Here is a 103,542-nt window from a genome sequence, read left to right as displayed (position 1 = left end):
GGGAGGGAGTCGGAGCGGTGACGGACCGACAGAGCGTTTACTCCGGACGTGAGTTGATGGCAGCCGCAGGGGTGCTCTTCCCGTCCGCCGACGGCCGGGTACTCGTGGTGCGGCTGCCGTACGACCGGAAGCACCCGGTGGCCGTCCCCGGCGGGGGCTGGGATCCGGAGGACGTGTCGCCCCGCGCGACGGCCGTCCGGGAGGTCCGCGAGGAGCTCGGGTTCACGCCCGTGCTCGGCCCACTGGCCTGCATCGACTGGACGCTCGACGATTTCCGCCCGCCGATCGCCGCACACCTCTACTGGGCCGAACCGCTCACCCCCGAGCAGTCGGCCGCGTTCGCTCCGGACACCGCCGAGGTCGGCGGGTGGACCTGGCTGACCGCCGAACAGGCCGCCCACGCGCTGCCGCCCCGCCTCTCCCGGCGGGTCACCGCCTGCCTGCGGGCGCCGCGCTCGGCCGGTCCGCTGGAGCTGGAGGACAGCCACCCGGCCGGGCACACCCTGGAGCATCTGACGGTCGAACCACCGCCGGAGTACACCCGGTTGGCGGGTCTGGCGCTCACCGGGAACACCACCGGGACGGCTGTCGAGCCGCCGGCTCCCCCGATGGACCGGGCCGGCTACATCGCCGGCCGGCCGCGGATCCGGGCGAAGGCCCGGGCCGTCTTCACCGACACGGCCGGGCGGGTCCTGCTGGTACGCCTGCGGCCGTGGCCTGGCGGCGGCGAGGAGCCGTACTGGACGCTGCCCGGCGGCGGGATCGAGGCCGACCGGGAGCTGCCCCGGGCGGCGGCCCGGCGGGAGATCCGCGAGGAGCTCGGCTGGGAGTACGAGCCGGGCTGGCTGCTGGCCCTCGACTGGCTGCCCGGCCGGGGCGCGGACCCGGCTCACGACCGGGACACCGCCGTACTCGTCTACCTGTTCGACGGCGGGACCGCGTCGGACGAGCGCCTCGCCTCGATCACGCTGCCCGAGGACGAACTGGTCGAATGGCGGCTCTGCGACCCGGCCGAGGCACGCGCGCTGCTGTCCGCCCCGTCCTGGTCGCGGACGGCCGCCGCGCTCGCCGCCCGCGGCGGCTCCGGCGGACCGGCCGAGCTGGTCGAGGGCCGACCGGCGCGCTGACCGGGCGGCCCGACCGGTGGCCCCGGTCCACACTGGAGGCATGGAGAACGGGATCGCGGACGTCCTGGCCGGCCGTCGGGTGGAGTCGGTCCGCGGCGGCGGGCGACTCGACATCGACCTGGACGGGCCGGTGACCGTCCGGGTGACACACGAGTTCCGCTTCGCCGTGCCGTCCGGGGTGGAGCGCTTCTACCCCGCGCCGGCCGTCCGCCCGACCGTCCGGCTGCTCGCCCTGGTCGGCCGGACGGTGGGAACCGCCCGGGTGACCCCGGCCGGTGGGCTGGAGCTGGTCTTCGACGGCGACACCGTCCTGTCGGTGCCGCCGCACGCCGTGTTCGCGCCCTGGACGGTGCTCACCCCTGAGGGGGTCGTCTGCTCCGGGCTGGCGGGTGGCGAGGTGACCTGGACGGGCGGCCCGGGCGGCTGAGCCGGGCCGCACCCGCACCCGCACCCGCGACCGCGACCGGCGGCCGGGCCGGACCCTGCGCCGCGCGACGCAGGGTCCGTGCCACGGACGGGTCGGCCGGACCCCGCCGAGGGCTCCGGGCCGTTCCGGGCCCGGGAGCGGGTCAGACCTCCATGTCGGCCTCGATCTTCGTCAGCTGGTGGCGGGCCATCGCCAGGTTGGCCCGGCTCTTGTCCAGCGCGAGGTAGAGGAAGAGGCCCTTGCCGCTGCGGCCGGTGAGCGGCCGGATCAGGTGGTACTGGCTGCTGAGGGTGATGAGGATGTCCTCGATGCCGTCCTGCAGGCCCAGCATGTCCATCGTGCGCATCTTGGCCCGGACCACGTCGGTGTTGCCGGCGGCGGCCACGTTGAGGTCCAGCCCGCCGGGGCCGTCGAGGGTGGCGAGTGCCATGCCGCTGTTGTAGTCCACCAGTGCGGCACCGAGGGCGCCTTCGATCACGGTCATGGTCTGCTTGAGCGCGCCTGCTGCGTCCGTCATGTCGGTTTCTCCGGTTCGTTCGTGGGTTGGGGATCGGTGGGACGTCGATAGGTGGGGAAGGTCGGAAGTCGACACGTCGACAGGTCTGCCCGTCGACAGATCCGTCCATCGACCGGTCTGCCGCCGACAGGTCGCCGGGTCGGCGGGTGGTGCTTCGGGCGGCGGGCGGTCAGCCCACCTCCTTGGACTCCCGCACGTCCTTGGGCGCGAGGGAGTCGGCGAGGAGCTCGGCGATGCGCCCGGCGGAGCGCCTGGCCTCCAGGTGCAGCCGGCCCACGTTCACGTCCGGGTGTGCCAGAAGGGTCAGCACACAGCTTCCGCCGGCCGCGTAGGTGGCGACGTAGCCGTGCTCGCCGCGGACCAGCGACTCCCGGAAGTCGCCCTGCCCGGTCGTGTCGGCGAGCCGCTGCGCCAGGCCGAGGGAGGCCGCCGTCATCGCCGCCAGGCCCGAGGGTTCGGTCCCGTGGGTGTCGTGGGCGACCAGCAGGCCGTCCACGCTGGCCACCAGCCCGCCCGCGAGATGCGGTACCCGATGCTTGAGGGCGCGGAGTTCGGCCAGCAGCTCGGTCTCCAAGGCGATCAGTTGTCTCCTTCCGACACGCTGCTTGAGCGCCCGCCTCATGGCCGTGAGGACGGAGTCGCGGGCGGAGAGAGGTTCAAAGTCGGGCCTCCAGAAGGTCTCGGACCCGGGTCAGCAGCGCGATGTCCGGGTCTGGAACGGTCAGCGGGTGGGTCGCTGCCGGGGTCGGTGGAAGGGCGGCGGAGCGGGTGGCCCCCGCCGGGACGAGCCCGGCCAGCGCGGCCCCGGGGACGCGGCGGTGCAGCCCACCGGTACGGCCGACCGGCGGGTGACCGGCAGCGGACCGCCCGGCCGGCACGGTCGCGGCGGCCGGCAGGCCCCCGAGCGCCCCGGCTCCGGCCGGCGCGTGCCCGGCGGAGACGTGCGCGGCGGTGCCGGGCGCAGCGGTGCCGGGCGCCACCGGTGCCTGGGCGGCGTGCCGAGGCGCGGCGCGTCCCGGGGTACCGCCTCCCGGGGCGGGTCTTCCAGGGGCACCGGCGCCAGGGACAGCACCTCCGGGGGTGGCGAGCAGCCCGGCGGCGGCGAGCCGGCGGATGTCCGCCGTGGTCGCGAAGGCCGAGCGCCCGAGCAGCCGGGCCAGCTCCGCCGGGGTTCTTCGGCCGTCCACGTGGTCGAGCAACTCACGCTGGTGCCGGCTCGGCCGGCGGCGGACCACCCGGGTGGGCGCCGCCGCCCACGCCTCCCGATCGGCCCGGCCACCCTCGACAGCTGGTCGTCGCTCCCCGAACTCCCATGCCGCACGGGCCTCGTGGGCGTCATGAACCTCACCGACAACGTGCCCCTCGTGAGCCCCGTGCGCCGCGCGGAACCCGTCGGACTGCCGAGCGGCGACAGCCCCGGGAGCGCCGACAGCACGACCGGCCCCGACCGCTTCGCAGGCCACCGGGCGGACCGGCGCGGTGTCGACTTGGGGCCACGGCCAGATCCGTTCGAGCAACCGACGGCGGCGGTCGACCTCCCGGCAGAGCCGGAAGGCGCTCACCGCCGAGACCGGCCCGAGCCAGTGCCGCACGCCGGATTCGAAGGACCAGCACCCCGCCGTCGACGGTCCGGCGAGCGCGCCCGGCCGGGCCGCTGCGGCCGCCCCGACCGACCCGGCCGCCTCCGCCGCACCGGAGGCCCAGGCGGCGGCGTTCCATGACGCGGCGCCGGCGCAGTCCAGGACGAAGAACGCGGCGTCGTACAGCGCGCCGAGATGGCAGATCTCCAACTCGCCCCGGCTGAGGCTACGTTGTTCCACCAGTGCCTCGCCGACCCGGCACTGGGGGCCGAAGCTCCGGACGGTGTCCCGCCACGCCTCCGGGGTGATCCGGCCGCACCCGGTCAGCAGGGCGGCCAGATCGGGGCTGTGGTCGGACTCGGCGTGCACCACCAGTCCGTCGGCGAAGTAAAGAGCCCCCGCGGGCCCGCGCAGAACGCCGGTCAACCGGCCCTCGGCGAGCCTGGTGACCGCCTCACCCGGGTTCCGCCCGAGCCGCCCCGGGGTGAGGACGCCCACCGGGGGCAGGACGAGGCCGCTCATGCCGACCGCCGGTGGGCGACAGGCTTCCGCCCGGACGGCCGAAACACGACGGCGGGGGCCGGACGGGCATCCGCGCAGTTCGCAGGACCGACCGAGGCCGAAGGGGTGGCCGGATTCACGATCGTGTTCGTCATCCGAGCACCAGTTCCTCGGCGAGGCCCTGGAGGCGGTAGCGCGCCGCAGCCAGGTTGCCCTCGGTCCGGTCGAGCCAGAGATGCAGGACGAGCCGGCTGTCGAAGACGGTGTCAATGAAGCACAACAGGTGGTAACTGCGGCCCGCAGTGACGATGATGTCCTGCAGCGGCGCTTGCCGGTCCTCCGCCCCGGTGAAGGTCTGGCTCTCAACAGCCGCCCGTACCAGGTCGGTTGCTTCGGCGGCCGAGGTGTCGTGGTCCCCGCTGGGGCTGATCCCGATGCTGCCGAGGGCGAGCCCGCTGCTCCAGTCGATCAGACTGGCAGCCCGGGCACCGGCGATCGCCATCGCCCCGGAGAGGCATTCGTCGATACCCGGCACTCGGGCTCCTTCGGAGGGTTCGGTACGGCCGGGAGCGCTCGGTCGGCACCGGCCGGTCCACCACGACCAGTGGCGGCTTCGACACGGAAGGCTACTGCCGGATTCCATATGACGAACATTCCAATGGCATATTCACACCGCAGCAGGCCACTTTCAGCCATCCTGTGACGCATCGTCAGATCACCGCTCACGGCGAAGCCGCTGGCCGGGCGACCGGCTGCCGACCAGCCCGGGAGGCGACCAGGGGCGCGACCTTGGCCGGTTGTCGGCCACGACGGAGGGTTTCGGACGGGATGTGCGGTAGGGCCGCATCACGCCACGCTCGCCCCACCGAGGTCCGTCCGGCCACCGCGGCGGGGCAGCGGGCGATCAGGATGATCACGTGGCCGACCGCGCGCGGGCCCATGAGATCGACTCGTTCGGCCGGACGCAGCCGCCACCCTGGGCGGCGAAGCGGCGGCAGCCGGGGAGAGGGTGCCCCGTCCGGCCGGCGCCGACTCCCGGGGCAGTCCGGCAGTCCGGCAGTCCGAGGGAACGAACAAGGCGGCCGCCCCCGATGGGGAGCGGCCGCCTTGGAATGGAGCGCCAGGCCCGGGTCGAACGGACTCTTCCTACTGAAAGTAGGACGTGCTCCAGTAGCACCTCTGACGCCTGACCGAGAGATCATTTCCTCTCGACGGGAAGAACATTAGCAGGACATCACGCCTGGTCAGAAATCGAGTGGGCGGCAACGGGAGACGGACCCGGCGGAACCCCGGCACCACTCGACCGCGCCCGTGACAACGAGCGACGACGACCGGTAGCGCCGGGCGCCCGGCGCGACACGGGGAGGCCGGGCCGGGCGGTGGACGGGCGGAGAGCCGGCGGCCGGATTGCTCCGAACGGGCCCCGGTCGGCGGGTCGCACCATACTGGGGACATGGCGCAGAACACTCCTCCGCCGCACGCTCCGCCGACCGTCACGGTCAAGGGCCGCGAGGTGCGGATGCGTACGATCGCGGTCGCCGTCCTCGCGGTGCTGGCCATCTGGTTCATCGCAGCCAATACCGGATCGGTCTCCATCACCCTCTGGATCGCCACCGTCACCCTGCCGCTGTGGGCGGTCCTCACCGTGACGCTGGCCGTCGGGCTGGTCATCGGGTACTTCCTCGCCCGTCGGCGGGCCAAGGCCTAACCGGCCCCGGACCCCGGTCCCGGGCACCGCCCGCCCGGGACCGGGGCGGCGGCGCGTCCGCACCCACGGCACGCACGGCACAAGGCCCACACGGCACACCGCCCGTCGACGGACGGCACCGGCGGGCCGCGGCGCGATGCCCACGACCCGCCGGTGCGGCCCGGCGTCAGGAGAGCAGGATCTCCTTCGCCTTCCGGAACTCCTCCTCGGAGATCGCCCCGCTGCTCCTGAGGCCGGCGAGCTTGGCCAGTTCGTCGACATGGCTGCCCGCCCCGCCAGCGGTACCGGTACCGCCGCCCTCACCGGCGGCCGCCTCCTTGACGTACGCCTTGAAGGCGGCGTCGGCCTGCTTCGCCTGCTCCAGGTCGCGCTCGCCCATCGATTTGCCGCGCGCGATCAGGTAGACGAAGACGCCGAGGAAGGGCAGCAGGATCACGAAGATCAGCCAGCCGGCCTTGCCCCAACCGCCCATGTCATGACTGCGGAAGATATCCGAGATGATCTTGAACAGCAGGAAGAACCAGAGGATGAAGAGGAAGAGCTCCAGCATCGTCCAGAACAGGTTGAGCAACGGGTAGTCGTCCACGGTGTCCTCCTCCCGCCGGCCGACCGACCGTCGGTGGCCACGCGGTGAACCGCGCCGCCCGGAGATGGGCGGCGGACAAACGAGTCATATCACCGCTATTCGGCCGTCGCATGTCAGACATCGAACAGCCGGCGAGCGCGTCGAGCCCTCCGAGGAGGCTCTTCTCCACCACCCGCGCGGCGATTTCCCCGGCGCCCCCGCTCACCCACTGGCCGCGACCAGGCGGAGCTCGACGACGGCGCCATGTGGGCGAACGCCTTCGCGCTCACCTCCGCGACGGCTGAGGTCGAAGCGCGGACCGCCGCCCTCGTGAAGCAGGCGGCGAGCTGAGGCCCCCGCGGCAGGAGCCCGCACCCGGAACAATTGTTCGAGCATATGTTCGATAACGGCGTAGGCTGGATCCATGCCGAGCACCCTGCACCTCCAGCCCTCGCTGTTCGACGACGCCGACGGGGGCGGGGCCGCGCTGGGGCCTCTCACGGGGGTACGGCGGGAGGTCCTGGGCGCCGGCGCCTGGGTGGACCTGCTGCCCGGGTGGGTGCACGGGGCGACCGGGCTGTTCGAACAGCTGGCGGCCGAGGTGCCGTGGCGGGCCGAGCGGCGGGAGATGTACGAGCGGGTGGTGGAGGTGCCACGGCTGCTCGCGTCCTACGGGGAGCGCGACGCGCCGCCGCACCCGCTGCTGGGCGAGGCCCGGGCGGCGCTGAGCGCGCACTACGCGGAGGAACTGGGCGAGCCGTTCCGGACCCTGGGGCTCTGCTACTACCGGGACGGGCGCGACAGCGTGGCCTGGCACGGTGACCGGATCGGGCGCGGGGACCGCGAGGACACCATGGTCGCGATCGTCTCGGTGGGCGAGCCCCGGACGCTGCTGCTGCGCCCGCGTGGGGGCGGCGGGCCCGTCGTCCGGCACCCTGTCGGGCACGGGGACCTGCTGGTTATGGGCGGGTCGTGCCAGCGGACGTGGGAGCACGCGATCGCCAAGACCGCCCGGCCGGTGGGGCCGCGGATCAGCGTCCAGTTCCGGCCGCGCGGGGTGGCCTGAGCAGCCACGGCCGGGAGCGGGCCGGGCGTCCCGGTTGCCGGGGGGCCGGGGGTCGCGGAGGCTGGCCGAGGGGTCCGCCAGGGCTTGGAGGACGGCATGCCGAAGGCCGGCAGGTACCACGAGGGCGTCCCGTGCTGGGCCGAACTGGCCGCGCCGGACGTCGAGCGGGCACGACGGTTCTACGGCCGGCTGTTCGGCTGGGAGTACGTGCCGACCGGCCCGGCCGGTGACGAGTACCTGGTGGCGACGGTGCGCGGGGTGCAGGTGGCCGGGATCAGGTCGCGCCGGGAGGTCGACGGGCAGGGACGGCCGGCCTGGACGACCTACCTCGCGGTGGACGACGCCGACCGGACGGCCGGACTGGTCCAGGAGGCGGGCGGACTGGTCGTCTTCGAGCCGTTCGACGTGCCCGACCAGGCGCGCGGGGTGCTCGCGGTGGACCCGCTCGGCGCGGTCTTCGGGCTCTGGCAGGGGTCGCTCAACCCGGGGGCCGGCCTGGTGAACGAACCCGGCACGGTCGCCTGGAACGATCAGCTCTCCCCGGCGCCGGACACCGCCCGGGACTTCTACGGCCGGGTCTTCGACTACGAGTACGACGCCGCCGCGGCCGACCACACGGTCTTCCGGGTCGGCGGGCAGCCGGTCGGCGGGATCGGCGGGGACCCGGGCATCGACCCGGACGGCCCACCGGCCTTCTGGGCGGTGTACTTCGGGGCGGCGGACACCGACCGGACGGTGGAGCGGGCGGTCCGGCTCGGCGGGAGCGTGCTGGACGGACCCGAGCCGACCCCGTACGGGCGGCTCGCGGTGGTGCGGGACGACGGCGGGGCAGTGTTCACCCTGATCTCCGTCCCTCCGGGCGAACCGGCCGACCCGGGACCGGAGCAGGACCAGGTACCGGCCCCGGGACCGAATCCGGACCAGGACCAGGACCCGACCGACCGGACGACGATCTGAGCTCCTGCCCGCTCCGCACCGCGGGGGCGGTGGGCCGGGCCCACCGCCCCCGCGGTCCGGGCGGGTCGCCCGTCGGCACGTGCCCGGCCTGGGACCCCACTCCCGTGACCGGGCCGCTGTCACCCGCCTCGGCCCCTTCCTCGCGGGTCAGTCCTTCACGGCGCCCGCCAGCCCGGAGACCAGCTTGCGCTGCACCGCGATGAAGAAGATCAGTACCGGCACGGTCATCAGGGTGGACGCCGCCATGATGCCGCCCCAGTCGTTCTCGTCGGGCTTGAAGAACACCAGCAGCGCCGAGGGGAGCGTCTGGTTCTCGGTGGCGCTGATGATGAAGGTCTTGGCGAAGACGAAGTCGTTCCACGCCGCGATGAAGGAGAACACGCTGGTCGCCGCCAGGCCGGGGGCCACCAGCGGCAGCAGGATCCGCCACAGGATGCGGGTCCGGCTGGCACCGTCGATCTGGGCGGCCTCCTCGATGGAGACCGGGACGGCGGCGACGAAACCGCGCATCATCCAGATGCCGAACGGCAGTGAGAACGCCAGCTGCACCAGGATCAGCGAGGCCAGGGTGTTGAGGCCGATGCCCGGCGCGACCCGGCCGGCGTCGCGGAACATGAAGAACAGCGGAATGGTCAGCGCCTCGACCGGGATCATCTGGGCGATCAGGAACATCACCATGATCGTGGTGCGGAACCGGAAGCGGAAGCGGGTCACCGCCACCGCCGCCAGGAAGACCACCAGTGCCGACAGCACCACCACCGAGAGCGCGATGACCAGGCTGTTGAGGAAGTAGCGGCCGAACCCGTCGACGCTCAGCACCTGCCGGAAGCTCTCCAGCGTGGGGTGGGCGGTCCACGGCCTGGGATCCAGCGACTGCACCTCGCCCTTGGGCTTGAAGGCCGACAGCACCATCCAGAAGATCGGGAAGGCGGTGACGACGGCCACCAGGATCGCGGTGGTGTTGGCGGCGAGCCGCCAGCGGCTACGGGCGTTCACAGTTCATTCCCCGTCCGTCGCAGGGTGCGGATGTAGAGGACCGTCGGGATCACCAGGATCAGCAGCATGATCACGCCGATCGCCGCGCCGAGCCCGTACTGGGAGGAGGCGAACGCCTTCTGGTACGCGTACACGTTGAGCACGAGGTTCTGCCCGGCGATGCCGCCGCCCTCGGTCATCACGTAGATCTGGGTGAAGACCTTGAAGTCCCAGATGACCGACTGGATCACCACGACGGTCAGGATCGGCCGGAGCATCGGGGCGGTGATCCGGCGGAAGGTGGTCCAGGTGCCGGCGCCGTCCAGGGCGGCGGCCTCCAGGATCTCCTCGGGGATCGCCCGGATGCCCGCGTAGAGCGTCACCATCACGAACGGGAAGGAGTGCCAGACCACCACGGCACCGACGATGAGGAACGCCGACCACTTGTCGTAGAACCAGTTGTACTCGTGGAAGCCGCTCAGTCCGAGGTCGACCAGGGTCTTGTTGACCAGACCGAGGTTGGTGTCGAACAGGAAGCTCCACACCGTCGATCCGGTCATCGCCGGCGCCGCCCAGGCCGCCATCGCGGCGGTGGTCAGCACCAGCCGGGCCACCCGGCCGACCCTGGTCAGCAGCACCGCGAGGGTGGCGCCGACGGCCAGGGTGGCGATCACGCAGAACGCGGCGAAGCCGACCGTCTGGGTGAGCACCGACCAGAACTGGGTGTCGCTCAGGATCTTCTCGTAGTTGCCGAGGCCGACGAAGCTGGTGGGCACTCCCCCGGACGCCTGGGCCTGCCCGAAGTCCAGCACCGACAGCAGTCCGAGCTGGTAGATCGGGTAGGCCACCAGCGGGATCATGATGATCGCGGCCGGCAGGAGGAGCAGCAGCGGTGGGCGGCGCCGGCCGCGCGGGGGCGCGGCCGGGCCGGTGCCCCGACGACGCCCGCTCGGGGAAGTCGACGCCGCCGGGGCAGTCGTGGTGGGTGCGGACACGTACGGGACCTCTCTCGGGGCCTGCTCTCTCGGGCGTGCGATCAGTGACCGGCCGCGAAGGCCGAGGTGATCTGCGTGGCGGCGTCGCCCGAGGCCTTGGCCACGTCCGACTTTCCGGTGACGATCTGCTGGAGCATCGTCGGGATGACGGCCTGCGCGTCGATCTGCGCCCACGCCTGGTCCAGCGGAACGAACTTGGTGCCGGCCGCGATGGTGTCGGTGAACGGCTTCAGGAAGGCGTCCTTCGCCGCGACCTTGTCGTTGACGGACTTGAGGGTCGGCAGGTTCCCCATCGCGTCGTACATCTGCTCCTGGTAGCCGGGGCTCGCCAGCAGCTCGGCGAACTCGACCGCGAGGGTGCGGTGCTTGGCCGCCTTCATCACCCCGAGGTTGTTGCCGCCGCCGAACGCCGGGGCGATCGACCCGGACTTCTCGCCGGGCAGCGGGACGACGCCGTACTTGCCGTTGACCGGGCCGGCGTCGACCTTGCTGCGACTGGAGTTGGGCAGGATCGCCATCGCGGACTTGCCGGCCGCGAAGAGGTCGACGGTCTTGCCGCCGGTGAGGTCGGCGCACTGCTGGGCCGGACAGCCGTCGGCGCCGAAGAGGTCCGTGTAGCGCTTGATCCCGGCCTGCGCGGCGGGCGAGTTGATCCCGGCCCTGAACGCGGCGCCGTCCTTGGTGGCGATGTCGCCACCGGCGTCCCAGACGAACGGCAGCGCACCGAAGGTGTACTTGCCGCCGACCGCGATGCCGAAGGTGTCCGGGTGCGCGGCGTGGATCTTCTGGTTGGCGGCCACCAGCTCCTGGTACGACTTCGGCGCGCTCAGCCCGGCCTCGGCGAAGAGGTCGGTGCGGTAGTACAGCGCACGGACGCCGACCCACCACGGCAGGCCGTAGGTCTTGCCGTCCAGCACGGCGGTCTTGGCGATCGCCGGGTCGAGGTCGCCCTTGTCCTTCCACTTGTCGAGGTCGGCGCCGATCTCGGCGAGGCCGCCGGCGGCGACGTAGCCGGGGAGGTCGGTGTTGCCGAACTCGACCAGGTCCGGGGCGCTGTTCGGGTCGTTGAACGCGCCCTTCATCTTGGCGGCGCGGGCCGAGGCATCGGTGTCGATGTAGCTGATGTCGACGGTGACGCCCTGGTGCGAGGCCTGGAACTCGGTGATCGCCTTGCTGATCACCGCCTCCTTCGCCGCGTTGCCGGCCTCGTTGTACAGCCAGACCTGCAGGGTGCCCGTCCGGTCGTCGCCGGCCCGGTCGCCGGCCCGCAGCGCGGTACCGGGCGAACAGGCGGCAGCCGCGAGGCAGCTGGCGGCGAGGACGGTGGCCGCGGCGGTCCGTCTGATGAGTCGCATGGGTGGAGACCTCCCCTCCCGACAGCTGCCGCCGAGACGTGCGCCGCTGGGGACGGGCACGTCGAAGCAGGCCCTGACCGGGGCCGATGGTGGGTGCGTGAACGCCTTGATGTGGGGGTACGGCAGAGCGACCGCTCGGGTGGGCCGCGGCGCCTGCTCGATGCCACGGACGTTAGGCGGGGGCGCTCGGGGGCAACAAGAGGCCGTTCGGGAAGTTTTGCAGTGCACAACGCTGTATCGAAGAATCGGCTAACCCGGCGCGAGGGGGTACCGTCTGACCACCGCCGCAGTCCGGCGGTGGAACGAGAGGGGAACGGACCGATGACGGAGACGGGGACCGGGTCGCAGGCCCGGCCACAGACCGGATCGGAGCCCGGACCGAGACCCGCGCCGGAGCCCGCGCCGGCGGCCGGCGCGGTCGACGGGAGCGACTCCGGGGAGCCGGCGAAGGACGGCGCGGAGCCGGCGAAGGCGGCCGCGAAGAAGGCGGCGGGTTCCGAGCGCAACCAGTCGTCCTCGCTGCGCCGCGCGCTGGCCGTCCTCGGCCACGTACGCGACCACGGCAACGGGCGGGGCGTACCGCTCGCCCAGCTCGCCGAGGCGCTGGGCCTCAACAAGAGCACCGTGCTGCGGCTGGCCGGCCCGCTGCTGGACGAGCACCTGCTCGACCGCGACCGGGAGACCGGCTGGTTCCGCCTCGGCCACGGCTCGCTCCGCCTCGGCCAGGCCTACCTGTCCACTCTCGACCTGCGCAGCGTCGCCGCCGAGCACCTGCGGCGGCTGCAGCGCGAGGCCGGCGAGACCGTGCACCTGACGGTCTGGCAGGCCCCCGGCATCGTGTACCTCGACAAGGTCGAGGACGAGACCAACGTCCGGATGGCCTCCCGGGTCGGCAGCCGGGCGCCCGCGTACTGCACCGCGACCGGAAAGGCGATCCTCGCCTGGCTGCCCGACGAGGCCGTCACCGAGGTGGTCGCCGCCGGGCTGCGCCCGGTCACCGCCTGGACCATCTCCGACGAGACGCACCTGCGGGCCGACCTCGCCCGGATCCGCGCCCGCGGCTACTCGATCGACGACCGGGAGAACGAGCCCGAGGTCCGCTGCGTCGCCGCCCCGATCTTCGACCACACCGGCGAGGTGACCGCCGCGCTGTCCGTCTCCGGCCTCACCTCGCGGATGACCGCCGCGCGGGTCCGCTCGCTCGGCCCGGTGGTCGCCCAGGTCGGCCTGCGGATCTCGCGCGAACTCGGCTCCGACCGCCAGCCCGGCTGACCGCGCTCCGGCCGGCCGGCCGTATTCCGTCCGGCCGACCGCATTTCCGGCCGGCGCGAATCCGGCGGGCCGGCCCCGGCGACGGGACCGTCGGTACCCGGAGAACGAATGAGGTCCGGTGCCTTTCCAGGCACCGGACCTCATTCGGATTGGAGCGCCAGGCCCGGGTTGAACGGACTCTCCCTACTGAAAGTAGGACGTGCTCCGGTAGCACCACTGACGCCTGACGAGGAATCATCTCCCTCGCGACAGGAAGAAGACTAGCAGGTCAGGGGCCGTGCTCCGAAACGGCCCGGGCATCGGCCGAATCCGGGAAAACAGAAGAGGTCCGGTGCCTGGAAAGGCACCGGACCTCGTCCGATGTGGAGCGCCAGGCCCGGGTTGAACGGACTCTCCCTACTGAAAGTAGGACGTGCTCCGGTAGCACCACTGACGCCTGACGAGAGATCATCTCCCTCGCGACAGGAAGTACAGTACCAGCTCGGAGACCCCGTCCCGAACCCGAGGAGAATCCCGGATGACCGGTCAGCGCCCCACCCCGCCCGAGGTCGTCGAGTACACCCCCGGCCACCTGATGGACGTCCACCGCCCGGTGGGTGCCGAAGGTCCGGCGGCCGTCGTCCTGCTCTGGCACGGGCGGGGCTCGGACGAGCGGGACGTGCTGCGGCCGCTGGCTCAGGAGGCGGCGGGGCTGGGGCTGCTGGTGCTCGTCCCCGACTGGCGCTCGGACCAGGAGGACGGCGGCCGTGCGCGGCTGCTGGCGTCGTTCGAGTACGCCCGCCGGGAGGCGGCCTCGTTCGGCGGCGATCCGGCCCGGTTCGTGCTCGCCGGCTGGTCGCTGGGCGGGCGCGAGGCCGTCGCGCTGGCCACCCACCCGGACACCCCCGAGGAGGTCCGCCCGACGGCGGCCGTCGGGATCGCCTCCGCCTACGGCCGCCCGGCCGTGACCACGGGCGAGGCCCCGCTGCCGCTCCTCGCCGAGCGGCCCTCCCCCGTCCCGGTCTGGCTGGTGCACGGCACCGCCGACGACCTGGTGCCCGCGGCGCTGAGCCGGGAGCTGCACGCCGCGCTGACCGAGCGGCGCTCGCCGGTACGGCTGCTGGAGCTGGACTCCGACCACGCCGGCGTGGTGCTGACCGAGTACGACCCGGCCGTGGAGCGCTGCCGCCCCGCCCGGGCGGACCACGCCGTGCGCGCCGGCCGCGCGACCGCCCGGGTCCTGGCCGAGGCGGCGGCCGTCGGCGCACCGGCCCGGGCCGCCGACCCGGCCCGCTGACCGAGGGAAGCGGGCCGCGGTCAGCTGCCGACGGTGAGGGGCAGCGCGCGGACGTGGTGGTGGCGTTCGAGGGCTTCGAGGTCGCGCTGGAGCGGTGGCTTGGGTACCGCCAGGACGGGGCAGGCGGCGTGCCGCACGCAGTAGGCCGTCACGGACGGGCGCAGGGCGCGGGCGAGCGCCCCGCGGCCGCCGGCGCCGAGGACGAGCTGGTCCCCGGGGCGGTCGGCGGAGCGGACCAGGGCCCGGCCGGTCTCCCCGCGCACGGCCTGGCAGCGCAGCCGGACGCCCGCCGGGCCGCCGCCGAAGGCCTCGTCCAGGGCCTGTCGCAACCGGGCGACGGCCGCGTCGCGGCAGGCACTGAGCAGCGGCGGGCAGGGGGACCGGCGGTAGCCGAACTCGCCGCCGGCCGGCGTCCAGCAGAGCACCGCGAGGACCTCGGCGTCGGTGCGGCGGGCCTCGGCGACCGCGTGGTGCAGGGCGGCCAGGCTGCCGAGTGACCCGCTGACCCCGACCACGAGGCGGCCGCGCCCGTCCGGTCCGCCACCCGGCCCGACCGTCGACTCGCCCGTCGGCTCGTCCGTCGGCCCGACCGTCGACTCGTCTCCGTGGATTCCGGCGCCGTTGTCCGCCATCGCCCTGCCCGTCCTTCCGGCTGTCCTGCCGCGCTGTCGCGTGTCTCGCTGTCGGACTCAGCAAAGCCGGGCCGCGGCCGGAGCGGCCGTCCGTTGACGGAGCCCTGACGCGCGGCGGGCCGATCCGTACGCGGTCCTGACGGCGCTCCCCCCGACGGCCGCGGGGTGCACGGCCGGGTCAGGCGCCGGGGCCGTCCGCCTCCCAGAGGTCGGCGAACATCTTGTCCAGGTGCTCCTCGCCGATCGGCGGGACGGGGAGCGGGTGGGCGGCCCGGGTACGGAAGCCGTCGAGCAGGAGGGCGAGGTAGCGGCGCCAGAGGTCGGGGCGCAGCTCGGTGGTGGCGGGCAGGGCCCGGCAGAGCGGGCCGAGCATGAAGAGCAGGTCCATGGTGGCGACGTCGGGGCGCATGGTGCCCTGCTGCTGCGCCCGGGCGACCAGGGTGCCGACCGTCACCGCGTTCTGCCGGCTGATCGCGATCATCGCGGGGGTGGTGGGGATGGCCTGGGTGACCAGGTCGTTGATGCCCCGGTCGGCGGCGACCAGCTCGAAGATCCGCTCGAAGTAGCGCTCGATCGCGCTCCAGGCGTCCTCGGCGGCCAGTGCCTCCCGGGCCGCGCCGTCGAGCAGTGCGGCGGCGTCGGCGAAGACCTCGGCGATCAGTGCCTCGCGGGTCGGGAAGTGCCGGTACAGCGTCGCGTTGCCGACGCCGGCCTCCTTGGCGATCTGGTCCAGCGGGACGTCCAGGCCCTGCCGGGAGAACAGCTCGCGGGCGGCGGCCAGCAGCAGGTCGCGGTTGCGCTGGGCGTCGCGTCGCAGCCGGCCGGGGGTCGTCGCGCTGCTCGATGCCATGCGACGACCCTAGCAATCGCGTCCGCCCGGGCCCGGGCACCGGACCGGCCCCGGGGTGGGCGACACCCCGGGGCCGGTCCGCGCGACCGCGGTCAGCGTGACGCGCGGGGCCGCAGCCAGACCGCCCAGGTCAGCGCCGAGCAGAACAGGTAGGCCGCGAGGAAGCCGAGGTACGCGGCGTCGCCGTTGTGGGTGCTGAGGAAGGACTGCCGGAAGGCCAGGTTGACCAGCACCCCGCCGAACGCCCCCACCGCCCCGGCCAGTCCGATCAGCGCGGACGACCGGCGGCGCGAGTCGGCCTCGGCCCCGGCCGGATCGGCGCCGGCCGCGACCTCCGCCCGGGCCCGGTCCTGGTAGTGCGCCGGGATCATCTTGTAGGTCGAGCCGTTGCCGATGCCGCTCAGCACGAACAGCGCGACGAAGCCGGCGAGGAACAGCGGCAGCGAACCGGCCCGGGAGGCGGCCAGCACGACGGCCGTGCCGGCGCCCATCCCCACGAAGGTGGCCAGGGTGACCCGCGGACCGCCCCAGCGGTCGGCCAGCCGCCCGCCGACCGGCCGCAGCAGCGAGCCGAGCAGCGGCCCGAGGAAGGTCAGCGCGGCAGCCTTGACCGGCGTGTCGAAGCGGTCGTGGAACTGCACCTGCAGGACCTGCCCGAAGGCGAAGCCGAAGCCGATGAACGAGCCGAAGGTGCCGATGTACAGGGTGGAGACCGCCCAGCCGTACGGGTCGCGGGCGACCTCGCGCAGCGCCCGGCCCTCGCCCCGCGGCGGGACGGCGAGGTTGTCCATCCGCCACCAGGCTCCGGCCGCGGCCAGCACGATCAGCGGCAGGTAGAGCAGCGGCAGCAGCCGGGGGTGCGCCGCGCCGGCGGTGGCGAGCACCAGCAGGCCGAGCAGCTGCACCGCCGGGACGCCGAGGTTGCCGCCGCCGGCGTTGATGCCGAGCGCCCAGCCCTTGAGGCGGTGCGGGTAGAAGGCGTTGATGTTGGCCATCGAGGAGGCGAAGTTGCCGCCGCCGACCCCGGCGACGCAGGCCACCGCGAGCAGCGTGCCGTAGTGCACGCCCGGGGTCAGCACCAGCGCCGCCAGCGCGGTGGGGACGAGCAGCAGCAGTGCGCTGATCACCGTCCAGTTGCGGCCGCCGAACCGGGCCACCGCGAAGGTGTACGGCAGGCGCAGCGTCGCGCCGAGCGCGGTGGGCAGGGCGGTCAGGGTGAACTTGCCGGCCGTGTCGATGTGGTACTCGGGGCCGAGGAAGAGCACGAGCACCGACCAGAGGCTCCAGACCGAGAAGCCGATGTGTTCGGAGAGCACCGAGAAGACCAGGTTGCGCCGGGCGATCCGGGCTCCGGTCCGGTCCCAGAACGCGGTGTCCTCCGGGTCCCAGCCGGCGAGCACGGTCGGGGCGGGTCTGCTGCCGGGGCGTCCGGTCTCGACGACGGCGCTCATGCGGGGGCCTGCGCGGTGGCGCGGGCGGGCACGGCGGGGCGGGCTGGCACGGCGGGGCGGGCCGCGGCGGGCGCCGGCTCCACCGCGCTGCGGACCGGCCAGAGCCTGAGGACGGCGGGGGTGCCGTCGGGGGCGGTCTCCTCGTCGAGGCAGCGGCCGTCGGTCAGGTCGAAGACCTGCTTGTACATCGGGGACGCCAGGGTGGGCCGCTCGCCGCGGCTGCCGAGCAGGCCGCGCGAGAGGACGTGCGCGCCGCTGAACGGGTCCCGGTTGTCGAGGGCGTGCAGGCCGCCGGAGCGGTCCCGGAAGACGGCCACCTGCTCGCCGTCGAGCAGCACCGCCACTCCTCGCCCGGGTTGCAGGTCGTCGAGGGTGCAGACGGTACGCCAGCGGGTGCCGTCGTGGATTTCCACGGTCACGGGGTGAGCACCTCCAGTCGGGGCCCGGCCACCAGGACCGGAGCGGGGGTGGTGAGGACGCGCCCGTCCTCGCCGGGGCGGGCGGGGCGGATCTGGCCGCGTTCGGGGACGAAGGTGACGGCCGGGTCCGGGGTACCGGGGGCGTTGACGAAGGAGGAGAAGCGCCGGAGCCGGTCGGGGTCGGCCAGGGTGGCCGCCCATTCGTCCTGGTAGCAGCCGATGTGACGGGCCATCAGCCCGTCCAGCTCGGCGGCGATGCCGAGCGAGTCGTCGATGACCACCGCGCGCAGGTGGTCCAGACCGCCCTCCAGGCGGTCCAGCCAGACCGAGGTGCGCTCCAGGCGGTCGGCGGTGCGGATGTAGAACATCAGGTAGCGGTCGATGGTGCGGATCAGCGTCTCGCGGTCCAGATCGGCTGCCAGCAGGTCGGCATGACGGGGCGTCATGCCGCCGTTGCCGCCGACGTAGAGGTTCCAGCCGGCCGAGGTGGCGATCACGCCGAAGTCCTTGCTCTGCGCCTCGGCGCACTCGCGGGCGCAGCCCGAGACCGCCGACTTGAGCTTGTGCGGGGAGCGCAGGCCCCGGTAGCGCAGTTCGAGCTCGATCGCGAGGGCGACGGAGTCCTGGACGCCATAGCGGCACCAGGTCTCGCCGACACAGGACTTCACGGTGCGCAGCGCCTTGCCGTAGGCGTGGCCGGACTCGAAGCCGGCGTCCACCAACCTGGCCCAGATGCCCGGGAGTTGGTCCACGCTGGCACCGAAGAGGTCGATCCGCTGGCCGCCGGTGATCTTGGTGTAGAGGCCGTAGTCGCGGGCGATCTCACCGATCGTGATCAGGCCCTCGGGGGTGATCTCACCGCCGGGCACCCGCGGCACCACCGAGTAGGAGCCGTTGCGCTGCAGGTTGGCGAGGAAGTGGTCGTTGGAGTCCTGCAGCGCGGCCTGCTCGCCGTCCAGGATGTGGCCGCCGCCGAGGCTGGCCAGGATCGAGGCGACGGTCGGCTTGCAGACCTCGCAGCCCTCGCCCTGCCCGTACCGGTCGAGCAGGTCGGAGAAGCCGGTGATGCCGGTGACCCGGACGATCTCGTACAGCTCCGCGCGGGTCTGCGCGAAGTGCTCGCACAGGCCGGTCTGCGGGGCGAACCCGGCGGCCGCCAGCTCCTCGCCGACCACGGTGGCGAGCTGCTTGACGCAGCTGCCGCAGCCGGTGCCGGCCCGGGTGCACTTCTTGACCGCGGCGACGCTGTCGCAGCCCTGCTCACGGACGGCGGCGCGGACCGCCCCCTGGGTGACGTTGTGGCAGGAGCAGAGCACCGCCTCGTCGGGCAGCGCGACCGGTCCGGCGGTGGAGAGCCCGGCGGGCAGCACCAGCTGCTCGGGCGGGACGGTCAGCGGCCGGCCGGCCACCGCGAGCGGGCGCAGGGTGCCGTAGGAGTCGGTGTCGCCGACCAGGACGCCGCCCAGCAGCGCGCCGTCGGCGCCGATCACCAGCTTGCGGTAGACGCCGAGCCGGCTGTCGCTGTAGAGCACGTCGACGGCGCCCTCGGCGGCGCCGTGCGGGTCGCCGAAGCTGGCCACGTCCACGCCGAGCAGCTTGAGCTTGGTGGAGGTGTCCGCGCCCACGAAGCCGTCGCCGGGGCGGTCGGCCAGTTCGCGGGCGGCGGTCTCGGCCATCTGGTACCCGGGGGCGACCAGGCCGTAGACCCGGCCGTCGGCAGCCTGGGCGCACTCGCCGATGGCCAGCACGGCCGGGTCGGCGGTGCGGCAGCGCTCGTCGACCACGATGCCGCCGCGGGCGCCGACCGGCAGGCCGCAGTCGCGGGCCAGCTGGTCGCGCGGGCGGATGCCGGCGGAGAACACCACTAGGTCGGCGGCGAGTTCGCGGCCGTCGGAGAGGCTCAGCGCCCGCACCCGGCCCTCCGGCCCGGTCGCCACGGCGTCGGCGGCGGCACTGGTGTGCACGGTCACGCCGAGGTCCTCGATCTTGCGGCGGAGCAGGGCCCCGCCACCGTCGTCCACCTGGACGGCCATCAGCCGGGGCGCGAACTCGACCACGTGGGTGGACAGGCCCGTCGCCCGCAGCGCGCCGGCGGCCTCCAGGCCGAGCAGGCCGCCGCCGACCACCACGCCGATCGTCGCCCGCTCGGCGTCGGCCCGGATCGCGTCCAGGTCCTCGATGGTCCGGTAGACGTGGCAGCCGGCCGCGTCCCGGCCGGGGACGGGCGGCACGAAGGGCGCGGACCCGGTGGCCAGCACCAGGGCGTCGTAGCGCACCTGCCGGCCGGCCCGGGTGGTGACCGTACGGGCGGCGCGGTCGATGGCGGTGACCGGGTCGCCGAGGCGCAGGTCGATGCCGTGCTCGGCGAGGAAGCCGGGCGGGCAGAGCGCGAGGTCCTCGGGCGTCCGGCCGTCGAACAGCGAGCTGAGGTGGACGCGGTCGTAGGCCGGGCGCGGCTCCTCGGCGAGGACGGTGACCCGCCAGCGATCGGCGCCGGGCTGCTCGGTCCAGGCCTCCAGGAAGCGCTGGCCAACCATGCCGTGGCCGACCAGGACGAGCTCCCGTGGTCGGTCGGGCGAGTGCGACGTCATCGCGGTACTCCTCGGGTCGTACGGGGGTGCGGGGTGGCGGGGTCTGTGGGGGGCTGCTCGGGCGAGCGGGTACGGCGGATGGGGCGGGTGGGCCGGGTGTCCGGCGGGTGGGGCGGGTGTCCGGCGAGTGGTCCGTCGGGTGCCGCCCTCATGCCGAAGAATCTGACCGGTGGTCGTTTCGCGGTCGGGTCCCCCGTGTTGCGCGCGCGGTACGCCTCGCTCACGGCCTCCGGGGGGCGGGGTGCGCGGCAGGACATCAGCCGTAACCGGGGGGCCGGTTTCGCTTACGCCCGGGTGACCGGCGGGCAACCCCGCCGTAACGCGGAGAAAGCACCCTTGCGCCCATGGCAACCTCCCCCACCCCCACCGGCCCGCGTCCCGGCGCACCCCCCGGCCCACTGACCGGCTTCACGATCGGGGTGACCGCGGCCCGCCGCCGCGACGAACTGGTCGCCCTGCTCAGCCGGCGCGGCGCCCAAGTGGTCGAGGCCCCCGTGCTGCGGATCACCCCGCTGGCCGACGACCTCGCCCTGCGCCGGGCCACCGAACTCTGCCTGGCCGCCCCGCTGGACTACGTGGTGGCCACCACCGGCGTCGGCTGGCGCGGCTGGATGAGCGCCGCCGAGGGGTGGGGCCGGGGCGCCGCCCTGGCCGACGCCTGCCGCAGCGCCCTGGTGCTCAGCCGCGGCCCCAAGGCGACCGGCGCCGTCCGGGCGAGCGGCCTCGACGAGGCCTTCTCCCCCGGCTCCGAGGCCACCGACGAGCTGCTCACCTGGCTGCTCGCCCGCCCGCTGGCCGGCCGTCGGGTCGCCATCCAGGAGCACGGCGTCCGGCTGGACGCCTTCGCGGCGGCGCTGCGCGAGCGCGGTGCCGAGGTGATCTCCGTACCGGTCTACCGCTGGGAGGCCCCGGACGACCCGACACCGGTACGGCGGCTGGTCGAGCAGACCGTCCGGCGGCAGGTCCACGCGCTCACCTTCACCAGCGCCCCGGCCGTCAGCGCCTTCGTGGAGACGGCCACCGCCGAAGGACTGCGGGAGCCGCTGCTGGACGCCCTGCGCGGCGACGTCCTGCCGGTCTGCGTCGGCGCGCTCTGCGCCCGGCCGTTCGCCGACCTCGGCCTGCCCGTGCTGTTCCCCGAGCGCGGCCGGCTGGGCTCCCTGGTCCGCTACCTCGGCGAGACACTGCCCGGCCGGAACCGGCGCGAACTCGCCCTCGCCGGAAGGCTGCTGACCCTCCAGGGCAACGCCGTACTGGTCGACGGCGAGAGCCACTGGCTGAGCCCGCGCGGGGCAGCCGTGCTGCGGGCGCTCGCCGAACAGCCGGGCCGGGTGCTCAGCCGGGCCGAACTGCTGCGCACCGTCTGGGTGGACGCGGCGGCGGACGAGCACGCGGTCGAGGCGGCGATCGGCCGGCTGCGGGCCGCGCTCGGGCCGCACGGCGGGCTGATCCGGACGGTCCCGAAGCGCGGCTACCGGCTGGCGGCGGCCTGATGCGCCGGACAGCCGCGAGGCGGAACGGGCCGGAGCGGACGACCGACGCGGCCCCGCGGAACCTGACGGACCGGCTGCCCGGGGACCGTCCCCGGGCCCGGCCGGTGATGAGCCCGGTGCGGGAGTCGGCGGCCCGGCCGGCGCCGCGCGGCGGCCGCCCGGTGCTGCTGGCCGTCGCCCACGGCAGCCGCGATCCGGCCGGAACGGCCGCCACCAGGGCGCTGCTCGCCCGGGTCCGCGCGCTGCGCCCCGAACTCGACGTCCGCTGCTGCTTCCTGGACCTCGCCGCGCCCTCCCTGCCCACCGCGCTGGGCGAGCTGTCCGCCGGCGAGCCCGCCGTCCTGGTGCCGCTGCTCCTCGGTACCGGCTACCACCTGCGGGTGGACATCCCCGGCACGCTGGCCGACGCCGGTCTGCCGCACGTCCGACTCGCCCCCGCGCTGGGCCCGAGCCCGCTGCTGGCCGCCGCCCTGGCGGACCGGCTCGCCGAGAGCGGCCGCCCGGCCGGCGCCGGACCGGTGGTGCTCGCGGCGGCCGGCTCCTCCGACCCGGTCGCCGCCGCGGACACCGCCCGGACGGCGCGGCTGCTCGCCCGCCGGCTCGGCGAGGGCCGGCCGGTCGTCCCCGCCTACCTCTCGGCGGCCCGGCCGACTCCGCAGGAGGCGGTCGAGGCCCTGCATGCGGCCGGCCACCGCGAGGTCGCGGTTGCCACCTACCTGCTCGGCCCGGGGTTCTTCGCCGACCGGGCGGCCGGCACCGCCGCCCGGTGGACCAGCGCCCCGCTCGGCACGCACGACGCGCTCGCCCGCCTGGTCGCCGACCGCTACGACCGGGCCTGCCGCCCGGCCCGCCCCGGCCGCGCCGACCACGCCGACCACGACAACCGCACCGCCGTGCCCCGGCGGGAGGAGGCCGCCGCGCTCCGCTGAGCCGGCGCACGGCGGTCGACGCGGTCGGCGCGCGCAACCCCCGCCCCCGAAGCTGTCGACCCGGTCACACCCGCCCGTCGGTCCGGGACGGCTGGTCGGCCGCTGCGTAGGGTGGATCTTGTCGATGCGGACGGCTCGGACGGCGGGGTGGGTTGTGGGGACCGGAAGTTCACTGACGGCACGTCAACTCATCGGCCTGCTGGTGGACCAGGGATCGTTCCGGAGCTGGGACGAGCCGGTCGGGGCGCAGTCGGCCGACGCCGACTACCTGGCCGCACTGGCCAGGGCGCGCGAACGCACCGGGGTGGACGAAGCGGTGATCACCGGGGTCGGGCTGCTCGCCGGCCGGCCGGTGGCGCTGGTCGCCTCCGAGTTCGGCTTCCTCGGCGGCTCGATCGGGGTGGCCACCGCGGAACGGATCACCCGGGCCGTGGAACGGGCGACGGCCGAGCGGCTCCCGCTGGTCGCCCTGCCGGTGTCGGGCGGGACGCGGATGCAGGAGGGGTCGGCGGCCTTCCTCTGCATGCTGCGCATCACCGCCGCCGTCCAGGCCCACCGCGCGGCCGGCCTGCCGTACCTCAGCTACCTGCGCAACCCCACCATGGGCGGGGTCTTCGCCTCCTGGGGGACGCTGGGACAGCTGGTGTTCGCCGAGCCGCGGGCCCGGCTCGGGTTCCTCGGGCCCCGGGTGTACCAGGAGTTGCGGGGCGTGGAGCTGCCCGCGGACGTGCAGCTCGCGGAGACCCTGGCCGGGCGCGGCCTGGTGGACGCCGTGGTGGCGCCGGAGGACCTGCGGGAGGTGCTCCGACGGTCGCTGGCCGTCCTGGCCCCGGCCGCGAGCGTGCCGGATTCCGTGACCGCACCGGAGGCCGTACCCGCACCGGACACCGTGACCGCACCGGACGCCGCACCCGCGCCGGACACCGCGACCGCCCGAGAGCCGGACGCCTGGGACTCCGTGCGGCGCACCCGCCGCCCCGACCGGCCGGGGGCGCGCGAGCTGCTGCGCCGGACGGCCGACGAGCTGGTCCTGCTGGACGCGCCAGGCGGCCGTGGCGGCGCCCTGGTCCGGGCCCTCGCCGTCCTGCACGGCCGGCCCGCCCTGATCGTCGGGCAGCAACGGCAGGGTCCGGACCACGAACGCCCTTTCACCGCCGCCGACCTGCGGGCCGTACGGCGCAGCGCCCGGCTCGCCGAGCAGCTCGGCCTGCCGCTGGTCACCGTCGTCGACACGGCCGGCGCCGAGCTGTCCGCGGCGGCCGAACTGGACGGCATCGCCGTCGAGATCGCGCACTGCCTGACCACCCTGCTCGCCCTGCGCACGCCGGTGCTGGCAGTGCTGCTCGGCCAGGGCTCGGGCGGCGGCGCCCTCGCGCTGCTGCCCGCCGACCGGGTGCTCGCCGCCGGCCACGCCTGGCTCGCGCCGCTGCCGCCCGAGGGCGCCTCCGCGATCGTCCACCGGGACGGCGCGCACGCCGCCGACCTCGCCCGCTCGCAGGGCATCGGCGCGGCCGACCTGGCGGCGGTCGGCCTGGTCGACGCCGTGGTGCCCGAACGGCCGGACGCCGCCGACGAGCCGGCCGCGTTCTGCGACCGGCTCGGCCGGGCGGTCGGCGCGGCGCTCACCGCACTCGCCGGGGTACCGGAGGCCGAGCGGCTCACCGCCCGCGCCCGGCGCCACCGCCGGCTCGGGGACCTGCTCGTCGATACGGCCCGCGGCGGCACCGCCTAGGACTCACTGACCAGTCGCGCCGCACCGGCGCGCGGCGGGAACGGTCGGACAAGCCGCGGCTCCCCCGGGAGGCGGGTCCGGCCTCACTTCAGGAAGTCGACGTGGTCACCGCCCTTCATCGGCACGCCGTCGCGGTCGAACAGCTGCCACGACTGCGCGGCCTTGCCCGCCGGCCGGGCCACCGCGATCCAGCGCACCGGGGAGTCCCCCACGGTGACCGGCTGCGGCTCGTACGTCGTGCCGTCCGTCCAGGTCACCGTCACCCGGCCGACGTTCGGGTCGAGCCGCGCCGACACCACGTCGAGCGGGGCCACGGTGTCGCCCTTGCCCCGGTGGCCGACCAGGCCCCCGCTGAGCGAACCCACCGTGTCGACGGGCGTCGCGGGCGCGGACGGCGCCGGGACGCTGCCCTGGGAGTCATGGCCGAGGCGCACGCCGTCCACCGTGAAGTAGGTGTTCGTGACGTCGTCCTGGGGCTGCCAGTACTGCTTGACGAACTCCTCCGTCGGCGCGGTGAGCTCCGGGTCCACGGCGTGCCGCTCCTGCCAGATCGCCTGGGCCTGCTGGTAGGCCTGGTCCTGCCGGGCGAGCGGCCAGAGCGCGATCCAGAGCTTCCACTCCTTGCCGTCGGCGGTGCCCTGGGCGACCACCGCCCGGGCCGGGGTGAAGGGGTCGCGGACCGCCGCCGTCGGCGGGGCCGTGGTGGTGGAGGTGTCGGCCGCCGGTCCGCCACCGGTGCCGCCGCCGGTCCCGGACCCGGCCGGGGCGAGCGCCCCGACCGACGTGCCGCCCGCGCCGGCTCCGTGCAGACCGATCGTCGTGCCGCCGGCCAGCACCACCACGGTGCCCAGCGCGACCGCCCCCACCAGGGTCCGTCGCCGCCGCCGCAACCGGCGACCGCCCGCCATGATCTCCGGCAGCGGCACCGCCCCGACCCGCGCCCCGGCCGCGGCCTCCGCCAGCCCGAGCCCGACCCACACCGCCGAGTCGCCGTCGTCCGTCGCGCCCGCGGCGCCCGTCCGGTCGTTGCCGCGCATGCTCATACCGCACCTCCGACGTGTGTCATGCCCTTGAGTTCCTTCAGCACCGAGACCTCTCGGAGCCTCGCTATCCCCTTCGCCGCCTGGCTGCGCACCGCTCCCACCGAGCAGCCCATCGCCACGGCGGCCTGGCTGTCGCTCAGGTCCTCCCAGTGGCGCAGCACGACGGCCTCGCGCTGGCGGGGCGGCAGGGTGGCGAGCGCGGCCAGCAACGCCGAGCGCTGGTCGGACCGCGCGTAGCCGTCCTCCTCGCCCGCCGTCTCCGGCACGGCGTGGACCAGCAGTTCCGGCGGGCGGCGCCGGAAGCGGCGGGCGTGCTGGTTCACCAGGATCCGCCGCACGTAGGCGTAGGGGTCCTCGGCCCGGCGGACCTTCCCCCAGGCCGCGCAGGCCTTCTCCGCCGCGGACTGCACCAGGTCCTCGGCCGCGTACTGCTCCCCGGCCAGCAGGTACGCCGTACGCAGCAGCCGTGGCCAGGCCCCGACGATGAACGCCTGGAACTCGTCGTCCCGGTCGGTCTTCGTTTCTCCCATGAGCACCTCCTCACCCCTCCTGAGCCCGGACCGGGCCGGAACCGCTTCCTCCGCGGCGAATCCGGTGCGGTCCGCGTTCGCGCCCGGGGCACCGGGCGGTGCGGTAGGGGGAGGTGGGGAGGCGGCGGGCGCGAGGCTCCGGGGGCGCTCCCGGCGCCCTGCCGTGGACGCCTCAGGCGTCGGAGTACCGCACCGGCCCGGCGGCCCGCTCCTGCTGCGACGCCGCCACGGCCTCGGCCAGCCGGGCCAGCGCGGCGGCCTCCGGGCTGTTCTCCGCCGCGCTGAACACGTGCACGACCAGGCCCGTCTCGCCCGGTGCGGCGGGCACGTGCAGCGTCTCGTAGTCCAGGGTGAGCAGCCCCGCCACCGGGTGCCGCAGCCGTTTGCGGCCCGCGCCGCACACCACGATCTCGCCGGTGGCCCAGATCCGCCGGAAGTCCGCGCTGCGCGCCGACAGTTCGGTGATCAGCGCGGCCAGCTCCGTGTCGTCCGGGTAGCTCCCGGCGGAGACCCGCAGCTGGCCGACGGCCTCGCGGGCCCGGTCCTCCCACTCGGGGTGGACGTCCCGGGAGCCGGGGTCGCAGAACAGGTACCTGGCGTTGTTGCCGTCCCGGCCGCCGGGTGTGCCGAGCCCGCCCATCAGTTCGGCGCCCAGCGCGTTCCAGGCCACCACGTCGAGGTGGGGGGTCGTCGCGAAGGCGGGGAAGTGGACGACGGCGTCCAGGAGCCGCCGCAGCTGCGGGCTGACCCGCGCCGCGGGCGCGGTGCCGCGCCGGGCTCCGGCCAGGGTGGCGAGGTGCCGGCGCTCGGCGGCGTCGAGGCCGAGCGCCCGCGCGAGCGCGTCGAGCACCTCGGTGGACGGCTGGGTGGCCCGGCCCTGTTCGAGGCGGACGTAGTAGTCGACGCTGATCCCGGCGAGCTGGGCCAGTTCCTCGCGGCGCAGCCCGCGGACCCGCCGGTGACGGCCGCCGGCGATGCCGACGTCCTCCGGAGCGACGCGGCCGCGCCGGGCCCGCAGGAAACCGCCGAGCGCCCGCCGGGTGTCGCCGACCCCGTCGACCGCCCCCACCGTCCCGACCGCCCCGAAAGCCTCCACCCGGCCGCCGCCCCCGCCCGTGCCGTCCGTCGTCGTGTCCGTGTGCCTCATCCCGCCCCCGTTTCCTGGCGTCCAGTATGGGTGGCCCTCCCGGTACCAGGATCACCGGTCCTCCGGTTGACCAGGGTTCTGGCTGCCCGGCCGCGCCCGGGAGAGCGTGTACGACATGACCGCAGCCACGCCACAGCAGCAGAAGATCCTCGTCGTCAGCGCCCACCCGGACCCCCGCTCGCTCAACACCGCCCTCACCGCGTTCGCGGTCGACCGCCTGCGCGGCGCGGGGCACGAGGTCCGGCAGTCCGACCTCTACGCGATGAAGTGGAAGGCCGGGCTGGACGCCGACGACTTCCCCGCCCACGCGCCGGACGAGCGGCTGCACGTGATGGCCGCCTCGGAGCGGGCCACGCTGGCCGGGCGGCTGTCGCCGGACATCGCCGCGGAGCAGGAGAAGGTGCGCTGGTCGGACGCGGTGATCCTGCAGTTCCCGCTCTGGTGGTTCTCGACCCCCGCGATCATGAAGGGCTGGATCGAGCGGGTGTTCACCGCCGGGTTCGGCTACGGCCCGGCCCTGCCTCCCCCCTACACCCAGGACTCCGCCCTGGCGGGCCGGCGCGCGCTGATGTCCGTGACGGCGGGCGCCCGGGAGACGTCGCTCCTCGACCGGGGCATCCACGGCCGGCTGGCGGACGTGCTCCACCCGGTCCAGCACGGCCTCTTCTGGTTCACCGGTATGGCACCGCTGGAGCCGTTCGCGGTGTACGACGCGAACGAGCTGTCCGAGGAGCGCTTCGAGGCGGCGAAGGAGGCGTACGGCCGGCGGCTCGACGGGCTCTTCACCGACGAGCCGGTCCCGTTCCGGTCGCTCGTCGGGGGTGACTACGGCCGCGACATGCGGCTGATGCCGGGTGTGGAGGCGCCGGGGACGGGCGGGTTGGACCTGCACGTCCGCTCGCGCGGCTGAGGAGCCCGGGCGGCGGGACCCGGTCCGGGCCGTCGGGGCGCCCACCGAGGGCGCATCGGTGTGGCGCCGCTCTCAGATCGTCTGTACCCGTAGTGGTTCCCCCGGACCGGTCCGTGACGGGCCCCGGTGGCCCGCCGGTGAGTGCGCTCACACACGAAAGGCCGCCACGACGGGCGGTAGTCGTTCTCGGGACAGCCACTCGGTCGGCCGCCGATCGCCGATCCGACCAGGCCGGCGGGCACGCCGCAGGCGGCTCCGGAGGACCCTTCGAATCCACGGCACGGCCCCGGCTACGACGCCCGGTCGTAGCGAGGGGGTCTTGGCGACGGCCGATCCCGTCTGGCAACAATGGCTCAGTCGTCAGCCGCTCCGGCACCTGTCCCGCCGGAGCACGGCTTACTGCCGAGTCACGCCCCGCGACCGCATCGGCCCCTGTCCGGCCAACGGTCGAGGCGGGGCGTGACACCGGCCCAACCCGATTGAGGTCTTCTCCTTCATGCCCGCTTTCAAGCTCCGTATGCGTACTTCCGCCGCTCTTCTCGCCGGCGCCGCCGGTCTGACCGCCCTGGGCGCCGGCCTGGTGCCCGCCACCGCCTCGGCCGCGACCGTGTCCCCCCAGGCCCTCGCCGCCCAGATCGTGCCGGCCGGCCAGCTCGCGTCGTTCAGCCAGATCATCAGCCACGAGTCCAGCTGGAACGTGACCGCGACCAACCCCAGCTCGGGCGCGTACGGCCTGGCCCAGGCGCTGCCGGGCTCGAAGATGGCCTCCGCCGGTGCGGACTGGAAGACCAACCCGAAGACCCAGATCAAGTGGGCGCTGGACTACATGAACTCCCGCTACGGCAGCCCGAACGCCGCCTGGTCGTTCTGGCAGACCCACCACTGGTACTAAGCCGAACTCTTCCGAGCCACCGGGCCGGCCGGCCGATCGATCAATCGATCGCCGGTGCTCCGCCGGGGCTCCGGCTGCCGCAGCCAGACCACTGTCCCCCCTCACCCCGGGGATCGGACAGGGATCACCGGGGTGACCGAGAGGGCCCGTGCACGCGCGATCCGCGTGCGCGGGCCCTCTCGCCCGTCTCCGGCCCCGGGCCGGGCGAACCCGAGCGGGCCGGGCGGACCGGTGCCGGGCGGCGAAGGGTGTCAGTCGCCGTCCACGTCCACCAGGCCGAGCAGTTCGCGCATCCGGCGGTACTTGGCGGCCAGCCGTTCGGCCGTCGGCGCGTCCAGGGTGGCCAGCCGGGCCGGACTGGAGTTGTGGGCCAGGTCGGCCCGCTTGACCAGGAGCGCGCCGGGGGTCGCCAGGATGCGGGCCGTGTACTCCTCCACCGGCTCGCCGGGGCGCTTGGTGAGGGCGTCCACGATCGCCTTGGTGTCCTCGGACAGGGCCGCGGCGGCCAGCCACTCGCGGGTCAGCACCTCGTCCTCGATCGCGTCGTGCAGCCAGCCCGCCGCGATCTGCTCCTCGCTGCCGCCGCGTTCCGCCACACCGTGCGCCACCGCGGCGAGGTGCTCGCTGTAGGGGTGACCGTTCTTGTCGACCTGCCCGTCATGGGCACGCCGCGCGATCGTCTCGACCTCGGCCAGGCTCAGGTTCTCCACCGGGCCATGGTAGGCCGGGAGCCCCCGCGGGATGCCCGGCCGACTCGGCCGGGAGGGCGTCTGGTTGACTGCGGCGGTGCCGGGAGACCCCCGCGAGCCGCGTACCGGACACCGCCGGACACCCCGGACCACCCCGAGGAGCCATGCCCAGTCTGCACCCGTTGCTCTCCGGCTTCGCCCCGATCTGGGCCCTCATCGGGATCGGCTACCTGGTCGGCCGCAGCGGACTGCTCGGGCCGCACGCCGACGCGGTGCTGAGCCGGTTCAGCTTCCACCTGGCCATGCCCGCGGCCCTGTTCCTGATGATCGCCCGGACGCCGCTGAACCGGTTCGCCAACCCGTCGATGCTGGCCTTCGCCGCCGGGACGGCGCTCGCCGCCGGTCTCGGCCTGCTGGCCGCCCACCGGTTCTTCGGCCGGGGGCTCGCCTCGGGCACGATCGGCGGGATGGCCTCCGGCTACGTCAACTCCGCCAACCTCGGCATTCCGGTGGCCCTCCAGGTGCTCGGCGACGCGTCCTTCGTCGGACCGGTGGTGCTGTTCCAGACCCTGCTGGTCACCCCGATCGTGCTGACCGTGCTGGACACCGGCCGCGCCGGCCGCCGGGCCGCGCTCACCCTGCCGGTGCGCAACCCCATCCTGCTGGCGGTCGCGCTCGGCGCCGCGGTCTCGGCGACCGGCTGGCACCCGCCCGCCGAGCTGGCCCGCTCCTGCGAACTGCTCGGCGGCGCGGGCGTACCGGCCGCGCTGGTGGCCCTCGGCATGTCGCTGCACGGCCGCCCGGCGACCGCTGCGGACACCGGTACCGGCGCCGGCACCGTTCCTGGTGCCGGTGCCCACATCGGTGCGGGCCCCGGCAACCGCCGGTACGCGGAGGTCGGGGTGACGGTGGTGCTCAAGACGCTGATCCAGCCACTGGCGGCGTTCGCCGTCGGGGCCGGCCTGCTCCACCTGCCGCCCCACCAACTGCTCACCGTGGTGCTGTTCTCCGCCCTGCCGACCGCGCAGAACGTGTTCGTCTACGCCGCCCAGTACGGGCACAGCACCACGCTCGCGCGGCGCTCGATCCTCTGCTCCACCCTGGTCTCGATGGCGACGCTGTCACTCGTCAGCCGGACGCTCGGACCCGGCTGAGCCGTACGGCCCGGCGGCACCGTCGGACCGGCACCGCGACGGCGGGTCGGCCCGGCCGACGAAGCGGGCGGCGAAGCGGGCGTTGAAGTGGGCGTTGAAGTGGGCGACGTGGGTGAAGCGTGGGGAATTCGTGGAGCCCGACGGGGGCGGGATCCGGTGCCCGCCGGTACGCCGCCGGTGGGGAGCCGTCAAGAACCCGCCCGACCTGTACGAGACGCGTGCGACCGGGCGGAAAGCATCGCCTCCCGGGCGGCGCGGTGGAATGCTGGCGAGCATGACTGAAGCCAACCGTCCACCCATGGTCAAGCGTCAGTGCCCCGCCGTCGTCACGCTCCCGCAGTCCGATGTGGATCACTTCAACAGCCTGCCGCACGCCGCCTTCATGATGGAGCAACACCTCCGCTGCGAGCTCGTCGCCGGGCACGAGAGCACCCACTGCGCCCTCGTCCAGGGCGTCGGCAACGACCTGCACTGGGCCTCCTGGCCCGTGTACACGGTCGAGTTGGCGCCGCGCTGCCCGGCCGAGGCCGGGCTGAAGGGGCCGGAGCACGTCAGGGAACCCGACTTCTGCCTGCTCCGCGAGGGCCACCCCGGGGACCACTTCGGCGAGACCTGGTTCTGATCCCCCGGCGCCCCCCCGGGAGCGCCCCGCGTCACCGGCCCCGGACGACGATCGCCTCGCGTCCGCGGTCCGGTCACTCCTCCCGGGCCGTGGCCACCACCTCGGTCATGGCCAGCAGGAACCGCCGGGCCGTCGCCAGCTCCGCGGGGTCGAACCGGCCCATGACGGCCACCAGATCGGCGATCAGCCCGCCGAAGAAGCCCTGCCCGAGCTCCACCGCCCGCTCCTCGACCACCAGCCGGACGCGTCGGCGGTCCCCGGGGTCGCGCTCGCGGCGGATCAGGCCGAGCCGCTCCAGCCGGTCGACCAGGCCGGTGGTGCCCGCCGAGTTCAGCCGCAGCGCCTCGCCGAGCCGGCCCGGCGTCACCAGCGTCCCGGCCCGGGCGGCGTCCAGCAGGTGGATCAACGCGCGCAGGTCGGTCGGGTGCAGGCCGTGGCGGCCGGCGAACTCCGCTCCGAACAGGTCCAGTTCGACGGTCAGGCCGCGCAGCAGATGGACCAGCCGCATCGGCTCCTCGGGTTCGTCCACCTCGTTCTCCTTCCGCTCCAGGTGCGGTGGCACTATTGTCTCGCTCAGCGAGATTATTGTTCAGCGAGTAATTTTGCCACCCGCCGGAGGACAGCAGAATGTCAGCACGCGCCTCACGCGCCTCACGCTCCTCACGAACCTCGCAGTGCACCCGGACCACCGGCGTGGGCGGCGCCGACGGTCCGCTCGATGCGTTCCTCGCCGCCTACGACGCCGTGCTGGCCCGCTGGCCCGTCCCCGTCGAGCCGCTCACCGTCCGGACGCCGCACGGCACCACCCGCGTCAACGCCTGCGGCCCCCGCGACGGGCGGCCGCTGGTCCTGCTCCACGGCGGCGGCGCGACCTCCACCGGCTGGCTCGCCGCGGTCGAGGCGCTCACCTGCGCCGGGCACCGCGTCCTCGCCGTCGACCTGATCGGCGACCCGGGGCGCAGCGTCCACGACGGCGCCCCGCTCGGCGGTGTGCCCGGCCTGCTGGGCTGGCTGGACGCCGTGCTCGACCGGCTCGACGTGCCCGAGGCCGACTTCTGCGGTCACTCGTACGGCGGGTGGATCGCCCTGGAGTACGCCCTGCACGCCCCCGCCCGGGTCGGCCGGCTCGCCCTGCTGGATCCGACCCAGTGCTTCGCCGGCTTCCGCGCCGGCTACCTGCTGCGCGCGCTGCCGCTCTTCCTGCCGCCCCGCTCGGCCGGCCGGGCCCGCGCCTACCTGGACTGGGAGAGCGGCGGCAGCGGCCTGGACGCCGGCTGGCGCGAACTCTACGCCCTCGGCCACGCCGGGTTCCCGGCCTCCCGGGTGGTCACCGGACCTCGCCCGACGCGTGAACGACTGGCCGCCCTCGGGGCGCCGGCCCTGGTCCTGCTCGCCGAACGCAGCCGTACCCACGACGCGCGCCGCGTGGCCGCGTCGGCCCGCGAGGCCCTGCCCGGCGCCATCGTCGCCGTGCTGCCCGAGGTCTCCCACCACACCCTGCTCACGGCCCGGCCCACCGAGCTCACCGACCGGCTCACGTCATTCCTGTACGGCGCCGCGTGACCGGCTTCGAACCGGAGGGCGGCGGGGCCCAGTAGCTCACGGGCCGTCCGAGCGGAACGGCCGCGGCGCCGGCGCCGCCATCCACCCCGTGGGTCCCGGACGGCGCACACCGGCCGGCCCGGGTGCGCGGGTCAGGTCGACCGGCCGGGCGGACGGCGGGTCAGCGGACGGTTCAGTAGATCAGGTAGCCCGGCCGGTGGCCCTCGTCCTCGATCTCGCCGGTCGCCTGGGCCCGTAGCTTGCGGGACAGCGCCTCCAAGGCGCGGGAGGCGGCGACCTCCTCACCGATCCGGGCGAGCGGGCGGTCCTCCGCGCTCTTGAGCGACTCTCCGTGGGCGCTGAGGCCCGGTGCCCTGGCACCGGTCAGCCTCGCGTCGCATCCCGTGTGCACGCCGTCTTCCTCGAAGCTCAGCTCCACATCCCACTGGTTGTGCATGCCACACCTCCTGGCGCCTGCCCCCGTCGCGCCCACTCGGGCCGGCACGGTTGCGGACCCGTGGCGGCTGCTCACCCCAGCGTGCGCCCCCGGCGCCCGGGGCGGCAAGCGCGGCCCCGGGCGCCGGGGGCGGCCGCGGAAGCAGCCGTCCGGCCCAGGCCGGCCCGCGTCCCGGCGGTCGGGTCAACGCCCCGGCGGTACGCTGGCGGAAACGTGCCGCGACCGCCGTCGAACCACGGATCGCCGGTCCGGCGCGGGCAGCGACGTTCGGGTGGTCCCTTCGTGGTGGTCTTCCTCCTCGCACTGAGCGCCGCCTGCTGCCTGGGGCTCGGATTCGTCCTCCAGCAGCACGCGGCACAGCGTGCCCCGCGTGCCGACCTGCTGCGCTGGCGGCTGCTGCTGGACCTGCTGCGGATGCCCGAATGGCTGCTCGGCACCGGGTTCATGGTCAGCGGTCTGATCCTCTCCGCACTCGCCCTCAACCAGGGCGAGGTCTCGCTGGTCGAGCCGCTGCTCGCCACCAATCTGCTGTTCGCGATGGCGCTGTCCCGGGTACTGACCCGGCAGAGCCTCGGCCGGTCCGGCTGGGCCGGCGTGCTGCTGCTCGCACTCGGTGTGACGGCGTTCATCGTGGCCGGCCGCCCCACCGGGGGCGGCGAACCGGCCGGGGAGCTGCGTCACTGGGTGGTGGTCGGCACCGTGGTCGGCCTGACGGTGCTGCTGGTCTCCACGGCCCGCCGGATGCCGCTGTTCGAGGAGGCCACCCTGCTCGCCCTCGCCGCCGGCCTGCTCTACGGCCTCCAGGACGCGCTCACCCGTACGACGACCCTGCGGCTGGACCACGACGGGCTGGACGCGGTGCTGCGCAGCTGGCAGCCGTACGCGGTGGTGGCGGCGGGGGTGGTCGGACTGCTGCTGGTGCAGAGCGCGTTCGAGGCCGCCCCGCTGCGGATGTCGCTGCCCGCGCTGACGGCGGCCCAGCCGATCACCGGGATCGCCTGCGCGGTGGGCTTCCTCGGCGACCGCCTGCGGGTCACCCCCGGTGCCCTGGCCTGGCAGGCCGCGGGACTGGTGGCGGTCGTCATCGGGGTGATCGTGATCGGGCGCCACCCGGCCATGCCCGGCAGCGGCCACCGGGCGGTCCCGCGCGCCGCCGAAGCCGCCGAAGCCGCCGACCGCCCGGACGGCGGGGACGGCGGGGACTCGCCGAACTCCCCGGACGGCCCGGACTCCCCGACCGGCGCGGGCCCCACCGACCCCACCGGCTCCCGGTAGCCGGGCCAGCCAAGGAACGGCGGCGACCCATGTGCTGGAGCGCGCAGGCGGACCTCGTCGCCGGCGGGGTGGTGTCGGGCATCGGCGTCCTCTGCCTGGTCCGGACCCACCGCGCCGGCCGCCCCGAGCGGCTGCCCCTCGCGGCCCTCCCGCTCGTCCTCGGCGTGCACCAGCTGATCGAGGCCGCGGTCTGGCACGGCGCCGAGGGCGGCCTCCCCGCCGGTCCGGCCGGGTGGGCCCGGACCGCGTGGGCCGTGATCGCGTTACCGCTGCTGCCCGTCCTGGTCCCGGTGGGGGTGTGGACCGCCACCCGCGACCGGGCCCGCCGGCGCCCGCTGCTGGGCTTCGTCCTGCTCGGCCTGCTGGTCGCGGTCCCGCTCGCGCTCGTCGTCGCGACCCGCCCGGTGACGGCCACCGCGCACGGCCACACCCTCGGCTACGCCGTCGGCATCCCGCACGCGGCGCTCCTGCTGACCGGCTACCTGGTGGCGACCGTCGGCCCGCTGCTCCTCAGCGGCGACCGCCTGCTGCGCCGGCTCGGCCTGCTCACCGGGGCGGGCGCCGTCCTCTGCGCGCTGCTCTGGCGGCTGGCCTTCGTCTCCACCTGGTGCGCCCTGGCGGCCCTGGCCAGCCTGCTGCTCCTGCACTGGACGGCCCGCCCGCCCCGGGACGCGGCCCCGGCCGGCGACCCGGCGGCGTTCTGACACCACCCGTCGGCCGTGGCCCCGGGCCCGCCCGCCCCGGGGCTCACAGCAGCGCCTCCGGCGGCATCCGGTGGACGCCCGGGAGCCGGGTGTCGAGCTCGCCGGGCTCGAAGCGGCACATCCCGACCGCGTGCCAGAACTCGCCCACGACGTCGCCCTCGTACTTGTACGCGCCGGACGGCAGCAGCGCCGCCCAGCCGTCCGGTGCCCCGAGCAGGGTCGCCCGGGCCGTGGGCGCGCCGTCGGCGGGGACGTCCCAGAGCCGCACCGTGCCGTCCTCACCGCCGCTGGCCAGCAGCGATCCGTCCGGGCTGAAGGTCACCGCCAGGATCCGGCCGGTGTGCCCGCGCAGCCGTCCGAGGTCCTGCCCGGTGCGGGGGTCCCAGAGCCGGACCACCCGGTCGTCCCCCGCCGTGGCGAGCAGCGACCGCCGGGGGTGCACCGACGCCGTCCAGAGCCGGCCGGCGTGGCCGGTCAGCCGGTGCCTGATCCCGCCGTCCGCCCAGACCACGGCGTCGCCGTCCCACGAGGCGCTGGCCAGCCAGGAGCCGTCGGCGCCGAACGCGACGCCGTACACCCGGTCACCGTGCCCGTCGTGCCGGGCCTCGATCCGGCCGGCCTCGATGTCCCAGATCCGGACGCTGCTGTCGTCGCAGCCGGTGGCCAGCCGGCGCCCGTCCGCGCTGAACGCGATCGAGCGGACCCGGCCCCGGTGCTCGCGCAGCGTGGCGACGTGGGCGCCGGTGCTGCGGTACCAGATGCGGACGGTGTCGTCGTCGTTGGCGGTGGCCACGAAGACTCCGTCGGCGCTGAACGCCTCCGCCCAGACGTGCTCCGTCTCGACGTCCATCTCCCGCAGGTACTCACCGGTCAGCGCGTTCCACAGGTAGAGGTCGCCGTCGTTGCTGGCGGTGGCCAGCACCGGCCCCTGCGGGCTGAACTGCGCCGAGACCAGCCGGCTGCTGCGCCCCGAGAGCTCCCTGACCCGGCGGCCGGTGGCGGGCTCCCAGAGCCGGACCACGCCGTCGTTGCCACCGGCCGCCAGCACGCCGGCGTCCCCGCTGAAGGAGAGCGAGCCGATCCGGCGCCCGTGGCCGCGCAGCAGTTGGCGGCTGCGGCCGGAGGCCGGGTCCCAGAGCCGGACGGCGCCGTCGTTGCCGCCGGTCACCAGCAGCGTGTCGGCCTCCGCCCCGCCCGGTCCGGCGCCGGGGCGGAACCGGCAGGCCCAGACCGAGCCCCGGTGCTCGGGCGGCTGGCGGCGCGGGGCCACCACCTCGCGCCCGCCCGGGGCGGGCGGCCCGACCCGCCACACCCGGACCACGCCGTCGCTGTCCCCGGCGGCGAGCCGGCCGCCGCCGTCGTCGAAGTCGACCTGGTAGACCGAGCCGGTGCAGCCCTCCAGCCGGCCGGCCGCCGTCCCGTCCTGCGGGTTCCAGAGCCGGATCTGACCGGCCGTGTCGCCGCTGGCGAGCAGGTCCCCGTCGGGGTGGAAGGCCAGCGTGTAGACCCGGCCGCCGTGCCCCTCGAAGGTGTGCAGCAGGCGTCGCCCCGCGACGTCCCAGACCCGGACGGCGCCGCCCGGGGCTTCCGGGACCGCGTCCGCGGCGCCCCGGACGGCCGCGCCGTCCGCACCGGCGTCGCCGGTGGCCAGCAGCGTCCCGTCCGGGCTGAACCGGGCCCGGAAGACCGTCCCGCGGTGCCCCGGGAGCTCGGCGATCCGCTGCCCGGTCGCGGTGTCCCACAGCCGGGCCCCACCGAGCCGGTCACCGGTCACCAGCAGGGCGCCGTCCGGGCTGAAGACCGCGGTGTAGACGGGTGCGGCGTGGCCGGTCAGCCGGCGCAGCAGCCCGCCCGTCGCGGTGTCCCAGAGGGTGACCGTCCCGTCGGCGTCACCGGTGGCGAGCAGCGCCCCCGTCGACTCCAGCGAGACCGGCCAGACCCCGCCCGGGTGGACGTCGAGGCGGTGCAGGCACTCCCCGGAGACCTGGTCCCAGAGCCGGACGGTGCCGTCGGCGCTGCCGGTGGCCAGCACGCTCCCGGCGAACTTCACCGCGTAGACCCGGTCGATGTGGTCCTTGAGGGTGCGCAGGGCGACTCCGGTGAGCGCGTCGCAGACCAGCACGCTGCCGTCGGCGCTGCCGACCGCGAGCAGCTGGCCGTCGGCGCTGAAGGCGACCGGTTCGGGCAGCCGGGCGGTGCGCACGCCGAACCCGTACGGCACGCCGACCTCCGAGGGCCGGAAGCCGGCCTCGACGGGCAGGCCCGGTGCGATGGCCGCGGCACGCAGTTCGGGGGCGGCCAGCACCTCGTCGTCGGTGACGGCGGAGATCAGGGCGGCCCGCTGCCAGCGGCTGCCCCGCAGCCGGGCGCCGCGCAGATCGGTGCCGATCAGCCGGGCACCGCGGAGGTCCGCGCCGGAGAGGTCGGCGCCGGAGAGGTCGGCCGCGTCGAGCCGGGCACCGGCCAGCCGGGCGCCGCGCAGCGAGGCCCCGGCCAGGCTGGCGCCGAGCAGCCGGGCGTCGGTGAGGTCGGCCTGGCCGAGGTCGACGCCGGAGAGGTCCCGGTGGGAGAGGTCCTCGCCGGCCAGCGCGGCGCCGCGCAGGTCGGTGTGAGCGGGCACCCTCAGCCGGGCCAGCACCTTGACGGCGTTGAGCCGCGCGGTCTCGTCCGCCTCGCCGGCCCCGTCCAGGACGTCGTGGGCCCACTGCTGGCAGAGCTGGTGGTCGGCGAGGTCGCAGAGGAACTCGACCGCCAGCCGGCTGAGCGGGCGCCGGGTGAGCAGCTCCGACTCGCCGTTCCCGAGCGAGGCCGCCGCGGCCCGGGCGACCAGCCACTCGACCACGGAACCGTGGATGAACTGGAACACGCCCTCGTCGGACCGGACGAGCAGACTGCCCGATCCCACCGCGTGCGCGAGCTGCGGCGCGGGCAGGTGGCTCCCGGCCAGGCCGGTCAGCGCACCGGAGAGGTCGAGCAGTTCGTCGTACGGCAGGGCGGTGCGGCTGGTCTCCCAGAGCCGGACCGCGAGCGCGGTCACGGCCTCCCAGAGCTGGTCCAGGCCGAGGCCGGGCGCGGCGCCCGGGCCGCCCTGGCCGCGCCGCTCCTCGAACTCCAGCCAGGCGGTGAAGACCTCCTGGTAGAGGCCGGCGGCGCTGAGCGCCCGGCCGGCGCCGGCGACGGCCCGCAGCCGGTCGTGGTCGAGGTCGGCGACGAAGCTCAGCAGCCGGGGGTTGCGGCAGAGCGCGAGCAGGTCGGGGATGGCCTCCAGCAGCCGCATCCGGCGGTCGGCGGCGGCCTCGTCGCCGTAGCGGTTGGCCAGGTAGCCGCGGATCTGGGCGGTGGTGAAGTCCTGGACGGCGATCAGCCGCCGCTGCGGGAGCAGGCCGACCCGCTCGCCGAGGGCGGTGAGCACCTGTTCCTGGGAGCTGAAGTGCTGGGTGCGGCTGCTCACCACGATCTTGGCGTTGTCCACGGCGGCGTCCAGCAGCACCTGGAGGTGGTCGGCGGCGCGCTCGTAGCTGACCCGGTTCAGCAGTTCGTCGAAGCCGTCGAACAGGAGGACCACGCGCCCCTGCCGGAGCATGTAGCGAAAGGCCCGCAGGTCGAGGGTGTCGACGCCGTGGGCGGTCAGGTGGGCCGCCACCAGGCCGTCGAAGGAGTGCGCCTTGTCCAGTGCGCTGAGGTCGACGAACAGCGGCGTCAGGTGCGGGAGTTCGACCGGGATGCGGCGGGCCAGCTCGCGCAGGGCGAAGGTCTTGCCGTGCCCGAAGTCGCCCAGCAGCAGCAGGAACCGGCCGTGGTCGGAGTCCAGCAGCCGGAGCATCTCGTCGACCAGGCCCTCGCGTTCCTCCCCGCCGGGGCGCTCGGCGTCCCGGTAGCGCTGCGGCAGGTAGAGGCCCGGCTGGTACTGGCTGTCGGCGGCCAGCCGCTCGCTCTGCGCGGCGACGTGGTCGCGGAGGTCGAGCAGGCCCTGGAACTCGATGAAACTGCGCAGCCGGACGCCGCGCCGCCGGGCCCGGTCGCGCAACTCGCGCGGCGGGGGCGGGCCGTCGTGGACCAGCTCGGCGTCCGGGGCGCTGCCGGCGGCGTGCACCTCGTCGACGAAGCGGTCGACCTCCTCGGCGGTCGGGGTGTGCACGCAGACCGCGACCCGCTGCTGGCGGACGAATCCCGACTCGTTCCAGGTGACGAAGAGCTGGGGCGGCGAGCCGGCGACCGAGCGGATCTGGGCGCCCTGGTGCCGGGTGCGGCAGACCTCGGCGACCCGGGCCAGCAGGGTGTCGAGCGGGGAGGGCAGTTCCCTGGTCTCCCGCTCGGCGGCGGGCACCGGGGCGGGGCCCGCCGCGGGCGGGGCGTCGGGCGCGGCCCGGTCGGGCGGCGGCGGGAACGCGCGGTGCGCCCGGTGCCAGCCGACCGCCGACCGCCGGGGCTCGGCGCCCGGGGCTGTGCCCGCCCCCGGGGCGGCGCCGGGGCTCGGGCTGGGCCAGTGGGTGAGCCCCTCGCGGGTGAGCTGCAGCAGCTGGTGCGCGCCCGGGGCGGTGGCACCGAGGACCCTGAGCTCCCCGGCGGAGGTGGGCAGGTCCTGGAGCGCGGCGCGGCCGTCGGCCGGCCCGTGCAGCAGCAGGTGCAGCCGGGGCGCGGTCAGCCGGGTGAAGCGGTCGACGTCCCGGAGCGGCTCGGCGTCCTGGCCCGCCCGGGCCGACCGGGCGCCCGCCGGCCGGGGCGTGACGGGGTGCCGGACGCCGCCGATCCGCAGCCAGCCGTCGTTCTCGTACGGGCGCAGCGCCTGGGCGAACCAGGCGGCCTGCTCGGGGCCGAGCCAGCCGTACCGGTCGTCGGGCCGGTGGCTGTGGGCCATCGAGGAGTTCAGGCCCGCGACGACCGTCCCGAGCTCGGGCACCGGGAACAGCGTCCAGGGCTGGTCGCTGTCGAAGACCACGTCCAGCCCCTGGTAGAACTCCTGGAACAGCCGGGCGTAGTGGCGCCACTTGGGCCAGTACGGCGGGGTGGGCCGCAGTTCGTCCGCCTCGCAGGTGGCGAAGTAGGCGCGGGAGGCCGCCTGGCTGACGTCCTGACCGCCGGGGACGATCGCCACCCGGTGCGGCTCCAGCCCGAGCAGGGAGCGCATGCCGGTCAGGAAGGCGAGGGCCTGCTCGCACTCCCGGGGGCTGCCGGACGCGGTGAGGTCCCCGGTGACGACGACCAGTTCGGGTGCCGGGGCCCCGGCGTCGGCGAGCTCGACGAGGTCCCCCCAGACGGCGGCCTGGAGCTCCGCGGGATCGGTGCCCCGGCCGAAGGACGGGCCCGCCAGGTGCAGCACCGTGACCGACTCCCGCCCGCCCGGGTGGCCCGCCGCCGGCGGGTACTCCGGCCGCACGGAGGGCCTGCGCCGGCCGGACCGCCCGGTGCCGCCGACCGGCCGCAGCGCCTGCGGGGCCGGCTCCCCGTCCTGCTGCGCCCGGGCGGCGGGCGGCGCGCCCGCGGCGCCGCCCGGATAGCCCGGCCGCAGCTCCGGCCGGGCCCGGCCGTCCATCGCCTGGGCGACCCTGGCGAGCAGCAGCTGGCGGGCCAGCGCGGGGTCGGTGACGGTGGCCAGGTCGATGTAGGTCAGGGTGGCGAGCAGGCCGTCCACCGGGATGTCCTCGATCCGGACGGTCAGCAGCCTGCGCTCCGGGGCGTCGGGGTCGGCGCGCAGGGCCGCCTGCCACTCCATCCGGCCGTAGCGCGAGCGCTCGTAGTGGCGCGAGAGCAGCGCGATGACCGCGGCGGACTCGGTGACACCCCGGTCCATGAAGTCGACGAAGTTGGTCCCCGGGACGAAGTCCCACGCCTGGAGGAAGGCTCGGTAGCCCGCGTCCTCCAGCGTCCAGGCGATCCAGGCCGCCCACCGTTCGTCGGCGGGCGAGTAGCTGATGAAGAAGTCGATCGGCCCGGGGCCGCCCGGGTTCACGTCATAAGCCCCCATGGGGCCAGCTTATGGCCGATCGCCGACGAGCGACCCCGGTTCGGACCCACACTCGACCAACCACCGCTCGTATGCGACCCTGACCACCGTGCTTGCCTACTGGCCCAACGTCAAGCGGCTCCACCCTCTCGACTGGGTGGCTGCTGCGCTGCTCGCCTGCGGGCTGCTCCTCCTCGCCACCGGACTGCTACCGACGGACTCCGCCGGGGCCGCGATCTCCCGGATCGCACCCCTGCTCGCCTTCCTCGGAACCGTCATCGTGCTCGCCGAACTCACCAGCACCGCCGAGGTGTTCGACGTGCTGGCGGCCGGGGTGGCCCGGACCGCCCGGGGCAGCTACGCGGCGCTGTTCGTGCTCTGCGTGGCGCTGGCCGCCGTCACCACGATCACCCTCAACCTGGACACCACGGCCGTCCTGCTGACCCCGGTGATGCTGGCGCTCGCCTCGCGGGTGGGCATCGCGCCGCTCCCGCTGGCGATGACCACGGTCTGGCTGGCCAACACCGCGAGCCTGCTGCTCCCGGTGTCCAACCTGACCAACCTGCTGGCCGCCGAGCGGGTCGCGCTCTCCCCGACCGGCCTGGCCCGGGTGATGTGGGCGCCGCAAGTGGCCGCCGGCCTGATGACCATGGCCTGCCTGTGGTGGTTCTACTGGCGGCGCGACCGGCGCGGCGCGAACGACTACGACCCGCCGCCGGCCCACCGGCCGGCCGACCGGGTGCTGTTCAGGATCTGCGCACTGACCTGCGCCGGGTTCCTGCTGACCAGCCTGCTGGCCGACCTCCCGCTCTGGGTCGCCTCAGGGGTGGCGGCCCTGGTGGTGGTCGTGGCGTTCGCCGTGCGGCGGCCCGAGGCGCTGCGGGCCTCGCTGATCCCGTGGCGGCTGCTGGTAATGGTGCCGGGCATGTTCCTGGTGGTGCAGACCTTCGACGCGCACGGGCTGCACCGGGTGCTCGCCGCGGCGATCGGGACGGACGGCGGGGTGCTCGGGATGTTCCGCGCCTCGGCGGTGGGCGCGGGGCTGTCGAACCTGCTCAACAACCTGCCCGTGTACCTGGCCGGCGAAGCCGCCGTACCGGCCGGCAACCACCAGCAGCTGCTCTCCCTGCTGATCGGCACCAACATCGGCCCGCTGATCACACCCTGGGCCTCGCTCGCCACCCTGCTCTGGTACGAGCGGTGCCGGTCGGCCGGGCTGCGGGTACCGCTGCGCAGCGTCGCGGCGACCAGCGCCGTCCTGGCCGTCAGCGGGGTGGCGCTGGCGACCGCGGCCCTGACCCTGACGTCGTGACGGCGTAGCGGCGTGACGACGGTGGCCGGGGGTGGCCGGGGGTGGCCGGCGGTGGCCGGAGGTGGCCGGAGGTGCACAGGGCGGGGAGACTCGACTCCGCTGCCCGTTGCCTCAGCCGTGCCCGGCGGCCGAGGCGGCCCGGGCCACCAGGTCCAGCAGATAGGGCAGCGCCTCCGGTCGGCCCGCGACGAAGCTCCGCGCGGTGTCCGGCCGGCCGATCCGCCCGCTGAACCGGCCGCCGTCCAACCCGCGGACCACCACACCCGCCTCCGCCGCGAGCAGGTACCCGGCGGGCAGGTCGATCTCCTCCGGCAGATAGCCGACGAAGCCGTCGATGTCGCCCCGGGCCAGCATCGACCAGGCCAGCAGCGGCGCCCACAGCTGCAGCAGCCGCTGGGAGCCGGCCTCCAGCTCCGACTTCAGCGCCCGGAGCAGCCGGTCGTCGGTCGCGATGCCGTGCCCCTGGGTCCAGGCGAGCACCGGCCGGGCCGCGGCGACCGCACGCGCCGAACGGGCCGCACCCGCCGTACCGCAGAGCCGTCCCTGCGGGCCGAAGGCACCGGCACCGTGGACGGCCCACCACGTCCGGCCGATCACGGGGTCGTGCACGACCCCCACGACCGGCTCCTCGTCCACGCAGAGCGCGATGCCGACCACATAGGCCGGCAGCCCGATCACCACGTTGTTGCTGCCGTCGAGCGGATCCACCAGCCAGGTGCGGCCCGACGCCGCACCGCCGGCACCGCCCGCTGTCGCACCGCCCTCCTCGGCGACGATCCGGTCGCCCGGGAAGCACTCCGCGAGCCGGCTGGTCACCAGGGCCTCGGCCTGGAGGTCGAGTTCGGTGACCACATCACCGTCCTCGCCCTTCGTGCAGACCCCGAAGGCGTCCTGGAACCGGGCGCTCAGCAGCGCCCCCGCCTCCTCGGCGGCCCGCACCGCCACACCGCACTCGAACGCGAACGGGAACGCCGGGGCGCCGTCACGCTGCCTGATCGGGTCCACTGATCCTCCTCGCTGCCTCTCCGGCGATCCGAGCCGTCTGGTCGGCGTCGCAGAGCCGGCGCACCACCCGGCGGGCCGGACCGTCAACGGGCCCCAGCACGACGTCCACCGAGCCGGGCACGGACCGCCCCAGCACCACCGTCGCCGCCGACGCGGCCCCGGTGAGGAGGGTGGTGTGGAACTCGCCGGCCGCCAGGGTGTACGTCTCTCCGCGCGCGCTGCGCTGCTCCACCACCGGCTCCCAGCGCACCAGTCGCGGGGTCGGCCGGATCTCGTCCGCACCCGTGCGGCTGTACACCTCGAAGGCGCGGTGCGTCGGCCGCCGCGGCTCGTCCAGCACCCGGACCCTCAGGTTGCCGACCCGCCCGTAGAGCACGCTGCTCTTCAACTCCCAGCTGTGGCAGTGGATCTCCGGCGGAGGCGCGGGCGGGTGCGCCGCCGGTTGCGGGGGCGGGTGCGCCGCCCGGCGCAGACCGGGCATGACCGGCCCGAAGACGTGCACGCAGACCCCGCACGCGCCCTCCCGCAGGACCGGCAGGCAGTAGAAGCCGAGCGGGTGGGCCACCGCGCGCAGGGGTCTGCTGCCCGAGGCGATCTCCGCCAGGATCCCGCCGACCAGCCCGTCGAGCCCGCCCGGTTCTTCGGGCAGGCCTGGTTCGGACGGCGCGCCCGGGCCACCCCGGCTGTGCTGATCTGCCCGGCTGGCCCGGCCGTCCTGGCCGGCCCAGCCGTCCTGGCCGGCCGGTCTGTCCGGCTCACCCGGTTCGGCCGCCGCCCCGGTCCGCCCGGCGGCCCGGTCGAGTCTCGTGAAGAGGTCCATCGTCTCCCGCCTCCGGCGGCTACCTGCGGTAGGGGTTCTCCGCGTGCAGCGCCCTGTCGATGATGTCGCCGACGTCGCGGTCCGAGAGGGCCGCCGGCAAGGGGATGCCGAGCTGCTCGAAGAGCCGCCGGGCCTCGTCGACGGTGGGGTCCTCGCTGAGCGGCTCGGTGTCCCGCAGGTCGAGCTTGAGCGCCTGCTCCCGGTAGTGGTGCAGCTCGGTGACGTAGTAGTCGTAGAGCGGACGCCCGCGCTCGACGTAGAGGCTGACCCGCCGCGGATCGTCCTGAGTGATGATCAGACAGGACGCGGAGAGGTCGAAGCGCAGCGTCGGGACGACGGACGACAGGTGGACGTCGATCTCCAGGGTGTCGAGCCGCTGCCGGTACCACGAGGCGGCGAGCACGGTGGCGTACGACTCCTTGCGGGTGCGCTCGACGCTCCAGCCGTCCTGCGCGACGGAGTCCCGCCGGCTGCTGAACGTCTCGCGGAACCGCGAATAGGCGGCACAGGCCCGCTCGTCCCCGGGGTGCACGATATCGATCTTGACGGTGAGCGAACGGCGCCTGCGCTGCGCCTCCCGCACGCACTCGGGCAGGGTCACGGCCCGCAGATAGGTACCGGTGCCGCCCTTGAAGACCCACCGGTCGGTGTCCTGCCGGGCTCCCTCCAGGGCCCGTTCGAGATCCATACCGGCCAGCTCGCGCACCGAGGTCAGACTGTCCAGCGCCTGCCGCGCGCCGGCCGTGGCCTCCCGGATGTCGGCGATCCGGCGCTTGCGCTCGGCCAGCGACCCGTAGACCACCGCGGCGAGCACCAGGAGCGTGGCACCCGACACGACGTTGTCACCGAGCACTCCCCCGAACATGTCGAGCAACCCGACGGTCAGCGCGCCGCAGAAGGCGACGACACCGTCCGAGTTCCTGAGCGCCCAGGCGATCGCGCCCTCCAGCCGCCGCCCGGACCCCGAGCCCCCGTTCGCCACCCCGCACCCCCGTCCTTCGCCCACCAACATGGTAGGTCAGCGGTCCAGTTGACGCCCAGACAGTTCACTGCCGGAACGGAGCACGAAGGGCGCGCTTCGAGCGTGGAGGGCGCACACCGTGGGCTGTCGCCCCGGCCGGCCGGTACCTGCCGCACCGGCCGGTGGCACGAACCGGCCTCAAGAACCGGCGTCACGAGTGGGCGTCACGAACTGGCGTCACGAACTGGCGTCACGAGCCGGTGGCACGAGCCGACGGCCCGAACCAAGGGCACGACCGCGCGGCACGACCGGCGGCGGCCGCCGGAACCGCTCGGCCGGCCTGCCGTCGGGCCCGCCCGACTCAGCCGTCGGGCTTGGCCCCGGCCACCGAGAGGAGGTGCCGGTCCGCCCCGGCGCCCGACTCCGCGGCGCCGGGCGGCGACGGCACCGGCGGCGCCGACCGTTCGGCCTCGCGGGGGTCGGCCGCCGGCCCGCGACCCCGCAGGCGGTCCATCTCCCGCCACTCGGGCCGCAGGGCCGCCAGCGAGGTGGTGGCGAAGTACAGCCCGCCGCCCACCAGCAGCACGGGTATCAGGCCGGACAGGGCGACGGCCGCGCCGGCGAGGAGACCGCCGAGGGGGATGCCGGCCCAGGCCAGCGAGTCGCCGAGGGCTCCGACGCGGCCCAGCAGGTGGCGCGGCACCCGCTCGAACGTCACCGCACCGAGGATCGGGTTGAGGAAGCCGGAACCGAAGCCGCCCACCGCGAAGACCGCCAGCACTACACCGATCGGCGCGTCCAGGGCGAGGACCAGGAACCTCGGTGCTCCGCAGAGCAGGAAGCCCGCGAAGAACACCACCCGGCGCGGAAGCCGATGGGCGACGGCCGCCGCGATCAGGCTCCCCGTCACCGCCGCGATCCCCCAGGCGCTGCCGGTCAGCCCGATGGCCGCGGGGCCGCCCCCGGACTGCTGCGCCCAGAGCGGCACCAGGACGGTCATGAAGCCCGCGTCCAGCAGGTTGGTCACCGCGATCATGACGATCACGGTGAGCAGCAGCGGCTCGCCGCGCAGGAAGGTGAAGCCCTCCCGGAACATCTGCCAGTAGCCGGCCGGCCCGTCGGCCCGCGTCGGCTGCGCGGACTCGACGGACTCGGCGGCGCGCGCGGACTTCGCGGTGGCCGGTGCGATGGCACCCCGGCCCATCCCCCGGGGCAGCACCACCAGCACGACCAGCGCACCCAGCCCGAACGCGACGGCGTTCAGCGTCAGACCGGCCATCGGACCGAGCAGCGCCACCAGCCCGCCGCCCACCGCCGGGCCGATCGTCGAGGCCAGCCGCTCGGTGACCCCGGACAGCCCGGTGGCGCGCTCCAGCGGCACCCGGGCGTGGTCGGCCGCCTCGGGGACCATCACCTCCTTGGCCAAGTCCCCCGGGCCGCGCACCGCGCCGACCGTCGCGACCAGGACCAGCAGCAGCCAGAACGGCAGCAGGCCAAGCCCGTGCAACAGCGGCACCAGGGCCGCCGCGACGGCACTCACCGTGTCCGTCGTCCAGGAGACGACGCGCGGGCCCAGCCGGTCGATCACCGGGCCCGTGAACGCCTTGACCAGCACGTACGGCGTCATCTCGACGAAGGCCACCACGCCGGTCATGGTGGCGCTGCCGGTGGTGGCGAGGACGAACCAGGGCAGGGCGATGGCTGAGACCCGGGTACCGGTGAGCGAGACGGCCATCGCCGACAGCACGCCGACCAGGGGCCGGAGGCTGCGCGGGGCGGCGACCGCCTCGACGGCGGTGGACCCGGTCATGACCGCCCCCCGGAGTCCTCGACCGAACCCCCGGGCCCGCCGGCCGCAGGCGCCGTCTCCCCGCCGCCGCGCCCGGCCCCGCCCTGATCGACGCCGCCCTGATCGACGCCGCCCTGATCGACGCCGTCCTGTCCGGCGTCGTCCTGTCCGGCGTCGTCCTGGTCGGCGCCCCCTCGGGGCTCGGGCAGCACCTGGAGGACCACCCCGATCCGCTCGGCGCCGGCCGGGGCGTCCGCCGCGTCGAACTGCCGGTAGCGGCCGACGACGGCGGCCAGCTCCTCCGTCATGGCGCGGGCCTCCTCGGGAGTGAGCAGGACCGCCATGTCGCTGAGGCTGAGGATGTGGCGCCAGGCCCGCGGCATGGTCTCGTACCCGTTCAGCGCGCGCTGGGCGAGCAGCGTGTGCGCGGCGACGATGGACCGCAGGTAGCCGAGGGCCGCCTCCGGCTCCTCGTCCGCCAGCTCCATGTCCGACCACACGGTGAGCTGGTGGACCGCCCGCCACCACCGCTCGCGGGCGTTGCCGCGCTCGGAGTCCTCCTCGACGAACCCCGCGGCCGCCAGCTGCCGCAGGTGGTAGCTCGTCGCGCCCGACGTCAACCCCATCTGCTCGGCCAGCCGGGTCGCGGTGGACGGCCCGCCACGGCGCAGCAGCCCGATCAGCTGCACGCGGACAGGATGGGCCAGCGCCCGCAGGCCCTTGGCATCGAGCACGACGTCCCGCTGCGGGTCGGGACTGTGCGGCCACCGCTTCTCTTCGGTCATGGCAGCAGCCTAGGACCGCAAAGGCTTCTTCGCAAAGGGTTTTTGCGAAGAAGTCTTTGCGGTCCTCCCGGGCGGCCTTCCGGCGCCCCCGCCCGACCGTCACGGCCCGTCCGCGGTGCCCCGTCTCACTCCCGGGCGACCGACAGGGCCAGCACCACGGTGAGGCCACCGCCCGGAGTCTGCTCCACCGCCAGCCGCCCGCCCGCCGCACGGACCAGGCCGTCCACCGCCGGGCCGGCCGCACCGGCGGAGCGCAGGCCGGCGAGCAGCCACTGCCGGGCCTCCGGCAGCTCGCTCTGCCCGCGGTCCACCACCCTGAGCTCCACCCGGGCCCGACCGGCGCCGGCACCCGCCGCGCTCGCGAGCCCCGCCGCACCCCCGGCCTCCGCCCCCGGGACGTCCCGCCCACCGAAGTCCCGCACACCGGGGTCCACCGCACCGGGGTCCACCGCACCGGCGTCCACCACATCGGCGCGCACCAGCACCCTGGCCCCCCACGGGCTGCGCCTGATCGCGTGATCGACCAACCCCGCCAGCGCCGACTCCAGCCGCCGGGCGTCCGCGACCACCACCGGCAGGCCGGCCGGTATTCGGACCGCCACCTGCCCTGCGCGGCCGCCCCCGCGCAGGACCCGCTGGACCACGTCGGCCACCTGGACGTGCGGCGCCCGCGGACCGCACCCCTCCGCCCGGTCCGTCCACCGCACCCGCTCCAGCTCCGGGCGGCTGAGTTCGCGGGGCCCGGCCATCACACCGGCCGGGGGCCGCCCGAGACCGTCCGCGGGTCCGAACCCCGCCTTCTCCCCGGTACCGTCCTCGCCCGCGCCCGGACCACCGCCCCGGCCGCCCCCGGCGACGGCGCCGAACGCACCGAACCCGCCGAGCGCCCGGGCGCCCGACGCGACATAGCCCCAGAGCTTCCCGCGTGCCATCGCCCTGCCCCTCGTACCTCACCGATCGTCGCCGCCGGCCGCACGGCGGACCGGAGTCGGCCGCGCTCCGGGTCCTCCGCCAAGCCTGCGCCCGGGCCGCACGGGTGACAATCCGGCTCCCGGGCACGAACCGGGCACAGTACCCCGCCGACCGACCGGGAACGAACCCGTCGACCGACGGGGGTCCGGTCGCCACCGCCCGCACGGCGCCGCCCGAGCGCACCGGCCCGGCCCGCACGCCCCGACGCGCGCCCGCACGCCCCGAGGCCACCGAGCCGCACCCCCTGCCCGATCGGGCCGCCGAACCTAGACTGACCCCATGACCCGGCTCAACGACCAGGTCCAGGAGCTGCTCCAGGAGTACGCCGACCTGATCTCGATCACCGGCGGGGACGCCTTCCGGGCCCGCGCCTACGAGAAGGCCGCCCGTGCGGTGGGCGGCCACCCGGAGGACATCGCCGGGCTGGACGCCAAGGGCCTCCAGAAGATCCCCGGCGTCGGGAAGTCCACCGCCGACAAGGTCGCCCAGTACCTCGCCACCGGCCGGATGGACGCGCTGGAGACGCTGCGCGCGGCCATCCCGGCCGGGGTCCGCGCCATGACGGCCGTTCCCGGTGTCGGGCCCAAACGCGCGCTCGCCCTCTACCGCGACCTCGACATCGCCTCCGTCGACCAGCTCGCCGAGGCCATCCGCGCTGACCGGCTGAGCGCCGTGGCCGGGTTCGGCGAGCGCAGCGGCGAGCAGATCCTGCGCGGCATCGAGCTGATGCGGCAGGCCGGCGGGCGGACGCTGCTCGACGCGGCCACCGAACAGGCCGAGCAGATCGTCGCCGCGATCGCGGCCGTCCCGGGCTGCACCCGCTGCGCGTACGCGGGTTCGCTGCGCCGGATGCGCGAGACGGTCGGCGACATCGACGTGCTCGCCACCGCCGAGGACTCCGCGCCGCTGATGGCCGCGCTCGCCGGACTCCCCTCGGTGGCCGAGGTGATCGCCCGCGGGCCGACCAAGACCTCGGTCCGCACCGCCAAGGGGCTCCAGGTCGACCTGCGGGTGGTGCCGGAGGACGACTGGGGAGCGGCGCTGGTGTACTTCACCGGCTCCAAGGCGCACAACATCAGGCTCCGCACGATGGCCGTCCGGGCCGGACTCAAGCTCTCCGAGTACGGCCTGTTCGACGCGGAGAGCGGCGACAAGGTGGTCTCGGCGACCGAGGAGGAGGTCTACGCGGCGCTCGGGCTGCCCTGGATCGCGCCGCCGATGCGCGAGGACCGCGGCGAGATCGAGGCAGCCCTGGAGGGCGAACTCCCGGTGCTGGTCACCGAGGCGGACCTGCGCGGCGATCTGCACACCCACACCGATCTCACCGACGGGCTGGCGAGCCTGGAGGAGATGATCGACACGGCGGCCGCCCGCGGTTACGCGTACTACGCCGTCACCGACCACGCGCCGGACCTGGTGATGCAGCGGATGACGGACGAGAAGATGCTCGCCCAGCGCGAGCGGCTGCGCGAACTGGCGGGCCGGCACCGGCGGATGCGGCTGCTGCACGGCACCGAGCTGAACATCGGTCCGGACGGCGGCGTGGACTGGCCCGCCGAGTTCCTGGCCGGTTTCGACGTCTGCGTCGCCTCCGTCCACTCGCACTTCGGGGCCGACCGCGCCGCCCAGACCCGCCGGCTGATCCGCGCCTGCGAGAACCCGCACGTGCACGTCATCGGCCACCTCACCACCCGGCGGATCGGCCGGCGCGGGCCGATCGACGTCGACCTCGACGCCGTGTTCCGGGCCGCCGCCCGGACCGGCACCGCGATCGAAATCAACAGCTCACCGAACCGACTCGACCTGCGCGACGAGGACGTGCTGCGGGCGAAGCGCCACGGGGTCCGCTTCTCGATCGACAGCGACGCCCACTCCACCCCGCAGCTGGCGTACCCGAGGTACGGCGTCGGCACCGCGCAGCGGGCCTGGCTGACCACCGAGGACGTGATCAACACCTGGCCGTGGCAACGCCTGAAGCGGTTCCTGCGCAAGGACGCGCTGCGGTAGCGCGCGGCAGCCACCCCCAGGCGCCCGCCAGGTCGCCGCGGGTGCGCCCGACCCACCCAGAAGCCGGGTAGATTGCCCCGATTCATGGGGAAAAGCCCTGGTGCCCGGAGCGCGGGAGGCGCATCATGGAGGTGGACCTGCGAGGAGCTGTGGGAGTTCGACCGCAGGAGGCAGTGGCGACAGATCGAGACGGATCAGGGTCTGCCGCTGGTACCTCGGTCGACGATCGAACTATGAGGCCGGAGGACGCGACGTCCGGAGGCCATCCCCCTCCTCGCAGGTTCCGCACGCCCGGCGACCGCAGGTTCGGCACGCCCGGCGGCGGGGGCCGCGGCTCCGGGGCCAGGACTCGGGCGCCCGTGGCGCGGTAGCGTTCATCACCGCCGACACCGGCCACTCGACCGTCCCGGGGCCGACGCCCCCACGGCCCGCCCCGGAGGACCGCCCGATGACCGACGACCGCCCGCCCGCAGGCAGCCCCGGGCTCCGCCGGCCGACCCCGTGCCCGCCGGTCGCCCGGGCGGTCGGCCGATGACCACCAGCACGCCCGACTACCGCCGACTCTCCGCCGTCGGACCGTACTTCGCCCTGGACTCCGGCGCCTCGCCCGCCGAGGCCGCCCCTCCGGGATTCCGCCCGCTGCGCGAGCTGTACGCGCACGGGCCCCGCTCGCCGCTGGCCGAGCGGGTCCGGGTGGTGGCCCACCGGCTCGGCACCGCCGAACCCCGGGTGGCGGCCTCGATCCTGCACCTCGGGCTCGCCGCCCGATTCTGCTCGGTGGGCCTCGGCGCCGCCGTCCTGCTGGGCACCGTCCCCGCGCTGGACCCCGACCGCGCCTACGTGCGCATCCCGGAGCAGGGCCCGATCGACCTCTGGACACCGCACGAGGCGACACCGCACGAAGCGACACCCCACGACGGAACGCCCCACGACGGAACGCCCCACATCGGGACACCGGACCACCGAGCGCCGCACCACGACGCACCCCACCCCCCACAGCCGCCCGCCCCGGCTCCGACCGGCCCCCGCGCGAGCGACGAGCAGCTGGCCGACCGGATCCACCACGTGCTCGTCCAGGGCCAGTTGACGCTGCTCGCGGCCGCCGTCCGGGCCGCCGTGCCGCTCTCCGGCAGACTGCTCGACGGCAATGCCGCCTCCGCCCTGGCGGGGGCCCTGCGCATGCTCGACGCCCACGCGGCCCCCGGCCGGGCCCGCGCCCTCGTCGCGGCGGTCCTCCGCCGGCCACCGCTGGCCGACACCGGCGAGCTGCGCGGCACCGGCTTCCGGCGCACCAGTTGCTGCCTCTACTACCGGGTCGGCCCGGGCACCGGCGTCTGCGGCGACTGCTGCTTCACCAGCCCGCCCCGACCACGCCACCCCGAAGCACGCCGCCCCGGACCACGCCGCCCCTGACCACGCCACCCCGCCCGAGGCGCGGCGCGGCGGCCCGCGTGCGGCCTGTCCGGGGCCGGGCGCGGGCCGCCGATCCCCACCCGGCGCCGATGCCCGTGGCGACGGGTGAAGCCTTCCGGCGTCACGGTCAGACCGCGACCGCCTCCGCCATCTCCTCCTCGGCCTCCGCCTCCGCCTCGACCGCCGACCGGCCGCGCTTCTCATACGCCGCCGCGCCGACCATCACCGCACCGCCCAGCCCCAGCCAGAGCGCCAGGGTCAGCACGTGCCCGCCGAGCCCGGCGCCGCCGTCGAAGTACAGGACGCTGCGGGCGCCCTCCAGGAATCCGGCGCCGGTCCAGAAGGCGTGCAGGGCACCGAAGAAGCCGTTCTGCAGCTCGGGCCGGTAGATGCCGCCCGAGGTGGTGAAGTTCAGCATCACGAACAGCACCATCATCGTCAGCGTGGTCCACCGCTTCAGGAAGCTGTGCAGGCCGATGCCGATCGCGAGGACACCCGCCGAATACAGCCAGCCGAGCGCCCAGACGGCTGCCAGGTCGTGGTCCACGACGTGGAAGACCGGCCCGGCGGTGCCGATGCCGATCACGCTCACCGCCAGCGAGACGGCGAGGCCGACCAGGGCCCGGGTCCGCATGCCGAGGGCGGCGCCGGCCGCGCCGATCACCGCGACGCTCGCGTAGGAGCCGATGCTGAGCGCGACCAGCAGGAAGAACAGGCCCTGGCCGGTCGGGTCGCCCTTGCCGGGCGTGGCGAGGTCGGTGACGGTCAGCGGCACGCCCTGCTGGTCGGTGACGTTCCGGAACACCGCCTCCGCCGCCATCGCGGAGGTGTCGGACCCGCCCTTGGCGACGATCAGTTCGGGGCTCCGGGCGTCCGGGAGGAACGCGCCGACCAGGTCGCGGTCGCGCAGCTGCTGCTCGGCGGCGTCCTTGGTCGCCAGGGTGCTGACGTCGAGCGCCGGGCCGGCCTTGGCCCGGACGGCGTCCGCCAGGCCCTGAGCCTGCGGGGAGGTGCCGACGACGGCGACCTTCAGGTGGTGCGGCTCGGGCTGGTGGAACGCCCCCTGGTAGGCGAGCGCCATGCCCAGGCACATCAGCAGCGGGGTGAGCAGGTGGACGGCGAGGTGCTTGAGCGCGTGCCCCGGGGTGGGCGCCGCAGCGGTGGTCTGGGGTGCACTCATGGCGTTCGTCTCATCCTCCGTTGCCGGGCCTAGAAGATGGTAAATGCAACCATCTGGATGCAGTGTACAACCATTTCGCGGACGAGCGAAAGCCCGGACCCACCCCCGCGCGGCCCGCCCTGCTCAGACCAGCTCGAACACCCCGTACGAGAACCCGTCCGCCCGGAGCTCTCCGTCGACCACCCGCACCCCCTGCACGTCCAGCGGCCGCACCGCGACCGGATCAGCCGCGCCACCCGGCCGGACCGCACCGCCCCGACCGCCCGGCAGGGCCGACCCGAGCGGCACCACGCCCGGCTCCCGCCGCGGATTGACCACCACCAGGTACCGCCCCGCCCGGGTGTACACCAGCGGGTAGCCGACGCTGCGGACCTCGACCGCACCGCCCGCCCCCAGGCCCGGATGGGCCCGCCGAAGCGCGATCAGGCGCCGGACGGTGTGCAGCAGCGAGGTCGGGTCGGCCCGCTGCGTGGCCACGTCCGGGCGGTGCGGGTCGGGGTCGACCGGCAGGTAGAGCCGCTCGGCGGGAGCGGTGGAGAAGCCGGCGTTCGCCCCGGGCTCCCACTGCATCGGCGTGCGCGAGCCGGCCCGGTTGTACCGCGGACCGAGCGTGCTGCCCTCCACGTCGGGCAGGCCGGGAAGATAGCGCATGCCGATCTCGTCGCCGTAGTAGACCGCCGGCAGGGTGGGCCAGGTGAGCTGGAAGGCGAAGGCGGGGGCGAGCTGTTCGGCGGTCCGCGGGCCGGTGGCGAGCCGGGAGAAGTCGTGGTTCGCGGTGGGCAGCGCGATGTACCCGGCGCCCTCGGTGAGTTGGGCGGCGCTGCGCCAGGCGTCGAGGAAGACCCGCGGGGTGCCGCGGCCCTCGGCCTCGAAGTAGCAGGGGCCCTGCTTCCAGTACTCCTCGACCGTGCCGGTGCCGTTGTTCCACAGCGAGCGGAGCGGCAGACCGTGGTCGGCGCCGCCGAACTGGAGGAAGAAGTCGGCGTGGAAACCGGCCGCGACGGCGGCGGCCGGGTCGCCCCACTCGGCGAGCAGCGCGGCCTGCGGGTGGGCGCGGTCGAGCCAGTCGCGCAGCTCCGTCCAGAGCTTGGAGGTCTCGACGAACCCGGGGTCGTCCTTGACCAGCGACGAGGCCATGTCGACGCGGAACCCGGCCAGGCCGAGGTCCAGCCAGTGCGCCATGATCCCGCGCAGCGCGGCGCGGTTCGCGCGCGGACCGTCGGCGTCCACCGGCTGTCGCCAGGGCTGGTCGGAACGGCTCTGCGCGTAGCCGAAGTTGAGCGCCGGCTGGCAGTCGAAGAAGTTCGGCCGGTACCAGCCGGGGCGGCTGCCGGGCGAGGCGACGAAGCCGTCGACCGGCCGGTCCGACCAGATGTAGCGGTCGTCGTCCCGGTCCTCGGCGGCGGCCAGGAACCAGGGGTGCCGGTCGGAGGTGTGACCGGCGACCAGGTCGAGCAGGATCCGGATGCCCCGGCCGCGCGCCGCCTCGACCAGCGCGGCCAGGTCCTCGGTGGAGCCGTACCGGGGCGCGGGCGTGAGGTAGTCGCTCACGTCGTACCCGGCGTCCCGGAACGGCGAGGCGAAGCACGGGTTCAGCCAGACCGTGTCGACCCCGAGCCAGGCCAGGTGGTCCAGGCGGGCGGCGATGCCCGCGAAGTCCCCGATGCCGTCGCCGTCGGAGTCGGCGAAGGTCTGCGGGTAGATCTGGTACAGGACGGCGTCGGCCAACCAGTCGGGGCCGGGGCGGGTCGAGGTCATGGGGTGGATCCTCCTACCGGGTGCCGGGGTCCGGAACCACCGATTCTCGTCCAATCCCGGCCGTCCCGACAGCCCCCCCTCCGGCACCGCTCCCCCGGGGCCGGGCCTACCCCGGCGACCCGGCCCCGCCGCGCCTACCGGCCGCCCATGGCGCAGGCCCGGGTGAACACCCGCGCCCGCCGGGCGATCTCGGCCCAGTCCCCGGCCCCGCCGCGCCTACCGGCCGCCCACGGCGCAGGCCCGGGTGAACACCCGCGCCCGCCGGGCGATCTCGGCCCAGTCCCCGGCCGCGACGGCCTCCGGCGCCACCACGTCCGTCCCCGCGCAGACCGCGAGCGCGCCCTGTGCCAGGAACTCCGCCGCGTTGCCCGCGTTGACGCCGCCGGAGGCGACCAGCGGAACGTCTGGGTAGGGGCCGCGGAGGTCCTTGAAGTAGCCGGGCCCGAAGGTCCGGGCCGGGAAGATCTTGACCGCCGCGGCGCCGAGGTCGACGGCCTGCGCGACCTCGGTGGGGGTGAGCGCGCCCAGCACGACCGGTACCCCGGCGGCGTGCCCGACCTGGGCCACCTCGGGCCGGCAGCCGGGCGTGACCAGGAAGGACGCGCCGGCGGCGATGCCGCGCTCGGCCTGCTCGGCGGTCAGCACCGTACCGACCCCGACCCGGTGGCCGGCCTGCGCCGCCCTGAGCAGATGGTCCGTCACACCGGGTGTGGTGTAGGTGAATTCGGTCCAGGTGATGCCGCCCTCGGCGAGCGCGGCGCAGAGCGCGGCGGCGTCGGGTATCCGGGGGGCACGGACGACGGCGATCACCGGATCGGCGGCGAGCGCGGCGCGCGCGGCCGCCAGGACGGAAGCGGCCGCGGGAACGGAGGCGGCCGCCGCAGCCGTCACGGAAACGGCGTCGGAGACGAAGGGCGAAGGGCTCATGCGGCTCGGGTTCCTCGATCGGTTCGGCGCAGGGCGCGCCCGGGCCGGGCGCCCGTGGTGCGGCCCTGCTGGACGACGGCGGTGCCGTTGACGTAGACGTGCTCGATACCGGCGGCGGGCCGCCGGGGCTGTTCGAAGGTGGCGGTGTCCTGGACGCGTTCGGGGTCGAAGAGCACCAGGTCGGCGTGGAATCCGGGGGCGATCCGGCCGCGCCGGTCCAGCCGCAGCCGGGCGGCGGGCCGGCCGGTCATCCGGGCGATCGCCTGCTCCAGGGTCAGGACGCCCAACTCCCTGCTGTAGTGCGCGAGATAGCGGGGGAAGGTGCCCCAGGCCCGCGGGTGCGGCCGGGCCCCGACCAACAGGCCGTCGCTACCGGCGGTGTGCGCGCGATGCCGCATGATCGCCCGGACGTTCTCCTCGTGGCCGACGTGCTGGAGGATGGTGGTGGCCAGCTCGTCCCGGCGCAGCAGGTCGAGGAAGACCTCCGTCCCGCTGCGGCCCTGCTCGGCAGCCAGCTCGGCGACGGTCCGGCCGACGGCTCCCGCCAGCTCCTGGTTCCGGACGCCGGAGAGCTGGATGGTCGCCCAGTCGGTGACCACCCCGTGGCAGCCGTCGCTGCCCTTCACCTCCACCTCGTACCGGATCCGCTCGCACGCGTCCGCTTCACCGAGCCGGGCCAGGGTGGCCTGCGGGCCGCCCTCGGTGGCCCAGCCGGGCAGCAGGGCGGCCAGTGTGGTGGAGCCGGGCAGGTAGGGGTAGCTGTCCAGGGTGAGGTCGATGCCGTCGGCGAGCGCCCGGTCGACGAGGTCGAGCAGTTCGCCCGCCCGCCCCTGGTTGACGCCGAAGTTCATCGTGGCGTGGGTCAGGTGCAGCGGGCAGCCGGACCGGCGGGCGATCTCCACCATCTCGGTGTAGCCCTCCAACGCCCCTGCTCCGTAGGACCGTTGGTGCGGTGCGTGGAATCCGCCGCACTCGGCGACGACCCGGCAGAGGGCGACCAGCTCGGCGGTGTCGGCGTACATCCCGGGCGTGTAGGTCAGGCCGCTGGAGAGGCCGACGGCGCCTTCGGCCAGACCCTGGGCCAGCAGTTCGCGCATCCGGTCGAGCTCCCGGGCGCTCGGAGCCCGGTTCTCCCACCCCATGGCCAGCATCCGCAGCGAGCCGTGCGGGACGAGGTAGCAGGCGTTGACGGCCGGCCCGGTCCGGTCCAGCCGGTCCAGGTACTCGCCGACGGTGCGCCAGTCCCAGTCGAAGCCCTCCGGATCGCCGTTCCACCCGGCGATCTGGCGGCGCAGCGCGGGCAGCGTGCCGTCGTCGACCGGGGCGTAGGAGAGGCCGTCCTGGCCGAGGACTTCGCAGGTGACGCCCTGGGTGACCTTGGCCGGGTGGTCGGGTTCGAGCAGCAGGGCCAGGTCGGAGTGGGCGTGCATGTCGATGAAGCCGGGGGCCAGTACCAGGCCGTCGGCGTCCACTTCGCGGGCGCCGCCGAGCCCGTTCCCGAGCTCGGCGATCCGTCCCTGCCCGATCCGGACGTCGGCCCGGTACCGGTCGGCGCCGGTGCCGTCGACGACGGTGGCCCCCTTGAAGACGAGGTCGTCGACCGGAGACTGAGGCTCCATCAGAAATACGTCCTGATCAGCCCGGTGACCTTCGGGTCAGCCGCGGAGGCGTCGTCCAGCACCGGAATCATCGTCCACTTGTCGAAGGCGGTGCACGGGTGGGACACCCCGAGCCGCAGTACCGCGCCGACCGGCGCGAGGTCGCCGGCGTCCCGCAGGAAGGCGTGCTGGTCGTTGAGCGCGGTGACCCGGGCCGCCGTGCCGGTCAGCACCGTTCCGCCCCGGACGAGTTGGGGCTCCGGCAGGCCCTCGTCGAAGGGCAGGTCGCGCTTGCCCGCGTCGAGCAGGGCCAGCTGCGGCTCCGGCCGGGAGACCACCCGGGCCCAGCCGTGCAGGGCGCCCCGGAAGGGCGTCGGACCGGCCCCCCGGCCCAGCGGGGAGATCCCCCGGTAGAAGCCGTCGTCGTGGGCGACGTAGGCGCCCGAGCGCAGGACCACCGAGGCCTCCGGCAGTGCGGCCAGTTCCTCGACCACCAGGTCGAAGTAGGCGCTGCCACCGGCCGTGACGATCGGCGGGGCACCGTCGGCGTAGCCGCCGGCCAGCCGTCCGTGCAGGTCGGCGAGGGCGCGCAGGTAGCCGCGGACGGTGGCCAGGCCGTCGGCGCCGGCGTCGTGGGCCAGTGCGCCCTCGTAGCCGCCGATCCCCGCCAGTCGCAGCGTCGGCGCGCGCAGCACCGCGGCGGCGACCTCGACGGCCGCGTCGACCCCGCGGGCGCCGGTCCGCCCGCCGGGGCCGCCGAGCTCGACCAGGACCTCGACCGGTCGTTCGGCGCCGGCCGCGCGCAGCGCCTCGTCCATCAGCCGGACGCTCTCGGTGGAGTCCACCCAGGAGACGAAGGCGAACGACGGGTCGGCGGCCAGCTCACCGGCGAGCCAGCCGAGCCCGGCCGGGTCGAGCAGGGTGTTGGCGAGCAGGATCCGCCGGACGCCGAACGCCCGCGCCACCCGGACCTGCGGCAGGTTGGCCAGGGTGATGCCGTGGCTGCCGGCGTCCAGCTGGGCCTGCCAGAGCGCCGGCGCCATCGTGGTCTTGCCGTGCGGGGCGAGGGCGACGCCCGCCTTGGCGCACCAGTCGGCCATCGTCCGCACATTGTGGTCGAGCGCGGCGGCGTCCAGGGTGAGCAGCGGGGTGCCGAAACCGGCGAGCGTGGGCCCGGTGGCGAGGTAGTGCCGCACGGTCGACCCCCACGCGGCGGGCGGCAGCGCCTTGAAGCGCCAGTCGAGCACCTCGTCGGCGAGGGCCGCGACCGCGCCGGTGTCGATGCCCGGTCCGGTGCCGCTGCTTACGAAGGTCTGGTCCACCGTGTTCTCCTTACGTGTTGCAACATGTGCAACGAGGGTTGCACATGCTGGCATCACGGTTCTAGCATCGGCGCCGGACGAAGGTCAACGGAAACGGTCAGCCGCAGCACACGAGGAGCCCACCAGATGCCCCGACAGGACGCCGCCGTGAGCTCGGGCACCCCTCCGCTCGACAGCCTGACGGCGGCCGGCCGGGCGGAGCCGGGCCCGACGGCGGCACCGGGCGGACCGTCGGCGCACGACGGCCCGGTGGCCCACGGCGGACCGGCGACGCGCCCGACGCCCGGGACCCCGACGGCGGTCTGCGTGGGCGAGTCGATGGCTGTCCTGCTGCCGGACCGGCCGGGCCCGCTGGAGGCGGTGGAGAACTTCCGCCTCTCGGTCGGCGGCGCCGAGTCCAACGTGGCGGGCGCCCTGGCGGCGCTCGGCGTGTCGAGCGCCTGGATCAGCCGGGTGGGCGACGACGGCTTCGGCCGCCGCCTGGTCGGCGAGGTCGCCGCCCGCGGGGTGGACGTCTCGGCGGTCGCCGTCGACCCGCACCGCCCGACGGGCCTCTACCTCAAGGAGGTCGGCGGCTCCACCGGTGCCCGGCACGACCTCGGCCCCGGGCGCAGCCGGCTGCACTACCACCGGCGCGGCTCGGCCGCCGCCGCGCTCTCGCCCGCCCTGTTGGACGACCCGGCCGCCGTCCGCCTGCTCGCCGGTGCCCGGTTGCTGCACCTGTCCGGCATCACCGCCGCCCTGTCCGACGACTGCCTGGCCCTGCTGCGCGCCCTGCTCGCCGACCGCCGCCCCGGCCGGCTGACCAGCTTCGACCTGAACTGGCGCCCCGCGCTCTGGCTGGACCGCGACCCGGCCGTCCTCCCCCCCCTGCTGGACGCCGCCGATCTGCTGCTGCTCGGCGCCGACGAAGGCGAGGCCGCCTTCGGCACCGGCGACCCGCTGGCGCTGCGCCGCCGGTTCCCCTCCCCCGCCACCGTGGTGGTCAAGGACGCCGCCCGGACGGTCACCGCGCTGGAGCGGGACGGCGCGGCCGTCACCGAACCGGCCCTCGCCGTCGAGGTGGTCGAGGCCACCGGCGCGGGCGACGCCTTCGCGGCCGGCTACCTCGCGGCCAGCGTCCGCGGCCTGGACCAGCGCCGCCGGCTGCGGCTCGGCCACCTCAGCGCCGCCTGCGCGCTGACCGCCCACGGGGACCAGGCCGAACTGCCGCCCGAGCCGGTGGTCGCCGCACTGCTGAACGCCTCCCCCCGGGAGTGGGCCGCCACCCGGGTCTCCGCGGATGGCATCGTGTCCCCCGTACTGCCCGCGGCGGCGCCGCCCCGGCCGGTCCCGTCCGCGACGGCGGCGCCGGTGACCGGGGGCGGTGTCACCGACCCTCGACCGGCCGCCTCCCCGGCCCTTGGAGCACGATGAGCCAGACCGTCACCCGCGCCCTGCGCATCCTCGCCGAGCTCGGCGAGGGCGAGCGCTCGCTGGACCAGCTCGCCGAGGTGCTCGGCGTGCACAAGACCACGGTGCTGCGGCTGCTCCAGAGCCTCGAAGAGGAACGATTCGTCTACCGCGACCCGGCCTACCGCTACCACCTCGGCGCCGGCCTCTTCGCCCTCTCCGGCCTCGCCCTGGAGCAGCGCGGCGTCCGCCGGATCGCCGCGCCGCACCTGGCCGAGCTGAACGCCGCCACCGGCCAGACCGTGCACCTGGCCGCGTACGAGGGCGGGGAGGTCGTCTACATCGACAAGTACGACTCGCGCCACCCGGTCAGGATGTACTCGCGGATCGGCCTGCGGGCGGCCCTGCACAGCGCCGCCGTCTCCAAGGTGCTGCTCGCCGACCTGCCGGTGCCCGAGCGGCGCCGGGTGGTGGCCGGCATCGACTTCACCCCGCACACCGCCCGCACCCTGACCACTCCCGAGGCGCTGCTCGCCGAGCTGGAGAAGGTCGCGGCCCAGGGCTGGGCGCAGGACCACGCCGAACACGAGGCCTTCATCAACTGCGTGGCGGCGCCGATCCGGGACGCCAGCGGGCGCGTCGTCGCCGCCGCCTCGATCTCCGTCCCCGACGTCGTCCTCCCTTACGAACAGGTGCTGGAGCTGCTGCCCCAGCTGCTCGCCACCGCCCGCGCCGTCTCCGCCGACTGCGGGCAGAACCCCCAGGCTCCCCAGACCGGCTGACCCGCCGAACCGGCCGGCCCCGCCGGCCCCGCCGGCCCCGCCGGCCCCGGACCAGCCGACCCGCCACCACCAACCGAGGAAGCCCATGAGCGACCAGAGCGACAAGACCGAGATCCGCACCGACGGCGCCCCCGCCCCGGCCTGGATGTTCTCCCAGGGCGTCCGCAAGGGCCCCATCCTCCAGGTCTCCGGCCAGGGCCCGCAGGACCCGGCCACCGGCGAGTACCTGCACCACGGCGACGTGAAGGCGCAGACCCGCCGCACGCTGGAGAACGTCAAGGCGATCGTGGAGGCCGGCGGCGCCACCATCGAGGACGTGGTGATGTTCCGCGTCTACCTGACCAAGCGGGCCGACTTCCCGCTGATGAACGAGGTCTACGCCGCGTTCATCGAGGAGAACATCGCGCCGGGCGGCGTGAAGCCCTGCCGCACCACGATCTTCGTCGAGCTGCCGCAGGAGCCGATGCTGGTCGAGATCGACGCACAGGCCGTGATCGGCTGACCGGCCACCGAGACGCACAGGCCGTGATCGGCTGACCGGCCACCGAGACGCGCGAGCCGTGCTCGGCTGACCAGCCTCGACACGACGCGTGGGGCCCGGACGAGTGTCCGGGCCCCACGCGGTCCGCGCTCACCGCCCGGCGGTGACCGCCTCCTCGGCGGCCGCTCCACCGCGCGCCACGACCCTGCCACCGGCGCCGGCCCCCCGCCGCTCCAGCGCGCCGGAGAGCAGCGCGACCCCCAGGGCGGCGGCGGCCATCAGCCCGCCCACCCAGTTCGGCGCGTCGTAGCCGAGCCCGGACGAGATGACCAGCCCGCCGAGCCAGGCGGCGAGCGCGTTGCCCAGGTTGAAGGCCGCGATGTTGGCGGCCGAGGCCAGCGTGGGCGCGCCGGCGGCCTGGTCCATCACCCGCTTCTGCAGCGGTGCGACGGTCGCGAAGCCGAACACGCCGATCAGCGGAATGGCGACGATCGCGCCGACCCTGCTGTGCGAGGCGAGGGTGAAGGCGAAGAGCAGCACCGCCAGCACCGCCAGGATCACGTACAGGCTCCGCATCAGCGCGCGGTCGGCGAACCAGCCGCCGAGCAGGTTGCCGATGAACAGGCCGACGCCGAACAGGAAGAGCAGCCAGGTCACGCTGGAGGGGGCGAAGCCCGCCATCTCGGTCATCATCGGCGTGATGTAGGTGAACATCGCGAAGATGCCGCCCCAGCCGAGCACCGTCATGCTCAGCGCGAGCCAGATCTGCGGCTTGCGGAAGACGGCCAGCTCCGGGCCGAGCCGGGTGTCCTCGGCGCGCGGCTGGACGGGCACCAGGGCCGCGATGCCGGCGAAGCCGATCGCGCCGAGCGCCGCGACCACGTAGAAGGTGGAGCGCCAGCCGAAGTGCTGGCCGAGCAGGGTGCCCATCGGCACGCCGAGCACGTTGGCGGCGGTGAGCCCGGTGAACATCAGGGCAATGGCGCCGGCCCGCTTGTGCGGGGCGACGAGGTCGGCGGCGACCACCGAGCCGATGCCGAAGAAGGCGCCGTGCGCGAAGGCCGCGAGCACCCGGCCGACCAGCAGCAGACCGAAGGCGGGCGCGACGGCGGAGACCAGGTTGCCGGCGATGAACAGGCCCATCAGCATCAGCAGCATCCCCTTGCGGGGGATCCGGGTGCCGAGGACGGTGAGCAGCGGGCCGCCGATCACGACACCGAGTGCGTAGCCGGAGATGAGCAGGCCGGCGGTGGGGATGGACACCGAGAAGTCGCCGGCGACCTCGGGCAGCAGGCCCATGATCACGAACTCGGTGGTGCCGATGCCGAAGGCGCTGATCGCCAGCGCCAGGAGCGCGAGGGGCATGAGGGGACCGCTTTCCAGAGCGTACAGAAGCGTACAGAAGATTGCGTGTGCAACTACCAGCGTCGACAATACGACCGAGCGCCGGATACTTGCAAGCGCTCGCTATCTCCACCTGCAATCCCTTGGACCCGCGCACCCTCCAGCGCGACCCGCGAACCACCCGCGCACACCTTGCCCTCCCCTGGCGAAGTGATTAGGTTAGCCTCACCTAACTAACGGAGGTCGTCATGAGCCCCAGTCCCGTCGACGTCGAGGCGCCCGAACCCACCGCCGCCGAACGGGTCTGCAGCCTGCTCAGCGCCACCTCCTCCGTGGTGATCCGGGCCTGCGGCGAGTACCACGACCTGGACACCCCGGTCTCGGTACACGGCTCCCGGCTGCGCCTGGGCGCACCGCTCGACTCGCCGCTCACCCTCGCCGTGACCCGCGAGCAGGACGGTCTGGCCGTCGTCCTGGACCTCACCGACATCGCCCCGGTCGCCGTCCGCGACCGCGTCCGCGGCCGTCTCACCCTGGCCGGCCGGCTGCACCTCGCCCACCTCGCCGACGACGGCCTCAGCGTCCACCTGCGGCTGGACGTCGCACACGCCGTCCTCTCCACCCCGTACGGCACCACCGCCCTCACCGGCGCCGACCTCGCCCTGGCCGCGCCCGACCCGCTGGCGCGCTTCGAGGCGGCGATGCTCACCCACCTCGCCGACGACCACCCGGACGCCCTCGCCGTGCTCACCCGGCTGCTGGACCGCGAGTTGCTCGTCGGACACCCCGACGTCCGCCCGCTGGCCCTCGACCGGCACGGCCTGGTGCTCCGCCTGGACCACCCCTACGGCCACCGCGACGTCCGCCTGGTCTTCCCCGAGCCGGCCCGCGACGCGGACGAGTTCGGCCACCGCGTGCACCAGCTGCTGACCGCCGCCAACAGCGACCTGCCCGCCCACCGGTCCTGACCCCCGCCGGGGCAGCCCATTCCTTTCACCGCGACCGCCGACCGAGAATTGACGGCCCGTCCGACCGCGGACGGGCCGTCGGCACATCCCGGAAGGCCCCCCAGGAAGGCTTTCCGGAAAGGCTTTCGGAAGGCCTTCCGCACGACGGAACCGACCACTCGGAAGCGCCGGATGGAAACCCTGATCGTGGGGGGGCACCTGCCTGTCAGAAGGGCACGAAAAAGGCCGGCCCGGCTCGCGAAGGAAATTCGCGAGCCGGGCCGGCCAGGGCGTGTCCCGCGCCCATGATCCGCTGACGGTGCGGCGACCACCCGGTCGAGCGGTCACCCGACATGACCATCCCGGGAGGTCGTACGCCCCGCACCCAGCGGAAGTCCGACCTCAGGTCAGAGGGAGACGCCGTGCGCCCGCAGGTAGGCGATCGGGTCGATGTCCGAGCCGTACTCCGAGCCGGTGCGGATCTCGAAGTGCAGGTGCGGGCCGGTCACGTTGCCGGTGGCACCCGAGAGGCCGATCTGCTGGCCGGCGGTGACGGTCTGACCGATCTTCACACCGATCGAGGACAGGTGCGCGTACTCGGCGTAGTGGCCGTCGGCGAGCTTGATCTCGACCTCGTTGCCGTAGGCGCCGCCGTTGCCGGCCTTCACCACGGTGCCGGCGCCGACGGCGCGCAGCGGGGTGCCGGTGGAGGCGACGAAGTCGGCACCGGTGTGGTGACCGGAGGCCCACATCGAGCCGGCCACGCCGTAGGCGGTGCCGAGCTTCGGGTTGGCGAGGGGGGCGACGAAGCCCGAGGTGCTGGCCACGGCGGCCGGCGCGGCGGGAGCGGCCGGAGCGGCCGGCTTCGCGGCGGGGGCGGCCGGCTTGGCGGCGGGGGCGGCCGGCTTGGCAGCCGGGGCCTCGGCGGGCTTGGCGGCCTGGACCGGCTTCGGGGCGGCGTGCTGGGCAGCCGGCTTCTGCGCGTCCTGCGAGACCTGCGGCTTGGCGGCCGGGGCGGCGGGCTTGGCGGCCTCGGCGGCAGCCGGAGCGGCGGCGGCCTTGGCACCCAGCGCGAGCTGCTGACCCGGGAAGATGAGGTTCGGGTTGGCACCGACGACCGAGCGGTTGTGGTCGTAGAGGGCCTTCCAGCCACCCTCGACCTGCTTGGCGTCGGCGATCTTCGACAGGGTGTCCCCGCCGACGACCTTGTAGCTCTCCTCGGCCGGCGCGGCGGCCGGCTTGGCGGCCTCGGCGGCCGGCTTGGCGGCAGCGGCCGGCGCGGCGTCGACGCTGGTGGCGCCGGTCCAGGTGGAGGTCTGCGCGGGCTTGGCGGCCGGAGCGGTGTGGGCCTGGGCGCTGATGGTGGTCACCAGCGGGAGGGCGAAAGCGGCGCCGGTCACGGCGGTGGCGATGCCGATGCGGGCGGCGCGGGGCAGGGTGATACGACGAGCCTGTGCGGGCATGGCGAACTGTCCTCTCCGACGCCTGCGAGGTGAGCTGTCGGGTTCGGGCTGGAGTTGCCCGGCCGCATAGCGCGGCTTCACCCCAAGCCGGACCGTGAATTCCGGTCCGGCGACTTACCTTTGGGTCCCCCGCTCCTGCCGTACAGAGTTCGGTTCGTACCACCGGGCAGCGGCAGGACTAGGCGTTCCACCCGGTGGCCACCCGGTCCAATGCCGGGCGGTCGCTGAACTAAAACTCATCCGCCCGGGCGAAGCAATGTCGATCTCTTGAATCGACAACCACTACCGGGAAGGCCGTGACACTCCGAATGATCGGCTGCACAGTATGTGCACAATCGATTCACCGCGTGCCACTGATCCACGACGCTCCGCCGATTTCGGTGTCCGTACGCATGCGATCACCTACGGAAAGCCATCCGCCGACACACCCCCGGTGACCCTTGTCACGTCGCGTCCCGGAGCGCAGGATCAGGCGGTGGCCACCTCCGAGGCCGGCACCCTGCGCCTGGGCACCGCGCAGGGCCGCTGGGTACTACTGGCGACGGTGCTCGGCTCCAGCATGGCGATGCTCGACGGCACCGTCGTCAACGTCGCACTGCCCCGGATCGGCACCGATCTCGGCGCTCCGCTCGCCGCCCTGCAATGGACGCTCAACGCCTATCTGCTCACCCTGGCCGGCCTGATCCTGCTCGGCGGCGCGCTCGGTGACCGCTACGGCCGGCGCCGCGTCTTCCTGATCGGCGTGCTCTGGTTCGCCGCCGCCTCGGCGGCCTGCGCCGCGGCCCCCACCATCGAGGTGCTGGTCGCCGCCCGCGCGGTGCAGGGCGTCGGCGGGGCGCTGCTCACCCCCGGCTCGCTGGCGATGCTCCAGGCGGTGTTCCACCCTGACGACCGCTCGGCGGCGGTCGGCCTCTGGTCCGGCCTCGGCGGGGTGTCCGCCGCGATCGGCCCGTTCCTCGGCGGCTGGCTGGTGGACGGCCCCGGCTGGCGGTGGATCTTCCTGTTGAACGTCCCGCTCGCCGCCCTGGTGGTCGCGGTGGCCTCCCGGCACGTCCCGGAGAGCCGGGACGAGAGCGCGACCGGCCGGTTCGACGTCCTCGGCGCGGCGCTGGCCGCGCTCGCGCTGGGCTCGGTCACCTACGCGCTGACCGCGGCGGGCGACGGGCTCTCGGCCGTGGTGTGGGTGTCCGGCGCGGCCGGCCTGCTGCTGGGCACGGCCTTCGTGGTGGTCGAACGCCGCGTCCCGGAGCCGATGCTGCCGCTCGGCCTCTTCTCCTCCCGCCTGTTCACCGCGGTGAACCTGGTCACCCTCTGCGTCTACGCGGCGTTCAGCGGCGTCTTCTTCCTCCTGGTCGTCCAGCTGCAGATCGTCTCCGGCTTCTCCCCACTGGTCTCCGGGCTCGCCCTGCTGCCGATCACCGTGCTGATGCTCACGCTGTCCGCCCGGGCCGGCCGGCTCGGCAAGCGGATCGGCCCGCGCCTCCCGCTCACCGTGGGGCCGCTGCTCTGCGCGACGGGGGTCCTGCTGATGCTGCGGATCGGCTCCGACGCCTCGTACTGGACGGACGTGCTGCCGGCCGCCACCGTGATGGGCTGCGGGATGGTCCTGCTGGTCGCGCCGCTGACCGCGACGGTGCTCGCGGCGGTGGAGGTCCGGCATGCCGGGATCGCCAGCGGCGTCAACAACGCCGCCGCCCGCGCGGCCGGGCTGCTCGCGGTGGCCGCCCTGCCGGCGCTGGCCGGGCTCAGCGGCGAGGCCTACCGGGTGCCGGCCGCGGTGGACTCCGCCTTCCGGACCGCGATGCTGATCTGCGCCGGGCTGCTGGTCACCGGCGCGGTGACGGCGTTCACCACCGTCCGGGGCAATGTGCTGGCCCCCGAGGACCACCCGGTCGCCGAGCCGGACTGCACCTACGCCTGCGGCACCGCCCCTCCGCTGGATCCGGGCCATGCCGCCGCCGGACACGGCGAAGGCCCCGCCACCGGATCGGCGGCGGGGCCCACGAAGGCCTGAGGCAACGTCAGAGGATGTCACCCGGGCCGTACTTGGCGGCCTCGGGGTAGGCGGCCGCGACGGCCTCGACCTGGCGGACCACCTCGGCGACCTGGGCACCGGCCGCGCCGGTGAAGGAGAGCCGGTCGGCCAGCAGCGCGTCCAGCCCGGCCCGGTCCAGCGGGATCCGCGCGTCCGCCGCCAGCCGGTCCAGCAGCTCGTTCTCCCGCGCGCCGGCCCGCATCGCCAGCGCCGAGGCGACGGCGTGCTCCTTGATGACCTCGTGTCCGGTCTCCCGGCCGACGCCCGCCCGCACCGCGCCCATCAGCACCTTGGTGGTGGCCAGGAACGGCAGGTAGCGGTCCAGCTCGGCCTCGATCACGGCGGGGAAGGCGCCGAACTCGTCGAGGACGGTCAGGAAGGTCTCCAGCAGGCCGTCGAAGGCGAAGAAGGCGTCCGGCAGCGCGACCCGGCGGACCACCGAGCAGGAGACGTCGCCCTCGTTCCACTGGTCGCCGCCCAGCTCGGCGGTCATCGAGGCGTACCCGCGCAGGATGACGGCCAGGCCGTTGACGCGCTCGCAGGAGCGGGTGTTCATCTTGTGCGGCATCGCGGAGGAGCCGACCTGGCCCTCCTTGAACCCCTCGGTGACCAGCTCGTGGCCGGCCATCAGGCGGATCGTCTTGGCCAGGCTGGACGGCCCGGCCGAGAGCTGGACGAGGGCGGTGAGCACCTCGAAGTCCAGCGAGCGCGGGTAGACCTGGCCGACGCTGGTCAGCACGTGGTCGAAGCCGAGGTGACCGGCCACCCGGCGCTCCAGCTCGGCGAGCTTGTCGGTGTCGCCGCCGAGCAGGTCCAGCATGTCCTGGGCGGTGCCGACCGGGCCCTTGATCCCGCGCAGCGGGTAGCGGGCGATCAGCTCCTCCAGCCGGCGGAAGGCGACCAGCACCTCGTCGGCGACGGTCGCGAAGCGCTTGCCCAGGGTGGTGGCCTGCGCGGCGACGTTGTGCGACCGGCCGGCCATGACCAGCTCGGAGTGCTGGGCGGCGAGCCGGCCCAGGCGGACCAGCACGGCGACCGTGCGGTCGCGGACGTGCTCCAGCGACTGGCGGATCTGCAGCTGCTCGACGTTCTCGGTCAGGTCCCGGGAGGTCATGCCCTTGTGGATCTGCTCGTGGCCGGCGAGGTCGCTGAACTCCTCGATCCGCGCCTTCACGTCGTGCCGGGTGACCCGCTCGCGGGCGGCGATCGAACCGAGGTCGACCTGGTCGATCACCCGCTCGTAGTCGGCGACGGCGCCCGCGGGCACCTCCACGCCGAGGTCCTGCTGGGCCTTCAGGACGGCGAGCCACAGGTGGCGCTCAAGGACCACCTTGTGCTCGGGGGACCACAGCTGGGCCAGGGTCGCCGAGGCGTACCGGGAGGCCAGGACATTGGGGATCTGGGGCTTCGCGCTCACGCTTCGCAAGCCTAACAGCCGAGGTCAGCGCGAGCGGCGGCGGACCGGGCGCTGCCGCCTCCCGCGCCCGCCCCGGCCGATCGCCGTACCGCTGCGCTGCCGTGCCGTTGTGCCGCTGTGCCGCTGTGCCGCTGTGCCGCCGAACCGCCGAACCGCTACATCGTGCCGGGCGAGCGCCCGGCGAGGACCGGCAGCACCTGCGCGCAGATCGAGTGCAGCGAGATCCGCTGCTCGTCCGTCATCGCCTCGAAGGCGTGGTGGGTACGGCTCATCTCGCCGCGGATCAGCCCGAGGATCTCGCGGCCCTGCTCGGTGATCACCACGATCTTGACCCGCCGGTCACCGGCCGCCGCCTCGCGGTTGGCCAGGCCGAGCGACTCCAGCCGGTCGACGATCCCCGTCACGTTGGAGGCGTCGCAGCCCAGCCGGCCGGCCAGCGCGCGCATCGGCACCGGCTCCTGCACCGCACCGAGCGCCTTCGCCTGGGAGGAGGAGAGACCGTGCCGGGCCGCGGCTCCCGCGAAATCCTGGAAGTAGGCGGCGCCGACGGCGGCCAACGCCTCCATCAACTCGGCGTTGGTCGGTACGGTCGTCGTCGCTGTCGAACCCATGGGGCCAGCGTACGACCGAGTGCTTCACCAACTCAAGCTTTGACCGGGGCAAAAGTCCGCAGGTCAACCGCTCGGCCCCGGAAGGGCCCCCGGACGGCCCCCGGGCACCCGACCGGTCGCCCTCAGAGCACCAGCTGGTCGAAGAGCCGCCGCAGCTCGGCCTCCGGGTCACCGGTCAGCCCGGTGTGCACCGGTCCCGGCTGGACGACGGCGCTGCGCGGCGCCGTCAACCAGCGAAACCGCTGCCCCGGACTGTCGCCCGCCGCCGGACCGGCCGCGGGCCCGCCCGCGCAGACCGCCTCGATCCCGTGCAACGCCCGCCGCACCCCGGCGACGTCCGCCACCGGGTCGAGCGCCAGCAGCCGGGCCTGGTCCAGATGGGTACGGGCGCCCAGGTGCGCGCTCTGCCGGCAGTACAGCAGCACCCCGACGTTGACGCACTCGCCGCGCTCGACCCGGGGCACCGCCCGGATCACCGCGTACTCGTAGTCGTGCAGCTCGACGGCCGGCGGGGCCGGCGTCACGGACTCGCTCATGCGGAGACCTCCGGCAGCCAGTCACGCGGACCGGCCAGTCGCCCGGTCAGCTGGGAGCGGTACGCGGCGCGCACCGCCTCGGGCGAGTCGAAGCCCGGCTCGTCCGCCAGCCAGACGTCCGGGATCTGCGCCACCGCCGCCTCCACCGCCGCCTCGGCGAGCGGCGCGAGCGCCTTGTCCGCGGCCACCAGATCGGGCTCCGCGCGCAACAGCGCGTGGTCGGAGGCGTCGTACGGGCGGCGGATCCAGCCGGCCGCGCCCGCCCAGTGGTGATGGAAGATCAGGCTGGCGCCGTGGTCGATCAGCCGCAGCCCGCCGGTGGCCACCAGCAGGTTGGGGTTGCGCCACGAGCGGTCGACGTTGCCGATCAAGGCGTCGAACCAGAGCACCTGCCCGGCCAGCCCGGCGTCCACCTCGAAGCAGAGCGGGTCGAAGTTGAGCGCCCCACTGACGAAGGCCATCCCGAGGTTGCGGCCGCCACTGGCCCGCATCTGGTCCTGGATCTGCGGGTCCGGCTCGCTGCGGGCCAGCACCGGGTCGAGGTCCACGGTGACCAACTCCGGTACCGGCAGCCCGAGCCGGCGGCCCAGCTCACCGGCCAGCACCTCCGCCACCAGCGCTTTGCGGCCCTGCGCGGCGCCGACCCATTTCAGGGCGTACAGCCGCCGGTCGTCGGCCTCGACCAGGCCCGGCATCGAGCCGCCTTCTCGCAGTGGCGTCACATAACGGACCGCCGTCACCTCGGGGAGCACGCCGGACAGCCTATCGGGCATATGCGCGGACTGGGCGCCGCGTGCCGTCCCCGCCCGGCGCGGGCCTGCGCCATCCGCGCCGTCCGGTGGCAGCGCCCGCTCCGCCGTGCGAGTGTGGCTCAGAGTAGTGGGGACCTTGCACGGTACGAACTGCACTGTAAGGGATGAACGATGGAACGAGCTCGGATCCTGATCGTGGGCGGTGGCTTCGCCGGACTGGAGTGCGCTCGCCGGCTCGAACGCAAGCTCACGCCCTCGGAGGCGGAGATCTCGCTGGTCACGCCGTTCAGCTATCAGCTCTATCTGCCGCTGCTCCCGCACGTGGCGGCCGGGGTGCTGACCCCGCAGTCGGTCGCGGTCTCGCTCCGCCGGACGCTGCGCCGCACCCACATCGTCCCCGGCGGCGCGATCGGCGTCGACCCGCGTTCCAAGGTCTGCGTGGTCCGCAAGATCACCGACGAGGTGGTCGCGCAGAAGTACGACTACCTGGTGCTCGCGCCCGGCAGCGTGACCCGCACCTTCGACATCCCGGGCCTGACCGACTACGCGCGCGGCATGAAGACGCTCGCCGAGGCGACCTACGTCCGCGACCACGTCATCGCCCAACTCGACCTCGCCTCCGCCACCCTGGACCAGCGGGAGCGCGAGTCCCGGCTCCAGTTCGTGGTGGTCGGCGGCGGCTACGCGGGCACCGAGACCGCCGCCTGCCTCCAGCGGCTGACCACCGCGGCCGCCCGGCGCTACCCGCGGCTGGACGCCCGGCAGATCAAGTGGCACCTGATCGACATCGCCCCGAAGCTGATGCCGGAGCTCGGCGACGCCCTCGGCGTCGCCGCCCTGGAGGTGCTGCGCGAGCGCGGCATCGAGGTCTCGCTGGGCGTCTCGGTGGCCGAAGTCGGCGCCGAGTCGGTCAAGTTCACCGACGGCCGGGTGCTCCCCTGCCGGACGCTGATCTGGACGGCCGGCGTCGCGGCCAGCCCGCTGATCGGCACCCTGGACGCCGAGACGGTCCGCGGCCGGATCGCGGTCACCGCGGAGATGAGGGTGCCGCAGTTCGAGGGCGTCTTCGCACTCGGCGACGCCGCCGCCGTCCCGGACCTCGCGAAGGGCGACGGCGCGGTCTGCCCGCCCACCGCCCAGCACTCCGCCCGCCAGGGCCGGGCGGTGGCCAACAACGTGATCGCCGCGCTGCGCAACCAGCCGCTGGAGCCCTACTACCACAAGGACCTGGGCCTGGTGGTGGACCTCGGCGGCAAGGACGCGGTCTCCAAGCCGGTCGGCGTCGAACTGCGCGGCGTCCCCGCCCAGGTGGTCGCCCGCGGCTACCACCTGATGGCGATGCGCACCAACGCGGCGAAGTTCCGGGTCGGCGCCAACTGGCTGCTCAACGCCACCGCCGGCGACGACTTCGTCCGGACCGGCTTCCTGGCCCGCCAGCCCGCCCGGCTGCGGGACTTCGAGTACACCGACGCCTATCTGACGAAGGATCAGGTGCGCGCGCACGCCGAGGCGCTGCTCGCCAAGGGCTGACCCGCCGCGGCCGGTCCCCGTTCCCGCCCACTCGGGCCCGGGGACGGGGACCGGCCGCGCCGCGCGCTACCGCGCGGTGAGGTACATCCCGCTCGCGTCCTTGCCGGCCGTGTTGCGGCAGCCGTAGTTGCCGGTCGGCCGCGCGTACAGCAGGGTCAGGCACTGCCCGAGGGCCTGCTGGCCGTAGTAGTTCGGGTGCATCGACTCCTGGATCGTGCCCTGCGAGGCGCTGAGCCCGCCGTCGACGAACCGCGCCCACTCACTCGTGGTGGCGGACGGCGCGCTGGTCGAACTCGCCTGCTTGGTGGCCTTGGAGCAGACCTCGCGCCCCTGCAGCATGTCCGCCAGGTCCAGGAACTGCGCCCCCTTCGCCGCGGCGACCCCGGCCAGCGCCCGCGAGATCTGCGGCACCAGCGAGTCCCGGGCCCAGTCCGCGTCGCCGTTCCAGAACGGACAGCCGCCGGTGTCGGACCGGCTCCAGCCGCTCTCCGGGTAGCGCATCTCGGCGCCGCGCGGGATCGGCGAGGGGTAGGACTGCAGCACGACCCGGTAGTCCCCGGTCGCGTAGCCCGCACCGGCCATCACGGTCCGGATCTCGTCCAGCGCCTTGCCGACCCCCGCCATCGCGCCGGGCATCCGGGAGTCGATCTCGCCCTGCTGGTCGTCGTGGCAGTAGGAGTACCAGACGAGGTAGTCCGTGACGCAGCTCTGGATCACGTCGGCGAAGCCGAGGTCGTTCCCGCCGATCGAGAGCGTGATCAGCTTGACGTTGTACTGCCGCGCCACGGAGGCGAGCTGGTCGGCCTGCGGCGCCTCGCCCTTGAACGACTGGCCGCCGTTCGCGGCCCGGAAGACGTTGGCGGCGACGGCCCCCGAGCAGGCCAGGTTCAGCTGGGTCTGGGTCACGGTCGGGGCGCTGCGCACCTCGGCGACGTCCGAGCGGTCGCACCCGCTGGCATACGTCGCGCCGTAGACCCCGCTCGGGTCGTAGGCGCTGCCGGTCCAGGCCCGGTCGGTACCGGACCGGCTTCCGCCGGTGACAACCGAGTTGCCCTTCCAGCGGCCGGCCTCGCCGGAGATGTAGCTGTCCCCCAGGGTGACGCTGGCGGTGGGCCCGGCCGGCACCGCGCCGGCGGCCGCGGCCGGTGCGGCGACGCCGGCGACCAGGCCGGCGGCGCCGAGCGGCAGGGCGAGGGCGGCGGCGAGCAGCCGCCGGGTGAGGCGGGTGGTTCTGCGAGTGATGCTCGAACGGTTTTCGGGCACGGCGGAACTCCTGCGGTCGGTCTCGTCCGCACGGTGGGGGCGGGGAGACGCGGAGGTGAGGGTGGGCCGCCGGCCGGTGGCGCGATGAAGATGACATGCTCGCGCTTGTTACCGCTAGGTATCTGCACCAGGTTTCTCACTCTGTTACCGACCGGTTCAGATCGGTCGTGCACAGGATTCCCGGCCTGTTACCGACCGGTTCAGATGAGTCGCGAACCGGCACCGTCCGCTCCGAGCACGGCCGCCAGGTCGTCGGCCAGCCGCCGTGCCTCGGCCGGATCGAGCCGGGCGACGGTGATCCGCAGCCCCGGCGCGGACCGCAGGCGGAACCGCGCGCCCGGCGCCACGACCCAGCCGCGCTGCACCAGCGCGGCGAGCGCGCCGGTCTCGTCCGGGACGGGCACCCAGACGTTCAGCCCGCTCGCGCCGTGCGCCTCGATGCCACGGGCGGCCAGCTCCCCCAGCAGGGCGTCCCGGCGCGCCCGGTAGGCGGCGGCCACCCGCGCGGCCGGCGCCGCGTCGGTGCGCCACAGCTCGGCGACCGTGCCCTGCAGCAGATGGCTGACCCAGCCGGCCCCGAGCCGCTGACGGCCCTGCACCCGGCCGATGGTGTCGGCGTCCCCGACCGCGAAGGAGAGCCGCAGGTCCGGCCCGTAGGCCTTGGCCGCCGAGCGCACCACCACCCAGTGCTCGGAGCCGGCCCCGACCAGCGAGTGGAAGGGCTGGTCGACCATGCCGTGGCCGTGGTCGTCCTCGATCAGCAGCACCCCGGGATGGCCCGCCAGCACCGCCCGCAGCGCGGCCGCCCGGGCGGCGGTGACCACCGCGCCGGTCGGGTTCTGCGCGCGGCTGGTGACGACCACCGCGCGGGCCCCGGCCGCCAGCGCCTCGGCGAGCGCCTCCGGCAGCGGCCCCTCGTCGTCCAGCCGGACGGGAGCGGGCCGCAGTCCGAGGGCGGGTAGCAGGTCCATCAGGCTCCCCCACCCCGGGTCCTCGACGGCGACGGCGTCCCCGGGGCGCAGCCGGGTGGCGAGGATCCGCTCGATGGTGTCGAGCGAGCCGGAGTTGATGGCGATCGGCGCGTCGGGCAGGCCGTCGGCGCGGAAGCCCGCCCCGGCGAGGGCCAGGAGCCCCGGATCGGCGGAGGGGCGCCCGTAGAGCACCGGGTCGCGGCGGGCGGCCTCGGCCGCGGCGGCGAGGGCCGGGGTGAGGTCGGGGAGCAGCGCCGGGTCGGGGTTGCCGTTGGAGAGGTCCCGGGCGTCCGGCGGGACGGGCACCCGGATCTGGTCGCGCGGAGTGAGCGCCGGCCGCGGGCGGATCCGGCTGCCCTTGCGGCCGGCGGTCTCGATCACCCCCCGGTCGCGGAGCAGCCGGTAGGCGGCGGCGACGGTGTTGGGGTTGACGCCGAGTTCGGCGGCCAGGTCGCGCAGCGGGGGCAGTGCGGTGCCTGGCGCGAGCCGCCCGCTGCTGACGCCCTGCTCGACGTCGGCCGCGATCTCGCTGGCGCGCCGTCCCTTGATCGGATAGTCTCCTAGCACAAAAGAGATTATGCACTAGTACATAGAGGTTGTCATGTCAGACGGCACCGCGTCCTACGCCCGCACCCCGCGCACCACCCCCACCCGCTACAAGGACCGCGCCACCTGGGAGCGGGACGCGATCCACGCGATCCTCGACAGCACCTACCTCTGCCACCTCGGCTTCGTCGTCGACGGCGCCCCCGTCGTGCTGCCGACCATCTTCGCCCGGGTCGGCGACCGCCTCTACGTCCACGGCTCCACCGGCAGCCGGCCGCTGCGCGGCGCCAAGGGCGACCAGGGCATGCCGGTCTGCGTCACCGTCACCCTGGTCGACGCCCTGGTGCTGACCAAGTCCGCGTTCAACCACTCGATCAACTTCCGCTCGGTGGTCGCCCACGGCACGGCCCACCAGGTCACCGACCCGGTGGAGCTGTCGGTCGCGCTGGACGCGCTGGTCGACCAGACCGTCCCCGGCCGCTCCGCCGAGGTCCGCCCGGCCAACGCCAAGGAGCTGGCCGCCACCGCCGTCGTCCGGCTCGACCTCGACGAGGTCTCGGCCAAGACCCGCGCCGACGACGCCGACGACGACGAGGCGGACCTCGACCTCCCGTACTGGGCCGGCGTCGTGCCGGTGACCACGGTGTACGGCGCCCCCGTGCCGGACGCCTCCACCGCCGTGCCGCTCCCCGCGCACCTGCGCGACTTCACCCGCTGAGGGGCTCCCATGCTGATCAGGTCCTGGGACCGGGGTGACGAGGCCGAGTGGCGGGCCTGGCTCGCCCAGGGCCGCGACTTCGGCCTGCTCGCCGCCAACGGCCTGCCCGGCCAGGGGCCCGTCCTGGTCCCCACCCACTTCCTGCTGGACGTCGAGCGGGGCGAGATCCTGCTGCACCTCGCCGCGCCCAACCCGCTGTTCGCCGCCGTCCGGGCCGACCCCGAGGTCACCCTCGCGGTCACCGACGACTACGCCTTCGCCCCCGGCCACTGGCGCGGCGAGCCGGGTACGCCGACCAGCTACTACGCCTCCGTCCAGTTCCTCTGCACGGCCGAGATCGTCGAGGACGCGGCCGGCAAGGCGGCGATCCTCAACCGGCAGCTGGCGCACTTCCAGCCGGAGACCCCAAACACCCGGGTGGCCCCCGGCGAGGCGCCCTTCGGCCCGCTGCTGTCAGGCCTGCGCGGGCTGCGGCTGACGGTCCGCACGGTGCGCGCCAAGTTCAAGTACGACGACAAGAAGGGCGCGGCGGAGCAGCGGGCCGTCGCCGACCGGCTGGCCGAACGCGACCGGGGCCTGGACGCCGCCGCCCGCACCCAGCTCCTCAGGCGTAACGCGCGGCGCACGGGGTAGCAGCGCTGACGCCAAGTCACCCGATCGGCTCGATTTCGGGCGAAGCCGGGACGCCGCTGATCGAATGTGTGACGAATCCTGCCCCCTCGGCTGTGCCGGCGGGCCCGTCCACCCGGGGAGCGCGCGTGTCCACAGCCACATCCCGTCCGGCCTCCGGCGAGGCGCATCTCGGACACGTCGTCTTCATCTCGGCGGCGGCCGCGATGGGCGGCTTCCTGTTCGGCTACGACAGCGCGGTGATCAACGGTGCGGTGACCGGCATCCAGAAGCACTTCGTGGTCGGCAACGGCGAGACCGCCTTCGTGGTGGCCATCGCCCTGCTCGGCTCGGCCGGCGGGGCGGTGATCGCCGGCCGGCTCGCCGACCAGTTCGGCCGGGTCCGCACCATGCTGCTGGCCGCCACGCTGTTCGCGATCAGCGGCATCGGCTCGATGTTCCCGCCGAGCATCCAGGTGCTGGCCACCTGGCGGGTGGTCGGCGGCGTCGCGATCGGCATCGCCTCGGTGATCGCCCCGACCTACATCGCGGAGGTCGCGCCCACCGCCTACCGCGGCCGGCTGGCGTCCTTCCAGCAGATGGCGATCGTGCTCGGCATCACCGTCTCCCAGCTCGCCAACTGGGCCCTCAACCAGGCCGCCGGCGGCGACTCCACCGGTCACCTGGGCGGCATCCAGGCCTGGCAGTGGATGCTCGGCGTCGAGACCGTCCCGGCCCTCGTCTACGGGCTGATGGCGCTGGCCATCCCGGAGTCGCCGCGCTACCTGATCGCCGACCGCCGCGAGGCGCAGGCCCGCAAGGTGCTGCTGGAGGTGGAGGGCGAGGGGGTCGACCTCGACGCCCGGGTCACCGAGATCCGCGCGGTGCTGGAATCCGCCCACAAGCCCCGGGCCAGGGACCTGCTGGGCGGCCGCTTCGGGCTGCTGCCGATCGTCTGGATCGGCATCGGCGCCTCGGTGTTCCAGCAGTTCGTCGGCATCAACGTGATCTTCTACTACTCGTCCTTCCTCTGGCAGTCCGTCGGCATCAACGAGTCCAACTCGCTGCTGATCAGCCTCTCCACCTCGATCGTCAACGTGGTCGGCACGGTGGTCGCCATGGCCCTGGTCGACCGGATCGGCCGCAAGCCGCTCGCGCTGGCCGGGTCGGCCGGCATGGCGCTGGCGCTGGGCACCGCCGCCTGGGCCTTCTCCTTCCGGCACGGCACCGGCGACGCCGCCACCCTGGACGACACCTACGCCACCGTCGCGCTGGTCGCCGCGCACGTCTTCGTGTTCTGCTTCGCCTTCTCGTGGGGCGTGGTGGTCTGGGTCCTGCTCGGCGAGATGTTCCCCAACCGGATCCGGGCACTCGCCCTCTCGGTCGCCGCCTCGGCCCAGTGGATCGCCAACTGGGCGATCACCGTCAGCTTCCCCGACCTCGCGGACTGGAACCTGTCGGCGACCTACGTCATCTACGCGGCCTTCGCCCTGCTCTCGATCCCCTTCGTGGCCTTCTGCATCAAGGAGACCAAGGGCCGGGCGCTGGAGGAGATGGGCTGATCCGCCGCGCCGGCGCGGGGGCCGGCGCCGACCACGCTCCCGGCCGCCCCCTCGGCGCCGGCCCCCAGCAGCCCTCGCCGCGCCGCGCGGCCCGTCCCACCGAGAGGAAGCCATGCCTGAGCAGGGCGGCTCCCGGCAGAACGTCACCTTCCCGAGCAACGGCCGCCAGGCCCACGGCTATCTGGCCCGGCCCGAGCGGGGCGTCGGCCCCGGCCTGGTGGTGGTGCAGGAGTGGTGGGGGCTCACCTCCCACGTGGCCGCGATGGCGGACCGCTTCGCCGCCGAGGGGTTCACCGTCCTCGCCCCCGACCTGTTCGGCGGCGCGACCGCCCACGACAGTGCCGAGGCGGCCCGGCTGAAGCGCGAACTCCCGGTCGAGCGGGCGGTGGTGGACCTGCGCGGCGCGGTCGGGTACCTGCTCGGCCTGGACGGCGTGGTCGGCGACGCGGTCGGCGTGGTCGGGTTCTGCATGGGCGGCGGCTTCGCCCTGCTGCTGGCCGCCGCCGAGGGCGACCGGGTGGCCGCCGTGGTGCCGTTCTACGGGCTGCCACCCGATCCGGACTTCGACTACCGGGGCCTCACCGCCCACGTGCTGGGGCACTACGCCGAGCACGACCGGTCGATCCCGATGGCTGCCGTCGACGAGGCGGCGATCCGGATCGGCGAGGCGACCGACGTCCGGCCCGAGATCCACTTCTATCCGGCCGGGCACGCCTTCATGAACGACGAGAACCGCCCCGGCTCCTACGACCCGCTCCAGGCCCGGACGGCCTGGCGGCGCACCCTCAGCTTCCTCCGGGGCCACCTCGGCTGAGCACGCCCGCCGGTGAGGCACGTGGCGCCCCGGCCGCCCGCCGTGAGGCCCGCACGCCCCCTGGGCCCCCGCCGTAAGGCCCGAAACCCGGTGGACAGCTGTCACGTCCCCCGGCATAGTCACCAGGTGCAGAGCCAACCCCCTCCCCCGCACCGACGCCGCTTCCCCTGGGCCGGCCGCAACTTCCGCATCCAGACCGCCGCCACCGTGGTCAGCGGCCTCGGCAACGCCGGAACCCCGATCGCCACCGCCTTCGCGGTGATGGCGAGCGGCGGATCCACCGCCGAGGTCGGCTACGTCACCGCCGCCCGGCTGGTCCCGGTCGTCCTGCTGCTGATGATCGGCGGCGCCCTCGCCGACCGTCTGCCGCGCCACCACGTCATGGTCGCCGCCAACCTGTTCAGCGCCGTCTCCCAGGCCGTCCTGGCCGCGCTGGTCCTGGCCGGTCAGGCGCAGCTCTGGCAGCTGATGCTGCTCTCCGCGGCGGGCGGCGCCGGGCACGCCTTCTACGCCCCCGCCTCCGAGGGCATGATCATGCAGAGCGTGGCCGCGGAGCACGCCGGCCGGGCGTTCTCGGTCTTCCGGCTGGCGCTGAACTCCGCGCAGATCGGCGGCATGGCGCTCGGCGGCGCCCTCACCGCCGCCGTCGGCCCCGGCTGGGTACTCGCGGTGGACGCCGGCTGCTTCCTGGTCGCCGCCGCCCTGCGGTTCTTCCTGGAGGCCGAGGCCGCCGCCCCCGCCGCGGCCGGCGGCGGCATGCTGCGCGACCTGCGCGAGGGCTGGCAGGAGTTCGCCTCCCGCCGCTGGCTCTGGGTGATCGTGCTCCAGTTCGCCGTGCTGATGGCCTGCATCACCGCCGTGGACGCGGTGTACGGGCCGATCGTCGCCGAGCAGCGGCTGGGCGGCGCCGGCGACTGGGGGCTGGCGCTCGCCGCGCACGGGATCGGCCTGGTGGTGACCGGCCTGCTGATGGTCCGCTGGCAGCCCCGCCGGATCCTGCTGATCGGCAACTGGGGCGTCTTCCTCTTCGGCCTGCCGGCGCTGGCCCTCGCGCTGGCCGCGCCGCTGCCGGTACTCGTCGCGGCGATGTTCCTGTCCGGCGCCGGGGTCACCGTGTTCGGCGTCAACTGGATGGTCGCCCTGCAGCAGGAGATTCCCGCCGAGATGTTCTCCCGGGTCTCCGCCTACGACCAGCTGGGCTCGCTCTCGCTGGCCCCGGTCGGCACCGCGCTGGCCGGGCCGGCCGCGGTCGGGCTGGGCCTGACCGGCGCGCTCTGGGCCTGTGCGGCGCTCTGCCTGCTGCTCAGCGCCCTCGTCCTGCTGGAGCCGCAGGTCCGCCGGCTCTCCCGGCGCTCCGCTCCGGCCTCCGTCGCGCGGCCCGTCGAGCCCGCCACCGTCGGCTGAGCGCCCCCGCGCCCCCCCGCGCGCGCCCTCCGCCGGGCAACCACCGGCGTACGCCACTCGTCCGACCGGATGACAGAGACGTCTTGACCTGGGGGGCGCCCGGTGCCGAAGCCACTGCTGTTCCTGGATGTCGACGGGGTGCTCAACCCCGTCTGCCCGAGACCCGAGGCCGGGTTCGACGCGCACACCCTGCTCGGCTACAGCGTCCTGCTCTCCGCCCGGCACGGCGAGTGGCTGCGTGAACTGGCCGACACCTACGAACTGGTCTGGGCCACCACCTGGGAGGAGGAGGCCAACACCCACATCGCCCCGGCGATCGGGCTGCCCCGGCTGCCGGTGGTCCGCTTCGCCGGCTACGTCCCGCAGCCCGGCGACCCGCGGGTACCGCTGATGGAGCTGTTCTCCGCACACAAGTGGGCTCCCCTGCTGCGGTACGCCGCCGGCCGGCCGTTCGCCTGGACGGACGACGTCATCCCGCCCCGCCTAATCCGCAACGCCATCTGGCGCCGTGACCGCCTCCTGCTGCCCATCGACCCGGGCCAGGGCCTGGAGCGCCGGCACGTGGACCGGCTGCTGGCCCGCCCGCCGCGCCCCCTGGCCGTCCGCCCGGCGGTCAGCCGGTGGGCAGCCAGCTGACGTGGCCGGCCAGCAGCGCGTACCCGACGAAGGCCACCGTGTCGATCAGCGCGTGCGCCGCCACCAGGGGCATCACCCGCCCCCAGCGCCGGTACAGCAGGCAGAACACCGCGCCCATCACCATGTTCCCGACCAGCCCGCCCACCCCCTGGTACAGGTGGTACGAACCCCGCAGCACCGAGCCGGCCACCAGCGCGGCCGGCCACGACCAGCCCAGTTGCCCGAGCCGGCGCAGCAGGTAGCCGAGGACGACGACCTCCTCCAGGATGGCGTTCTGCCAGGCGGAGGCGACCAGCGCCGGGATCCGCCACCAGACGTCGGGCAGCCCGGACGGCGCCACCGTCAGGTTGTAGCCGGCCGCCTGCGAGCCCAGGTAGAGCACCAGCCCGGTGCCGCCGATCGCGGCCGCGACGGCGGCGCCCCGGCCGAGGTCGCGCAGCTTCTGCCCGAGGTCGAACCCGAGCACCCGCAGCGAGGTGCCCTCGCGCACCAGTAGGTAGCCGACCAGCACCACCGGCATCAGCCCGCGCGCGATGTAGTAGACCTGCCAGGCGAGGTCCAGCCAGGGGCGGCCGGGCGCCCGTGAGGAGTTCAGGGTGGCGACCTGCTGGCCGAGCTGGAGCGTCTCGGTCAGCGAGCCCGTGAAGCTGATCAGCGCGCCGACGCCGCTGGCCCCGAGGGAGAGGCCGAGGACGATCAGCAGTTCCACGCCGAGCAGCCGGCGCGTGGGCCGCGCGGTCTCCGGTTGGGTCGGGGCGGTGGTCACGGGGTGCTCCAGCGGTCCGGCGTCGCTCCGGCCGTCGGCCGACGGCCGGAGCGGTCATCCTTCCACAGGGCACTCCCCGTCAGGGCCGGGGAGTGCCCCCGCCACGGGGCCGCCGGGCCCTACCCCACCGGCCAGGTGTGCACGGGCTCGCCGGCCCGCATGTACTCGATGTAGCGCCGGGTCATCGCGGCGAGCGCGGCCGGGCGGTCCATCCCGAACTGCTCGCGCAGCCGGTGGAAGGTGGCGCTCTGCCAGGAGGCGCCGTTGACCCGGCGCAGGCAGCGCTGCTCGATGATGCCGAGGTAGCGGTCCCGGTCGGCCGGCTCCACGCCCCACTCGTCCAGCCCCTGGTAGGCCAGCGGCAGCAGCTCGTTCAGCACCAGGTCGACCGCGGGGACGGTGGCCAGGCCCCCGCCGCGCCCGGCCCGGCCCTGCCGCGGCCACTGGAACACGGCGTCGACGCCGTACCGGGCGGCCTGCCGGAAGTTCTCGTCGGCCCGCTCGAACGGCAGCCTGGTCCAGATCGGCCGCGACTGCTCCGCGAGCACCCGGACGAGCCCGTAGTAGAAGGCCGCGTTGGCCAGCGTGTCGGCGACGGTCGGACCGGCCGGCAGCGCGCGGTTCTCCACCCGCAGGTGCGGCACGCCGCCACTGACGTCGTACACCGGGCGGTTCCACCGGTAGATGGTGCCGTTGTGCAGCCGCATCTCGGCCAGCCGCGGCACGCCGCCGGAGGCCAGCACCTTCACCGGGTCCTCGTCGTCGCAGATCGGCAGCAGCGCCGGGAAGTACCGCAGGTTCTCCTCGAACAGGTCGGACGCCGAGTCCACCCAGCGCTCGCCGAACCAGGTGATCGGCCGTACGCCCTGCGCCTTGAGTTCGGCCGAACGGGTGTCGCAGGCCTGCTGGAAGAGCACCGGCCTGGTCTCCCGCCACAGCTCCCGTCCGAACAGGAACGGCGAGTTGGCGCCGAGCGCCAGTTGCGGGCCGCAGATCGCCTGGGCCGCGTTCCAGACCGAGGAGAACCGCTCGGGGGTGACCTGGAGGTGCAGTTGCAACGAGGTCGCGGCGGCCTCGGCGACCATGGTGATCGACTCCAGCTGGAGGTGCTCGACGCCCTCGATGTCCAGCGTGATGTCCTCCCCCCGGGCGGCCAGGATCTGGTCGCTGAGCAGGCTGTACCGCTGGTTGTGGGACATCGCGTCCAGCCCGGTGTGATCGTGCTCCAGGGTCGGCAGGATGCCGACCATCACGATCCGCGCGCCGGCCTCGGCGGCCCGCCGGTCGGCGTAGCGCAGCCCGGTGTCGATCTCCTCGCGCAGCTCCTCGAAGACGTGGCCGGCGAGCCGGTGCGGGGCGATGTTGACCTCGATGTTGAACTGGCCCAGCTCGGTCTGGAAGTCACTGGAGCCGATCGAGCTGAGCACCTGCGCGTTGCGCATCACCGGCAGGCCCTGCTCGTCGGCCAGATTGAGCTCGATCTCCAGCCCCATCACGGCGCGGGGCCGGTCGAAGCGGTCCTCTCGCAGCATCCGCTCCAGCGCGTCCTGGCAGGACTGGAGCTTGCGCCGGTACAGCTGCCGGTCCGACAGGTCCGCGCGCGTCGCCACGACCTTCTCGCCCATGGTCCCCTCCTCCTGAGCGGCCGGCCGACCGACCGTGCAAGCATCATGCCCACCCCGAAGATCGATACCCGATCGCTTCGACCGGCTTGCAATGCAAGGGAACTGATGGTCTTTCAGCACATCCGTCGACTTGCCCGGCGCCACCGCCTGTGATAAACAGGTCACCCTGTGCACCTGTTCGATAGAATTCGCACTGCGCCCAAGGCCGGCCCGCTGTCGATCCGAACACCCTCGTCGACGGCAGCGGCGGCGCCCGCACCGCGATCATGCACAACCGGACACGGCCAGGTTCCGTCACCGACGACACACCGCGCCATGCCGGTATGCCGCACTCGCACGCCGATCTCGCACGGAGAGGCGACCCCGCCATGACTCTGCAGACCCCCCAGCCCCCGCCCAGCGCCCTGCGCGCGGTCCTCGCCGCGCTCGACTCGGAGACCGCGCTGCGCCAGCCCGCCGCCGCCGCGCTGCGTCATCCGACCGGCCCACTGCTGCCCGCGCATCCGCTCGCGGTCCACGTCCTGGACGGGCCCCGTCCCGAGCTCGCCGCCGCCCGGCGGACGGGCTGGCGGTTCCTGATCAAGGACGGCGCCGAGGTGGCGGCCGCGGCCGAGGTGGTCCAGGGCGTCGAGGGCCACGTCTTCTCCCACTTCACCGCCGGGCCGTACCTGGACTCCACCGTCCGGGCACTGCGCCAGGCCTGGCAGCTCGCCCAGACCTCGCGGACCCGACGGCAGCCCCGGCTGCTCACCTTTCCGGGCCAGTACGCCACCGCGCTCTGGCTGCACAGCCCGGACGCCGGCCCCGACGCGGACCAGCTGATCCCACTGGCCCCGGCCCCGCTCGGCGTCACCGCGCACCGCGCCTACCCGGCGGCGGACCTGCTGCCCGTCCTCACCCGCGCCCCGCTCGCCAGGCCACTGCTGCTCGGCTCCTCCTGAACGCTCCCCCGTCACCCCCGCGCCACCCGTACCCACCCGGACGGGTCATAGGGCATGGCCGAATCGAGTCAGCCGCCCCTTGACCCCTCCGGCGCTCATTCACGTCTGCTGCCACCTGAACGGGTGATCTCTGCCCGGTAGTTGTGGCGCATGTCACGAAATTGCTGCGCGATCGCCCCGGGATGCCGACACTGGGAACCAGCGTGGAAGGACCCCCTGTCCTACCCACTTGAGCGCCGGTCCACACCTGGCCCGGCGCCGGACAGGATCCGACTACCGCGGCGGCTCCCGCCGGTCACCCGGCGGCGCCGCACCACGGGGAGGATCGCCAAGCGAAGCGAGGGTACGCGTATGTGCCAGCACCGTCCTGAGTGCCCGTCGGCGGAGTCCGAGGACCGCGAGGCGGCCGTACCGGTGGCCTGCCACCCGGAGCAGGGCTGGAGCCTGCTCTGCAACGGCGTCCTGGTCTTCGAGGACACCGGCGAACTGCTGCCCGACGGCCGGGTGATCGCCCCGCGCCGCCCCGTCGCACACGCCGCCTGACCGGCCGGCGGCGGGGTCGGCCGCCGAGCGGCACCGGCGACGCAGGACAACGGGCAGGGCCCCGGCGGAGAAGACTCCGCCGGGGCCCTGCCGTACCGCGTCAGTCGGCTCAGGAGCCGTACTCGTCCAGCGGCGGGCAGGAGCAGACCAGGTTGCGGTCGCCGTACGCGCCGTCGATCCGGCTGACCGGCGGCCAGTACTTGTCCGCCGGGTTCACGCCCGCCGGGAAGACGGCCTCCTGGCGCGAGTAGCCGTGCGCCCAGTCACCGGCCAGCGCGCCCGCGGTGTGCGGGGCGTTGCGCAGCGGGTTGTCCTCGGCCGGCCACGCGCCCGAGCCGACCTTGTCGATCTCGGCCCGGATCTCGATCATCGCGTCGCAGAAGCGGTCGATCTCGTGCAGGTCCTCGGACTCGGTCGGCTCGATCATCAGGGTGCCGGCCACCGGGAAGGACATCGTCGGCGCGTGGAACCCGTAGTCGATCAGGCGCTTGGCGATGTCGTCCACCGTCACGCCGGTCTCCTTGGTGAGCGGGCGCAGGTCGATGATGCACTCGTGCGCGACCAGGCCGCCGGGACCGGTGTAGAGCACCGGGAAGTGCGGGGCCAGGCGCTTGGCGATGTAGTTGGCGTTCAGCACCGCCACCTGGGTGGCCCGCTTGAGTCCCTCCCCGCCCATCAGCCGGACGTACGCCCAGGAGATCGGCAGGATGGCCGCCGAGCCCCACGGGGCGGCCGAGATCGGGCCGACGCCGGTGGCCGGGCCCGCCTCGGACTGCAGCGGGTGGTTCGGCAGGTACGGCGCCAGGTGCGCGCGCACCGCCACCGGGCCGACGCCCGGGCCGCCGCCGCCGTGCGGGATGCAGAAGGTCTTGTGCAGGTTCAGGTGCGAGACGTCCGCGCCGAACTTGCCCGGCTTGGCGAGGCCGACCAGGGCGTTCAGGTTGGCGCCGTCCACGTAGACCTGGCCGCCCGCCTCGTGCACCAGGGCGCAGATGTCGGTGATCTGGGTCTCGTACACGCCGTGGGTGGACGGGTAGGTGACCATCAGCACCGCGAGGTTGTCGCGGTGCTGCTCGATCTTCGCCCGGAGGTCCTCGACGTCCACGTCGCCGTCGACCAGGGTCTTGACCACGACCACGCGCATACCGGCCATCACGGCGGAGGCCGCGTTGGTGCCGTGCGCGGAGGACGGGATCAGGCAGACGTCGCGCTGCGCGTCACCGTTGGCGTGGTGGTAGGCGCGGACGGCCAGCAGACCGGCCAGCTCGCCCTGCGAGCCGGCGTTCGGCTGGATCGAGACGGCGTCGTAGCCGGTGACCTCGACCAGCTGCTGCTCCAGCTGGCGGATCAGGGTGAGGTAGCCCTGGGCCTGGTCGATCGGCGCGAACGGGTGCAGCTGGCCGAACTCCGGCCAGGTCACCGGCTCCATCTCGGTGGTCGCGTTGAGCTTCATGGTGCAGGAGCCCAGCGGGATCATGCCGCGGTCCAGCGCGTAGTCGCGGTCCGACAGGCGGCGCAGGTAGCGCAGCATGGCGGTCTCCGAGCGGTGGCTGTGGAAGACCGGGTGGGTCAGGTACTCGTCCTCGCGCAGCAGCGCGGCCGGCAGCGCCTCGGCGCTCTCCGGGGTCTCGACGCCCTCGACGCCGAACGCGGCCCAGACGCCCGCCAGGTGCTCGCGGGTGGTGGTCTCGTCGGTGGAGACCGAGATCCGGTCCTCGCCGTCCTGGTACACGTTGATGCCGTGGGCGCGGGCGGCCTCGGCGATCGCGGCGGCGCGGCCGGGGACGACCGCGGTGACGGTGTCGAAGAACTCGCCGTGCAGCAGCTCGACGCCGCCGGCCCGCAGGCCCTCGGCGAGGGCGGCGGCGTAGCGGTGGGTGCGGCGGGCGATGTCGGCCAGACCGTCCGGGCCGTGGTACACGGCGTACATCGAGGCCATCACGGCCAGCAGCACCTGGGCGGTGCAGATGTTGCTGGTGGCCTTCTCGCGGCGGATGTGCTGCTCGCGGGTCTGCAGGGCCAGCCGGTAGGCGCGGTTGCCGTCGGCGTCGACGGAGACGCCGACCAGGCGGCCGGGCAGCGAGCGGGCGTACTCGGCGCGCACCGAGAGGTAGCCGGCGTGCGGGCCGCCGAAGCCCATCGGCACGCCGAAGCGCTGCGAGGTGCCGCAGGCGATGTCGGCGCCGAGCGAGCCCGGGGACTTCAGCAGGGTCAGCGCCAGCAGGTCGGCGGCGACGGCGACGACCGCACCGAGGCCGTGGGCCTGCTCGATCACCGGGGCGAGGTCGCGGACCACACCGGTCGCGCCGGGGTACTGGAGCAGCACGCCGAAGACGCCGCGCTCGGCGATCTCGGCCGGGATGCCGGCGGAGAGGTCGGCGACGACGACCTCGACGCCGGTCGGCTCGGCGCGGGTCCGGATCACCGCGGCGGTCTGCGGCAGGGTCTCGACGTCGACCAGGAAGACGCCGCCCTTGACCTTGGTGACACGGCGGGCCAGGGACATCGCCTCGGCGGCCGCGGTGCCCTCGTCCAGCAGCGAGGAGCCGGAGGTGGGCAGACCGGTGAGGTCGGAGACCACGGTCTGGAAGTTGAGCAGCGCCTCCAGGCGGCCCTGCGAGATCTCCGGCTGGTACGGCGTGTACGCGGTGTACCAGGCCGGGTTCTCCAGGACGTTGCGCAGGATCACCGGCGGGGTGAAGGTGCCGTAGTAGCCCAGGCCGATCATCGGCTGGAGGACGGTGTTGCGACCGGCCAGCTCGCGCAGCTCGGCGAGGACCTGGGCCTCGCTGCGGCCGGCGGGCAGGTCCAGCCCGGTGATGGAGCGGATCGCCTCGGGCACGGCGGTGGCGGCGAGCTCGTCCAGCGAGCCGTAGCCCACCTGGGCCAGCATCTTCTCCTGCGCGGCGACGTCGGGGCCGATGTGGCGGTTCTCGAAGGGGCTGGCCTGCTCGAGCTCGGTGAGGGTCACGGGGGTGGTGGTGCGTCCCGCGTTCGGCTGGGCGTTCATGGTGGTCGAGGCCTCCTGGTCACGGACCGGCGGGGGTACGCACGCCGGGCGGCACCGCCGCTGCGGACGACAGCGGACAGGCCTGGGGCGGACGGACCCGACAGGCCTCCCCCTCTGTCATCGGGACCTGAGAGCTTCACCCGCGCGAGGCGCTGTGGCGCCCCGCCGGCTTGCACCGTCGGTGAGGGTGGTGCCGCCGGCTCCCTCGCCGGCAGTCCTGCCCTGCTTTCCAGAGTGACCTATCCCACACGGTACGGATGCCTGAGAGATTCCGGGGAGGAGTTGCTCCTTCGGCGCCCCGACCAGCGACTTCCGCTCTCGGGGACTCTCCCGAGCGGGCTCGGCGGTCGCGCCCAGGGTACCAGCGGCAGGCGCCTCGATCACGGGTGCGTCCTGGCAGGTGAACAGCCGGTCCGTGACCCGGACGGCGCAGCACCGGGCCCGTCCGGCCGCACCCCGGTCGCGCCGGTCCGGTTCATGGCTTTTGGTGTGAAGTGGCGGATGGGACGGGCGGGCCGGCCGCCGGCCTGCGGGCGTTCCGCAGGCGCAACGCACTGGAGGAAAGAGTGCAGACCGATATCGACCCCCGGGACCTCATCGGCCACAAGGCGGTCGACCGCAACGGAGACAAGATCGGCACGGTCGACGAGGTGTACCTGGACGACGCCACCGGGCAGCCCGAATGGGCGGCCGTCCGGACCGGCATCTTCGGCCGGGACGCCTTCGTCCCCCTGACCACGAGCGAGTTCTCCGGCGACGAACTGCGGGTGCCCTACGACAAGTCCCTGGTGAAGGAGTCACCGGACTTCGGCGTGGGCCAGCACCTCTCACCCGCCCAGGAGCTCCAGCTCTACCGCTACTACGGGCTGGACACCCAGGTGGACGGCCGGCCGTCGGCCGGCGACGGCTCCGGCTCCGGCTCCGAGCCGGCCGACCTCGACTTCGGCAGCGTGCCGGCCGCCGCCCCGGCGGCAGCGGCGGGCACCGCCGCGGTGGCGGGCGTCGCCGCGGCGAAGCCCGCCGACCAGTCGGCCTCGGCGGCCCCGGCGAAGCCGCTCGCCTTCCACTCGGCCGACAGCATGGCCCCGCCCCTCACCGTCCCCCCGGCCGCCGACCTCGGCAAGCCGTCCGAACCTGCTACGGAGCCCAACGTGCGGACCCTCGACACCACCGCGCCCGCCACCCCGTCGGCGCCCGTCGCACCGGAGCAGCGCCCGCCGGCGGCCCCGCTCGTCACGGGCGGCCCCGACGGCGCCGAGATGGCGGCCCCCCGGGCCGCCACCTCCGGTACCCCGGCGCCCGACCGCGCGGGCGCCGCCTCGTCGGCGCCGAACGCTCCGGTGGAGATCACCTGCCGTGAGGAACGGCTGGACATCACCACCGAGTGGCATGTCGTGGGCACCGCGAAGCTGCGCAAGTACGTGACCAGCGAGGCGGTGGAGCGCCGGGTGCCGGTGGTCCGCGAGCGGGTCCGGGTGGAGCGGACGCCGGTCGGCGAGGCGGAGCGGGCCTCGTTGAGCGACAAGGACATCGCCGAGGCGGTGGAGGAGGTCACGCTGCGCGAGGAGCGGCCGGTGGTCCGCAAGTACCTGGCGCCGATCGAGCGGGTCCGCCTGGTCGTCGAGCGCTACACCGACGAGGAGGTGATCCGGGACGAGCTGCGGCGCGAGCACGTCGAGGTCCACGACAACACCGCGGCCGCCCCGACCCCGGGCCCCTCGTCCAACCACGCCCCGTCCGCCACTCCCGACGGCGCCGCCGGGCGCCCGGGCGGCGGCGAACACGCGGGCGCCGGCGGACACTTGAGCGCTGGCGAGCCGTCCCGGCCGGCCCCGCTGAGGCCGCTCGCCTGACGGTCCGACCCAGGGACCCCGGACCTCCACGGTCCGGGGTCCTTCGACTTTGCCAAAGCTTCACCGATCGATATTTGACACACTGAAGTATCTCCCGGCATGGTTGCTTCAGTTCATTCACTATGTACGGGAGGAAGCAACCGTGAGTGAGGCACCACAGCCCACCACCGCGGCCGAGAAGCAGAGCAGCGCCCGGGTCCTGCCGGCCCTCATCCTGGCGATGCTGTCGTTCAGCGTGGTGCAGACCGCGGTCGTTCCGATCCTGCCCTCGCTGGCCAAGGAGCTCGACGTCTCGGGCTCCAGCATCACCTGGCTGATGACGGCCAACCTGCTCTCGGCCGCCGTGCTGACCCCCCTGCTGGGCCGCTTCGGCGACCTGCGCGGTCGCAAGCCGATGCTGCTGATCTCGCTGGCCGGTCTCGTCGCGGGCTCGGCGCTCGCCGTCAGCACCCACTCCTTCACCTGGCTGGTCGTCGCCCGCGTCCTCCAGGGCGCCGGCGGTGGCGTGCTGCCGCTGGCCATCAGCATCGTCCGCGACGAGCTGCCGAAGCAGAAGGTCACCGGTGGCGTCGCCGCCATCAGCGCCTCGATGGGCGTCGGCAGCGGCCTCGGCCTGGTCGCCACCGGCCTGCTGCTGGAGCACTGGAGCTACAAGTCGATCTTCTGGATGGGCCTGTTCTTCGGCCTGCTCGCGGTCGCCCTGGTCGCCTTCCGGGTGCCCAGCGACCCGGTGACCGACAAGGAGGGCGGCGCCGACCCGCTCGGCGCGATCACCCTGGCCGGCTGGCTCTCCGCCCTGCTGGTCGCGGTCAGCCAGGGCAACACCTGGGGCTGGACCTCCACCAAGACGCTCGGCCTGTTCGCCGTCGCCGCCGTGATCGCCCTGATCTGGGGCGTCATCGAGGTCAAGGTCAAGCACCCGCTGGTCGACATGAAGATGATGTCCCGCCCGGCCGTCGCCTTCACCAACCTGGCCGGCCTGCTGATCGGCTTCGGCATGTACGGCTCGTTCATGGTGATCAGCAACTTCGCCCAGACCCCGGAGAAGCTCACCCACTACGGGTTCACCGCGACCGTGCTGCACGCCGGTGTCATGCTGCTGCCGTCCGCGCTCGGCTCGATGGTCGCCGCCCCGGTCGGCGCCCTGCTGATCGCCCGTCGCGGCCCGCGCCTGCCGCTGGTCCTCGGCGGCGTCCTCGGCGCCGTCGCGATGGCCTACCTGGCCGTCCGCCACAGCCACGAGGCCGACATCTACACCGCCTCGGCGATCTTCGGTCTCGGCATCGGCCTCGCCTTCTCGGCGATGCCGGCCTACATCAACGGCGCCGTCCCGGTCGAGCAGAGCGGCATCGCCAACGGCATGAACGCCGTGCTGCGCACCGTCGGTGGCGCGATCGGCACCGCCGTGATGGCCGCGATCCTCACCGGCGACACCATGAAGCTGCCGATCCCGGTCTCGCTGCCCACCCTGGACGCCTACAAGCACGCGTTCTGGGTCGCCGCCGCGGTCTGCGCGATCGCCGGCGCCGTCCCCTTCCTGATCCGCAGCGTCAAGCCCTCCGTCACCGTCGCCGGTGGCAAGGGTGCGGCGGACCTCAGCCCCAGCCCCGAGCTGGTCAAGACCGACGCCTGACGAGGCGTCCACCCCCCGCGCCCAGGGACAGGGCGCGGGGGACCGGTCCCCGAACGGTCGACGAGGGCATCGCGACCGCCCGAGGGCCGGCCGTGCACGCGGTCCCACCCGGCCCCCCTGCCGGGTGGGGCCGCTTCGTGCGTTCCAGGGGGGGTCAGCCCACCGCCGGTTCACCGCCGCCCGCCCCGGCCGACGGCCCGTCCTCGTCGCCGCGCAGCGGCAGCGGACGGGCCGGCTCCAACGCCGGGTCCTCCACCGCGAAGGTCCGCACCCGGCCCGGTCCGCTCCACGGCGTCTCGAACCGCACCGTCACCCGGCCTACTCCGCTGCCCTGCACCCACCCCGGGCCGAGTTCGGCGTGCCGCACGTCCTGGCCCGGCATCCAGTGCCGCGCCACGACCACCGCGGGCTCCGGGGCCTCGTCCTCCTGGGCGTCGGCCTCGACCGCCCCCGGCTCCCCCGCCTCCTGCCGGACGGCCTGCGCGAAGAGGTCCTCCTGGGTGTAGTCCGCCAGCTGCGAGACCCCGACCCCGAGCAGCCGGACGCCGCCGGTGATGTCCACCTGGGAGGCCAGCCGGCGGGCCGTCTCGACGATCACCGTCTCGTCGTCCGTCGGACCGCGCAGGGTCTCCGAGCGGGTCAGCGTGGAGAAGTCGAACCGCCGCACCTTCAGCACCACCGTGCGCCCCGACCGTCCGGCGGCGCGCAGCCGCCGCACGCACCGCGCGGCCAGGACGTCGACCTCGCGCAGCACCCGGTCCCGGTCGGCGAGGTCCACCTCGAAGGTGTCCTCCACCGACACCGACTTGGCGTCCTGGTCGGCCACCACCGGCCGGTCGTCCAGCCCCAGCGACATCTGGTGGACACCGGCGCCGTGCGCCCTGCCCAGCAGCTGCACCAGCTCGGACTCCCCCGCCTCGGCGAGGTCGGCCACCGTGTTCAGCCCCGCCCGGCGCAGGACCTGCTCGGTGGCCGGGCCGACGCCCGGCAGCGCCCGCACCGGCATCGGGCCCAGCACCACCCGCTCCTGGCCCGGCTCGACCAGCACCAGGCCGTCCGGCTTGGCCTGCTCCGAAGCGATCTTGGCCATCAGCTTGGACCCGGCCGCCCCGACCGAGGCGGTCAGCCCGGTGCGCCGGTGGATGTCCGCCCGGAGGTCCTCCGCGAGGGCCGTCACCAGGCGCTCCCCCGTCCCGTGGTCCGCCGCCAGCAGCGCCGGGCCGTACGGGCCCGCCTCCAGGTCGACGAAGGCCTCGTCCAGGCTGAGCGGCTGCACCAGGGGCGACAGCTCCCGCAGCAGACCCATGACCAGCTCGCTCACCGCCCGGTAGGCCTCGAACCGCCCGGACAGGAAGGCCGCGTTCGGGCAGAGCCGGCGCGCCTGCGCCATCGGCATCGCCGAGTGCACCCCGAACTTCCGCGCCTCGTACGAGGCCGTGGAGACGACCCCCCGGCCGCCCAGGCCGCCGACGATCACCGGCTTCCCGCGCAGGCTCGGCTTGGCCGCCTGCTCCACCGCCGCGAAGAAGGCGTCCATGTCGAGGTGGATGATGCTCGGCAGTGACCGCACCCGCCGATCATGCCGCACGGGTCCGACAGCGCGGCCGAACCCCGCCGCCGCCTCAGCCCCGCGCGGTCCCCGCGTCGGCCAGCGCCTTCGGGATGCCCTCCTCCCGGGGCCCGAGGAAGAACGGGTCCGGCCGCAGCCAGGCGTTCAGCAGCGCCTTGCCCGCCCCCGGGATCTCCCGCAGCCCGCCGTACAGCCAGGTGGCGTCGTGCAGCTCCGGCACCCCGACCGCGTACGCGTCGATGCCCGCCGCCTCACAGAGCGCCAGTGCCCGCCGGACGTGGAAGTCCTGGCTGACCAGGACCGCCCGGTCCACCCCGAACACCCGGTGCGCCCGGGTGCAGGAGTCCCAGGTGTCGAAGCCCGCGTAGTCGCCCACCACCCGCACCTGCGGCACCCCGTGCTCGATCAGGTACTGCCGCATCGCGTCGGTCTCGTCGTAACCGGCCCGCCCGTTGTCACCGGTGACCAGGATCGCCTGGACCTTCCGCTCCCGGTACAGGTCGACCGCCGCGTCCAGCCGGTGCGCCAGATACGGTGACGGCCTGCCCTCGAAGAGCCCGGCGCCGAACACCACCGCCACCGGCGCGTCGGGCGCGCTCCGCACGGTGCCGACCCGGTCGCCCGCCGAGACCCACAGCCAGGCGCTCGGTGCCAGGGCCAGCGAGCAGAGCACGGTGACGAGTTGGAAGATCCTGCGCTGGGTGCGCCGCTGCCGCAGCCGGACGCCGAGCCGCCGCGCCCGTCGCCGCAGCAGGCCGGGTATGCCGGAGCCGAACCGCACGTGCCCTCCCTGGGTCGATGATCCACCGGGCACGACGAGGCCGTGGGCCCGGACGGTTCCCCGCCCGGGCCCACGGCCTCGTGACTCTGCGGCGCCGTGACCACGCGGCCCCCTGCTCCCGCGGCTCAGACCGCCCGGTTGCGGCGCTGCGCCAGCTCGTCCCCCGGATCGTGGCCGACCACGGTCTCGCCGGTGTCGGTCCGCTCCGCGTGCAGGCGGCCGAGGGCCAGCTCCAGCTCCTGCCAGACGGCGCCGACGGCGATGCCGAAGACCCCCTGACCACCCTTCAGCAGATCGACCACCTGCTGCGGTGTGGTGCATTCGTACACGGTCGCGCCGTCACTCATCAGCGTCAGCCCGGTCAGGTCGCCGGCCTCGGCGGACTGCAGATGGGCGACCGCCACCCGGATGTTCTGCAGGGACACACCCGCGTCCAGCAGCCGCTTGACGATCTTCAGCAGCAGGATGTCGCGGAAGCTGTAGAGCCGCTGGCTGCTCGCCGGATAGACCGAACGGACGCTGGGTTCCAGCAGCCCCGTCCTGGCCCAGTAGTCCAGCTGGCGGTAGGTGATCCCGGCCGCCGCACAGGCCGTCGGGCCGCGGTAGCCGATCAGCTCGGAGGTGGGGGCCGGCCGCTCGGAGGCGGGCGCGAGCCGCTCGATGGCCGGCTGGCCCGGCTGGACGGCCGGGAACCGGCCCACCCGGGGCAGGTCCGTCCGGGGCAGTTCAGCCACGCTGCGGGCGGCGCGCGGCATGTGCACGGTGCACAGGCCTCCCACGGCCGCTTCATCGCCGGTGCCGGTCATGCCTACCTCCGTCCACTCGTCCTGCGGGCAACCCAGACTGCGGGCGACAGGCACCCGGGCAGCCACTCCTGACGGTAGGCAGTCCCCTATGACCCGTCAACGATCGCCACGCCGGGCAGGACAAACAGCGTCACTCAGGAGAGTGGTTTTTCGTGCCCCTAGTGTGGGTAGGTGGACGCTATTTGGCAAAACGGACGAACGAATTCGGCAGGACGGCCACGGCCTGCCCCACCGACGCTCAGCGCCGGGTCCGTACCACGGCGGACTACTGCGGCGTGCCGCCGCCGAAGTCCTCCGGAGAGACCTGGTCGAGGAACTCGCGGAACTTCTCGACCTCGTCCTCCTGCTCGTCCGGGATCGCGATGCCCGCCTCGGCGAGCACCTCCTCGCTCCCGTAGATCGGCGTACCGGTCCGCAGGGCGAGGGCTATCGCGTCGGACGGCCGGGCACTGACCTCGACCCCGCCCGTGAAGACCAGCTCGGCGTAGAACACGCCCTCGCGCAGGTCGGTGATCCGTACCTCGGTGAGCTGCTGGCCGAGCGCCTCCAGGACGTCCTTGAAGAGGTCGTGCGTCAGCGGACGCACCGGCGTCATGCCCTGCTGGGCGAAGGCGATCGCGGTCGCCTCGCCGGGACCGATCCAGATCGGCAGGTACCGATCGCCCCCGACCTCCCGAAGCAGCACGATCGGCTGGTTGGAAGGCATCTCCACCCGGACACCCACGACGTCGAGCTCATTCACACACGCAACCCTATGGCCCTCGCCCCGGATATGAAAGCGCAGAGCCGACAGCGCTGGTCAGCGGGGTCGGCGCGTCACGAGCGGGCCCGCAGACCGGCCTGCACCATGGCGGCGTGCAGCCGGACGGAGAGGGTCGCCAGCTCCCGCGCCGTGGTCTCGGCGTGCGCCCGGGTCTGCGGGTTGCGGTGCCGGCGCAGGGGCGCCACCACCTGCTCCACCAGGGCGATCTCACGGTCGGCGGCGGCCTTCATGGCCCGCAGGTGCCGCGGCTCCAGCCCGTACCGGCCCAGTTCCGCGACCAGCCGGGCCACCTGCAGCGCCTCGCCGTCGTAGCCGCCGTCCGATCCGGCCGCGACCAGCCCGTAGGACTCCCACTCCACCAGTTCGCCCTCACCGGCCTCGGCGGCGGCCAGCAGCTCGGCCCGGCCCAGCCGGACCCCGACCGCGGCCTCGGCGGCCGCCACCAGCTCGCGGTCCGCCTCCTCCATCGGCCCGGGGCGGGCCTCCGCGGCGGGCAACGCCGGTGGGGCCTCGCCGCGCTCGATCGCGTCCAGGTGTTCGCGGATCACCCGCAGCGGCAGGTAGTGGTCACGCTGCATCCGCAGCACGTAGGCCAGCCGCTCGACGTCGGCCGGGCTGAACTTGCGGTACCCCGACGGCGTGCGCTGGGGCTCGACCAGGCCCTCGGCCTCCAGGAACCTGATCTTCGAGATGGTGACCTCGGGGAAGTCGTCCCGCAGGAAGGTCAGCACCGCGCCGATGCTCAGCAGCTCGTCGCCGCCGCGCCGTCGGCCGCCCCCGGCGGGCCGGTCCGGACGGACCGGCTGCCTGGGGGCCGCGACCACCCCCCGCGCGCCCTGGTCCGGCAGCGGACCGGACGACGCGGGGTTGGCCGCCCCGAGAGATGAAGGAGGGTTCGCGCTCACTCGGGCTCCTGCCGACGTTGGTTTCAGTACCCCCGGTGGTGACTGGCGAAGAACACCAGCCGGTACTTCCCGATCTGCACCTCGTCGCCGTTGTTCAGCGGCACCTCGTCGATCCGCTCACGGTTGACGTACGTCCCGTTCAGGCTGCCGACGTCGGCGACGGTGAAGCCGCCTCCCGGCGTCCGGCGGAACTCCACGTGCTTGCGCGAGACGGTCACGTCGTCCAGGAAGATGTCGCCCTGCGGGTGACGCCCGGCCGTGGTCTTGTCCGAGTCCAGCAGGAACCGGCTGCCCGAGTTCGGACCGCGCTGGACGATCAGCAGCGCCGAGCCCGGCGGCAGCGCGTCGATCGCCGACAGCACCTCCGCCGACAGGGCCGGCGTACCGGTGCCGGTGGTGGTGTTGGGGTCGTAGGACTCCAGGCCGGAGATCGAGATGGTCGACGTGGTCTCCGCCGGCCCCTCGGGCAGCGCGCCCCCGCGCAGCGCCGTACCGCAGTTGGAACAGAAGCGGGCCGCGGCCGGGTTCTGGTTGCCGCACCTGGGGCACGGAGTGGGGCCAGCCATGTTCACAGCCTCCTGGCGCGGCACACCCGACGGGTTGTGCCCGGCGTACGGGTCCGGAGCAAACCCTCCACCAGAGGTTGAGGGTCCTGACGGGAAACCTATGCGCGGGGCGCCGGAGGGGTCAACCGACGCGCCGTAGCCCGCCTGATTGCCCGCGTACTGCGCGTCGCCACCGTCCCGGAACATCGGACGCTCGGCGTACTGGCCGCCCTCGGGAGCGGGACGCATGCCCGGCACGGCGGGCTCTTCGTCGGCCCGGCGGTGACGCGCGGTGGGTGCCTCCACGGCAGCCGCGTCACGGCCCTTGTTACGACCGAACAACTTCGAGAAGAAACTCACGGGCGAATCCCCTTGCGTGTGACAGACCCGCCCGCGGGGCAGGGTGAGAACCTCGGACAGGCTGCGGGCCCGGTCGCGGATCGGGCCTGCTGGAGTGGTACTCCGACGTGTGATGTTCCGGCTTGTGCTGGTGCGGACCAGTCTCGCCCACCTGACGGCGGTACCCCGCACCGGGGGGTACCGGCAGATGACGGACCGTTCGGCAGGTACCCCGTCACTTCGGAGCCGGCTTGGCGTACTGCGGCGTCTTCAGGTCGAGGAGGGCGTCGACGAGCACCTTCTGCTGCGGGGAGATGGTCGCGCGGGCCTGATGACTCTCAAGAGTACGGACCACACCTCCCGGAATGTTCAGTGCGGGTGTGAGGTCCTGCGGGTTCCCCACCACGGTGAACCGGTAGGGCTGCGAGACCTTCTTCCCGTCGATCTGCACACCGCCGCCGGACACGTCCGTGAAGTAGGTGTTGACCACCACGCGCACATCGTTGATCTGAATCGCCTCCGCCCCCGCCGCTCGGAGTTCCTGCAGGGTGTCCAGCAGCATATCCGCCTTCACCTGCCCTTGGGGATCATCGACTGTCAGTACGATGCCCGGACCAGTGGCTTTGACGGTCCCGGCGAGCACGCCGAGCTCCGTCACCTTCTTCCTGGTCTGCTCCTGGGCCTCCTTGGCCTGGTTGGAGCTGTTCTCCAACGTGGCCAGGGACTGCTCCAACTCCGCCTTCTCCTGCTGGAGACGCTGCTGGCGGCCGTCCAGTTCGTCGAGGATCCGGACGAGGTCCTCCTGGCGGGCACCGCGCAGCTGGCTGTGGTGGTCGTTGGTGGAGCGGACCTGGATCGCCAGGGCGAGGCCGAGCGAGAACAGCAGCACCGCGACCACCAGCTGCCCGCGGGAGAGCCGCGGGGGCCAGAGCGCCGCCTTCATCCGGCGCCGGCCCGCGTTGCGCTCGTCGGGGGCCTTCCCGGGCTCGGTCGCCGCCTCGGGAGCGGGCTCAGGCGTGGGAGCGGGCTCGGGCTCCAGGACCGGCTCCGGCTCGGGCAGCGGGACGCTGACGGGCTCAGGCGCCGCCTCCTCGCGGGCCTGCGCCGGCTCTTCGGCCTCGGCGTCCGCCTCCGTGCCGGCTTCGGGCGCGGCTGCCACCGGCCGCCGCGCATCCGCCGCCCGGGGCGCCGGTTCGACGGCGTCCTCGCCGCCCTGGGCCGGGGCCCCCGGCCGCACCTCGGGCGCAGGCTTCACCTGTTCGGCGGGCTCGGGCGGCGCGTTCTCCGCCGTCGGAGCCGCCCCCCGCTCCCCGTTCCCGCCCTCGCGCGCGCCGTCGCCCGCCCGCGCGTCCGCCTTCTCGACCACCTTGTCGACAGCCTTCTCGGTCGTCTTCTCGGTCGTCTTCTCGGTCCGATTCTCGTCCGCCGGCTCCCGGCCGGGCTCAGGCGCGGAAGACATGGCGCCTGATCGCAGCGGCGTTGGAGAAGATGCGGATGCCGAGGACGACGACCACACCGGTGGACAGCTGGGAGCCGACACCGAGCTGGTCCCCGAGGAAGACGATCAGGGCCGCCACCACCACGTTGGACAGGAACGACACGATGAACACCTTGTCGTTGAAGATGCCGTCCAGCATCGCCCGGACGCCGCCGAACACCGCGTCCAGTGCCGCCACCACCGCGATGGGCAGGTACGGCACGACGGCATCGGGCACCTCGGGTTGGACGAAGAGCCCGACGACCACCCCGATCACAAGACCCAGTACGGCAATCACGGTCTGGCTGCTCCTGTCCCTGCGGGGGGCGCCCCGGTCGTGGGCGCGGTGGGCGAGTGGGCTGTCGTGGTCTTGGCGGAGCCGCTCGGCGAGCGCTTCCCCGGGGGCGAGGTGCTCGGAGTGGCCGGCCGTGAGGGCCCCGCGGACGGGCTCTGCGACCCCGTGTCGGAGGCCGTGGGGCTCGGGGAGGCCGCAGCGGGGGCGGAGGGGCTCGCCGACGGCGACGGCTCCGGCGTGGCCGGCTGGGCGGTCCGCAGCGTGATGCCCACGGCGGCGGGCAGCGTGAGCTTCTTCTGGGCGGAGATCGTCGACTTGATGCCGTACTTCTCCTGCAGCAGCCGCAGGTACTGGCCCGCCATGTTGCTCTCGAAGGTGGCGACCAGCTTCGACCCGTCCCCCAACGCCTGGACGTTGTAGGGCGGCACCAGCGGCCGGTTGTCGACCAGGACGGCCTCACCGGCGGCGCGGATCGCGGAGAGCGCGGTGAGCCGCTGCCCGTTGATCGACACGGCCTCGGCGCCGGACTCCCAGAGCCCGTTCACCACCAGTTGCAGATCGCGGTCGCGCAGCCGTCCGCTGTTCGAGAAGCCCTGGCCCGCGCGCGGGTCGACGTTCCCTCCGGCGCCGGTGCCGGAGGCGTCCTCCAGGACCAGCTTGACGCCCGGCCCCGTCACCTCGGCCAGACCCACCGCACCGGCCAGCGCGGCCGGGTCGCTGTCGCCCGGCGACAGTGCCTGCTGCTGGGTGGTGTCGACCTTCCGCCGCAGTTCCTGGACCTGCTGCTGGAGCCGCTCCGCCGAGCCGTTGCTGTCGTTGATCCGGTGGATCAGCGCATCGCGCTCCTTGGCGAGCGTCGGCTCGGCCTTGTGCGCGTTCACGGCGCCCACCGTCACCACCGCCCCGACCAGGGCCAGCCCGAGACCCAGCGTGAGCAGGCCGCGGGCCGTACCGGGTATCCGGCTGTCGCGGTCACCGCCCCGCGCCGCGGCCGCCTCGGCGTAACCCTCGTCCAGGCTGTGGTCCATCACGCCGGTCAGCAGGGACATCGAGGCGTCCGGACGGTTGTACCGTCCGTCACGGGCACTCGGCGTCGGCGTCGCTGGCATGCGGACCATCGTCCCATGTCCGCGGAGGGGTCCGTGCACACCCCCTGACCTGCGAAGTCACCAGAAGCGACGGATCGCTACCAAGCATGACAAACCGGGCAGCGGGGGGCGCGGCACCCGCCGCACCTCCCGCTGCCCGGCCATGTCATGGCGGCCCGGTCGTCAGCGCCCGGCGCCGTCGACCACCGTCGCCCACTCGTCCAGCAGCGCCTCGGTCGCCTCGTCGTCCGGACCCTCCGCCCACAGGTGGGTGACCGCCTCGGCGGGATCGGGCAGCACGAGCGTCCAGCGGCCGTCCGCCTCGACCACCCGGACACCGTCCGTGGTGTCGAGCTGCCGGTTGCCGGCCGCCTCCACCACCGAACGCATGACCATGCCCTTGGCCGCCCACGGCGTCGCGATGTCCCGTCGGCGGATGTGCGCCTGCGGGATCCGCGCGTCGATCTGGCTGAGCGTGAGCTGGGTACGGGCCACCAGCCCGACCAGGCGGACGAACGCGGCCGCGCCGTCCAGCACACCGCTGAACTCGGGAACGACGAAACCGCCGCGCCCATCGCCACCGAAGACCGTGCCCTCGGCCGAGGCCGCCTTGGCCAGGTCGTCCGGCGTGGTCGTGGTCCAGACGACCTGTGTGCCGTGGTAGGCGGCGACCTGCTCGGCGATCCTGGTGGTCGTCACGGGCAGCGCCACCTGCCCGCTCCGGCGCTCGGCCGCGACCAGGTCGAGCAGCACCAGGAGCGCCCGGTCGTCGTCGATCACCCGGCCCAGCTCGTCCACGAAGGCCACCCGCTCGCCGACCGGGTCGAACCGGACGCCGAACGCCGCCCGCGAGGAGGCCACCAGCTCGCCGAGCCTGGCCAGCCCCGCCCGCCGTTCTTCGGCGTCCTCGGTCGGCCGTGCCTCGTCCAGCCCGCTGGAGACGGTGAGCGCCTCCACGCCGAGCCGGCCCAGGATGCTCGGCAGCACGAGCCCGGCACTGCCGTGCGCCGTGTCCACCACCACCTTCAGCCCCGCCTCGCGGACGCCGGTGGTGTCCACCGCCCGCAGCAGGTTGCCGGCGTAGGAGTCGAAGACACTGGACGGGAAGGTCAGGTCGCCGATCTCGCCCGGGAACGCGCGCCGGTACTCCTGGCGGGCGTAGACCCGGTCGAGCTTGCGCTGCCCGGCCTGGGAGAGGTCGGCTCCGCGCTCGTCGAAGAACAGGATGTCCAGCGAGTCCGGCACCCCGGGCGTGGTCCGCAGGAAGATCCCGCCGGCACTCCCGCGGGCCGTGTGCTGCCGGGCTACCGGCATCGGCACGTTCTCCAGGTCGCGGACGTCGATCGCGCTGGTCTGCAGCCCCGAGATCATCGCCCGCTTGAGGGCACGCGCACCACGCGAGTGGTCACGCGCGATGGTGACGGTCGCCCCCTTCTTCAGGGTCGTCGCGTACGCACCGGCCAGCCGGACGGCCAGCTCCGGTGTGATCTCGACGTTGAGGATGCCCGACACGCCGCGCAGCCCGAAGAGGTGCTCCTGACCGCGGGACTCCCAGATCACCGACGTGTTGACGACGGCGCCGGCCTCGATGGTCTTGAACGGGTAGACCCGGACGTTGGCGCCGATGATCGACTCCTCGCCGACCAGGCACTCGTCGCCGATCACCGCCCCGTCCTCGATCCGCGCGGCCCGCATCACATCGGTGTTCTTGCCGACCACGCAGCCCCGCAGGTTGCTCTGCGGCCCGACGTAGACGTTGTCGTGGATCACCGCCTTGTGCAGGAACGCGCCGCGCTTGACGACCACGTTGCTGCCGAGCACGGTGTGCTCGCGGATCTCCACGCCGGCCTCGACCTTGGCGTAGTCCCCGATGTAGAGCGGACCGCGGAGCACCGCCTCGGGGTCGACCTCGGCGCCTTCCGCCACCCAGACGCCCGGCGAGATCTCGAACCCGTCGAGCTCGACGTCGACCTTGCCCTCCAGGACGTCCGCCTGGGCCTTGCCGTAGCTCTCGTGGGTGCCGACGTCCTCCCAGTAGCCCTCGGCCACGTAGCCGTAGACCCGCTTGCCCTCCTTCAGCAACTGCGGGAACACATCGCTCGACCAGTCGACGGACTCACCCGCCGCCACGTAGTCGAAGACCTCGGGCTCCATGACGTAGATACCGGTGTTGACCGTGTCCGAGAAGACCTGCCCCCAGGTCGGCTTCTCCAGGAAGCGCTCGACCCGGCCCTCGTCATCGGTGATCGTGATGCCGAACTCCAGAGGGTTCGGTACCCGGGTGAGACAGACGGTGACCAGAGCGTCCTTGCTCCGGTGGTACTCGATCAGTTCGGTGAGATCGAAGTCGGTCAGTGCGTCACCGGAGATCACCAGAAAGGAATCGTCCTTCAGGGCGTCCTCGGCGTTCTTGACACTCCCCGCAGTGCCGAGTGGCGTCTCCTCGTTCGCATACGTGAGATGCATACCCAACTCTTCGCCGTCACCGAAGTAGTTCTTCACCAGTGAGGCGAGGAACTGTACGGTCACGACGGTGTCGGAGAGGCCATGCCGCTTCAGCAGCCGAAGCACGTGCTCCATGATCGGCCTGTTGGCGACCGGTAGCAGCGGCTTGGGCATGCTGGAGGTCATCGGGCGGAGTCGGGTGCCTTCGCCCCCTGCCATTACAACGGCTTTCATTACGGGTGCGTCCTCCTTCGCGGTGGTGGACCCTGCAGGTCCATCAAACCGTTCCAGAGGGTGTCTACCCGGAAGATTTCATCCGACGCACCGCGGTGGCGTGGGACTTCTCTCAGATCACGTCTCAGACTGCGGACGCGGAGGAGGCGGAGCCCGCCCGGATGATCTGTCGCGCCTGGACGGCGTAGAGAATGCCGGCCCACCAGTACAGCGTGGTCCCCCACCAGATGAAGGCCCAGCTGACGGCCTCGGCCGGCCGCGCGATCCAGGTGTCGCCGGTGCCCAGCAACAGAAGCGGGAACGCGTACATCAGATTGAATGTCGCGGCCTTGCCCAGGAAACTCACCTGCAACGGGCCGTAGCCGTGCCGGTTCAGAATCGGAAGGAGACTCGCGATAAAGAGCTCACGCGCGATCAGGATCGCCGTGAGCCACCACGGCAGGATCTCACGCCAGGTCAGACCCAGCAGAGTGGAGAGGACGTAGAGCCGGTCCGCCAGCGGATCGAGCAGCTGGCCGACCCGGCTGATCTGCCCCCACCTGCGGGCGAGCTTTCCGTCGAGGTAGTCACTGATGCCGCTCAGCATCAGGATCAGCAGCGCCCAGCCGTCGTTGTTCGGCCCGTCGAACACCGGCCAGAGGATCAACCAGAGGAAGAGCGGAACACCGACCAGTCGGCCCATGCTCAGCAGGTTGGGGATGGTGAGGACGCGATCGGTCTGGACCCGCGTCTCCTGGACCTCCACCCGGGGGCCTCCTGTACCGTGTGACGACTTCTGCATGCTGACCCTACAACAGAGAAGCCCCCGTCCGGTTCCCCGGCGGGGGCTTCTCTAGAAGAATTGTTCGGCGGCGTCCTACTCTCCCACAGGGTCCCCCCTGCAGTACCATCGGCGCTGTGAGGCTTAGCTTCCGGGTTCGGAATGTAACCGGGC

89 protein-coding genes, 1 rRNA gene and 2 riboswitches are annotated in these 103,542 nt (G+C 74.2%); of the genes, 36 read left to right on the top strand and 54 right to left on the bottom strand.

Going from position 1 to position 103,542, the window contains the following annotated elements; translation table 11 throughout:
- The first annotated feature begins 56 nt into the window (after positions 1 to 56).
- Complete coding sequence (locus tag ABZ495_RS14620; protein ID WP_359836013.1) at positions 57 to 1,127, top strand: NUDIX hydrolase; 1,071 nt, start codon at positions 57 to 59, stop codon at positions 1,125 to 1,127.
- Positions 1,128 to 1,167: 40 nt separating this feature from the next.
- Complete coding sequence (locus ABZ495_RS14615; protein WP_359836011.1) at positions 1,168 to 1,554, top strand: DUF6188 family protein; 387 nt, start codon at positions 1,168 to 1,170, stop codon at positions 1,552 to 1,554.
- A gap of 142 nt (positions 1,555 to 1,696) precedes the next feature.
- On the opposite strand, the gene ABZ495_RS14610 is transcribed toward ABZ495_RS14615, so the two are convergent.
- From ABZ495_RS14610 to ABZ495_RS14595, 4 genes are all read right to left on the bottom strand, one after another.
- Positions 1,697 to 2,071, bottom strand: coding sequence for a hypothetical protein (locus tag ABZ495_RS14610; RefSeq protein ID WP_329490951.1), 375 nt, complete (start codon positions 2,069 to 2,071; stop codon positions 1,697 to 1,699).
- A gap of 169 nt (positions 2,072 to 2,240) precedes the next feature.
- Positions 2,241 to 2,645: a roadblock/LC7 domain-containing protein gene (locus ABZ495_RS14605; protein WP_329490950.1), complete on the bottom strand. Its 405-nt coding sequence runs from the start codon at positions 2,643 to 2,645 to the stop codon at positions 2,241 to 2,243.
- A gap of 82 nt (positions 2,646 to 2,727) precedes the next feature.
- A complete protein-coding gene (locus tag ABZ495_RS14600) occupies positions 2,728 to 4,173 on the bottom strand; it encodes a hypothetical protein (protein WP_359836056.1) in 1,446 nt (481 codons plus the stop codon).
- A 130-nt stretch (positions 4,174 to 4,303) separates the two neighbouring features.
- Entirely contained in the window at positions 4,304 to 4,687 is a 384-nt protein-coding gene (locus tag ABZ495_RS14595; protein ID WP_329490948.1) for a hypothetical protein, read from the bottom strand.
- A gap of 918 nt (positions 4,688 to 5,605) precedes the next feature.
- Between ABZ495_RS14595 and ABZ495_RS14590 the strand changes: the two genes are divergently transcribed.
- Positions 5,606 to 5,860 carry a LapA family protein gene (locus ABZ495_RS14590; protein ID WP_359836009.1) on the top strand — a complete coding sequence of 85 codons (255 nt, stop codon included), beginning with the start codon at positions 5,606 to 5,608 and terminating at the stop codon, positions 5,858 to 5,860.
- A gap of 166 nt (positions 5,861 to 6,026) precedes the next feature.
- Here ABZ495_RS14590 and ABZ495_RS14585 read toward each other — a convergent pair whose 3' ends face one another.
- Positions 6,027 to 6,446 carry an SHOCT domain-containing protein gene (locus ABZ495_RS14585; RefSeq protein ID WP_359806234.1) on the bottom strand — a complete coding sequence of 140 codons (420 nt, stop codon included), beginning with the start codon at positions 6,444 to 6,446 and terminating at the stop codon, positions 6,027 to 6,029.
- Between the two features lie 403 nt (positions 6,447 to 6,849).
- Here ABZ495_RS14585 and ABZ495_RS14580 point away from each other — a divergent pair, with 403 nt between their 5' ends.
- Both ABZ495_RS14580 and ABZ495_RS14575 read left to right on the top strand, forming a co-directional pair.
- Positions 6,850 to 7,491, top strand: a complete 642-nt coding sequence (locus ABZ495_RS14580; protein WP_359806236.1) for an alpha-ketoglutarate-dependent dioxygenase AlkB — start codon at positions 6,850 to 6,852, stop codon at positions 7,489 to 7,491.
- 96 nt (positions 7,492 to 7,587) lie between these two features.
- A complete protein-coding gene (locus ABZ495_RS14575) occupies positions 7,588 to 8,448 on the top strand; it encodes a VOC family protein (RefSeq protein WP_359806239.1) in 861 nt (286 codons plus the stop codon).
- Between the two features lie 147 nt (positions 8,449 to 8,595).
- Here ABZ495_RS14575 and ABZ495_RS14570 read toward each other — a convergent pair whose 3' ends face one another.
- The 3 genes from ABZ495_RS14570 to ABZ495_RS14560 are packed head-to-tail and all read right to left on the bottom strand — an operon-like array spanning position 8,596 to position 11,773.
- A complete protein-coding gene (locus ABZ495_RS14570) occupies positions 8,596 to 9,444 on the bottom strand; it encodes a carbohydrate ABC transporter permease (protein WP_359806242.1) in 849 nt (282 codons plus the stop codon).
- A complete protein-coding gene (locus tag ABZ495_RS14565) occupies positions 9,441 to 10,418 on the bottom strand; it encodes a sugar ABC transporter permease (protein ID WP_359836007.1) in 978 nt (325 codons plus the stop codon). The genes ABZ495_RS14570 and ABZ495_RS14565 overlap by 4 nt, the downstream gene beginning before the upstream one ends.
- A gap of 41 nt (positions 10,419 to 10,459) precedes the next feature.
- Positions 10,460 to 11,773, bottom strand: a complete 1,314-nt coding sequence (locus tag ABZ495_RS14560) for an extracellular solute-binding protein (RefSeq protein ID WP_359836005.1) — start codon at positions 11,771 to 11,773, stop codon at positions 10,460 to 10,462.
- Between the two features lie 321 nt (positions 11,774 to 12,094).
- On the opposite strand from ABZ495_RS14560, the gene ABZ495_RS14555 reads away from it, so the two are divergent.
- Together ABZ495_RS14555 and ABZ495_RS14550 are read left to right on the top strand one after the other, a co-directional pair.
- The gene (locus ABZ495_RS14555; protein ID WP_359806249.1) at positions 12,095 to 13,045 is read left to right on the top strand and encodes an IclR family transcriptional regulator; all 951 of its coding nucleotides are present in this window, start codon (positions 12,095 to 12,097) and stop codon (positions 13,043 to 13,045) included.
- A gap of 517 nt (positions 13,046 to 13,562) precedes the next feature.
- A complete protein-coding gene (locus ABZ495_RS14550; RefSeq protein ID WP_359836003.1) occupies positions 13,563 to 14,321 on the top strand; it encodes a dienelactone hydrolase family protein in 759 nt (252 codons plus the stop codon).
- A 20-nt stretch (positions 14,322 to 14,341) separates the two neighbouring features.
- On the opposite strand, the gene ABZ495_RS14545 is transcribed toward ABZ495_RS14550, so the two are convergent.
- The 5 genes from ABZ495_RS14545 to nirB all read right to left on the bottom strand — a co-directional run bounded on the left by ABZ495_RS14545 (position 14,342) and on the right by nirB (position 20,264).
- Positions 14,342 to 14,953: a universal stress protein gene (locus tag ABZ495_RS14545; protein ID WP_359836000.1), complete on the bottom strand. Its 612-nt coding sequence runs from the start codon at positions 14,951 to 14,953 to the stop codon at positions 14,342 to 14,344.
- Positions 14,954 to 15,131: 178 nt separating this feature from the next.
- The gene (locus tag ABZ495_RS14540; protein WP_359806257.1) at positions 15,132 to 15,803 is read right to left on the bottom strand and encodes a helix-turn-helix domain-containing protein; all 672 of its coding nucleotides are present in this window, start codon (positions 15,801 to 15,803) and stop codon (positions 15,132 to 15,134) included.
- Between the two features lie 92 nt (positions 15,804 to 15,895).
- Positions 15,896 to 17,254, bottom strand: a complete 1,359-nt coding sequence (locus ABZ495_RS14535; RefSeq protein WP_359835998.1) for a nitrate/nitrite transporter — start codon at positions 17,252 to 17,254, stop codon at positions 15,896 to 15,898.
- The gene (gene nirD / locus ABZ495_RS14530) at positions 17,251 to 17,673 is read right to left on the bottom strand and encodes a nitrite reductase small subunit NirD (RefSeq protein ID WP_359835996.1); all 423 of its coding nucleotides are present in this window, start codon (positions 17,671 to 17,673) and stop codon (positions 17,251 to 17,253) included. Before nirD ends, ABZ495_RS14535 begins: the two co-directional genes overlap by 4 nt.
- Complete coding sequence (gene nirB, locus ABZ495_RS14525) at positions 17,670 to 20,264, bottom strand: nitrite reductase large subunit NirB (RefSeq protein ID WP_359835994.1); 2,595 nt, start codon at positions 20,262 to 20,264, stop codon at positions 17,670 to 17,672. Before nirB ends, nirD begins: the two co-directional genes overlap by 4 nt.
- A gap of 344 nt (positions 20,265 to 20,608) precedes the next feature.
- On the opposite strand from nirB, the gene ABZ495_RS14520 reads away from it, so the two are divergent.
- The 3 genes from ABZ495_RS14520 to ABZ495_RS14510 all read left to right on the top strand — a co-directional run bounded on the left by ABZ495_RS14520 (position 20,609) and on the right by ABZ495_RS14510 (position 24,418).
- Positions 20,609 to 21,757, top strand: a complete 1,149-nt coding sequence (locus ABZ495_RS14520) for a uroporphyrinogen-III synthase (protein WP_359806265.1) — start codon at positions 20,609 to 20,611, stop codon at positions 21,755 to 21,757.
- Positions 21,758 to 21,873: 116 nt separating this feature from the next.
- The gene (locus ABZ495_RS14515) at positions 21,874 to 22,686 is read left to right on the top strand and encodes a sirohydrochlorin chelatase (RefSeq protein WP_359835992.1); all 813 of its coding nucleotides are present in this window, start codon (positions 21,874 to 21,876) and stop codon (positions 22,684 to 22,686) included.
- Between the two features lie 124 nt (positions 22,687 to 22,810).
- Positions 22,811 to 24,418 (top strand): carboxyl transferase domain-containing protein, encoded by a 1,608-nt coding sequence (locus ABZ495_RS14510; RefSeq protein WP_359835990.1) that lies wholly within the window; start codon positions 22,811 to 22,813, stop codon positions 24,416 to 24,418.
- Positions 24,419 to 24,501: 83 nt separating this feature from the next.
- On the opposite strand, the gene ABZ495_RS14505 is transcribed toward ABZ495_RS14510, so the two are convergent.
- The 3 genes from ABZ495_RS14505 to ABZ495_RS14495 all read right to left on the bottom strand — a co-directional run bounded on the left by ABZ495_RS14505 (position 24,502) and on the right by ABZ495_RS14495 (position 27,138).
- Entirely contained in the window at positions 24,502 to 25,455 is a 954-nt protein-coding gene (locus ABZ495_RS14505) for a hypothetical protein (protein ID WP_359835987.1), read from the bottom strand.
- Positions 25,456 to 25,457: 2 nt separating this feature from the next.
- Positions 25,458 to 25,991, bottom strand: a complete 534-nt coding sequence (locus ABZ495_RS14500; RefSeq protein WP_329490929.1) for a SigE family RNA polymerase sigma factor — start codon at positions 25,989 to 25,991, stop codon at positions 25,458 to 25,460.
- A 172-nt stretch (positions 25,992 to 26,163) separates the two neighbouring features.
- The gene (locus ABZ495_RS14495; protein WP_329490928.1) at positions 26,164 to 27,138 is read right to left on the bottom strand and encodes a helix-turn-helix transcriptional regulator; all 975 of its coding nucleotides are present in this window, start codon (positions 27,136 to 27,138) and stop codon (positions 26,164 to 26,166) included.
- A gap of 115 nt (positions 27,139 to 27,253) precedes the next feature.
- On the opposite strand from ABZ495_RS14495, the gene ABZ495_RS14490 reads away from it, so the two are divergent.
- Together ABZ495_RS14490 and ABZ495_RS14485 are read left to right on the top strand one after the other, a co-directional pair.
- Positions 27,254 to 28,048, top strand: coding sequence for an NAD(P)H-dependent oxidoreductase (locus ABZ495_RS14490; RefSeq protein WP_329490927.1), 795 nt, complete (start codon positions 27,254 to 27,256; stop codon positions 28,046 to 28,048).
- Positions 28,049 to 28,565: 517 nt separating this feature from the next.
- Complete coding sequence (locus tag ABZ495_RS14485; RefSeq protein ID WP_329490926.1) at positions 28,566 to 28,940, top strand: transglycosylase SLT domain-containing protein; 375 nt, start codon at positions 28,566 to 28,568, stop codon at positions 28,938 to 28,940.
- 251 nt (positions 28,941 to 29,191) lie between these two features.
- Here the strand turns inward: ABZ495_RS14485 and ABZ495_RS14480 are convergent, their stop codons facing one another.
- Positions 29,192 to 29,650, bottom strand: coding sequence for an HD domain-containing protein (locus ABZ495_RS14480; RefSeq protein ID WP_359835983.1), 459 nt, complete (start codon positions 29,648 to 29,650; stop codon positions 29,192 to 29,194).
- A gap of 143 nt (positions 29,651 to 29,793) precedes the next feature.
- On the opposite strand from ABZ495_RS14480, the gene ABZ495_RS14475 reads away from it, so the two are divergent.
- Positions 29,794 to 30,783, top strand: coding sequence for an AEC family transporter (locus tag ABZ495_RS14475; protein ID WP_359835981.1), 990 nt, complete (start codon positions 29,794 to 29,796; stop codon positions 30,781 to 30,783).
- A gap of 274 nt (positions 30,784 to 31,057) precedes the next feature.
- Positions 31,058 to 31,405 (top strand): hypothetical protein, encoded by a 348-nt coding sequence (locus ABZ495_RS14470; RefSeq protein ID WP_329490922.1) that lies wholly within the window; start codon positions 31,058 to 31,060, stop codon positions 31,403 to 31,405.
- 73 nt (positions 31,406 to 31,478) lie between these two features.
- Here the strand turns inward: ABZ495_RS14470 and ABZ495_RS14465 are convergent, their stop codons facing one another.
- The gene (locus ABZ495_RS14465; RefSeq protein WP_359836054.1) at positions 31,479 to 31,913 is read right to left on the bottom strand and encodes a MarR family transcriptional regulator; all 435 of its coding nucleotides are present in this window, start codon (positions 31,911 to 31,913) and stop codon (positions 31,479 to 31,481) included.
- A gap of 185 nt (positions 31,914 to 32,098) precedes the next feature.
- On the opposite strand from ABZ495_RS14465, the gene ABZ495_RS14460 reads away from it, so the two are divergent.
- Positions 32,099 to 32,968: an alpha/beta fold hydrolase gene (locus ABZ495_RS14460; protein WP_359835979.1), complete on the top strand. Its 870-nt coding sequence runs from the start codon at positions 32,099 to 32,101 to the stop codon at positions 32,966 to 32,968.
- A gap of 172 nt (positions 32,969 to 33,140) precedes the next feature.
- Here ABZ495_RS14460 and ABZ495_RS14455 read toward each other — a convergent pair whose 3' ends face one another.
- The gene (locus ABZ495_RS14455; protein WP_329490920.1) at positions 33,141 to 33,404 is read right to left on the bottom strand and encodes a dsRBD fold-containing protein; all 264 of its coding nucleotides are present in this window, start codon (positions 33,402 to 33,404) and stop codon (positions 33,141 to 33,143) included.
- Positions 33,405 to 33,686: 282 nt separating this feature from the next.
- On the opposite strand from ABZ495_RS14455, the gene ABZ495_RS14450 reads away from it, so the two are divergent.
- Both ABZ495_RS14450 and ABZ495_RS14445 read left to right on the top strand, forming a co-directional pair.
- Positions 33,687 to 34,679, top strand: coding sequence for a DMT family transporter (locus ABZ495_RS14450; RefSeq protein WP_359835977.1), 993 nt, complete (start codon positions 33,687 to 33,689; stop codon positions 34,677 to 34,679).
- 29 nt (positions 34,680 to 34,708) lie between these two features.
- Positions 34,709 to 35,383: a DUF6629 family protein gene (locus ABZ495_RS14445; protein ID WP_359835975.1), complete on the top strand. Its 675-nt coding sequence runs from the start codon at positions 34,709 to 34,711 to the stop codon at positions 35,381 to 35,383.
- Positions 35,384 to 35,426: 43 nt separating this feature from the next.
- Here the strand turns inward: ABZ495_RS14445 and ABZ495_RS14440 are convergent, their stop codons facing one another.
- The gene (locus ABZ495_RS14440) at positions 35,427 to 41,348 is read right to left on the bottom strand and encodes a TIR domain-containing protein (protein ID WP_359835973.1); all 5,922 of its coding nucleotides are present in this window, start codon (positions 41,346 to 41,348) and stop codon (positions 35,427 to 35,429) included.
- 88 nt (positions 41,349 to 41,436) lie between these two features.
- Between ABZ495_RS14440 and ABZ495_RS14435 the strand changes: the two genes are divergently transcribed.
- Positions 41,437 to 42,639 (top strand): SLC13 family permease, encoded by a 1,203-nt coding sequence (locus ABZ495_RS14435; RefSeq protein WP_359835971.1) that lies wholly within the window; start codon positions 41,437 to 41,439, stop codon positions 42,637 to 42,639.
- A 111-nt stretch (positions 42,640 to 42,750) separates the two neighbouring features.
- Here ABZ495_RS14435 and ABZ495_RS14430 read toward each other — a convergent pair whose 3' ends face one another.
- From ABZ495_RS14430 to ABZ495_RS14405, 6 genes are all read right to left on the bottom strand, one after another.
- Positions 42,751 to 43,644, bottom strand: coding sequence for an inositol monophosphatase (locus tag ABZ495_RS14430; RefSeq protein WP_359835969.1), 894 nt, complete (start codon positions 43,642 to 43,644; stop codon positions 42,751 to 42,753).
- Positions 43,622 to 44,464: a hypothetical protein gene (locus tag ABZ495_RS14425; protein WP_359835967.1), complete on the bottom strand. Its 843-nt coding sequence runs from the start codon at positions 44,462 to 44,464 to the stop codon at positions 43,622 to 43,624. Before ABZ495_RS14425 ends, ABZ495_RS14430 begins: the two co-directional genes overlap by 23 nt.
- A gap of 19 nt (positions 44,465 to 44,483) precedes the next feature.
- Complete coding sequence (locus ABZ495_RS14420; protein WP_359835965.1) at positions 44,484 to 45,446, bottom strand: hypothetical protein; 963 nt, start codon at positions 45,444 to 45,446, stop codon at positions 44,484 to 44,486.
- A 340-nt stretch (positions 45,447 to 45,786) separates the two neighbouring features.
- A complete protein-coding gene (locus tag ABZ495_RS14415; RefSeq protein WP_359835963.1) occupies positions 45,787 to 47,235 on the bottom strand; it encodes an MFS transporter in 1,449 nt (482 codons plus the stop codon).
- Positions 47,232 to 47,999: a winged helix-turn-helix domain-containing protein gene (locus ABZ495_RS14410; protein ID WP_359835961.1), complete on the bottom strand. Its 768-nt coding sequence runs from the start codon at positions 47,997 to 47,999 to the stop codon at positions 47,232 to 47,234. Before ABZ495_RS14410 ends, ABZ495_RS14415 begins: the two co-directional genes overlap by 4 nt.
- Positions 48,000 to 48,124: 125 nt before the next feature.
- Complete coding sequence (locus ABZ495_RS14405) at positions 48,125 to 48,931, bottom strand: hypothetical protein (RefSeq protein ID WP_359835959.1); 807 nt, start codon at positions 48,929 to 48,931, stop codon at positions 48,125 to 48,127.
- Between the two features lie 319 nt (positions 48,932 to 49,250).
- Between ABZ495_RS14405 and polX the strand changes: the two genes are divergently transcribed.
- Positions 49,251 to 50,978 (top strand): DNA polymerase/3'-5' exonuclease PolX, encoded by a 1,728-nt coding sequence (polX, locus tag ABZ495_RS14400; protein ID WP_359835957.1) that lies wholly within the window; start codon positions 49,251 to 49,253, stop codon positions 50,976 to 50,978.
- 531 nt (positions 50,979 to 51,509) lie between these two features.
- Complete coding sequence (locus ABZ495_RS14395; protein ID WP_359835954.1) at positions 51,510 to 52,391, top strand: (2Fe-2S)-binding protein; 882 nt, start codon at positions 51,510 to 51,512, stop codon at positions 52,389 to 52,391.
- A 127-nt stretch (positions 52,392 to 52,518) separates the two neighbouring features.
- On the opposite strand, the gene ABZ495_RS14390 is transcribed toward ABZ495_RS14395, so the two are convergent.
- The 5 genes from ABZ495_RS14390 to ABZ495_RS14370 all read right to left on the bottom strand — a co-directional run bounded on the left by ABZ495_RS14390 (position 52,519) and on the right by ABZ495_RS14370 (position 59,176).
- Positions 52,519 to 53,571: a hypothetical protein gene (locus tag ABZ495_RS14390; protein WP_359806318.1), complete on the bottom strand. Its 1,053-nt coding sequence runs from the start codon at positions 53,569 to 53,571 to the stop codon at positions 52,519 to 52,521.
- Positions 53,572 to 53,694: 123 nt separating this feature from the next.
- Positions 53,695 to 55,329, bottom strand: a complete 1,635-nt coding sequence (locus ABZ495_RS14385) for an alpha-amylase family glycosyl hydrolase (RefSeq protein WP_359835952.1) — start codon at positions 55,327 to 55,329, stop codon at positions 53,695 to 53,697.
- Between the two features lie 216 nt (positions 55,330 to 55,545).
- The gene (locus ABZ495_RS14380; RefSeq protein WP_359835950.1) at positions 55,546 to 56,256 is read right to left on the bottom strand and encodes a bifunctional 4-hydroxy-2-oxoglutarate aldolase/2-dehydro-3-deoxy-phosphogluconate aldolase; all 711 of its coding nucleotides are present in this window, start codon (positions 56,254 to 56,256) and stop codon (positions 55,546 to 55,548) included.
- On the bottom strand, positions 56,253 to 57,875 hold the full coding sequence (locus ABZ495_RS14375; protein ID WP_359835948.1) for a D-aminoacylase: 1,623 nt from the start codon (positions 57,873 to 57,875) through the stop codon (positions 56,253 to 56,255). The genes ABZ495_RS14380 and ABZ495_RS14375 overlap by 4 nt, the downstream gene beginning before the upstream one ends.
- Positions 57,875 to 59,176, bottom strand: coding sequence for an alanine racemase (locus tag ABZ495_RS14370; protein WP_359835946.1), 1,302 nt, complete (start codon positions 59,174 to 59,176; stop codon positions 57,875 to 57,877). Before ABZ495_RS14370 ends, ABZ495_RS14375 begins: the two co-directional genes overlap by 1 nt.
- A gap of 126 nt (positions 59,177 to 59,302) precedes the next feature.
- Between ABZ495_RS14370 and ABZ495_RS14365 the strand changes: the two genes are divergently transcribed.
- The 3 genes from ABZ495_RS14365 (at position 59,303) to ABZ495_RS14355 (ending at position 61,852) form a co-directional block, all read left to right on the top strand.
- Positions 59,303 to 60,592, top strand: a complete 1,290-nt coding sequence (locus ABZ495_RS14365) for a sugar kinase (protein ID WP_359835945.1) — start codon at positions 59,303 to 59,305, stop codon at positions 60,590 to 60,592.
- On the top strand, positions 60,589 to 61,350 hold the full coding sequence (locus ABZ495_RS14360) for an IclR family transcriptional regulator (protein ID WP_329490902.1): 762 nt from the start codon (positions 60,589 to 60,591) through the stop codon (positions 61,348 to 61,350). The genes ABZ495_RS14365 and ABZ495_RS14360 overlap by 4 nt, the downstream gene beginning before the upstream one ends.
- 85 nt (positions 61,351 to 61,435) lie before the next feature.
- Positions 61,436 to 61,852, top strand: a complete 417-nt coding sequence (locus ABZ495_RS14355) for a RidA family protein (RefSeq protein ID WP_329490901.1) — start codon at positions 61,436 to 61,438, stop codon at positions 61,850 to 61,852.
- A 129-nt stretch (positions 61,853 to 61,981) separates the two neighbouring features.
- On the opposite strand, the gene ABZ495_RS14350 is transcribed toward ABZ495_RS14355, so the two are convergent.
- Positions 61,982 to 63,196, bottom strand: coding sequence for an MFS transporter (locus ABZ495_RS14350; protein WP_359806336.1), 1,215 nt, complete (start codon positions 63,194 to 63,196; stop codon positions 61,982 to 61,984).
- A gap of 227 nt (positions 63,197 to 63,423) precedes the next feature.
- Here ABZ495_RS14350 and ABZ495_RS14345 point away from each other — a divergent pair, with 227 nt between their 5' ends.
- Positions 63,424 to 64,143 carry a DUF2470 domain-containing protein gene (locus ABZ495_RS14345; protein ID WP_359806338.1) on the top strand — a complete coding sequence of 240 codons (720 nt, stop codon included), beginning with the start codon at positions 63,424 to 63,426 and terminating at the stop codon, positions 64,141 to 64,143.
- A gap of 386 nt (positions 64,144 to 64,529) precedes the next feature.
- Here the strand turns inward: ABZ495_RS14345 and ABZ495_RS14340 are convergent, their stop codons facing one another.
- Complete coding sequence (locus ABZ495_RS14340) at positions 64,530 to 65,585, bottom strand: LysM peptidoglycan-binding domain-containing M23 family metallopeptidase (RefSeq protein WP_359806341.1); 1,056 nt, start codon at positions 65,583 to 65,585, stop codon at positions 64,530 to 64,532.
- Positions 65,586 to 65,589: 4 nt separating this feature from the next.
- A riboswitch (cyclic di-AMP (ydaO/yuaA leader) is annotated at positions 65,590 to 65,750 on the bottom strand.
- Between the two features lie 310 nt (positions 65,751 to 66,060).
- Here ABZ495_RS14340 and ABZ495_RS14335 point away from each other — a divergent pair.
- Positions 66,061 to 67,599: an MFS transporter gene (locus ABZ495_RS14335; protein WP_359835943.1), complete on the top strand. Its 1,539-nt coding sequence runs from the start codon at positions 66,061 to 66,063 to the stop codon at positions 67,597 to 67,599.
- A 7-nt stretch (positions 67,600 to 67,606) separates the two neighbouring features.
- Here ABZ495_RS14335 and purB read toward each other — a convergent pair whose 3' ends face one another.
- The 4 genes from purB to ABZ495_RS14315 form a co-directional block, all read right to left on the bottom strand.
- On the bottom strand, positions 67,607 to 69,037 hold the full coding sequence (purB, locus tag ABZ495_RS14330) for an adenylosuccinate lyase (RefSeq protein WP_359835941.1): 1,431 nt from the start codon (positions 69,035 to 69,037) through the stop codon (positions 67,607 to 67,609).
- A gap of 155 nt (positions 69,038 to 69,192) precedes the next feature.
- Entirely contained in the window at positions 69,193 to 69,648 is a 456-nt protein-coding gene (locus ABZ495_RS14325; protein WP_359835939.1) for a MarR family transcriptional regulator, read from the bottom strand.
- 122 nt (positions 69,649 to 69,770) lie between these two features.
- Positions 69,771 to 70,184, bottom strand: a complete 414-nt coding sequence (locus ABZ495_RS14320) for a DUF3037 domain-containing protein (protein ID WP_359806352.1) — start codon at positions 70,182 to 70,184, stop codon at positions 69,771 to 69,773.
- Positions 70,181 to 70,936, bottom strand: coding sequence for a HipA family kinase (locus ABZ495_RS14315; RefSeq protein WP_359806355.1), 756 nt, complete (start codon positions 70,934 to 70,936; stop codon positions 70,181 to 70,183). Before ABZ495_RS14315 ends, ABZ495_RS14320 begins: the two co-directional genes overlap by 4 nt.
- A gap of 171 nt (positions 70,937 to 71,107) precedes the next feature.
- On the opposite strand from ABZ495_RS14315, the gene ABZ495_RS14310 reads away from it, so the two are divergent.
- Positions 71,108 to 72,466, top strand: a complete 1,359-nt coding sequence (locus ABZ495_RS14310; protein ID WP_359806357.1) for an NAD(P)/FAD-dependent oxidoreductase — start codon at positions 71,108 to 71,110, stop codon at positions 72,464 to 72,466.
- A 66-nt stretch (positions 72,467 to 72,532) separates the two neighbouring features.
- Here the strand turns inward: ABZ495_RS14310 and ABZ495_RS14305 are convergent, their stop codons facing one another.
- Positions 72,533 to 73,729 carry a GDSL-type esterase/lipase family protein gene (locus ABZ495_RS14305; protein WP_359835937.1) on the bottom strand — a complete coding sequence of 399 codons (1,197 nt, stop codon included), beginning with the start codon at positions 73,727 to 73,729 and terminating at the stop codon, positions 72,533 to 72,535.
- Positions 73,730 to 73,929: 200 nt separating this feature from the next.
- A complete protein-coding gene (locus ABZ495_RS14300) occupies positions 73,930 to 75,267 on the bottom strand; it encodes an aminotransferase class I/II-fold pyridoxal phosphate-dependent enzyme (RefSeq protein ID WP_359835935.1) in 1,338 nt (445 codons plus the stop codon).
- Between the two features lie 34 nt (positions 75,268 to 75,301).
- Here ABZ495_RS14300 and ABZ495_RS14295 point away from each other — a divergent pair, with 34 nt between their 5' ends.
- From ABZ495_RS14295 to ABZ495_RS14270, 6 genes are all read left to right on the top strand, one after another.
- The gene (locus ABZ495_RS14295; protein ID WP_329490889.1) at positions 75,302 to 75,964 is read left to right on the top strand and encodes a pyridoxamine 5'-phosphate oxidase family protein; all 663 of its coding nucleotides are present in this window, start codon (positions 75,302 to 75,304) and stop codon (positions 75,962 to 75,964) included.
- A gap of 9 nt (positions 75,965 to 75,973) precedes the next feature.
- A complete protein-coding gene (locus tag ABZ495_RS14290; RefSeq protein ID WP_359806363.1) occupies positions 75,974 to 76,597 on the top strand; it encodes an FMN-binding negative transcriptional regulator in 624 nt (207 codons plus the stop codon).
- Between the two features lie 125 nt (positions 76,598 to 76,722).
- Positions 76,723 to 78,135 (top strand): sugar porter family MFS transporter, encoded by a 1,413-nt coding sequence (locus ABZ495_RS14285; RefSeq protein ID WP_359835933.1) that lies wholly within the window; start codon positions 76,723 to 76,725, stop codon positions 78,133 to 78,135.
- A gap of 112 nt (positions 78,136 to 78,247) precedes the next feature.
- Positions 78,248 to 78,949, top strand: coding sequence for an alpha/beta fold hydrolase (locus ABZ495_RS14280; protein ID WP_329490886.1), 702 nt, complete (start codon positions 78,248 to 78,250; stop codon positions 78,947 to 78,949).
- A 126-nt stretch (positions 78,950 to 79,075) separates the two neighbouring features.
- Entirely contained in the window at positions 79,076 to 80,353 is a 1,278-nt protein-coding gene (locus tag ABZ495_RS14275) for an MFS transporter (RefSeq protein ID WP_359835931.1), read from the top strand.
- Between the two features lie 102 nt (positions 80,354 to 80,455).
- A complete protein-coding gene (locus tag ABZ495_RS14270) occupies positions 80,456 to 80,989 on the top strand; it encodes an HAD domain-containing protein (protein WP_359806373.1) in 534 nt (177 codons plus the stop codon).
- Here the strand turns inward: ABZ495_RS14270 and ABZ495_RS14265 are convergent.
- Positions 80,967 to 81,755 (bottom strand): CPBP family intramembrane glutamic endopeptidase, encoded by a 789-nt coding sequence (locus tag ABZ495_RS14265; protein ID WP_359806376.1) that lies wholly within the window; start codon positions 81,753 to 81,755, stop codon positions 80,967 to 80,969. The two genes, ABZ495_RS14270 and ABZ495_RS14265, sit on opposite strands and share 23 nt — an antisense overlap.
- A gap of 119 nt (positions 81,756 to 81,874) precedes the next feature.
- Positions 81,875 to 83,380, bottom strand: a complete 1,506-nt coding sequence (locus ABZ495_RS14260) for a glutamate--cysteine ligase (RefSeq protein WP_359806377.1) — start codon at positions 83,378 to 83,380, stop codon at positions 81,875 to 81,877.
- A 368-nt stretch (positions 83,381 to 83,748) separates the two neighbouring features.
- Here ABZ495_RS14260 and ABZ495_RS14255 point away from each other — a divergent pair, with 368 nt between their 5' ends.
- Together ABZ495_RS14255 and ABZ495_RS14250 are read left to right on the top strand one after the other, a co-directional pair.
- The gene (locus ABZ495_RS14255; protein WP_352291810.1) at positions 83,749 to 84,321 is read left to right on the top strand and encodes a hypothetical protein; all 573 of its coding nucleotides are present in this window, start codon (positions 83,749 to 83,751) and stop codon (positions 84,319 to 84,321) included.
- A gap of 351 nt (positions 84,322 to 84,672) precedes the next feature.
- Entirely contained in the window at positions 84,673 to 84,864 is a 192-nt protein-coding gene (locus ABZ495_RS14250) for a DUF5999 family protein (RefSeq protein ID WP_329490880.1), read from the top strand.
- A 109-nt stretch (positions 84,865 to 84,973) separates the two neighbouring features.
- Here ABZ495_RS14250 and gcvP read toward each other — a convergent pair whose 3' ends face one another.
- Positions 84,974 to 87,874, bottom strand: coding sequence for an aminomethyl-transferring glycine dehydrogenase (gene gcvP / locus ABZ495_RS14245; RefSeq protein WP_359835928.1), 2,901 nt, complete (start codon positions 87,872 to 87,874; stop codon positions 84,974 to 84,976).
- A 239-nt stretch (positions 87,875 to 88,113) separates the two neighbouring features.
- Positions 88,114 to 88,217: riboswitch (glycine riboswitch) on the bottom strand.
- A gap of 223 nt (positions 88,218 to 88,440) precedes the next feature.
- On the opposite strand from gcvP, the gene ABZ495_RS14240 reads away from it, so the two are divergent.
- Together ABZ495_RS14240 and ABZ495_RS14235 are read left to right on the top strand one after the other, a co-directional pair.
- A complete protein-coding gene (locus tag ABZ495_RS14240) occupies positions 88,441 to 89,727 on the top strand; it encodes a DUF2382 domain-containing protein (protein WP_359835926.1) in 1,287 nt (428 codons plus the stop codon).
- 142 nt (positions 89,728 to 89,869) lie between these two features.
- Positions 89,870 to 91,360 (top strand): MFS transporter, encoded by a 1,491-nt coding sequence (locus ABZ495_RS14235; protein ID WP_329490877.1) that lies wholly within the window; start codon positions 89,870 to 89,872, stop codon positions 91,358 to 91,360.
- Positions 91,361 to 91,514: 154 nt separating this feature from the next.
- Here the strand turns inward: ABZ495_RS14235 and ABZ495_RS14230 are convergent, their stop codons facing one another.
- The 12 genes from ABZ495_RS14230 to rrf form a co-directional block, all read right to left on the bottom strand.
- Positions 91,515 to 92,930 carry a DNA polymerase IV gene (locus tag ABZ495_RS14230; RefSeq protein WP_359835924.1) on the bottom strand — a complete coding sequence of 472 codons (1,416 nt, stop codon included), beginning with the start codon at positions 92,928 to 92,930 and terminating at the stop codon, positions 91,515 to 91,517.
- 52 nt (positions 92,931 to 92,982) lie between these two features.
- On the bottom strand, positions 92,983 to 93,711 hold the full coding sequence (locus ABZ495_RS14225) for an ElyC/SanA/YdcF family protein (protein WP_359806385.1): 729 nt from the start codon (positions 93,709 to 93,711) through the stop codon (positions 92,983 to 92,985).
- A 125-nt stretch (positions 93,712 to 93,836) separates the two neighbouring features.
- Positions 93,837 to 94,517: a MerR family transcriptional regulator gene (locus tag ABZ495_RS14220; RefSeq protein WP_329490874.1), complete on the bottom strand. Its 681-nt coding sequence runs from the start codon at positions 94,515 to 94,517 to the stop codon at positions 93,837 to 93,839.
- Positions 94,518 to 94,782: 265 nt separating this feature from the next.
- On the bottom strand, positions 94,783 to 95,259 hold the full coding sequence (locus ABZ495_RS14215) for a bifunctional nuclease family protein (protein ID WP_329490873.1): 477 nt from the start codon (positions 95,257 to 95,259) through the stop codon (positions 94,783 to 94,785).
- Between the two features lie 74 nt (positions 95,260 to 95,333).
- Entirely contained in the window at positions 95,334 to 96,029 is a 696-nt protein-coding gene (locus tag ABZ495_RS14210) for a MerR family transcriptional regulator (RefSeq protein WP_359836051.1), read from the bottom strand.
- 179 nt (positions 96,030 to 96,208) lie between these two features.
- Positions 96,209 to 97,132 carry an FHA domain-containing protein gene (locus ABZ495_RS14205; protein ID WP_329492360.1) on the bottom strand — a complete coding sequence of 308 codons (924 nt, stop codon included), beginning with the start codon at positions 97,130 to 97,132 and terminating at the stop codon, positions 96,209 to 96,211.
- 172 nt (positions 97,133 to 97,304) lie between these two features.
- Positions 97,305 to 98,129 (bottom strand): DUF881 domain-containing protein, encoded by an 825-nt coding sequence (locus ABZ495_RS14200; protein ID WP_329492359.1) that lies wholly within the window; start codon positions 98,127 to 98,129, stop codon positions 97,305 to 97,307.
- 382 nt (positions 98,130 to 98,511) lie between these two features.
- Positions 98,512 to 98,844, bottom strand: coding sequence for a small basic family protein (locus tag ABZ495_RS14195; RefSeq protein WP_030062488.1), 333 nt, complete (start codon positions 98,842 to 98,844; stop codon positions 98,512 to 98,514).
- Positions 98,841 to 99,950, bottom strand: coding sequence for a DUF881 domain-containing protein (locus ABZ495_RS14190; RefSeq protein WP_359835922.1), 1,110 nt, complete (start codon positions 99,948 to 99,950; stop codon positions 98,841 to 98,843). Before ABZ495_RS14190 ends, ABZ495_RS14195 begins: the two co-directional genes overlap by 4 nt.
- A 162-nt stretch (positions 99,951 to 100,112) precedes the next feature.
- Positions 100,113 to 102,608: a mannose-1-phosphate guanyltransferase gene (locus ABZ495_RS14185; RefSeq protein ID WP_359806389.1), complete on the bottom strand. Its 2,496-nt coding sequence runs from the start codon at positions 102,606 to 102,608 to the stop codon at positions 100,113 to 100,115.
- Positions 102,609 to 102,732: 124 nt separating this feature from the next.
- Positions 102,733 to 103,353 carry a CDP-alcohol phosphatidyltransferase family protein gene (locus ABZ495_RS14180; protein ID WP_329490870.1) on the bottom strand — a complete coding sequence of 207 codons (621 nt, stop codon included), beginning with the start codon at positions 103,351 to 103,353 and terminating at the stop codon, positions 102,733 to 102,735.
- Between the two features lie 98 nt (positions 103,354 to 103,451).
- Positions 103,452 to 103,542 (bottom strand): 5S ribosomal RNA (rrf, locus tag ABZ495_RS14175); the annotation flags it as partial.

It is taken from the genome of Kitasatospora sp. NPDC005748, assembly GCF_040630735.1.
GTDB lineage: Bacteria > Actinomycetota > Actinomycetes > Streptomycetales > Streptomycetaceae > Kitasatospora.
Note: the sequence above shows the minus strand (reverse complement) of the source record. Positions and strands in the feature narration are given on the sequence as shown.

Bases quoted from the DNA above. Each gene is read 5' to 3' on its own strand.
- ABZ495_RS14260 (WP_359806377.1), bottom strand. From the start codon at position 83,380: ATGGGCGAGAAGGTCGTGGCGACGCGCGCGGACCTGTCGGACCGGCAG.
- ABZ495_RS14500 (WP_329490929.1), bottom strand. From the start codon at position 25,991: ATGGGAGAAACGAAGACCGACCGGGACGACGAGTTCCAGGCGTTCATC.
- ABZ495_RS14505 (WP_359835987.1), bottom strand. From the start codon at position 25,455: ATGCGCGGCAACGACCGGACGGGCGCCGCGGGCGCGACGGACGACGGC.
- ABZ495_RS14360 (WP_329490902.1), top strand. From the start codon at position 60,589: ATGAGCCAGACCGTCACCCGCGCCCTGCGCATCCTCGCCGAGCTCGGC.
- ABZ495_RS14415 (WP_359835963.1), bottom strand. From the start codon at position 47,235: ATGACCGGGTCCACCGCCGTCGAGGCGGTCGCCGCCCCGCGCAGCCTC.
- ABZ495_RS14575 (WP_359806239.1), top strand. From the start codon at position 7,588: ATGCCGAAGGCCGGCAGGTACCACGAGGGCGTCCCGTGCTGGGCCGAA.
- ABZ495_RS14280 (WP_329490886.1), top strand. From the start codon at position 78,248: ATGCCTGAGCAGGGCGGCTCCCGGCAGAACGTCACCTTCCCGAGCAAC.
- ABZ495_RS14495 (WP_329490928.1), bottom strand. From the start codon at position 27,138: ATGAGGCACACGGACACGACGACGGACGGCACGGGCGGGGGCGGCGGC.
- ABZ495_RS14560 (WP_359836005.1), bottom strand. From the start codon at position 11,773: ATGCGACTCATCAGACGGACCGCCGCGGCCACCGTCCTCGCCGCCAGC.
- ABZ495_RS14395 (WP_359835954.1), top strand. From the start codon at position 51,510: ATGACCACCAGCACGCCCGACTACCGCCGACTCTCCGCCGTCGGACCG.
- ABZ495_RS14475 (WP_359835981.1), top strand. From the start codon at position 29,794: ATGCCCAGTCTGCACCCGTTGCTCTCCGGCTTCGCCCCGATCTGGGCC.
- ABZ495_RS14320 (WP_359806352.1), bottom strand. From the start codon at position 70,184: ATGAGCGAGTCCGTGACGCCGGCCCCGCCGGCCGTCGAGCTGCACGAC.
- ABZ495_RS14255 (WP_352291810.1), top strand. From the start codon at position 83,749: ATGACTCTGCAGACCCCCCAGCCCCCGCCCAGCGCCCTGCGCGCGGTC.
- ABZ495_RS14405 (WP_359835959.1), bottom strand. From the start codon at position 48,931: ATGGCACGCGGGAAGCTCTGGGGCTATGTCGCGTCGGGCGCCCGGGCG.
- ABZ495_RS14365 (WP_359835945.1), top strand. From the start codon at position 59,303: ATGCCCCGACAGGACGCCGCCGTGAGCTCGGGCACCCCTCCGCTCGAC.
- ABZ495_RS14295 (WP_329490889.1), top strand. From the start codon at position 75,302: ATGTCAGACGGCACCGCGTCCTACGCCCGCACCCCGCGCACCACCCCC.
- ABZ495_RS14185 (WP_359806389.1), bottom strand. From the start codon at position 102,608: ATGAAAGCCGTTGTAATGGCAGGGGGCGAAGGCACCCGACTCCGCCCG.
- ABZ495_RS14490 (WP_329490927.1), top strand. From the start codon at position 27,254: ATGACCGCAGCCACGCCACAGCAGCAGAAGATCCTCGTCGTCAGCGCC.
- ABZ495_RS14455 (WP_329490920.1), bottom strand. From the start codon at position 33,404: ATGCACAACCAGTGGGATGTGGAGCTGAGCTTCGAGGAAGACGGCGTG.
- ABZ495_RS14310 (WP_359806357.1), top strand. From the start codon at position 71,108: ATGGAACGAGCTCGGATCCTGATCGTGGGCGGTGGCTTCGCCGGACTG.
- ABZ495_RS14590 (WP_359836009.1), top strand. From the start codon at position 5,606: ATGGCGCAGAACACTCCTCCGCCGCACGCTCCGCCGACCGTCACGGTC.
- ABZ495_RS14580 (WP_359806236.1), top strand. From the start codon at position 6,850: ATGCCGAGCACCCTGCACCTCCAGCCCTCGCTGTTCGACGACGCCGAC.
- gcvP (WP_359835928.1), bottom strand. From the start codon at position 87,874: ATGAACGCCCAGCCGAACGCGGGACGCACCACCACCCCCGTGACCCTC.
- ABZ495_RS14470 (WP_329490922.1), top strand. From the start codon at position 31,058: ATGACTGAAGCCAACCGTCCACCCATGGTCAAGCGTCAGTGCCCCGCC.
- ABZ495_RS14410 (WP_359835961.1), bottom strand. From the start codon at position 47,999: ATGACCGAAGAGAAGCGGTGGCCGCACAGTCCCGACCCGCAGCGGGAC.
- ABZ495_RS14555 (WP_359806249.1), top strand. From the start codon at position 12,095: ATGACGGAGACGGGGACCGGGTCGCAGGCCCGGCCACAGACCGGATCG.
- ABZ495_RS14520 (WP_359806265.1), top strand. From the start codon at position 20,609: ATGGCAACCTCCCCCACCCCCACCGGCCCGCGTCCCGGCGCACCCCCC.
- ABZ495_RS14425 (WP_359835967.1), bottom strand. From the start codon at position 44,464: ATGGACCTCTTCACGAGACTCGACCGGGCCGCCGGGCGGACCGGGGCG.
- ABZ495_RS14355 (WP_329490901.1), top strand. From the start codon at position 61,436: ATGAGCGACCAGAGCGACAAGACCGAGATCCGCACCGACGGCGCCCCC.
- ABZ495_RS14620 (WP_359836013.1), top strand. From the start codon at position 57: ATGGCAGCCGCAGGGGTGCTCTTCCCGTCCGCCGACGGCCGGGTACTC.
- ABZ495_RS14385 (WP_359835952.1), bottom strand. From the start codon at position 55,329: ATGACCTCGACCCGCCCCGGCCCCGACTGGTTGGCCGACGCCGTCCTG.
- ABZ495_RS14325 (WP_359835939.1), bottom strand. From the start codon at position 69,648: ATGGGTTCGACAGCGACGACGACCGTACCGACCAACGCCGAGTTGATG.
- ABZ495_RS14380 (WP_359835950.1), bottom strand. From the start codon at position 56,256: ATGAGCCCTTCGCCCTTCGTCTCCGACGCCGTTTCCGTGACGGCTGCG.
- ABZ495_RS14535 (WP_359835998.1), bottom strand. From the start codon at position 17,254: ATGAGCGCCGTCGTCGAGACCGGACGCCCCGGCAGCAGACCCGCCCCG.
- ABZ495_RS14510 (WP_359835990.1), top strand. From the start codon at position 22,811: ATGCGGACGGCTCGGACGGCGGGGTGGGTTGTGGGGACCGGAAGTTCA.
- ABZ495_RS14485 (WP_329490926.1), top strand. From the start codon at position 28,566: ATGCGTACTTCCGCCGCTCTTCTCGCCGGCGCCGCCGGTCTGACCGCC.
- ABZ495_RS14600 (WP_359836056.1), bottom strand. From the start codon at position 4,173: ATGAGCGGCCTCGTCCTGCCCCCGGTGGGCGTCCTCACCCCGGGGCGG.
- ABZ495_RS14290 (WP_359806363.1), top strand. From the start codon at position 75,974: ATGCTGATCAGGTCCTGGGACCGGGGTGACGAGGCCGAGTGGCGGGCC.
- ABZ495_RS14220 (WP_329490874.1), bottom strand. From the start codon at position 94,517: ATGACCGGCACCGGCGATGAAGCGGCCGTGGGAGGCCTGTGCACCGTG.
- ABZ495_RS14445 (WP_359835975.1), top strand. From the start codon at position 34,709: ATGTGCTGGAGCGCGCAGGCGGACCTCGTCGCCGGCGGGGTGGTGTCG.
- ABZ495_RS14615 (WP_359836011.1), top strand. From the start codon at position 1,168: ATGGAGAACGGGATCGCGGACGTCCTGGCCGGCCGTCGGGTGGAGTCG.
- ABZ495_RS14375 (WP_359835948.1), bottom strand. From the start codon at position 57,875: ATGGAGCCTCAGTCTCCGGTCGACGACCTCGTCTTCAAGGGGGCCACC.
- ABZ495_RS14465 (WP_359836054.1), bottom strand. From the start codon at position 31,913: ATGCGGCTGGTCCATCTGCTGCGCGGCCTGACCGTCGAACTGGACCTG.
- ABZ495_RS14350 (WP_359806336.1), bottom strand. From the start codon at position 63,196: ATGCCCCTCGCGCTCCTGGCGCTGGCGATCAGCGCCTTCGGCATCGGC.
- ABZ495_RS14540 (WP_359806257.1), bottom strand. From the start codon at position 15,803: ATGGCATCGAGCAGCGCGACGACCCCCGGCCGGCTGCGACGCGACGCC.
- ABZ495_RS14390 (WP_359806318.1), bottom strand. From the start codon at position 53,571: ATGAGTGCACCCCAGACCACCGCTGCGGCGCCCACCCCGGGGCACGCG.
- ABZ495_RS14440 (WP_359835973.1), bottom strand. From the start codon at position 41,348: ATGGGGGCTTATGACGTGAACCCGGGCGGCCCCGGGCCGATCGACTTC.
- ABZ495_RS14190 (WP_359835922.1), bottom strand. From the start codon at position 99,950: ATGCCAGCGACGCCGACGCCGAGTGCCCGTGACGGACGGTACAACCGT.
- ABZ495_RS14340 (WP_359806341.1), bottom strand. From the start codon at position 65,585: ATGCCCGCACAGGCTCGTCGTATCACCCTGCCCCGCGCCGCCCGCATC.
- ABZ495_RS14345 (WP_359806338.1), top strand. From the start codon at position 63,424: ATGAGCCCCAGTCCCGTCGACGTCGAGGCGCCCGAACCCACCGCCGCC.
- ABZ495_RS14250 (WP_329490880.1), top strand. From the start codon at position 84,673: ATGTGCCAGCACCGTCCTGAGTGCCCGTCGGCGGAGTCCGAGGACCGC.
- ABZ495_RS14610 (WP_329490951.1), bottom strand. From the start codon at position 2,071: ATGACGGACGCAGCAGGCGCGCTCAAGCAGACCATGACCGTGATCGAA.
- ABZ495_RS14545 (WP_359836000.1), bottom strand. From the start codon at position 14,953: ATGGCGGACAACGGCGCCGGAATCCACGGAGACGAGTCGACGGTCGGG.
- nirB (WP_359835994.1), bottom strand. From the start codon at position 20,264: ATGACGTCGCACTCGCCCGACCGACCACGGGAGCTCGTCCTGGTCGGC.
- polX (WP_359835957.1), top strand. From the start codon at position 49,251: ATGACCCGGCTCAACGACCAGGTCCAGGAGCTGCTCCAGGAGTACGCC.
- ABZ495_RS14550 (WP_359836003.1), top strand. From the start codon at position 13,563: ATGACCGGTCAGCGCCCCACCCCGCCCGAGGTCGTCGAGTACACCCCC.